The 115,343-nt window shown below is 56.0% G+C and carries 97 protein-coding genes, 3 tRNA genes, 1 riboswitch and 1 other annotated feature (2 of these 102 cut by a window edge); of the genes, 48 read left to right on the top strand and 52 right to left on the bottom strand.

Going from position 1 to position 115,343, the window contains the following annotated elements:
• Window positions 1-1,004 carry the 5' portion of an acetolactate synthase 3 large subunit gene (gene ilvI / locus MWH02_RS12180; RefSeq protein ID WP_137385150.1) on the bottom strand. Its footprint begins 721 nt before the window's first position, so 1,004 of the gene's 1,725 nt are visible here — the first part of the coding sequence; the start codon lies at window positions 1,002-1,004; its stop codon lies off the left edge, out of view.
• Between the two features lie 732 nt (window positions 1,005-1,736).
• Here ilvI and leuL point away from each other — a divergent pair.
• The 5 genes from leuL to leuD all read left to right on the top strand — a co-directional run bounded on the left by leuL (window position 1,737) and on the right by leuD (window position 6,590).
• Complete coding sequence (leuL, locus tag MWH02_RS23100) at window positions 1,737-1,820, top strand: leu operon leader peptide (RefSeq protein ID WP_099686952.1); 84 nt, start codon at window positions 1,737-1,739, stop codon at window positions 1,818-1,820.
• A 93-nt stretch (window positions 1,821-1,913) separates the two neighbouring features.
• On the top strand, window positions 1,914-3,476 hold the full coding sequence (gene leuA / locus MWH02_RS12175) for a 2-isopropylmalate synthase (RefSeq protein WP_101762123.1): 1,563 nt from the start codon (window positions 1,914-1,916) through the stop codon (window positions 3,474-3,476).
• A gap of 2 nt (window positions 3,477-3,478) precedes the next feature.
• Window positions 3,479-4,570 (top strand): 3-isopropylmalate dehydrogenase, encoded by a 1,092-nt coding sequence (leuB, locus tag MWH02_RS12170; RefSeq protein ID WP_101762124.1) that lies wholly within the window; start codon window positions 3,479-3,481, stop codon window positions 4,568-4,570.
• A 4-nt stretch (window positions 4,571-4,574) separates the two neighbouring features.
• A complete protein-coding gene (gene leuC / locus MWH02_RS12165) occupies window positions 4,575-5,981 on the top strand; it encodes a 3-isopropylmalate dehydratase large subunit (RefSeq protein WP_101762125.1) in 1,407 nt (468 codons plus the stop codon).
• Window positions 5,982-5,984: 3 nt separating this feature from the next.
• Window positions 5,985-6,590: a 3-isopropylmalate dehydratase small subunit gene (gene leuD / locus MWH02_RS12160; protein ID WP_271460723.1), complete on the top strand. Its 606-nt coding sequence runs from the start codon at window positions 5,985-5,987 to the stop codon at window positions 6,588-6,590.
• 36 nt (window positions 6,591-6,626) lie between these two features.
• Here the strand turns inward: leuD and MWH02_RS12155 are convergent, their stop codons facing one another.
• Complete coding sequence (locus MWH02_RS12155; protein WP_271460722.1) at window positions 6,627-7,814, bottom strand: MFS transporter; 1,188 nt, start codon at window positions 7,812-7,814, stop codon at window positions 6,627-6,629.
• A gap of 254 nt (window positions 7,815-8,068) precedes the next feature.
• Between MWH02_RS12155 and sgrR the strand changes: the two genes are divergently transcribed.
• From sgrR to thiQ, 4 genes are all read left to right on the top strand, one after another.
• On the top strand, window positions 8,069-9,730 hold the full coding sequence (gene sgrR / locus MWH02_RS12150) for an HTH-type transcriptional regulator SgrR (RefSeq protein WP_271460721.1): 1,662 nt from the start codon (window positions 8,069-8,071) through the stop codon (window positions 9,728-9,730).
• Window positions 9,731-9,765: 35 nt separating this feature from the next.
• A riboswitch (TPP riboswitch) is annotated at window positions 9,766-9,861 on the top strand.
• A gap of 46 nt (window positions 9,862-9,907) precedes the next feature.
• Window positions 9,908-10,894 (top strand): thiamine ABC transporter substrate binding subunit, encoded by a 987-nt coding sequence (thiB, locus tag MWH02_RS12145; RefSeq protein ID WP_271460720.1) that lies wholly within the window; start codon window positions 9,908-9,910, stop codon window positions 10,892-10,894.
• Complete coding sequence (thiP, locus tag MWH02_RS12140; protein ID WP_271460719.1) at window positions 10,894-12,480, top strand: thiamine/thiamine pyrophosphate ABC transporter permease ThiP; 1,587 nt, start codon at window positions 10,894-10,896, stop codon at window positions 12,478-12,480. Before thiB ends, thiP begins: the two co-directional genes overlap by 1 nt.
• A complete protein-coding gene (gene thiQ / locus MWH02_RS12135; RefSeq protein WP_271460718.1) occupies window positions 12,464-13,165 on the top strand; it encodes a thiamine ABC transporter ATP-binding protein ThiQ in 702 nt (233 codons plus the stop codon). Before thiP ends, thiQ begins: the two co-directional genes overlap by 17 nt.
• Here the strand turns inward: thiQ and MWH02_RS12130 are convergent.
• Window positions 13,162-13,926, bottom strand: coding sequence for a DedA family protein (locus MWH02_RS12130; protein ID WP_271460717.1), 765 nt, complete (start codon window positions 13,924-13,926; stop codon window positions 13,162-13,164). The genes thiQ and MWH02_RS12130 overlap by 4 nt on opposite strands.
• A gap of 164 nt (window positions 13,927-14,090) precedes the next feature.
• Between MWH02_RS12130 and polB the strand changes: the two genes are divergently transcribed.
• The 3 genes from polB (at window position 14,091) to rluA (ending at window position 20,189) form a co-directional block, all read left to right on the top strand.
• On the top strand, window positions 14,091-16,451 hold the full coding sequence (gene polB / locus MWH02_RS12125; RefSeq protein ID WP_271460716.1) for a DNA polymerase II: 2,361 nt from the start codon (window positions 14,091-14,093) through the stop codon (window positions 16,449-16,451).
• Between the two features lie 152 nt (window positions 16,452-16,603).
• Window positions 16,604-19,510 (top strand): RNA polymerase-associated protein RapA, encoded by a 2,907-nt coding sequence (gene rapA, locus MWH02_RS12120; protein ID WP_101762134.1) that lies wholly within the window; start codon window positions 16,604-16,606, stop codon window positions 19,508-19,510.
• A gap of 19 nt (window positions 19,511-19,529) precedes the next feature.
• On the top strand, window positions 19,530-20,189 hold the full coding sequence (gene rluA, locus MWH02_RS12115) for a bifunctional tRNA pseudouridine(32) synthase/23S rRNA pseudouridine(746) synthase RluA (RefSeq protein ID WP_137385141.1): 660 nt from the start codon (window positions 19,530-19,532) through the stop codon (window positions 20,187-20,189).
• 220 nt (window positions 20,190-20,409) lie between these two features.
• Here the strand turns inward: rluA and djlA are convergent, their stop codons facing one another.
• Window positions 20,410-21,222 (bottom strand): co-chaperone DjlA, encoded by an 813-nt coding sequence (gene djlA / locus MWH02_RS12110; RefSeq protein ID WP_061718138.1) that lies wholly within the window; start codon window positions 21,220-21,222, stop codon window positions 20,410-20,412.
• A 182-nt stretch (window positions 21,223-21,404) separates the two neighbouring features.
• Here djlA and lptD point away from each other — a divergent pair, with 182 nt between their 5' ends.
• From lptD to apaH, 6 genes are read left to right on the top strand one after another with little or no spacing between them, the layout of a single operon-like run.
• On the top strand, window positions 21,405-23,780 hold the full coding sequence (lptD, locus tag MWH02_RS12105) for an LPS assembly protein LptD (protein WP_271460715.1): 2,376 nt from the start codon (window positions 21,405-21,407) through the stop codon (window positions 23,778-23,780).
• A 54-nt stretch (window positions 23,781-23,834) separates the two neighbouring features.
• Complete coding sequence (gene surA / locus MWH02_RS12100; protein WP_271460714.1) at window positions 23,835-25,130, top strand: peptidylprolyl isomerase SurA; 1,296 nt, start codon at window positions 23,835-23,837, stop codon at window positions 25,128-25,130.
• Complete coding sequence (gene pdxA, locus MWH02_RS12095; RefSeq protein ID WP_271460713.1) at window positions 25,120-26,112, top strand: 4-hydroxythreonine-4-phosphate dehydrogenase PdxA; 993 nt, start codon at window positions 25,120-25,122, stop codon at window positions 26,110-26,112. The genes surA and pdxA overlap by 11 nt, the downstream gene beginning before the upstream one ends.
• Window positions 26,105-26,929, top strand: coding sequence for a 16S rRNA (adenine(1518)-N(6)/adenine(1519)-N(6))-dimethyltransferase RsmA (gene rsmA, locus MWH02_RS12090; protein ID WP_271460712.1), 825 nt, complete (start codon window positions 26,105-26,107; stop codon window positions 26,927-26,929). The genes pdxA and rsmA overlap by 8 nt, the downstream gene beginning before the upstream one ends.
• Before the next feature lie 4 nt (window positions 26,930-26,933).
• Window positions 26,934-27,311 carry a Co2+/Mg2+ efflux facilitator ApaG/CorD gene (gene apaG / locus MWH02_RS12085; RefSeq protein ID WP_271460711.1) on the top strand — a complete coding sequence of 126 codons (378 nt, stop codon included), beginning with the start codon at window positions 26,934-26,936 and terminating at the stop codon, window positions 27,309-27,311.
• 49 nt (window positions 27,312-27,360) lie between these two features.
• Window positions 27,361-28,230 (top strand): bis(5'-nucleosyl)-tetraphosphatase (symmetrical) ApaH, encoded by an 870-nt coding sequence (gene apaH / locus MWH02_RS12080; RefSeq protein ID WP_110867508.1) that lies wholly within the window; start codon window positions 27,361-27,363, stop codon window positions 28,228-28,230.
• A gap of 53 nt (window positions 28,231-28,283) precedes the next feature.
• On the opposite strand, the gene folA is transcribed toward apaH, so the two are convergent.
• From folA to ribF, 10 genes are all read right to left on the bottom strand, one after another.
• On the bottom strand, window positions 28,284-28,766 hold the full coding sequence (gene folA / locus MWH02_RS12075; protein ID WP_101762141.1) for a type 3 dihydrofolate reductase: 483 nt from the start codon (window positions 28,764-28,766) through the stop codon (window positions 28,284-28,286).
• A 285-nt stretch (window positions 28,767-29,051) separates the two neighbouring features.
• Window positions 29,052-30,194 (bottom strand): porin, encoded by a 1,143-nt coding sequence (locus tag MWH02_RS12070; RefSeq protein WP_101762142.1) that lies wholly within the window; start codon window positions 30,192-30,194, stop codon window positions 29,052-29,054.
• A gap of 237 nt (window positions 30,195-30,431) precedes the next feature.
• Entirely contained in the window at window positions 30,432-33,656 is a 3,225-nt protein-coding gene (gene carB, locus MWH02_RS12065) for a carbamoyl-phosphate synthase large subunit (RefSeq protein WP_101762143.1), read from the bottom strand.
• A gap of 13 nt (window positions 33,657-33,669) precedes the next feature.
• Entirely contained in the window at window positions 33,670-34,818 is a 1,149-nt protein-coding gene (gene carA, locus MWH02_RS12060; protein ID WP_101762144.1) for a glutamine-hydrolyzing carbamoyl-phosphate synthase small subunit, read from the bottom strand.
• A gap of 469 nt (window positions 34,819-35,287) precedes the next feature.
• The gene (gene dapB / locus MWH02_RS12055) at window positions 35,288-36,103 is read right to left on the bottom strand and encodes a 4-hydroxy-tetrahydrodipicolinate reductase (protein WP_271460710.1); all 816 of its coding nucleotides are present in this window, start codon (window positions 36,101-36,103) and stop codon (window positions 35,288-35,290) included.
• A gap of 221 nt (window positions 36,104-36,324) precedes the next feature.
• Window positions 36,325-37,278 (bottom strand): 4-hydroxy-3-methylbut-2-enyl diphosphate reductase, encoded by a 954-nt coding sequence (gene ispH / locus MWH02_RS12050; RefSeq protein ID WP_271460709.1) that lies wholly within the window; start codon window positions 37,276-37,278, stop codon window positions 36,325-36,327.
• Window positions 37,259-37,729, bottom strand: coding sequence for an FKBP-type peptidyl-prolyl cis-trans isomerase (gene fkpB, locus MWH02_RS12045; RefSeq protein ID WP_271460708.1), 471 nt, complete (start codon window positions 37,727-37,729; stop codon window positions 37,259-37,261). Before fkpB ends, ispH begins: the two co-directional genes overlap by 20 nt.
• 3 nt (window positions 37,730-37,732) lie before the next feature.
• Window positions 37,733-38,239 (bottom strand): signal peptidase II, encoded by a 507-nt coding sequence (gene lspA, locus MWH02_RS12040; RefSeq protein WP_101762147.1) that lies wholly within the window; start codon window positions 38,237-38,239, stop codon window positions 37,733-37,735.
• Window positions 38,239-41,058, bottom strand: coding sequence for an isoleucine--tRNA ligase (ileS, locus tag MWH02_RS12035; RefSeq protein ID WP_271460707.1), 2,820 nt, complete (start codon window positions 41,056-41,058; stop codon window positions 38,239-38,241). Before ileS ends, lspA begins: the two co-directional genes overlap by 1 nt.
• 27 nt (window positions 41,059-41,085) lie before the next feature.
• Window positions 41,086-42,024, bottom strand: coding sequence for a bifunctional riboflavin kinase/FAD synthetase (ribF, locus tag MWH02_RS12030; RefSeq protein ID WP_101762149.1), 939 nt, complete (start codon window positions 42,022-42,024; stop codon window positions 41,086-41,088).
• Between the two features lie 318 nt (window positions 42,025-42,342).
• Here ribF and rpsT point away from each other — a divergent pair, with 318 nt between their 5' ends.
• On the top strand, window positions 42,343-42,606 hold the full coding sequence (gene rpsT / locus MWH02_RS12025; RefSeq protein WP_036619798.1) for a 30S ribosomal protein S20: 264 nt from the start codon (window positions 42,343-42,345) through the stop codon (window positions 42,604-42,606).
• 53 nt (window positions 42,607-42,659) lie between these two features.
• Here rpsT and nhaR read toward each other — a convergent pair whose 3' ends face one another.
• From nhaR to dnaK, 4 genes are all read right to left on the bottom strand, one after another.
• Window positions 42,660-43,562 (bottom strand): transcriptional activator NhaR, encoded by a 903-nt coding sequence (gene nhaR / locus MWH02_RS12020; RefSeq protein WP_271460706.1) that lies wholly within the window; start codon window positions 43,560-43,562, stop codon window positions 42,660-42,662.
• A gap of 35 nt (window positions 43,563-43,597) precedes the next feature.
• Window positions 43,598-44,776, bottom strand: a complete 1,179-nt coding sequence (nhaA, locus tag MWH02_RS12015) for a Na+/H+ antiporter NhaA (protein ID WP_271460705.1) — start codon at window positions 44,774-44,776, stop codon at window positions 43,598-43,600.
• A gap of 231 nt (window positions 44,777-45,007) precedes the next feature.
• Window positions 45,008-46,141, bottom strand: coding sequence for a molecular chaperone DnaJ (gene dnaJ / locus MWH02_RS12010; RefSeq protein WP_101762152.1), 1,134 nt, complete (start codon window positions 46,139-46,141; stop codon window positions 45,008-45,010).
• Window positions 46,142-46,245: 104 nt separating this feature from the next.
• Window positions 46,246-48,150 (bottom strand): molecular chaperone DnaK, encoded by a 1,905-nt coding sequence (gene dnaK / locus MWH02_RS12005; RefSeq protein WP_101762153.1) that lies wholly within the window; start codon window positions 48,148-48,150, stop codon window positions 46,246-46,248.
• 300 nt (window positions 48,151-48,450) lie between these two features.
• Between dnaK and satP the strand changes: the two genes are divergently transcribed.
• Window positions 48,451-49,011, top strand: a complete 561-nt coding sequence (gene satP, locus MWH02_RS12000; RefSeq protein WP_101762154.1) for an acetate uptake transporter — start codon at window positions 48,451-48,453, stop codon at window positions 49,009-49,011.
• A 38-nt stretch (window positions 49,012-49,049) separates the two neighbouring features.
• Here the strand turns inward: satP and MWH02_RS11995 are convergent, their stop codons facing one another.
• From MWH02_RS11995 to tal, 3 genes are all read right to left on the bottom strand, one after another.
• Window positions 49,050-50,360: an MFS transporter gene (locus MWH02_RS11995; RefSeq protein WP_137385130.1), complete on the bottom strand. Its 1,311-nt coding sequence runs from the start codon at window positions 50,358-50,360 to the stop codon at window positions 49,050-49,052.
• 110 nt (window positions 50,361-50,470) lie between these two features.
• Window positions 50,471-51,058 (bottom strand): molybdopterin adenylyltransferase, encoded by a 588-nt coding sequence (mog, locus tag MWH02_RS11990; protein ID WP_101762156.1) that lies wholly within the window; start codon window positions 51,056-51,058, stop codon window positions 50,471-50,473.
• A 120-nt stretch (window positions 51,059-51,178) separates the two neighbouring features.
• Window positions 51,179-52,132, bottom strand: coding sequence for a transaldolase (gene tal, locus MWH02_RS11985; protein WP_101762157.1), 954 nt, complete (start codon window positions 52,130-52,132; stop codon window positions 51,179-51,181).
• Between the two features lie 212 nt (window positions 52,133-52,344).
• Between tal and yaaA the strand changes: the two genes are divergently transcribed.
• Entirely contained in the window at window positions 52,345-53,121 is a 777-nt protein-coding gene (gene yaaA, locus MWH02_RS11980; RefSeq protein WP_210080889.1) for a peroxide stress protein YaaA, read from the top strand.
• A 178-nt stretch (window positions 53,122-53,299) separates the two neighbouring features.
• Here the strand turns inward: yaaA and thrC are convergent, their stop codons facing one another.
• The 5 genes from thrC to MWH02_RS11960 form a co-directional block, all read right to left on the bottom strand.
• On the bottom strand, window positions 53,300-54,583 hold the full coding sequence (gene thrC / locus MWH02_RS11975; RefSeq protein WP_008108676.1) for a threonine synthase: 1,284 nt from the start codon (window positions 54,581-54,583) through the stop codon (window positions 53,300-53,302).
• 3 nt (window positions 54,584-54,586) lie between these two features.
• The gene (gene thrB, locus MWH02_RS11970) at window positions 54,587-55,516 is read right to left on the bottom strand and encodes a homoserine kinase (RefSeq protein WP_101762369.1); all 930 of its coding nucleotides are present in this window, start codon (window positions 55,514-55,516) and stop codon (window positions 54,587-54,589) included.
• Between the two features lie 2 nt (window positions 55,517-55,518).
• A complete protein-coding gene (gene thrA / locus MWH02_RS11965) occupies window positions 55,519-57,981 on the bottom strand; it encodes a bifunctional aspartate kinase/homoserine dehydrogenase I (RefSeq protein WP_110867500.1) in 2,463 nt (820 codons plus the stop codon).
• 26 nt (window positions 57,982-58,007) lie between these two features.
• Window positions 58,008-58,130, bottom strand: a sequence feature (Thr leader region).
• Window positions 58,066-58,137, bottom strand: coding sequence for a thr operon leader peptide (gene thrL / locus MWH02_RS23095; RefSeq protein ID WP_071531027.1), 72 nt, complete (start codon window positions 58,135-58,137; stop codon window positions 58,066-58,068). (Overlaps the previous feature by 65 nt.)
• Window positions 58,138-58,326: 189 nt before the next feature.
• Window positions 58,327-59,031 (bottom strand): tRNA/rRNA methyltransferase, encoded by a 705-nt coding sequence (locus MWH02_RS11960; RefSeq protein WP_101762160.1) that lies wholly within the window; start codon window positions 59,029-59,031, stop codon window positions 58,327-58,329.
• Between the two features lie 589 nt (window positions 59,032-59,620).
• Here MWH02_RS11960 and arcA point away from each other — a divergent pair.
• Window positions 59,621-60,337: a two-component system response regulator ArcA gene (gene arcA, locus MWH02_RS11955; protein WP_008108686.1), complete on the top strand. Its 717-nt coding sequence runs from the start codon at window positions 59,621-59,623 to the stop codon at window positions 60,335-60,337.
• A 46-nt stretch (window positions 60,338-60,383) separates the two neighbouring features.
• On the opposite strand, the gene creA is transcribed toward arcA, so the two are convergent.
• Window positions 60,384-60,857 carry a protein CreA gene (gene creA, locus MWH02_RS11950; RefSeq protein WP_101762161.1) on the bottom strand — a complete coding sequence of 158 codons (474 nt, stop codon included), beginning with the start codon at window positions 60,855-60,857 and terminating at the stop codon, window positions 60,384-60,386.
• A gap of 194 nt (window positions 60,858-61,051) precedes the next feature.
• Between creA and robA the strand changes: the two genes are divergently transcribed.
• On the top strand, window positions 61,052-61,930 hold the full coding sequence (gene robA, locus MWH02_RS11945) for an MDR efflux pump AcrAB transcriptional activator RobA (RefSeq protein ID WP_101762162.1): 879 nt from the start codon (window positions 61,052-61,054) through the stop codon (window positions 61,928-61,930).
• A 37-nt stretch (window positions 61,931-61,967) separates the two neighbouring features.
• Here the strand turns inward: robA and gpmB are convergent, their stop codons facing one another.
• On the bottom strand, window positions 61,968-62,615 hold the full coding sequence (gene gpmB / locus MWH02_RS11940; RefSeq protein WP_101762163.1) for a 2,3-diphosphoglycerate-dependent phosphoglycerate mutase GpmB: 648 nt from the start codon (window positions 62,613-62,615) through the stop codon (window positions 61,968-61,970).
• Window positions 62,616-62,666: 51 nt separating this feature from the next.
• On the opposite strand from gpmB, the gene yjjX reads away from it, so the two are divergent.
• The gene (gene yjjX, locus MWH02_RS11935) at window positions 62,667-63,188 is read left to right on the top strand and encodes an inosine/xanthosine triphosphatase (protein WP_110867497.1); all 522 of its coding nucleotides are present in this window, start codon (window positions 62,667-62,669) and stop codon (window positions 63,186-63,188) included.
• On the opposite strand, the gene trpR is transcribed toward yjjX, so the two are convergent.
• Both trpR and sltY read right to left on the bottom strand, forming a co-directional pair.
• The gene (gene trpR, locus MWH02_RS11930; protein WP_101762165.1) at window positions 63,185-63,508 is read right to left on the bottom strand and encodes a trp operon repressor; all 324 of its coding nucleotides are present in this window, start codon (window positions 63,506-63,508) and stop codon (window positions 63,185-63,187) included. The two genes, yjjX and trpR, sit on opposite strands and share 4 nt — an antisense overlap.
• A 44-nt stretch (window positions 63,509-63,552) precedes the next feature.
• Window positions 63,553-65,472, bottom strand: a complete 1,920-nt coding sequence (sltY, locus tag MWH02_RS11925; RefSeq protein ID WP_271460704.1) for a murein transglycosylase — start codon at window positions 65,470-65,472, stop codon at window positions 63,553-63,555.
• Window positions 65,473-65,730: 258 nt separating this feature from the next.
• On the opposite strand from sltY, the gene atzF reads away from it, so the two are divergent.
• The 8 genes from atzF to urtE all read left to right on the top strand — a co-directional run bounded on the left by atzF (window position 65,731) and on the right by urtE (window position 77,464).
• Entirely contained in the window at window positions 65,731-67,527 is a 1,797-nt protein-coding gene (gene atzF / locus MWH02_RS11920) for an allophanate hydrolase (RefSeq protein ID WP_271460703.1), read from the top strand.
• 2 nt (window positions 67,528-67,529) lie between these two features.
• Window positions 67,530-71,147, top strand: coding sequence for an urea carboxylase (gene uca / locus MWH02_RS11915; RefSeq protein WP_271460702.1), 3,618 nt, complete (start codon window positions 67,530-67,532; stop codon window positions 71,145-71,147).
• Window positions 71,148-71,156: 9 nt separating this feature from the next.
• Complete coding sequence (locus tag MWH02_RS11910; RefSeq protein ID WP_192412422.1) at window positions 71,157-71,855, top strand: GntR family transcriptional regulator; 699 nt, start codon at window positions 71,157-71,159, stop codon at window positions 71,853-71,855.
• Window positions 71,856-71,883: 28 nt separating this feature from the next.
• On the top strand, window positions 71,884-73,152 hold the full coding sequence (gene urtA, locus MWH02_RS11905) for an urea ABC transporter substrate-binding protein (protein WP_110867492.1): 1,269 nt from the start codon (window positions 71,884-71,886) through the stop codon (window positions 73,150-73,152).
• Between the two features lie 186 nt (window positions 73,153-73,338).
• Window positions 73,339-74,904 carry an urea ABC transporter permease subunit UrtB gene (gene urtB / locus MWH02_RS11900; protein ID WP_271460701.1) on the top strand — a complete coding sequence of 522 codons (1,566 nt, stop codon included), beginning with the start codon at window positions 73,339-73,341 and terminating at the stop codon, window positions 74,902-74,904.
• Entirely contained in the window at window positions 74,904-75,980 is a 1,077-nt protein-coding gene (urtC, locus tag MWH02_RS11895) for an urea ABC transporter permease subunit UrtC (protein ID WP_271460700.1), read from the top strand. Before urtB ends, urtC begins: the two co-directional genes overlap by 1 nt.
• Window positions 75,973-76,764 (top strand): urea ABC transporter ATP-binding protein UrtD, encoded by a 792-nt coding sequence (urtD, locus tag MWH02_RS11890; RefSeq protein ID WP_271460699.1) that lies wholly within the window; start codon window positions 75,973-75,975, stop codon window positions 76,762-76,764. The genes urtC and urtD overlap by 8 nt, the downstream gene beginning before the upstream one ends.
• A gap of 1 nt (window position 76,765) precedes the next feature.
• Entirely contained in the window at window positions 76,766-77,464 is a 699-nt protein-coding gene (urtE, locus tag MWH02_RS11885) for an urea ABC transporter ATP-binding subunit UrtE (RefSeq protein ID WP_271460698.1), read from the top strand.
• Between the two features lie 420 nt (window positions 77,465-77,884).
• Here the strand turns inward: urtE and MWH02_RS11880 are convergent, their stop codons facing one another.
• From MWH02_RS11880 to rbsK, 3 genes are read right to left on the bottom strand one after another with little or no spacing between them, the layout of a single operon-like run.
• Window positions 77,885-78,898: an aldose 1-epimerase family protein gene (locus MWH02_RS11880; RefSeq protein ID WP_271460697.1), complete on the bottom strand. Its 1,014-nt coding sequence runs from the start codon at window positions 78,896-78,898 to the stop codon at window positions 77,885-77,887.
• On the bottom strand, window positions 78,895-80,220 hold the full coding sequence (gene fucP, locus MWH02_RS11875) for an L-fucose:H+ symporter permease (protein WP_101762178.1): 1,326 nt from the start codon (window positions 80,218-80,220) through the stop codon (window positions 78,895-78,897). The genes MWH02_RS11880 and fucP overlap by 4 nt, the downstream gene beginning before the upstream one ends.
• A 9-nt stretch (window positions 80,221-80,229) precedes the next feature.
• Window positions 80,230-81,147 carry a ribokinase gene (gene rbsK / locus MWH02_RS11870; protein ID WP_222185227.1) on the bottom strand — a complete coding sequence of 306 codons (918 nt, stop codon included), beginning with the start codon at window positions 81,145-81,147 and terminating at the stop codon, window positions 80,230-80,232.
• 360 nt (window positions 81,148-81,507) lie between these two features.
• On the opposite strand from rbsK, the gene deoR reads away from it, so the two are divergent.
• Window positions 81,508-82,278, top strand: coding sequence for a DNA-binding transcriptional repressor DeoR (gene deoR / locus MWH02_RS11865; protein ID WP_101762370.1), 771 nt, complete (start codon window positions 81,508-81,510; stop codon window positions 82,276-82,278).
• 232 nt (window positions 82,279-82,510) lie between these two features.
• A complete protein-coding gene (gene ettA, locus MWH02_RS11860) occupies window positions 82,511-84,178 on the top strand; it encodes an energy-dependent translational throttle protein EttA (protein ID WP_008101764.1) in 1,668 nt (555 codons plus the stop codon).
• Between the two features lie 50 nt (window positions 84,179-84,228).
• On the opposite strand, the gene nadR is transcribed toward ettA, so the two are convergent.
• The 3 genes from nadR to serB all read right to left on the bottom strand — a co-directional run bounded on the left by nadR (window position 84,229) and on the right by serB (window position 87,937).
• Window positions 84,229-85,455, bottom strand: coding sequence for a multifunctional transcriptional regulator/nicotinamide-nucleotide adenylyltransferase/ribosylnicotinamide kinase NadR (nadR, locus tag MWH02_RS11855; protein WP_110867484.1), 1,227 nt, complete (start codon window positions 85,453-85,455; stop codon window positions 84,229-84,231).
• A 105-nt stretch (window positions 85,456-85,560) separates the two neighbouring features.
• On the bottom strand, window positions 85,561-86,946 hold the full coding sequence (gene radA / locus MWH02_RS11850) for a DNA repair protein RadA (RefSeq protein WP_007886867.1): 1,386 nt from the start codon (window positions 86,944-86,946) through the stop codon (window positions 85,561-85,563).
• A 13-nt stretch (window positions 86,947-86,959) separates the two neighbouring features.
• Window positions 86,960-87,937 (bottom strand): phosphoserine phosphatase, encoded by a 978-nt coding sequence (serB, locus tag MWH02_RS11845; protein ID WP_217549154.1) that lies wholly within the window; start codon window positions 87,935-87,937, stop codon window positions 86,960-86,962.
• 107 nt (window positions 87,938-88,044) lie between these two features.
• Between serB and MWH02_RS11840 the strand changes: the two genes are divergently transcribed.
• On the top strand, window positions 88,045-88,725 hold the full coding sequence (locus tag MWH02_RS11840; protein ID WP_101762182.1) for a YtjB family periplasmic protein: 681 nt from the start codon (window positions 88,045-88,047) through the stop codon (window positions 88,723-88,725).
• On the opposite strand, the gene yjjJ is transcribed toward MWH02_RS11840, so the two are convergent.
• The 4 genes from yjjJ to MWH02_RS11820 form a co-directional block, all read right to left on the bottom strand.
• Window positions 88,722-90,044 (bottom strand): type II toxin-antitoxin system HipA family toxin YjjJ, encoded by a 1,323-nt coding sequence (gene yjjJ / locus MWH02_RS11835; protein WP_137385113.1) that lies wholly within the window; start codon window positions 90,042-90,044, stop codon window positions 88,722-88,724. The two genes, MWH02_RS11840 and yjjJ, sit on opposite strands and share 4 nt — an antisense overlap.
• Window positions 90,045-90,166: 122 nt before the next feature.
• Window positions 90,167-90,850 carry a pyrimidine 5'-nucleotidase gene (yjjG, locus tag MWH02_RS11830; protein WP_101762184.1) on the bottom strand — a complete coding sequence of 228 codons (684 nt, stop codon included), beginning with the start codon at window positions 90,848-90,850 and terminating at the stop codon, window positions 90,167-90,169.
• Window positions 90,851-90,858: 8 nt separating this feature from the next.
• Entirely contained in the window at window positions 90,859-91,299 is a 441-nt protein-coding gene (gene rimI, locus MWH02_RS11825; RefSeq protein ID WP_101762185.1) for a ribosomal protein S18-alanine N-acetyltransferase, read from the bottom strand.
• On the bottom strand, window positions 91,271-91,681 hold the full coding sequence (locus tag MWH02_RS11820; RefSeq protein WP_101762186.1) for a DNA polymerase III subunit psi: 411 nt from the start codon (window positions 91,679-91,681) through the stop codon (window positions 91,271-91,273). Before MWH02_RS11820 ends, rimI begins: the two co-directional genes overlap by 29 nt.
• Window positions 91,682-91,787: 106 nt before the next feature.
• On the opposite strand from MWH02_RS11820, the gene rsmC reads away from it, so the two are divergent.
• The 4 genes from rsmC (at window position 91,788) to MWH02_RS11800 (ending at window position 93,275) form a co-directional block, all read left to right on the top strand.
• Window positions 91,788-92,819, top strand: coding sequence for a 16S rRNA (guanine(1207)-N(2))-methyltransferase RsmC (gene rsmC / locus MWH02_RS11815; protein WP_101762187.1), 1,032 nt, complete (start codon window positions 91,788-91,790; stop codon window positions 92,817-92,819).
• Between the two features lie 132 nt (window positions 92,820-92,951).
• A tRNA-Leu gene (locus MWH02_RS11810) sits at window positions 92,952-93,038 on the top strand.
• Window positions 93,039-93,072: 34 nt separating this feature from the next.
• Window positions 93,073-93,159: transfer RNA gene (locus MWH02_RS11805), tRNA-Leu, on the top strand.
• 29 nt (window positions 93,160-93,188) lie between these two features.
• A tRNA-Leu gene (locus tag MWH02_RS11800) sits at window positions 93,189-93,275 on the top strand.
• A 93-nt stretch (window positions 93,276-93,368) separates the two neighbouring features.
• On the opposite strand, the gene MWH02_RS11795 is transcribed toward MWH02_RS11800, so the two are convergent.
• Window positions 93,369-93,653, bottom strand: a complete 285-nt coding sequence (locus tag MWH02_RS11795; protein WP_110867479.1) for a DUF1435 domain-containing protein — start codon at window positions 93,651-93,653, stop codon at window positions 93,369-93,371.
• Between the two features lie 227 nt (window positions 93,654-93,880).
• Between MWH02_RS11795 and MWH02_RS11790 the strand changes: the two genes are divergently transcribed.
• From MWH02_RS11790 to MWH02_RS11780, 3 genes are all read left to right on the top strand, one after another.
• Window positions 93,881-94,975: a GGDEF domain-containing protein gene (locus MWH02_RS11790; protein WP_217549160.1), complete on the top strand. Its 1,095-nt coding sequence runs from the start codon at window positions 93,881-93,883 to the stop codon at window positions 94,973-94,975.
• Between the two features lie 166 nt (window positions 94,976-95,141).
• Window positions 95,142-95,936, top strand: coding sequence for a siderophore-iron reductase FhuF (fhuF, locus tag MWH02_RS11785; RefSeq protein WP_101762190.1), 795 nt, complete (start codon window positions 95,142-95,144; stop codon window positions 95,934-95,936).
• Between the two features lie 95 nt (window positions 95,937-96,031).
• Window positions 96,032-96,496, top strand: a complete 465-nt coding sequence (locus tag MWH02_RS11780) for a YbaK/EbsC family protein (RefSeq protein ID WP_101762191.1) — start codon at window positions 96,032-96,034, stop codon at window positions 96,494-96,496.
• On the opposite strand, the gene MWH02_RS11775 is transcribed toward MWH02_RS11780, so the two are convergent.
• The 4 genes from MWH02_RS11775 to MWH02_RS11760 form a co-directional block, all read right to left on the bottom strand.
• Window positions 96,493-97,713 (bottom strand): MFS transporter, encoded by a 1,221-nt coding sequence (locus tag MWH02_RS11775; protein WP_101762192.1) that lies wholly within the window; start codon window positions 97,711-97,713, stop codon window positions 96,493-96,495. The two genes, MWH02_RS11780 and MWH02_RS11775, sit on opposite strands and share 4 nt — an antisense overlap.
• Before the next feature lie 241 nt (window positions 97,714-97,954).
• The gene (locus MWH02_RS11770; RefSeq protein ID WP_110867476.1) at window positions 97,955-98,932 is read right to left on the bottom strand and encodes a nucleoside hydrolase; all 978 of its coding nucleotides are present in this window, start codon (window positions 98,930-98,932) and stop codon (window positions 97,955-97,957) included.
• Window positions 98,933-98,944: 12 nt separating this feature from the next.
• Window positions 98,945-99,967 (bottom strand): LacI family DNA-binding transcriptional regulator, encoded by a 1,023-nt coding sequence (locus tag MWH02_RS11765; protein WP_101762194.1) that lies wholly within the window; start codon window positions 99,965-99,967, stop codon window positions 98,945-98,947.
• Window positions 99,968-100,042: 75 nt separating this feature from the next.
• Window positions 100,043-101,425 carry an MFS transporter gene (locus MWH02_RS11760; RefSeq protein ID WP_192235788.1) on the bottom strand — a complete coding sequence of 461 codons (1,383 nt, stop codon included), beginning with the start codon at window positions 101,423-101,425 and terminating at the stop codon, window positions 100,043-100,045.
• A gap of 584 nt (window positions 101,426-102,009) precedes the next feature.
• Between MWH02_RS11760 and MWH02_RS11755 the strand changes: the two genes are divergently transcribed.
• Window positions 102,010-102,564 (top strand): histidine phosphatase family protein, encoded by a 555-nt coding sequence (locus tag MWH02_RS11755; RefSeq protein ID WP_110867474.1) that lies wholly within the window; start codon window positions 102,010-102,012, stop codon window positions 102,562-102,564.
• Here MWH02_RS11755 and MWH02_RS11750 read toward each other — a convergent pair.
• Window positions 102,561-103,514, bottom strand: a complete 954-nt coding sequence (locus tag MWH02_RS11750; RefSeq protein WP_271460696.1) for a YncE family protein — start codon at window positions 103,512-103,514, stop codon at window positions 102,561-102,563. The two genes, MWH02_RS11755 and MWH02_RS11750, sit on opposite strands and share 4 nt — an antisense overlap.
• Before the next feature lie 414 nt (window positions 103,515-103,928).
• Here MWH02_RS11750 and MWH02_RS11745 point away from each other — a divergent pair, with 414 nt between their 5' ends.
• Window positions 103,929-104,942 carry a glycosyltransferase family 32 protein gene (locus MWH02_RS11745; RefSeq protein ID WP_101762198.1) on the top strand — a complete coding sequence of 338 codons (1,014 nt, stop codon included), beginning with the start codon at window positions 103,929-103,931 and terminating at the stop codon, window positions 104,940-104,942.
• Here the strand turns inward: MWH02_RS11745 and MWH02_RS11740 are convergent.
• On the bottom strand, window positions 104,916-105,839 hold the full coding sequence (locus tag MWH02_RS11740; protein WP_101762199.1) for a LysR family transcriptional regulator: 924 nt from the start codon (window positions 105,837-105,839) through the stop codon (window positions 104,916-104,918). The genes MWH02_RS11745 and MWH02_RS11740 overlap by 27 nt on opposite strands.
• Before the next feature lie 120 nt (window positions 105,840-105,959).
• Here MWH02_RS11740 and MWH02_RS11735 point away from each other — a divergent pair, with 120 nt between their 5' ends.
• A complete protein-coding gene (locus MWH02_RS11735) occupies window positions 105,960-106,349 on the top strand; it encodes a tautomerase family protein (RefSeq protein WP_101762200.1) in 390 nt (129 codons plus the stop codon).
• A 213-nt stretch (window positions 106,350-106,562) separates the two neighbouring features.
• On the top strand, window positions 106,563-108,854 hold the full coding sequence (gene opgB, locus MWH02_RS11730; protein ID WP_101762201.1) for a phosphatidylglycerol--membrane-oligosaccharide glycerophosphotransferase: 2,292 nt from the start codon (window positions 106,563-106,565) through the stop codon (window positions 108,852-108,854).
• On the opposite strand, the gene MWH02_RS11725 is transcribed toward opgB, so the two are convergent.
• Complete coding sequence (locus tag MWH02_RS11725; RefSeq protein WP_271460695.1) at window positions 108,851-109,564, bottom strand: GNAT family N-acetyltransferase; 714 nt, start codon at window positions 109,562-109,564, stop codon at window positions 108,851-108,853. The genes opgB and MWH02_RS11725 overlap by 4 nt on opposite strands.
• 107 nt (window positions 109,565-109,671) lie before the next feature.
• On the opposite strand from MWH02_RS11725, the gene pdxR reads away from it, so the two are divergent.
• Window positions 109,672-111,120 carry a MocR-like pyridoxine biosynthesis transcription factor PdxR gene (gene pdxR, locus MWH02_RS11720; protein ID WP_271460694.1) on the top strand — a complete coding sequence of 483 codons (1,449 nt, stop codon included), beginning with the start codon at window positions 109,672-109,674 and terminating at the stop codon, window positions 111,118-111,120.
• Here the strand turns inward: pdxR and MWH02_RS11715 are convergent.
• The 4 genes from MWH02_RS11715 to MWH02_RS11700 form a co-directional block, all read right to left on the bottom strand.
• Window positions 111,117-111,629: an RcnB family protein gene (locus MWH02_RS11715; RefSeq protein ID WP_137385100.1), complete on the bottom strand. Its 513-nt coding sequence runs from the start codon at window positions 111,627-111,629 to the stop codon at window positions 111,117-111,119. The genes pdxR and MWH02_RS11715 overlap by 4 nt on opposite strands.
• Window positions 111,630-111,785: 156 nt before the next feature.
• Complete coding sequence (locus tag MWH02_RS11710; protein ID WP_271460762.1) at window positions 111,786-112,931, bottom strand: serine hydrolase domain-containing protein; 1,146 nt, start codon at window positions 112,929-112,931, stop codon at window positions 111,786-111,788.
• A gap of 183 nt (window positions 112,932-113,114) precedes the next feature.
• A complete protein-coding gene (locus tag MWH02_RS11705; RefSeq protein ID WP_271460693.1) occupies window positions 113,115-113,897 on the bottom strand; it encodes a MetQ/NlpA family ABC transporter substrate-binding protein in 783 nt (260 codons plus the stop codon).
• Window positions 113,898-113,914: 17 nt separating this feature from the next.
• The gene (locus MWH02_RS11700; protein WP_271460692.1) at window positions 113,915-114,931 is read right to left on the bottom strand and encodes an isopenicillin N synthase family dioxygenase; all 1,017 of its coding nucleotides are present in this window, start codon (window positions 114,929-114,931) and stop codon (window positions 113,915-113,917) included.
• 215 nt (window positions 114,932-115,146) lie between these two features.
• Here MWH02_RS11700 and MWH02_RS11695 point away from each other — a divergent pair, with 215 nt between their 5' ends.
• Window positions 115,147-115,343: the 5' end (the start) of a YecA/YgfB family protein gene (locus tag MWH02_RS11695; protein WP_101762207.1), read on the top strand. It continues 481 nt past the right edge of the window; the window shows 197 of its 678 coding nt (coding positions 1-197); its start codon is at window positions 115,147-115,149; its stop codon lies beyond the right edge, outside the window.

Here is a 115,343-nt window from a genome sequence, read left to right as displayed (position 1 = left end):
AGCAGCTCTAACATCTGTGCCAGCGTCTGCTTCGCATCGCCAACGATTGGAATGTCGGCGCTGACCGTTTTGGAGATCGACGTCGGATCGACATCGATATGCATGATGGTGGCGTTCGGGCAGTACTTCGCCAGATTGTTGGTGGTGCGGTCGTCGAAGCGCACGCCAATACCGAAAATCAGATCGGCATTGTGCATGGTCATGTTGGCTTCGTAAGTGCCGTGCATCCCCAGCATGCCGACACACTGACGATGTGTGCCAGGGAACACGCCCAAGCCCATCAGCGAGGTCGTTACCGGAATATTCAGTTGCTCTGCCAGCTGCAGCAGCTCGGCTTCGCAGCCCGACATAATCGCGCCGCCGCCGGCGTAAATCACCGGCTTGTGTGCTGCCAGTAATGTTTGCAGCGCGCGCTTAATCTGTCCTTTATGGCCCTGAATGGTCGGATTGTATGAGCGCATGCTCACTGTTTCCGGCCAGACGTACGGCAGCTTGTTGGCGGGATTCAGGATATCTTTTGGCAGATCGATCACCACCGGTCCCGGGCGACCGCTTGCTGCCAGCCAGAAGGCCTTTTTCAACACGGTTGGGATCTCTTCGGCGTTTTTCACCAGGAAGCTGTGCTTCACCACCGGGCGGGAGATGCCGACCATGTCGCACTCCTGGAACGCATCGTAACCAATCAGTGACGAAGGCACCTGACCCGAAAGAATTACCATCGGGATCGAATCCATATAGGCGGTTGCAATACCGGTAATCGCGTTGGTGGCGCCCGGACCGGAAGTCACTAGCACCACGCCCACTTCACCGGTAGCACGCGCAAGGCCATCGGCCATGTGCACCGCGCCTTGTTCATGACGGACTAATACGTGGTCAATACCACCGACCGTTTGCAGCGCATCGTAAATATCGAGCACCGCTCCGCCCGGATAACCGAATACCTGCTTAACGCCCTGATCGATCAACGAACGGACGACCATTTCGGCTCCTGACAACATCTCCATTTTCTGCCTCCAGGCTTGAGGGACTGAATCCACTGACGTTCGCGTTTCCCGCACGCCACTGATATCCGGCCCCCGATCGCCAATTAAGATCAAAACCTTATGTTTATGCTCAGAAGGCGGCGTTCTGTCCACCTTCCAGGTACAGGGAATCTACTTGAGTTAATTATATGAGAGTAGGTCGATTACCATAACCGCAGACAACCCGCCCTGCAAACGCCAGGACGCCACGTCGCGCCCGATCCGGCAATAAAGGCACTGATGCGTGATTATTGCCTGCGAGGATTAAACTAATGCTTCGTCATAACCACAGAGGAAAATGCTGGTTTATAGATTATTTGCAGCGTGTTCTAAGAAATATGATTTTCATATTGCCTGACCACTCAGTCCACAATCTTTTGTGATAATTACTTTCTGGCGTGATTATCTATAAAACGGCCTGATCACATCATATTCTTCTTAACAACAAGCCTAATCTTGTTTTATCAGCAATGCGCATTATCAACTTAAGATGTTAATTATCAAATATTTAAAATAAATTCTATTTTCTAAACGATTTTTTAAGTGGATGGATTCACTTATTCTGTTGCTAATTAATGTCATTGCTCTGCGCAGCCGAAAAATCACAGCACATCGCCCTTCTGACTTCACAGAAATACCCTTGTACTTAAGGTTGACTTCACACGTCAATTCCAGTACCAATATGTGCAGCACTCAATTTACGAGGTTTGACTCATGTTTCATTCTTTCCGCCTACTCGGTCTACTACTAAACGCATCCAGTTTGCGCGGTAGACTCGTGGGCGGAATCAATAACTGATTCGAACCTGCAGAAGTTTAAGAAACCCGCGCCAATGCGCGGGTTTTTTTATGCTCGTAGCACCGGCAAAGTTAACGCATAAGGAAGATTACGATGAGCCAGCAAGTTATTATTTTCGATACCACTCTGCGTGATGGCGAACAGGCTTTACAGGCCAGCCTGAGTGTTAAAGAAAAACTGCAAATCGCTCTGGCGTTGGAACGTATGGGCGTGGATGTGATGGAAGTGGGCTTCCCCGTTTCCTCTCCAGGCGATTTTGAATCCGTACAAACCATCGCTCGTACCATTAAAAACAGCCGCGTCTGCGGACTGGCACGCTGCGTTGAGAAGGACATTGACGCCGCATACGAATCACTGCGTGTGGCTGAAGCGTTCCGTATTCACACCTTCATCGCGACTTCGCCGATGCACATCGCCACCAAATTGCGCAGCACACTGCCAGAAGTGATTGAACGCGCAGTGCACATGATCAAACGCGCCCGCAACTATACCGACGACGTTGAGTTTTCCTGTGAAGATGGCGGGCGTACGCCAATCGACGATTTGTGCCGCATGGTTGAAGCCGCGATCAATGCCGGTGCAACCACCATCAACATTCCGGACACCGTCGGCTACACCTTGCCAGGCGAATACGCCAACATCATTGGCCAATTGGTGGCACGCGTTCCAAATATCGATAAAGCCATCTTGTCGGTTCATACCCACGACGATTTGGGTATGGCGACCGGCAACGCCATCGCTGCGGTATTGGCCGGTGCGCGTCAGGTTGAAGGTACGCTGAACGGTTTAGGCGAACGCGCCGGTAACTGTGCGCTGGAAGAAGTGATTATGGCGATCAAAACCCGCCAGCAGATCATGAACGTCCACACCAACATTAATCATCAGGAAATCTACCGCACCAGCCAAACCGTGAGCCAAATCTGCAACATGCCGATTCCAGCCAACAAAGCGGTGGTCGGTTCTAACGCCTTCGCCCACTCTTCCGGTATTCACCAGGACGGCGTGCTGAAGAATCGCGAAAACTACGAAATCCTGACGCCAGAATCTATCGGCCTGCACAAAATCCAGCTGAACCTGACTTCCCGTTCTGGCCGCGCTGCGGTGAAACACCGCATGGAAGAGATGGGTTACAAAGAGTCCGATTACAACCTCGACACGTTGTACGACGCCTTCCTGAAGCTGGCCGACAAGAAAGGTCAGGTGTTCGATTACGACCTGGAAGCGTTGGCCTTTATCAACAAGCAGAACGAAGAGCCAGAATATTTCGAGCTCAACGAATTCAACGTGCAGACCGGCTCCAGCGTAACCGCAACGGCCTCCGTGCAGTTGGGCTGCGGTGAAGAGACCAAAGCCGACGCCGCAACCGGTAACGGTCCGGTTGATGCGGTCTATCAGGCAATCAACCGCATCACCGGCTTTGAAGCTGAGCTGATTAACTACAAGCTGACGGCGAAAGGCCACGGCGAGAACGCGCTGGGTCAGGTCGATATCGTGGTCAACTACAACGGTCGTAAATTCCACGGCGTTGGCCTGGCGACCGATATCGTCGAATCATCGGCGAAAGCGATGGTGAACGCGTTGAACAATATTTGGCGTGCTAAGCAGGTGGAAAAAGAACTGCAGCGTAAATTTAAAGATCAGAAGGAAACGGTGTAACTATGTCTAAGTCTTCTCATATCGCGGTATTGCCAGGCGACGGAATTGGTCCGGAAGTGATGGCGCAGGCCATGAAAGTTCTCGATGCAATTCGTACGCGTTTCGACATGCGTATCACCACCAGCGAATATGATGTTGGCGGTATCGCCATCGATCGTCATGGTGAACCGCTGCCACCGGCTACCGTTGCTGGCGCAGAGCAGGCAGATGCAATTCTGTTTGGCTCCGTAGGTGGCCCGAAATGGGAACATCTGCCACCTGCGCAGCAACCCGAGCGCGGTGCGCTGTTGCCGCTGCGTAAGCACTTCAAGCTGTTCAGCAACCTGCGCCCTGCTGCGCTGTATAAAGGCCTGGAAGCGTTCTGCCCGCTGCGTAGCGATATCGCCGGACGCGGTTTCGACATCCTGTGCGTGCGTGAACTGACCGGCGGCATCTACTTCGGTCAGCCAAAAGGCCGCGAAGGCAGCGGCCCGCACGAGCGCGCTTTCGATACTGAGGTTTATCACCGTTTCGAAATCGAGCGCATCGCGCGTATCGCGTTTGAATCCGCGCGTAAGCGCCGCAACATCGTCACCTCAATCGACAAAGCCAACGTTTTGCAGACTTCCGTCATGTGGCGCGAGATTGTGAACGAAGTGGCAAAAGATTATCCGGATGTGCAGTTGAGCCACATGTACATCGATAACGCCACCATGCAGCTGATTAAAGATCCATCACAGTTTGACGTGCTGCTGTGTTCTAACCTGTTTGGCGACATTCTGTCAGATGAATGCGCGATGATTACCGGTTCAATGGGCTTGCTGCCTTCCGCCAGCCTGAATGAAGAAGGTTTTGGCCTGTTTGAGCCAGCGGGCGGTTCCGCACCGGATATCGCCGGTCAGAACATCGCTAACCCGATTGCGCAGATTCTGTCGCTGTCACTGCTGTTGCGTTACAGCCTGAATGCGGATGAAGCCGCCGCAAGCATTGAACGCGCCGTGAGCCGTGCGCTGGAAGCGGGTTATCGCACCCGTGATTTGGCCGGTGACGGCAAAGCCGTGAGCACAGATGAGATGGGCAGCATCATTGCCGGTTTCATCGCCGAGGAAAAATAATAAAATGAAAAGCTTATATCAGAAGTTATTTGATGCACATGTCGTTAACGAAACCCCGAACGAAACGCCGTTACTCTATATCGATCGCCATCTGATCCATGAAGTGACGTCGCCGCAGGCCTTTGATGGTCTGCGTGCGCACGGGCGCAAAGTGCGTCAGCCGTCGAAAACCTTCGCCACCATGGATCACAACGTTTCGACGCAGACCAAAGACATCAATGCGTCTGGCGAGATGGCGCGTATTCAGATGCAAGAGCTGATGAAAAACTGTGCTGAGTTCGGCATTCAGCTGTATGACCTGAATCACCCATTCCAGGGCATCGTGCACGTCATTGGGCCAGAGCAAGGTATGACGTTGCCGGGCATGACCATCGTCTGCGGTGATTCCCACACCGCCACGCACGGCGCGTTTGGTTCGCTGGCATTCGGTATCGGTACTTCCGAAGTTGAGCACGTGTTTGCCACGCAAACCCTGAAACAGGGCCGCGCGAAGACCATGAAGATTGAAGTGCTGGGCGAAGCGGCGCCAGGCATTACCGCCAAAGACATTGTGTTGGCCATTATCGGTAAAACCGGCAGCGCTGGCGGTACCGGTCACGTTGTCGAATTCTGTGGCCCAGCGATCGAAGCGCTGAGCATGGAAGGCCGCATGACGCTGTGTAACATGGCGATTGAAATGGGCGCCAAAGCGGGCCTGGTCGCGCCGGACGACACCACTTTCAATTATCTGAAAGACAAGCAGTTCTCGCCGAAGGGCGAGCAGTGGGAACAAGCGGTCGCTTACTGGCGCACGCTGAAGTCTGACAGCGATGCCAAATTCGACAGCATCGTCACGCTGCACGCGGAAGATATCGCTCCGCAAGTGACCTGGGGCACCAATCCAGGCCAGGTAATGGCGGTAGATCAAGCGATTCCGAATCCACAATCCTTTGCCGATCCGGTTGAGCGCGCCTCAGCAGAGAAAGCGCTGGCTTACATGGATCTGCAGCCAGGCATCAAACTGACTGACGTGGCGATCGATAAAGTGTTTATCGGTTCCTGCACCAACTCACGTATTGAAGATCTGCGCGCTGCTGCTGCGATTGCCAAAGGCCGTAAAGTGGCGCCGGGCGTGGTGGCGATGGTGGTGCCAGGTTCGGGTCCGGTAAAAGCACAAGCCGAAGCCGAAGGTCTGGACAAAATCTTCCTCGAAGCCGGTTTTGAATGGCGTTTACCGGGTTGCTCCATGTGTCTGGCCATGAACAACGACCGCCTCAATCCAGGCGAACGTTGCGCATCAACCAGCAACCGTAACTTTGAAGGCCGTCAGGGCCGGGGTGGACGTACTCACCTGGTGAGCCCGGCAATGGCTGCTGCGGCTGCCGTAACCGGTCGCTTTGCCGACATTCGTGAATTGACTCAGGGAGCGTAAGCCATGGCGAACAAATTTACTCAACACACCGGCATTGTGGCGCCATTGGATGCGTCCAACGTCGATACTGATGCCATTATTCCAAAGCAGTTCCTGCAGAAAGTGACGCGCACCGGTTTTGGCGCGCATCTGTTCCACGACTGGCGTTTTGAAGATGATGCGGGCACCGTGCCAACCGCCAGCTTTGTCCTGAACAAACCGGAGTTCAAAGGCACCAGCATTTTGCTGGCGCGTGAGAACTTTGGCTGTGGTTCATCGCGTGAGCACGCGCCGTGGGCGCTGACCGACTTCGGCTTCCATGTGGTGATTGCGCCAAGCTTCGCCGACATTTTCTACGGCAACAGCTTTAACAACCAGCTGCTGCCGGTGAAGCTGAGCGATGAAGAAGTGGATGAGATGTTCAAACTGGTTGCCGCGCAGCCGGGCATCACCTTCACCGTGGATCTGGAAGCGCAAACTGTAACCGCAGGCGATAAGACTTATAGCTTCGAAATCGACAGCTTCCGCCGTCACTGCATGATCAACGGCCTCGACAGCATTGGCCTGACGCTGCAACACGAAGCGTCTATCTCCAGCTACGAGACCAATCAGCCCGCGTTCTTACGCTGAGGCAACAAGGGCGACATCCTGTCGCCCTTCTCTTTGCTAGCTATCAACCACATCCCGCACGCGCGACGCCAATCCCAACGCCAGCACCGCCAGCCCCAACGCCAGCCAGTAAACCGACTCATGACCAAAGCGTTCACTCATGGTGCCCTGAATGATGCCAGCGATAATCATGCCGGTGGAAATTGAGGTGGTGAACAGCGTCGTCGCCGCACCTGCGCGGCCCGGCATTAAATCCTGGAACCACAACATGCCAATTCCGGCGATGATGCCAACAAACGCGGCATTAAAAAGTTGCAGCACCATCAACGCTGTCCGCGACTGGAACATCACCAATCCGAGATAAAACACCATTGCCGCCACCAGCGCCAGCAGCATCAGGTTGCGTTTGCCGGTGCGCCGCGCGTAATGGCCAGCCAGCAGCATGATCGGAATCTCCAGCCCGGCGGCGGTGCCCATCAGCAATCCCGCCAGCTTCTCCGGCAGGCCAAGCGTGGTACTGATATACAGCGGCATATCAATGATATACATGGTGTTGCACGCCCACATGGTGACGGAGGCGATAAACAGCAACCGCACCTGACTGTCCTTCCACGGGCTCAGCTGCGTCAGCACCTCTTCAGGCGAGACCACCACGCGCGGCACCGAGGGCAAGGTGCGCCAGACCAGCAGCATGCTTAGCAGGAAAATCCCCGCCGCCACGCAAAACAGCGTCACAAAACCGTAATTAAGCGCCAGCGCAAACGACAGCGGTGGCCCGATCACCCACGCCAGCGACAGCTGCGCACGCATCACCGAGCTGAACATCACCACTTCACGCGCCGACTGATCGGCATATTCCCGCGCGAGGGCGAACACCTGCGGAATCGACACGCTGGCCAGCGCCGACAAAAACACGCCCAGCGTCACCAGCGTTAAATAGTGGCGATTGAAGGCAAACAGCAGCGCATTCAGCGTCGCCATCAGGCAGCAAAACAGAATCAGATTGCGGCGATCGCCCTGATTATCGGAGCGTTTCGCCATTAGCAGGCTGACCACAATCCCCGCGATCGCATTGATGGTAAAGAACAAGCCGACCCAGAACGGACTTACCTGTACTTCGCGCGTCAGAAACAGGCTCAGCGTCGGCGCTTGCAGCGCACCGGCCACGCCGGTCATAAACGACACCGCCATAAACGAGAGGTAGACCGGATTGATGCGACGTTGACGCGTTAACAGCGATTTCATGCAGAAATCCCTTTGCGAATAAAAAAGGTAGAGAAATGAGGGTAGAAGATTCTACAGCAAAACGAAAAAAGCCAGCAGATAAAGCGCTGCTGGCGGTGAAAATGCACCCTACTCAGAAAGGGGTTCCACGTCGGCGGAACCGCTGGCAGAGCGCCATTCATTACTGAATGCCTCCCGCTCTTCCATTGCCGGGCAGTATGCCTCTAATATGAGGCAGGAAAAACTGAGCGATTCTGACAAGGAGTTCCCCTTTTATGTCCTCTTCACGTCTGCAGCAGCAATTTATCCGCCTATGGCAAAGCTGTCAGGGGCAGGATCAGGAAACCACGCTCAGCGAGCTGGCCGATCTGCTGCACTGCTCGCGTCGCCATATGCGTAACCTGCTCAACGCCATGCAAAGCCAAGGCTGGCTGATTTGGCAGGCAGAAGCGGGACGCGGCAAGCGCTCAATGCTGAGTTTTTGCTACACCGGCCTGGCGCTCCAGCAGCAGCGCGCCGAGGATCTGCTGGAACAAGATCGTATCGAACAGTTAGTGCAGCTGGTGGGCGATAAAAACCAGGTGCGCCAGATGATTGCGGCACATTTAGGCCGCAGCTTCCGCCAGGGTAAACACATCCTGCGCGTGCTCTATTATCGCCCGCTGCCCAATCTGCTACCCGGTTCGCCGCTGCGCCGTTCGGAAACCCATCTGGCGCGACAAATTTTCAACGGCCTGATGCGCATAAATGAGGAAAAGGGGGAAATCGAACCCGATATCGCCCATCACTGGCAGCAAACCTCGCCGCTGCAGTGGCGTTTCTTCCTGCGCCCGGCGATTCGTTTTCATCATGGCCGTGAACTGGAAATGGCGGATGTGATTGCTTCGCTGGAGCGCGTGCGCAGCCAGCCGCTGTTTTCTCACATCAGTAAACTGGATTCGCCCGCGCCCTGGACGCTGGATATCCATCTGAGCCAGCCGGACGATTGGTTGCCGTGGCTGCTGGCCAGCGTCAGCGCGATGATCCTGCCGCGCGAATGGCCCACGTTACGCCAGTTTGCCCGCCAGCCGCTTGGCACCGGTCCGTACAGCGTGGTGCGCAATCAGCAAACGCAGCTGAAGATCGCCGCCTTTGATGATTACTTTGGCTATCGCGCGCTGATTGACGATGTGTCGATTTGGGTGCTGCCGGAGATCAGCGACGAGCTGGTGTATGCCGGAGTCAAGTTGCAGGGCGAAACCGCCGATGAAAAATCGGAAGAGAGTCGTCTGGAAGAAGGCTGCTACTTCCTGCTGTACGATCAGCGCTCCGAGTGGGGTCGCGATGCCCATTTCCGCCGCTGGGCAAGCTATCTGTTTAATCCCATCGCCTTACTGAATCATGCAGGCGTAGGCTATCAGCGTTACTGGTTCCCGGCTTATGGCTTGCTGCCGCGCTGGCACCATCGCCGCGATCTCACCTCCGCCGATAAACCGGCAGGCTTAACTCAGCTGACGCTGAGCTGGTACAGCCATCACGTTGAGCATGAAGGTATCGCTAACGCGCTGCGACCGCTGCTGGCGCAGCAAGGTGTTGAGCTAATTACTCGTGTCGTGAGCTACGAAGCGTGGTTCGAGGGCGAAGGTGAAAGTGATATCTGGCTCGGCAGCGTCAACTTTACCCTGCCGCTGGAGTACGCGCTGTTCGCGCAACTGTTCGAGTTGCCGTTGATGCATCACTGCATTCCGATTGACTGGCAAGCCGATGCCGCGCGCTGGCGGCAGAAAGCGTTACCGCTGGCGGAATGGAGCAAACAGCTGATCGACCGCGACTATCTGCATCCGCTGTTCCATCACTGGCTGCTGCTGGAAGGGCAACGCAGTATGCGCGGCGTGCGGCTGAATACGCTCGGCTGGTTTGACTTCAAATCAGCCTGGTTTGCACCACCGGAGCTGTGATCCTTTCGCGCTGTCATATAAATGTCTAGAATGAGCCGTTCTCAACGGGGTGCCTTGATATCAGGGCTGAGAGAAACCCGTCGAACCTGATCCGGCTAATACCGGCGTAGGGATTTGAGATGCCTCACGCCTCAGATCCTTTGCGACTCAACATCTCTTCTCCTCAAGGAGCGCAAAGTGTTAAACAAAGTTCTGCCTATGTTGCTGCTGGTTACGGCACCGGCTTTCGCTGCCAAACCGGTTCTCACCGTTTACACTTACGATTCGTTCTCTGCCGATTGGGGCCCCGGTCCGGCGGTAAAAAAAGCCTTTGAAGCGCAGTGCGACTGCGAATTGAAGTATGTGGCGCTGGAAGATGGCGTATCGCTGCTCAATCGCGTGCGCATGGAAGGCAAAAACAGCAAAGCCGATGTGGTGCTGGGGCTGGATAACAATCTGGTGCAGGCGGCGGAGAAAACCGGCTTGTTTGCCAACAGCAGCGTGGATACCCGCAGCTTAAAACTGCCGGATGGCTGGAACAATCAAACCTTTATCCCGTTCGATTATGGCTACTTCGCTTTCGTCTACGATAAAAACAAACTGAAGAACCCGCCGAAAAGCCTGAAAGAGCTGGTCGAAAGCCCGGAAAAATGGCGAGTGATTTATGAAGATCCGCGCACCAGCACGCCGGGTCTTGGCCTGCTGCTGTGGATGCAAAAAGTGTATGGCGATAACGCAGCTGATGCGTGGCAGAAGCTGGCGCAAAAAACCGTTACCGTCACTAAAGGCTGGAGCGAAGCTTACGGCCTGTTCCTGAAAGGTGAAGGCGATCTGGTGTTGAGCTACACCACGTCTCCGGCTTATCACATCATCGAAGAGAAGAAAGAGAACTACGCCGCGGCCGAATTCAGCGAAGGCCACTATTTACAGGTGGAAGTCGCCGCGCAACTCGCCAGCAGCAAACAGCCTAAGCTGGCGCAGCAGTTCATGCAGTTTATGGTTTCTCCGGCCTTCCAGCAGACCATTCCTACCGGCAACTGGATGTATCCGGTGATCAAAAGCGATCTGCCAGCCGGTTATCAAACGTTGCAGGTGCCCGCGAAGGCGTTGCAATTCACGCCAGCCGAAGTCGCCGACCATCGCGCCGCGTGGATCAGCGCATGGCAACGCGCCGTTAGCCGTTAATGCCCGGCTGGTTGATTCCCGGTAGCGCCATCGCGCTGTTGCTGTGCGCGGTGGCGCTGCTGGCGTTTGGTGCATTGGTGGTGGTCGCTCCGGCCACCGACTGGCGCGCGCTACTCGACGACAGCTATTTGCATCATGTGCTGCTGTTCTCGTTTGAGCAGGCGCTGCTGTCGGCGCTGCTGTCGGTGCTGCCCGCGATCCTGCTGGCGCGCGCGCTCTATCGCCGCCGTTTTCCGGGACGCAATCTGTTGCTACGTCTGTGCGCCATGACGCTGGTGCTGCCGGTGCTGGTGGCGGTGTTTGGCTTGCTCAGCGTCTACGGTCGCAGCGGCTGGCTGGCACAACTGTGCGCGACCATCGGCTTTGACTACCACTTTTCGCCGTATGGCCTGCAGGGCATTCTATTGGCGCACGTCTTCTTTAACCTGCCGCTGGCGACGCGCCTGCTGTTACAGGCGCTGGAGAGCATTCCCGGCGAGCAGCGCCAGGTCGCCGCCCAGCTTGGCCTGCGCGGCTGGAATCTGTTTCGCTTGCTGGAGTGGCCGTGGCTGCGCCGTCAGATTCTGCCGACGGCGGCACTGATCTTTATGCTCTGTTTCGCCAGCTTCGCCACGGTGCTGGCGCTGGGCGGCGGACCACAAGCGACCACGCTGGAACTGGCGATCTATCAGGCGCTGAATTTCGATTACGATCCGGGCCGCGCGGCGCTGCTGGCGCTGTTACAGCTCGCTTGCTGTTTGCTGCTGGTAATGCTGAGCCTGCGCTTTAGCAAAGCCATTCCCACTGGCAGCCAGAGCATTCGCGGCTGGCGCGATCCGCAGGATTCATGGCAGGCGCGCATCAGCGATACGTTACTGATTGGCCTGGCGCTGCTGCTGCTGTTACCGCCGCTGGCGGCAGTAATCGTCGATGGTTTGCGCGGCGGCGTTGCCGGTGCGCTGCAACAAGCGGCGCTGTGGCAAGCCACCTTTACCTCGCTGCGTATTGCCGTGGGCGCCGGCGTGCTCTGCGTGGTGCTGACCATGATGCTGCTGTGGAGCAGCCGCGAACTGCGGCAGCGCCAGAACAGAGTCGCCGCGCAGGCGATGGAGATGAGCGGCATGCTGATTCTGGCTATGCCGGGCATTGTGCTGGCGAGCGGTTTCTTTCTGCTGTTCAACGCCACCGTGGGGTTACCGCAGCGCGCCGATGGTTTGGTGATCTTTACTAACGCCCTGATCGCCATTCCTTATGCGATGAAAGTGCTGGAGAATCCGATGCGCGATATCAGCGCCCGTTACAGCCAGCTCTGCGCTTCACTCGGCATCTCCGGTTTCAACCGCTTGCGGCTGATTGAGCTGCGCGCGCTGAAACGCCCGATTGCTCAGGCGCTGGCGTTTGCCTGCGTGCTGTCGATTGGCGATTTTGGCGTGGTCGCGCTGTTTGGCAGCGCCGATTTCCGCACGCTGCCTTTCTATCTGTTCCAACAGATTGGCGCCTATCGCGGTGCGGACGGTGCCGTCACCGCACTCCTGCTGCTGCTGCTCTGCTTGCTACTCTTCACTCTGATGGAAAAATTACCGGGTCGCCATGCTGACACTGAATAACCTTACTTACCTTTATCAGCATCTGCCGATGCGCTTCAGTTTTGCGGCGCAGGCGGGTGAACGTCTGGCGATCCTCGGTCCGAGCGGCGCGGGGAAAAGTACCTTGCTGAGTCTGATTGGCGGCTTTTTGCCGATCAATCAAGGCGCGCTGGTGATGAACGGCGTTGAGCATACCCACAGCGTGCCGTCGGCGCGGCCGGTTTCCATGCTGTTCCAGGAGAACAATCTTTTTCCGCATCTCACGGTGCAGCAAAACATGGCGTTGGGTTTACATCCGGGCCTGAAACTGACGCGCGAACAGCAGCAGCAAGTGGTGGATATCGCCGAGCAAACCGGCCTGCAGGCGATGCTAACGCGTTTGCCTGGTCAGCTTTCCGGCGGCCAGCGTCAGCGCGTGGCACTGGCGCGTTGCCTGCTGCGCAATCAGCCGATTTTGCTGCTGGATGAACCCTTCTCAGCGCTGGATCCGGCGCTGCGCAACGAGATGCTGCAACTGGTACGTTCGGTATGCGAAAGCCGCAACATCACCTTGTTGATGGTGTCGCACAGCCTGGAAGATGCTCAGCAGATTGCGCCGCGCAGTTTGGTGATCGTCGACGGGCGCATCTATTGGGATGGCAGTACAGAGAGTTTGGTGCGCGGTGAAAGTGAGGCGGCCGCCATCCTTGGCGTGACAGCGCGTTAAGCGAAGAAGACTTTCCACAGCAGATGGCGGAAGATCGGCATCATCGGATGGAACTGGATCGCGATAAACGCACCCAGGCCAATCGCCGCCATCAGCGGTGCCAGACAGCGCAGACGCGCAGTCGGCAGATATTTCGATGCCCAATCGACGGTTTTCCCGCTGCGCGACCAGCGCCACAGCAACCAGCCACCGATCCACAGCAACAGCGCCACCAGCAACAGCAGCCATTTAAAGCTGCCGCCCTGCGCGGCCTGCGGTACATCAATCGCCACGCCCGCCAGAATGCCCGGCATCAAATACGCGGGCGGCCAGAGGATGCAGCCAATCAGGTTAGGCGGCAGGAATTTGCGCACCGGCAACTCCAGCATGCCCGCTGCCAGCGGAATCAGCGGACGCGTCGGTCCTACAAATCGCCCCACCAGAATAGTGAACATGCTGTGTTGATGCAGCGCATGCTCGGTTTTATCCAGCAAACCCTTGTACTTTTTCAGATATTTCCAGCGATGCAGCGGCCCCTGAAACTTCCAGCCGATGCCGTAGGAAACCCAATCGCCGATTAAACAACCAACGAATCCGGCCGCCCACGCAGGGTAAAGACCAATTTGTCCGCTTCCGACCAGCGCCCCAAGGCTGGCCATTAATACCGTGCCCGGCAACAGCAATCCCACGAAGGCCAGCGACTCAAGGAAGGTCACCAGCGCCACAGCGATCAGCGCGTACTCCAGCGATTGCGAAAACAGGTGTTGAATCCAGGCTTCCATAAATATCCTCTGCGGAATATAGAGGCTGGATTGTCCAGAGCACGGGAGCCAGCGTCAAGGCAAGAATTGTAGAACGATGTTGACAAAGTGGTGACAATTTCGCCTGCAGGACACTGTATAAACATCCATGTTATACTCAATGCAATTCATTCTCTGGAGTTCACGTGACCGATCCGCGCGCAGGTTTTCTGCTTACCCGACATTGGCGAGATACGCCGACTGGCAGCGAAGTGGTGCTGTGGCTGGCCACCGACAGCGGCCCGCAGCGGCTGGTGCTGCCTGCCCAGGAATCCGTGGCGTTTGTGCCCGAGGAGTTTCGCACGCCAACCGAAGCGCTGATCCGCGACGAACGCCATACGCGCCTGCAAACGCTGGAGCTGAAGGATTTTCGCCGCCGCCCGGTGTTTGGCCTCTATTGCCGCAGCAATCGTCAGCTGCAAAATCTGGAAAAGCGCCTGCGTGAAAACGGCATTCCGGTCTATGAAGCGGATATTCGTCCACCCGAACGCTATTTGATGGAGCGCTTTATCACCGCGCCGGTGTGGTTTAGCGGTGAAAGACGCGGTGACAGCGTGATCAACGCGCGCCTGAAGCCGCATCCTGATTACCGTCCGCAGCTGAAATGGGTATCGCTGGATATCGAAACCACGCAGCACGGTGAGCTCTACTGCATCGGGCTGGAAGGCTGCGGTCAGCGCCAGGTTTACATGCTCGGTCCGCCCAACGGTGATGCCAGCACGCTCGATTTTCAGCTGATCTATGTTGATAGCCGCCCGCAGCTGCTTGAGCAGCTCAACGCGTGGTTTGAGCGGCATGAACCGGATGTGATTATTGGCTGGAATGTAGTGCAGTTCGATCTACGCGTACTGCAGAAACACGCCGATCGCTACGGCATTCCGCTGCGTTTAGGCCGTCAGAAGCAGGCGCTGGAGTGGCGCGAGCACGGCTTCAAACCTGGCGTGTTCTTCGCGCAGGCAACGGGCCGCTTAATTATTGATGGTATCGACGCGCTCAAATCCGCGTTTTGGGATTTCCCGTCATTCAGCCTCGAAGCGGTCTCGCGCCAGCTGCTCGGTGAAGGCAAGGCCATCAATAATCCGTGGGATCGCATGGAAGAGATCAACTGGCGCTTTGCCAACGATAAGCCAGCGCTGGCGAAATATAATCTCAAGGATTGCGAGCTGGTGACGCGCATTTTCCAGCACACCGCCATCATGCCGTTCCTGCTGGAACGCGCCACGGTAAATGGTTTAGCGGTGGATCGTCACGGCGGTTCGGTGGCGGCCTTTGGTCATCTCTATATCCCGCGCATGCACCGCGCCGGTTTCGTGGCGCCGAATCTCGGCGAAGTGGCGCCGGAAGCCAGCCCCGGCGGTTACGTGATGGATTCGCGGCCCGGCCTGTACGATTCGGTGCTGGTGCTGGATTACAAAAGCCTCTATCCCTCAATTATTCGCACCTTCCTTATCGATCCGGTGGGTTTGGTGGAAGGCCTGGCGCACCCGGATGACGCCGATTCCGTGCCCGGCTTCCGCAATGCGCGCTTTTCCCGTGAGACCCACTGTTTACCGGCGATTGTCGAGCAGATTTGGCAGGGGCGTGAAGCCGCCAAGCGCGACAACAACAAACCGCTGTCGCAGGCGCTGAAAATCATCATGAATGCTTTTTATGGCGTGCTCGGCACCAGCGCCTGCCGCTTCTTCGATCCGCGCCTCGCGTCATCCATCACCCTGCGCGGCCACGCCATCATGCAGCAAACGCGCGAGCTGATTGAAGCGGAAGGCTTTGATGTGATTTACGGCGATACCGATTCCACCTTCGTCTGGCTGAAAGGCGCGCACAGTGAAGCGGAGGCGACGGCGATTGGTCGTCATCTCGCTGAACAGGTTAACGGCTGGTGGCGGCAGCATCTGCAATCAACTTATGGGCTGGAGAGCGCGCTGGAGCTGGAGTATGAAACGCACTTCAGCCGTTTCCTGATGCCCACCATTCGCGGCGCCGAACAGGGCAGCAAAAAGCGCTATGCCGGCATGATTCTCAGAGAGGGCGGCGAGCGGCTGGTGTTTAAAGGCCTCGAATCAGTGCGCACCGACTGGACGCCGCTGGCGCAGCAGTTCCAGCAAAATCTGTATGGCCGTATTTTCCGTGGCGAGCCGTGGCAGGATTACATTCGCGAAACGGTGGCGCAGCTGCTGGCCGGTGAACTCGACGATCAGCTGGTGTATAAAAAACGCCTGCGGCGCGCGCTGAAAGATTACGAGCGCAATGTGCCGCCTCATGTGCGCGCTGCGCGTCTCGCCGATGAGCAAAATCGCAAGCTGCAGCGCCCACTGCAGTATCAAAATGGTGGCTCGATCCGCTATGTGATGGCCACGGCCGGACCGGAACCGCTCGAGGCGCGTAATACGCCCCTCGACTACGATCATTACGTCACCAAACAGCTGCAGCCGGTGGCTGACGGCATTTTGCCGTTCGTCGGTGACGACTTTGCTACACTCATTACTGGGCAGCTGGGGCTTTTTTGACAGGTGACGAATGCCTTGCCATCCAGTACCATAGCGCCCTTCCTGATTCTCACCGCACTCACAATCTGACCAAACACCCGTTTGGCGGTTGGGTATTGCCTGAGTACAGGTGAACTTCTTTATGGCATGTCAGAGAGTCGAGCAAAAAATATATGGTTTTTACACTGGGTCAGCGCTGGATTAGTGATACGGAAAGTGAACTGGGATTGGGCACGGTGGTCGCGCTCGATACGCGCATGATCACCATGCTTTTTCCGGCAACCGGCGAAAACCGCCTGTATGCCCGAAACGATTCTCCGGTCACTCGTGTGATTTTCAATCCGGGTGACACCATCACCAGCCACGAAGGCTGGCAGATGACCGTCGATGAAGTCCGCAACGAAAACGATTTAATGACTTACATCGGCACACGTCTCGACACCGAAGAAGCGGGCGTCGTCATGCGCGAAGTGATGCTGGACAGCAAACTGGTGTTCAGCAAGCCGCAGGATCGCCTGTTCGCCGGTCAGCTCGACCGCATGGACCGTTTTGCGCTGCGTTTCCGCGCACGCAAATACCACAGCGAGCAATACCGCCTGCCGATCAGCGGCCTGCGCGGGATGCGCACCAATTTGATTCCGCATCAGCTGCACATCGCCCACGATGTCGGCCGTCGCCACGCCCCGCGCGTGCTGCTGGCGGATGAAGTGGGCTTGGGTAAAACCATTGAAGCCGGGATGATCATCCAGCAACAGCTGCTGGCCGGTCGTGCCGAGCGCGTGCTGATTGTGGTGCCGGAAACGCTGCAACATCAGTGGCTGGTGGAAATGCTGCGTCGCTTCAACCTGCGCTTTGCGCTGTTTGATGACGATCGCTACACCGAAGCGCAGCACGACAGCGACAACGCCTTTGAAACCGAGCAGCTGATTATCTGTTCACTCGATTTTGTGCGCCGTAACAAGCAACGTCTTGAACTGCTGGCCGATGCCGAGTGGGATCTGCTGGTGGTCGATGAAGCGCACCATCTGGCATGGAGCGAAGACGCACCGAGCCGCGAATATCAGGTTATCGAGCAGCTGGCAGAGAAAACCGCTGGCGTACTGCTGCTGACTGCCACGCCAGAACAGCTGGGCTTAGAGAGCCACTTTGCACGTCTGCGCCTGCTTGATCCAAATCGTTTCCACGATTTCGGCCAGTTTGTCGAAGAGCAGCAGCATTATCGTCCGGTGGCCGATGCAGTGAGCTCGCTGCTGGCCGACCACGCCATCAGCAAAGATGAGATGAACCTGATTAACGATCTGATCGGTGAACAGGATATCGAGCCGCTGCTGCAAGTGGCGAACAGCGATCGCGATGGCAAAGAAGACGCGCGTAAAGAGCTGGTCTCGATGCTAATGGATCGCCACGGCACCAGCCGCGTGCTGTTCCGTAACACCCGTAACGGCGTGAAAGGCTTCCCGAAACGCGAGCTGCACCAGATTCGTCTGCCGCTGCCGGCGCAGTATCAAACCGCGATTAAAGTCTCCGGCATCATGGGCACGCGCAAAAGCGCAGAAGAGCGCGCGCGTGACATGCTGTATCCCGAGCAGATTTATCAGGAATTTGAAGGCGATAGCGGCACATGGTGGAACTTCGATCCGCGCGTTGAGTGGCTGATGGGTTACCTCACCAGCAACCGCAAAGAGAAAGTGCTGGTGATCTGCGCCAAAGCCGCCACCGCGCTGCAACTGGAGCAGGTGCTGCGTGAGCGCGAAGGCATCCGTGCCGCCGTGTTCCACGAAGGCCTATCGATTATCGAACGCGACCGCGCAGCAGCCTTCTTCGCCTCCGAAGAGGATGGCGCGCAGGTGTTGCTGTGTTCCGAAATCGGTTCTGAAGGCCGTAACTTCCAGTTCGCCAGCCGTTTGGTGATGTTCGATTTGCCGTTCAACCCGGATCTGCTGGAGCAGCGTATCGGTCGTCTCGATCGTATCGGCCAGATGCATGACATCCAGATTCTGGTGCCGTGGCTGGAAAAAACCGCGCAGGCGGTGCTGCTGCGCTGGTATCACGAAGGGTTGGATGCGTTTGAACACACCTGCCCAACTGGCCGCGCCATTTATGACAACGAGTACAATCAGCTGATTGAATATCTTGCCGCGCCGGAAAATCCGCAGGGACTCGATGAGTTCATCAGCGCAAGCCGCAAGCAGCACGATGCGCTGAAATCACAGCTAGAACAGGGACGCGATCGCTTACTGGAACTGAACTCCAACGGCGGTGAAGCCGCTCAGGAGCTGGCAAATGCCATCGGCGAGCAGGACAACGATACCGATCTGGTTAACTTTGCGCTGAACCTGTTCGATATCGTCGGCATCAATCAGGAAGACCGCAGCGATAGCCTGATCGTGCTGACGCCGTCCGATCACATGCTGGTGCCTGATTTCCCTGGCCTGCCGGAAGAGGGTTGCACCGTGACCTTTAACCGCAACCAGGCGCTGTCGCGCGAAGATACCCAGTTTATTACCTGGGAACATCCGCTGATCCTCAACGGTCTCGACCTGATCCTTTCGGGCGATACCGGTAGCTGTGCGCTGTCACTGCTGAAGAACAAGGCGCTGCCGGTCGGGACGCTGCTGGTCGAGATGATCTATGTGGTTGAAGCGCAAGCGCCGAAAAGCCTGCAGCTCACCCGCTTCCTGCCGCCAACGCCGGTGCGTTTGCTGATGGATCGTGCCGGGAACAATCTGGCAGGCAAAGTGGAGTTCGAAAGCTTTAACCGTCAGTTGAATGCGGTGAATCGCCATACCGGCAGCAAGCTGGTGAATGCGGTGCAGCAAGACGTGCACGAGATTCTGACCCAGGCCGAAAAAGCGATCGTTCCGGAAGCGCAGGCGATTATCGCGGCAGCGAAAGTGGAAGCCGAAGAGAAACTCGGTGCTGAGCTGTCACGTCTCGAAGCGCTGCGCGCGGTTAACCCCAACATCCGTGATGACGAGGTTGAAGCGCTGGAAAGCAATCGCGAACAGGTATTGGAAAGCCTGGGCGATGCAGGCTGGCGTCTCGATGCGCTGCGCCTGATCGTGGTCACGCACCAATAATGTTCAGGACCGCGACATCATGCTGATGGAAGCTTACAACCCGCCGCTTGAACCCTGGCTGCATATTCTGTATCAGGACGAGCACATTATGGTGGTGAATAAACCGAGCGGGTTGCTGTCGGTGCCGGGCCGTCTCGAAGAGCACAAGGATAGCGTGATGACGCGTATCCAGCGTGATTTCCCGCAGGCGGAATCGGTGCACCGTCTCGATATGGCTACCAGCGGCGTGATCGTGGTGGCCCTGAATAAAGCGGCAGAGCGTGAGCTCAAGCGCCAGTTCCGTGAGCGCGAGCCTTCTAAATACTATGTGGCGCGCGTGTGGGGCCATCCGGCGGCAGAAGAGGGTTTGATCGATCTGCCGCTGATTTGCGACTGGCCGAATCGGCCGAAGCAGATGGTGTGTTTCGAAAACGGCAAAGCGGCGCAGACCGAGTATCAGGTGCTGGAGTATGAAGCCACGAACAGTGCGCGCGTCAAGCTTAAGCCAATTACCGGACGCTCACACCAGCTGCGTGTGCATCTGCTGGCGCTGGGGCATCCGATTCTTGGCGACCGCTTTTATGCACATGATGAGGCGCTGGCGATGGCGCCGCGTTTGCAGTTGCATGCGGAGTCGCTGACGATCACCCATCCGGCGTTTGGCAATAGCATGACGTTCAGGCAGCCGGCGGGATTTTAGTGTTGGAGATGCTGCCCCTCCTCGGTCCGTGCTTGCAGTCCCCCTCCTCGTTCCGTGCTTGCTGCCCCCCACCTCGGTCCGTGCTTGCAGTCCCCCTCCTCGGTCCTCCCCCATGGATGGGGGAGGAAGATGTTGCTACATGTTAGTGATGAAGCTGCATGGGGCAGCATCTCCTTCCCCCGCTTGCGGGGGAAGGGCGGGATGGGGGACAGCAATAAAATTATTTAAACCCTTTCTCCTTACGAATCAGATCGTAAGCCGCCTGAATCTCCTGCGCTTTCTGCTTCGCCATCTCCATCATTTCCGGCGGTAAACCTTTCGCCACCAGCTTGTCAGGATGATGTTCGCTCATCAGCTTACGGTACGCGCGCTTGATGGTGGTGCCATCATCGCTGCTTTTCACGCCCAGCACGCTGCAGGCATCTTCCAGCGTAGGACCGCGTTGCGCCTGCTGATAGGCGCCGCCGCGGGAAGAACCGCCGCCACCAAACTGCTGACCGCCTTCCATCATGCGCAGGAACTGATCGAACTGTGCGCGTGAAATACCCAGCTCTTCGGCAATCACATACAGCACCTGGCGTTCGTTGGGATGCAGTGAACCATCGGCGAAGGCGGCCTGGATTTGGATTTCCAGAAACATCCGAATCAGATCAAACCGGCCAAAGCAGGCGCTGCGCAGCTCGCGCAGTTTACTGCGCAGCGGATAGTCGCTCTGTTTACCTTCACGGAACGCACGCTGCGCGGCAGTGCGCGCATCGCCATGCAGCTGCATGCGATCCATGAATAAGGAAGCAATCTGGATATCCGCTTCGGTGACGCGCCCTTTTGATTTGGTCAAATGGCCCATCACCTGGAATGTGGTACTGAAAAACAGCGTCTGACGCGCCTGGTTATTGGCGAAATAGCCCTGTCCTTTTACGCTGCGCACTTTGTCAAACATGTGACCAATGATCAGACCCAGTACAATGCCCCAAAAGCCTGCCCCGGAAAATATCCCAAGCGCCAGACCAATTACTTTTCCCCAGTAGCGCATAAACTCCTCAATTCGCCATGCTTGCGGCTGAAAATTGCATTATCATACCTGTCATTTATCTCAGCGCCTAACGGCAACGCGGACAGACAAGGATTAACACTGGCGCAACGCCGGGCAGTAAGTTAGTCTCTGACCGGATTGTCGGCATGATGCCAGTTTTCATGGAATTATCGAAACCGCGTATGAAAAAACGTATACCTACCTTGCTGGCTACCATGATTGGTGCAGCGCTTTATAGCCAGTCATCACTCGCCGACGATCTGATGTCGCAGTGCATGCTGGGCGTGCCGAGTTACAACCGCCCGCTGGTCAATGGCGACACCAACTCGCTGCCGGTCACCATCCATTCTGATTCCGCCAAAGGCAACTATCCGGATGATGCGGTGTTCACCGGTAACGTCGACGTGCAGCAAGGCAATAGCCGCCTGCGTTCCGACGAGGTGCAGCTGCATCAACGTCAGCAGGAAGGCCAAACCACGCCGGTTCGTACCGTGGATGCGCTGGGTAATGTGCACTATGACGACAATCAGGTCATCCTCAAAGGTCCGAAAGCCTGGTCAAATCTGAACACCAAAGACACCAACGTGTGGAACGGTGATTATCAGATGGTTGGCCGTCAGGGCCGCGGCGATGCCGATCAGATGAAACTGCGCGGTAACAATCGCTACACCATTCTGGAAAACGGCAGCTTTACCTCTTGTTTGCCGGGTTCCAACAGCTGGAGCGTGGTCGGTTCCGAAGTGATTCAGGACCGCGAAGAAGAAGTCGCGGAAATCTGGAACGCCCGCTTTAAGCTCGGCAATGTGCCGGTATTCTACAGCCCTTATTTACAGCTACCGATTGGCGATCGCCGCCGCTCCGGTTTCCTGATCCCGAATGCGAAATACGGCAGTAATAACGGCTTCGAATTCATGCTGCCGTATTACTGGAACATCGCGCCGCAGGCCGATGCCACCATCACGCCGCACTATATGGAAAAACGCGGTCTGCAGCTGCAGAACGAATTCCGCTATTTGACGGTGTTTGGCGCAGGCTTGATGGAGCTGGATTATCTGCAGTCAGATAAGCAGTACGACAGCGATAAATCGTCTCGCCCTTCAGTCCAAAACGATACAAATGACGATCGCTGGTTGTTCTATTGGCAACACGCCGGCGTTTACGATCAGCATTGGCGCTTTAATGCTAATTACACCAAAGTTAGCGATCCGTATTATTTCAACGATTTGGAGTCCAAGTACTACAGCTCCACCGACGGTTATGCTACGCAAAAGTTTAGCTTTGGTTACGCCGACACTAATTGGGACGCGACACTTTCATCTAAAGATTTCCAGGTATTCGGTCAGACGAGCAACAGCAGAGTCTATCGCGCGCAGCCACAGCTCGATTTGAATTTCTATCAGAACGATATTGGGCCGTTCGATGGCCGAATTTATGCTCAAGCGGTTAAGTTCACAAGTGTGAGCAGTAACATGCCCGAAGCAACGCGTTTGCATGTGGAACCTACACTGAATCTGCCATTGTCTAACGGCTGGGCAAGCCTTGACACCGAAGCAAAGTTCCTTGCTACTCACTATCAACAAGAAAATCTTGATAGCTATAACAGCAACCCTGGCGCTTATAACTCAAGCGGCCGCCTTGATGGTTCCGTCAACCGCACGCTGCCTCAGTTCAAAGTGGATGGTCGCCTGGTGTTTGATCGCGATATGGACTGGGAACCAGGCTATACACAAACGCTGGAACCGCGTGTTCAGTACCTTTATGTCCCCTATCGTAACCAGAGCAATATCTATCCGTACGACTCGACGTTGCTGCAAACCGACTACACCGGCCTGTTCCGCGATCGTACCTACAGCGGCCTGGATCGCATCGCTTCAGCAAATGAAGTGGCGACCGGCGTAACCACGCGTATTTATGATAACGATCTGGTTGAACGTTTTAACGTTTCTGTGGGTCAAATCTACTCGTTTACCCCGTCTCGTACCGGCGTAAACCAGACGAACAAAGAAGATGACACCGGCAGCCTGGTTTGGGCCGGCGACACGTACTGGAAAATCAGCGATCGCTGGGGGGCGCGTGGCGGTCTGCAATATGACACCCGCCTCGATAACGTCGCGCAGGGCAATGCGGTAGTTGAGTATCGTCAGGATGCCGATCGTATGGTGCAGCTTAGCTATCGCTACAGCAGCCCGGAATATGTGGCGCAGGCGCTGAATAACTCCAACCTGGTGACTGACCCAATCTACAAAAACGGGATTTCACAGGTGGGCGGCACTGCCAGCTGGCCGATTGCGGATGCCTGGTCACTGGTGGGCGGTTATTACTACGATACCCGCAACAGTCGTCCGGCTGAACAGCTGGTCGGCCTGCAGTACAGCTCGTGCTGCTATGCCATTCGTCTGGGTTACGAACGCAAGATCAACGGTTGGGAAAACAACGACAGTAAGTATGACAACCAAATCTCATTCAACATTGAGCTGCGTGGTCTGAGTTCTAACTATGGCTTAGGCACCAATGAAATGCTGCGTCAGGGCATCATCCCTTACCAGCGCGCTTTCTGATGTTGTGATGTTTGACAGGCTCTCCCGCAGTGCGGAAACAACAATGGATAAAGTATGAAGAACTGGAGAATGCTGATTCTTGGTGTAGCGATTACCGCTAACACTGCGTTCGCAGCCCCACAAGTGGTTGATAAAGTTGCCGCAGTCGTGAACAACGGCGTGGTACTGGAAAGTGACGTTGATAACATGATGCGCACCGTGAAATCACAGGCGCAGCAGGCAAACCAGCAACTCCCTGATGACAAAACCTTGCGTCATCAGATCCTTGAACGCCAGGTCATGGATGCCATCATTCTGCAAATGGGTGAAAGAGCGGGCGTACAGATCACCGATCAGCAGCTGGATCAGGCAATTCAGAACATTGCCGCCCAAAACCGCATGAGCCTCGATCAGCTGCGTAGCCGTCTGGCCTATGACGGTATGAACTACAACGATTACCGTGCGCAGATCCGCAAAGAGATGCTGATTTCAGAAGTGCGTAACAACGAAGTGCGTCGCCGCGTCACTATACTGCCGCAGGAAGTGGATACGCTGGCTACGCAGGTGGGTGCGCAGAACACGCAAGGTACTGAGCTGAATATCAGCCAGATTCTGCTGCCGCTGTCAGAAAACCCGACGCAGCAGCAGGTTGACGACCAGGAAACGCTGGCGCGCCAACTGGTTGCTCAGCTGAAAGGCGGCGCTGACTTCGGCAAGCTTGCCGTGACTTACTCAGCCGATCCGCAGGCGCTGAAAGGCGGCAACATGGGCTGGGGCAAAATTGAAGAGCTGCCAACGCTGTTCTCGCAGGCGCTGAGCACCGCGAAGAAAGGCGATATCGTCGGTCCAATCCGTTCAGGTGTTGGTTTCCACATCCTGAAGGTGAACGACCTGCGTGGCGAAAGCAAAAGCATCTCTGTGACTGAGGTGCATGCGCGTCACATTCTGCTGAAGCCGTCACCGATCCTGACCGACGCTCAGGCGCAGGCCAAAATCGAACAGATCGCAGCGGATATTAAAAGCGGTAAAACCACCTTCGCCGCAGCGGCCAAACAGTTCTCCGACGATCCGGGTTCGGCTAACCAGGACGGCGATCTCGGCTGGGCATCTCCAGAGATTTACGATCCGGCATTCCGCGATGCATTGCTGAAGTTGCAGAAAGGCCAGGTCAGCCAGCCGGTTCACTCCTCATTTGGCTGGCACTTGATTCAGTTGCTGGATACGCGTCAGGTTGATAAGACCGATGCCGCGCAGAAAGAGCGCGCCTATCGCATGCTGTTCAACCGTAAATTCGCGGAAGAAGCGCAAACCTGGATGCAGGAACAGCGCGCCAGTGCTTACGTGAAAATTCTGGATAACAATGGTCAGTAATTATCGTGTGGTGATCACGCCCGGCGAACCCGCCGGGATTGGTCCCGACCTCACCCTGCAACTGGCGCAGCAAAACTGGCCGGTTGAATTGGTGGTCTGCTGCGACGGCGAGCTTTTGCGCCGTCGCGCTGCTTTATTGGGTTTGCCGCTGACGCTGCGTGACTATCAACCTGGCGTTGCGGCACAACCGCAGCGGGCCGGCACGCTTACGCTGCTGCAGGTCGATACCGCTCAGCCAGTGACCGCCGGAGAACTCTGCGTCGCAAACAGTCACTACGTGCTGGAAACCCTGATGCGCGCCTGTGACGGTTGTCTGAACGGCGAATTTGCCGCGCTGATTACCGGTCCGGTACACAAAGGCGTGATCAACGATGCGGGCATTCCGTTTACCGGTCATACCGAATTTTTTGCCGATCGCGCCGGTGGCGATTTAGTGGTGATGATGCTGGCAACAGAAGAGTTGCGTGTGGCATTGGCTACCACACATCTGCCGCTGAAAGATGTTTCTGCCGCAATTACCCGCGACACGCTGCATGAAGTGATCACCATTCTGCATCGGGATCTGCAGCAGAAGTTTGGTTTACCGCATCCTCATATTTTCGTCTGCGGCCTTAATCCGCATGCCGGCGAGAGCGGCCATATGGGCCGCGAAGAGATTGATACTATCATTCCGGCCCTCAACGAACTGCGCCAGCAAGGCATCCAACTTACCGGACCTCTGCCAGCCGATACGCTGTTCCAGCCGAAATACCTGCAACATGCCGATGCGGTTCTGGCGATGTATCACGACCAGGGCTTGCCGGTGCTAAAATTTCAGGGGTTTGGCCGCGCGGTGAATATCACACTTGGCCTGCCCTTTATCCGGACTTCTGTCGATCACGGCACCGCGCTTGAATTAGCCGGTCTCGGTCAGGCAGAACCGGGCAGCTTTATCACGGCGCTTAATCTCGCCATCACTATGATCAAGAGCAGTAATGAATAATCGCGTCCATCAGGGGCATTACGCCCGTAAACGTTTCGGGCAGAACTTCCTGAACGATCAGTACATTATCGATAGCATTGTCTCCGCCATTCACCCGCAAAAAGGTGAAGCTATCGTGGAAATCGGCCCCGGCTTGGGTGCATTAACCGAGCCGGTAGGCGAACGTCTGGATGAGCTGACCGTGGTCGAGCTGGACCGCGACCTTGCTGCGCGTCTGCAAACGCACCCGTTCCTCGGTCCTAAGCTGACCATTTTCCAGCAGGATGCGATGACCTTTGATTTCTCTGCGCTGGCGCAAGAGAAAGGTCAGCCGCTGCGCGTGTTCGGCAATCTGCCGTACAACATCTCGACGCCGCTGATGTTCCACCTTTTCAGCTATACTGGTTCGATTAAAGATATGCACTTCATGCTGCAGAAAGAAGTGGTGAATCGTATAGTCGCCGGTCCGGGCAGCAAAGCTTACGGTCGTTTGAGCGTGATGGCGCAGTACTATTGCCAGGTTATTCCTGTGCTCGAAGTGCCACCAGAATCCTTCACGCCGGCACCGAAAGTGGAATCGGCCGTGGTGCGTTTAGTGCCGTACATGCAGCCACAGTATCCGGTCAGCGATCTTCGACTGCTGAGCCGTATCACCACGGAAGCCTTTGGTAAACGCCGAAAAACGCTGCGCAACAGCCTTGCTCATATGTTTGCGGCTGGTGCGCTGGATCAATTAGAAATCGATGCCTCGCTGCGTGCAGAGAACGTCTCTGTGGCGCAATATTGCCAACTGGCAAACTGGTTGAGCAAGCATCAGGCAGAAACTCCGGAGAGTTGAGTGCATGAGTGATTTGGCCCGCGTCTGTATCCATGTGCATAGCCAGTATGTGGAGTCGCAATCCTTGCCCGACGAGGATCGCTACGTGTTTGCCTACACCATCACCATTCGCAATTTGGGGCGCAGCAACGTCCAGCTGCGTAGCCGCTATTGGCTGATCACCAACGGCAACGGTCGCGAGACTGAAGTGCAAGGTGAAGGCGTTGTCGGCGAACAGCCGCACATTGCGGCCGGCGGCGAGTATCAGTACACCAGCGGCGCGATTATGGAGACGCCGATGGGCACCATGCAAGGCCACTATGTGATGATCGACGATGCGGGCGAAGAGTTCCACGTCGAGATTCCGGTGTTCCGACTCGCGGTGCAAACCCACATTCACTAATCCTCCTCCGCCCGGCCCGTCCGGGCGGCGCGTTTTAATCGGACTGACAATGAGTACATACCTGATTGGCGATGTTCATGGCTGTTATGACGAGCTTCGTGCGCTGTTGGCGCAGGTTGACTTCGATCCGCAGCAGGACACCTTATGGCTTACCGGCGATTTGGTGGCGCGCGGCCCCGGTTCGCTCGATGTGCTGCGCTATGTAAAATCGCTGGGAAATTGCGTGCGCCTGGTGCTGGGTAATCACGACCTGCATTTACTGGCGGTGTATGCCGGTATCAGCCGTAACAAGCCGAAAGATCGCCTGACGCCGCTGCTGGAAGCCGATGATGCCGATGAGTTGATTAACTGGTTACGTCGTCAGCCACTGTTGCAGGTAGATGAAGAGAAGAAGCTGTTGATGGCGCATGCGGGCATTACGCCGCAATGGGATTTAGAGACGGCGCAGCTGTGCGCGCGTGAAGTGGAAGCGGTGCTCTCCAGCGACAGCTATCCGCTGTTTCTGGATGCGATGTATGGCGACATGCCAAACAACTGGACGCCGGAACTCAGCGGTCTGGCGCGACTGCGCTTTAGCACTAATGCGCTGACGCGCATGCGCTTCTGCTTCCCGAACGGCCAGCTGGATATGATCTGCAAAGAGTCGCCTGAATCAGCGCCGCCGCCGCTCAAGCCGTGGTTTAAGGTGCCGGGCAAAATCGACAGCGACTATACGCAGATCTTTGGTCACTGGGCATCGCTGGAAGGTAAAGGCACACCGGAACATGTGATTGGTCTGGATACCGGCTGCTGCTGGGGTGGAACATTGACGCTGCTGCATTGGGAAACCAAACAGTATTACGTACAGGCATCCAATCGCGAACAGGCAATGGCCGAAAGCGCGGTGAGTGCGCATCCACCGTTAAGTGATACGCCGTAAATAAAAAACCCCGCATAAGCGGGGTTTTTTATGGGTCGCCATCACTGGCAACGTTACTTGCGGCGATCCAGGATCTCGAAGCAGTAGCTGTGCGAGTTCTGCTCATCGGCGTCATGGAATTCGCTGAAGGTTGACTGCCACTCGTCCGGTTCGTAATCCGGGAACTGCGTATCCCCTTCCACTTCCGCATCGATATGGGTCAGGTAGAGGCGATCCGCGCGAGCCAGCATCTGCTCGTAAACGCGTCCACCACCAATCACCATCATCTCTTCGACATCACCCGCCGCTTTTACCGCCTCTTCCAGCGATGTCACCCAGGTAACGCCTTCGTGGTTGCCCGGCTGGCTGCTGACCACAATGTTCAGGCGTCCAGGAAGCGGGCGGCCAATCGATTCAAAGGTCAGACGACCCATAATCACCGGCTTATTCAAGGTATTACGTTTGAACCATGCCAAATCTGCTGGCAGGTTCCATGGCATGGCGTTTTCCATACCAATAATGCGATCCGCTGCCAGTGCCGCGATCAGACTAATCATGTTAAAAGACCTACTGGAAAAAATTGGCGCCATCATACGTAAAGGCGAAACTTTCGTCGATAGGCCGCCCCCGCTATTTGCGTAAAGCTCCGATGCCACCGCACTTTTGTTATTGGACAGAGTTTTACACCGACTTTCCCGGCAATTGCGGGGCGAGGAGCCAGAAATTGCTGACGAGGCGGCACAACTCCGTGCGAAACGTCGCGTTATTGGTATCGCAGTGTAAAGAAAAGCGCACTCTGTGCAAAAAAAGAAAACGGCTCCCGCAGGAGCCGTTGAAACGCTTTAGAAATCGTAGCGTAGACGCACCAGATTCACGTTGCCCAGTGACTTGTCGGTGCTGGAGGTGATGACATATTCGTAGTCGACACGGAAGCCGTAATCCAGCTGCGCACTCACACCAACGCCGTTATCAATACGCTTGTAGTCACGTCCGTTGACGAACTCCAGACGGTCGCCCATGAAGTAAGGCTGAATAGATTTCACCGCATACTGGCCAATTGGGAATTTGTAGCCGGCAAAGTATTCGATGCCCCACGCGTCATCCGCGAAGTAATTGTTAACGGTATTACGTTTGGTTGGGGAGAAGTTCTCATACCAACCCGCTCCGGCTGACAGCGTCCAGTTATCCGGCGTCCAGCTCAGAGCGGTACCGTAGATATTCTGGTCATAGCGTTTGCTGTCGCCATTGCCTGGATTGCGGATATCGGCGCGGGTGTAGTTCCACGCAGTGCCCCATGCCAGGTCTTTGGTGATGTGATAGTTCACACCCAGCGAGCCGCCGCCTTTACGCTTATAGCGCAGGCCGTTACCTGGCAGGAACTCATTATCTTCAAACAGGTACGACGCATACACATCCGCATCGCCGAAGGTATTTTTGTACTTCAGCATTTTGCGCGAACGGTAAGAACCATCGTAATCACCATTGATGCCGTTGCCCGGCGCCTGCGCCAGCATGTCGTAATCCCAGATATCGGTCTTCGCTCCTACGACATCGTAGTAAACGCTGTTCTGCTGACCAAAGTAGAGCTCACCCAAGGTGGCGCTTTTGAAGCCAGTATAAAGTTGGCGGCGCGAGGTGTTATTCGCACCATCTGCATGATGATTGTCCCAACCCCACCAGGCCGGGAAGTTAACGCCCAGCTCGTAGTAACCGACCCAGCTTACGTCGTCGAACAGGTAATAATTGGCGCTGAAGCGGAAGCGTGAGCCGCCGTCGTAGCCATTACGTTTGTACGATTTGTCGTTTACGCCATTCTGATGTTGGAACTGCGGACGAATACTGCCGCCCACTTTGAAGTCGAGACGGCTTAGCGCATCGCCCGCCTGTGGATCCTGCTTGAGTAAAGTAATTTCCGCCTGGCTGGCGAGTGGCGCCGCTGCGAGTAACGCAGCAATAGCGCTGAGAGTGAAAGCACGCATTTGCATTTTTTATATCCCAGTTAAGGTGAGCGCTCTATTGGTGAGCGAGCGAAATAGTACGGTGCGCTAACTGGGATCTTATTTATAATTTTGTGCGGATATTCCGAGGTGTAACGCTTTCCGCATCAACTGATAAAACATATGTCAAATCAATAGGATTTTTACAGATAAGGAAATGCGGGCACTGGTAAAAGGATAAAAAAACGGCCCCCGCAGGAGCCGTTAATGGGTAGCCAATTGGAATCAGCCTTTAATTTGCGCGTGCATTTCCTGCACCGAAATTACCTGCTCCGTTGGATCCGCGTTCAGCGCCATCGCTGTGGCAAAACCGCCGTTCAGCGTGGTGTCGTAATGCACTTTGTACTGCAGCGCGCTACGACGAATCAGCTTGGAGTCTTCAATCGCCTGACGTCCCGCCGTGGTGTTGACGATGTAGGTATATTCGCCATTCTTCAGGCGATCCTGAATGTGCGGACGACCTTCATGCACCTTGTTTACCAGACGTGGATTGATGCCCGCTTCGCCCAGCACCACTGCGGTACCGTGTGTCGCATCCAGCTCGAAACCAAACTTCTGCAGTTTTGCCGCCAGGTCGACGATACGTTTCTTATCGCCTTCACGCACTGACAGCAACGCGCGACCGGTTTTCTTCATGTTGCTCTGGGCACCCAGCATCGCTTTGGCGAAGGCTTCAGCGAAGGTGCGACCGACGCCCATCACTTCACCGGTAGAGCGCATCTCTGGGCCGAGAATCGGGTCAACGCCTGGGAACTTGTTGAACGGCAGCACCACTTCTTTCACCGAGTAATACGGTGGAATCACTTCTTTAGTGACGCCCTGCTCAGCCAGCGTTTTACCTGCCATCACGCGCGCGGCAACCTTCGCCAGCGCCACGCCAGTGGCTTTCGACACGAACGGCACGGTACGCGCGGCACGTGGATTCACCTCAATCAGGTAAACTTCATTGTCCTTCACCGCGAACTGCACGTTCATCAGGCCACGTACGTTCAGCTCGAAGGCCAGTTTTTCCACCTGCTGACGCATCACGTTCTGGATTTCAGTGCTCAGCGTGTAGGCCGGCAGTGAACACGCGGAGTCACCGGAGTGCACGCCCGCCTGCTCGATGTGCTCCATGATGCCGCCAATCAGCACGCGCTCGCCGTCGCAAATCGCATCGACATCCACTTCAACCGCATCATCGAGGAAGCGATCCAACAGCACTGGCGCATCGTTAGAGACCGATACAGCGGTCTGGAAGTAACGCTTCAGGTCGATTTCGTCGTAAACGATCTCCATCGCGCGGCCGCCCAGCACATAAGAAGGACGCACCACCAGCGGATAACCGATCCCAGCTGCTTTCTCAACGGCCTGTTCCAGCGTGGCAACGGTGGCGTTAGCCGGCTGCTTCAGGCTCAGGCGATCAACCGCCTGCTGGAAACGCTCACGGTCTTCTGCACGGTCAATCGAGTCCGGGCTGGTACCAATCACCGGAACGCCAGCCGCTTCCAGCGCGCGCGCCAGTTTCAGCGGCGTCTGGCCGCCGTATTGTACGATGACGCCTTTCGGCTTCTCAATACGCACGATTTCCAGCACATCTTCCAGCGTGACCGGCTCGAAGTAGAGGCGATCCGAGGTGTCATAATCGGTTGAGACGGTTTCCGGGTTACAGTTGACCATGATGGTCTCGTAACCGTCTTCACGCAGCGCCAGCGCCGCATGCACGCAGCAGTAATCAAACTCGATGCCCTGGCCGATACGGTTTGGACCGCCGCCCAGAATCATGATTTTTTCACGATCCTGGTTTGGATTGGCTTCGCACTCTTCCTCGTATGTTGAGTACATATAGGCGGTGTCGGTGGCGAATTCAGCCGCGCAGGTATCAACGCGTTTATAAACCGGATGCAGGTTAAATTGCTGACGCAGCTTACGGATTTCGCCTTCAGATACGCCCGCCAGCGCGGCCAGACGGACATCAGCAAAGCCTTTACGCTTCAGTGCACGCAGGAATTCCGCGTTCAGTGAGTTCACACCTTCGCGTTCAACCTGCTCTTCCAGACGCACCAGCTCTTCAATCTGCACCAGGAACCAGCGATCAATGTTGGTGAGGTTGAACACACCATCCACTGACATGCCGGCGCGGAACGCATCGGCGATGTACCAGATACGGTCAGAACCGGCATCTTTCAGTTCGCGGCGAATGCGCGTTAACGCTTCTGGATCGTCGAGGCTAACTTTCGGGTCGAAACCGTTGGCACCGACTTCCAGACCGCGCAGCGCTTTCTGCATCGATTCCTGGAACGTGCGGCCAATCGCCATCACTTCACCGACCGATTTCATCTGCGTGGTCAGACGATCGTTGGCACCGGCGAACTTCTCGAAGTTGAAGCGAGGAATCTTGGTAACGACGTAGTCGATAGAGGGTTCGAACGACGCAGGCGTTAAGCCGCCGGTGATGTCGTTCATCAGCTCATCAAGGGTAAAGCCCACCGCCAGTTTCGCCGCCACTTTGGCAATCGGGAAGCCGGTCGCTTTTGAAGCCAGCGCTGACGAACGCGATACGCGCGGGTTCATTTCGATGACGATCATACGGCCATCTTTCGGGTTCACCGAGAACTGGACGTTCGAACCACCGGTTTCGACACCGATTTCACGCAGTACCGCCAGCGAGGCGTTACGCATGATTTGATACTCTTTGTCGGTCAGAGTTTGCGCGGGCGCCACGGTGATAGAGTCACCGGTGTGGATGCCCATTGCATCGAAGTTTTCGATCGAGCAGACGATGATGCAGTTGTCGTTTTTATCACGTACCACTTCCATCTCGTACTCTTTCCAGCCAATCAGCGACTCATCAATCAGCAGCTCATTGGTTGGCGACAAGTCTAAACCGCGTTCGCAAATCTCTTCGAACTCTTCGCGGTTATAGGCGATACCGCCGCCAGTGCCGCCCATTGTAAAGGAAGGGCGGATGATGCACGGGAAGCCAACGTCTTCGGCCACCGCCAGCGCTTCTTCCATGGTATGCGCGATACCGGAACGAGCGGTGCCCAGACCAATGCTCTTCATCGCCACGTCGAAGCGACGACGATCTTCGGCTTTATCAATGGCATCGGCAGTTGCACCAATCATGGTGACGCCGAACTCAGCCAGCACGCCCTGACGCTCCAGCTCCAGCGCACAGTTCAGCGCTGTCTGGCCGCCCATGGTTGGCAGCACCGCATCCGGACGCTCTTTTTCGATAATCTTGCGTACCACTTCCCAGTGAATCGGCTCGATGTAAGTCGCATCGGCCATTTCCGGGTCGGTCATAATAGTTGCCGGGTTCGAGTTCACCAGAATGACGCGGTAGCCCTCTTCACGCAGCGCTTTACACGCCTGCGCACCGGAGTAGTCAAATTCACATGCCTGGCCGATAACGATCGGGCCAGCACCAAGAATCAGGATGGATTTTATGTCTGTACGTTTTGGCATCGTGGGCTCCTGATTACTTCGCGTTAGAACGGTATGCTTTGATCAATTCGATAAAGTGATCGAACAGTGGCGCCGCATCGTGCGGGCCTGGGCTCGCTTCCGGGTGTCCCTGGAAGCTGAAGGCCGGTTTGTCAGTGCGATGAATGCCCTGCACGGTTTGGTCGAACAGCGACACATGCGTCACGCGCAGATTGGCCGGTAATTGGCTGTCATCAACCGCAAAACCGTGGTTCTGTGCGGTGATCATCACGGTGTTGTTATCAAGATCTTTTACCGGATGGTTGCCGCCGTGGTGGCCGAGTTTCATCTTGATGGTTTTGGCACCGCTCGCCAGCGCTAACAGCTGATGGCCAAGGCAGATACCGAATACCGGAACATCGGTTTTCAGGAACGCCTGAATGGCGTTAATGGCGTAGTCGCATGGCTCCGGGTCGCCAGGACCGTTCGACAGAAAAATACCGTCTGGATTAAGTGCCAGAACCTCTTCCGCTGGAGTTTGCGCCGGCACGACCGTCAGGCGGCAGCCGCGATCCACCAGCATACGCAGGATGTTGCGCTTAGCGCCGTAATCGTACGCCACCACATGGAACGGCAGCTCTTCCGCCGTTTTCTGCTCCGGCAGGTCACCTTCCAGTGTCCAGCTGCCCTGCTGCCACGCGTAGGTTTCCGCGGTGGTCACCTCTTTCGCCAGATCCATGCCTTTCAAGCCTGGGAACGCCTGCGCTTTCTGCAGCGCCAGTGCGGCATCCGGATTATCACCCGCAATAATGCAGCCGCTCTGTGCACCCTTCTCGCGCAGCAAACGGGTCAGTTTGCGCGTGTCGATATCGGCGATGCCAACGATGTTATTGCGCTGCAGGTAAGCTGCCAGACTTTCTTCGCTGCGGAAGTTGCTGGTAATCAGCGGCAGATCGCGAATAACGAGGCCTTGAGCATGGATTTGGCTGGATTCTTCATCGGCGGCGTTAACGCCAACATTGCCGATATGGGGATAAGTGAGGGTAACGATTTGGCGGGAATAGGAAGGATCAGTGAGGATTTCTTGATAACCGGTCATTGAAGTGTTGAAAACAACTTCCCCCACTGCCGACCCCGTAGCCCCGATGGCCCGACCGTGGAATTGGGTTCCGTCTTCCAGAACCAAGAGCGCTGACTTAATCAAAACATCCTCCAGGGAATAAACAGTCACAATATTTGCATATTAATTCAAAAGCAGTACCAGAATCAATGCAAAACCCGCCTGAGTACTCGAATTTTGGCAAATTGCGCGCATTCTAATGATCGCCCCGCACCTTGTCTACAACATGTGGTTATTTTTTTGTATATTTCGGGCAACTGAATGTTAAAAACGGTGAAAGGCGATAAAAGAGTGGGATAACTCGGAAAAATAATCGGTTGCCTGACGGCGATGATGGCAAACTGGTGCTGGCACGCATAAATTTTTGACCAAACGGTCAAAATTAGCCATCGCAAGCCTGATAATCACTCATCAACTTCGACAAATAAGCACTTCGAACCAATAATATAGCAAAATGGTCATTTACAGATAAAATAAAGGGCAATGATCACATTGCCCTCGTCAATCAAGGTCTTACCGATTGAAATAACCACATCACGATGGTTCACAACACTCACAACATCGATAAATCCAGCACATCACGCATGTCGTAAAGGCCAGATTTCTTGTTCTTTAACCAGCTTGCCGCTTTAACTGCACCATTTGCAAAGGTCATACGGCTGGAAGCCTTGTGGGTAATCTCTACGCGCTCACCAATATCTGCAAACATCGCGGTGTGTTCGCCGACGATATCACCAGCGCGCACGGTAGCAAATCCGATGGTTTGCGCTTTACGCTCACCGGTATGACCTTCACGGGCATACACCGCGTGCTCATCCAGATTCCACTTCATGGCATCGGCAATCGCTTCGCCCATCGCCAGCGCAGTACCTGATGGTGCATCAACTTTGTGACGATGGTGCGCTTCAACGATTTCAATGTCCGCGTAGTCGCCCATCACCTTCGCTGCCTGCTGCAGCAGATTCAGCACCAGGTTGACGCCCACGCTGAAGTTAGCGGCGAACACGATGCCAATCTCTTCAGCAGCCGCGCGAATCGCCGCTTTACCGGCTTCATCAAAACCGGTGGTACCGATCACCATCGCTTTGCTGTGCTGTCGGCAAAATGCCAGATACTCCAGCGTGCCTTCCGGACGGGTGAAATCTATCAGGACATCGAAGTCGTTAACCACCTTTTGCAGGTCGTCAGAGACGATCACGCCCGTTTTGCCGATGCCCGCCAGTTCGCCAGCATCTACGCCCAGCAATGACGAACCGCTACGCGCCAGTGCTGCGCCTACCGCAACACCTTCCGCCTGCTGTACGGCCTGAATCAAATTGCGTCCCATGCGACCCGGCGCACCAACGATAGCAATGCGGATTTCACTCATAATTATTCATTCCTGATACAAATCTATGCATGTAAAGCGTAAACAGGTTAACGGTCAGATAACAGTCACGCCACAATAATAAAGGGATATAAGAATTTTATGCCAGCCGCGAAACATTATCAGTAAAAGCAATCCCGCATGCTGGAAGCAGGATTTTCTACAGCGACAGGCAAAGAAAAGGCCGAACAATGTCGGCCTGATTTTACTGCGGTGTAAACCGCTTACTGCACGTTTCGCACGTCGACGCGCAGCTCTTTTGGTACTTCAAACACGATGTTCTCTTCACGGCCAATCAGCTCAATCGCCGCTTCACCGCCGAGCTCACGCAGACGTTGAATCACCTGTTGCACCAGAATATCAGGAGCAGAAGCGCCCGCGGTGACGCCGATGACCTGCTTGTCTTTGACCCACTCTTCATGGATGTCATCAGCCGAATCAATCAGCTTCGCCAGCTTACCAGCACGCTGCGCCAGTTCGGCCAGACGGTTCGAGTTAGAGGAGTTTTTCGATCCCACTACCAGCACCACTTCAGCATCACGCGCTAAGACGCGTACCGCTTCCTGACGGTTGGTGGTGGCGTAGCAGATGTCATCTTTACGTGGACCGATAATCGCCGGGAAGCGCTGACGCAGTGCATCAATCACGTCCGAAGTATCATCGACTGAAAGTGTGGTTTGCGTCATAAAGCACAGGTTGCTCTCATCTTTGACGTTCAGCTTGAACACATCTTCCGGCGATTCCACCAGATACATGCCGCCGTTAGGATTGCTGTACTGGCCCATGGTACCTTCCACTTCCGGATGCCCCGCGTGACCAATAAGAATCGCTTCAACACCTTTACGGCTAGCGCGCGCCACTTCCATATGCACTTTGGTCACCAGCGGACAGGTCGCATCAAACAGCATGGTGAGGTTACGCGCTTTGGCTTCGGCGCGAACCGCTTGCGATACGCCGTGCGCGGAGAAGATCAGAATGGCGTTATCCGGCACTTCAGCGATCTCTTCAATGAAGATCGCCCCACGTTCGCGCAAGCTGCTCACCACGTAGCGGTTATGCACCACTTCGTGACGCACGTAGATGGGCGCGCCGTACATCTCCAGCGCGCGCTCAACGATGCTGATGGCGCGATCGACGCCTGCGCAGAAACCGCGTGGGTTAGCTAACAGGATTTGCATCGTTGGCCTCCAGCGCCGGATCAATCTCCAGCACTTCAATGTCAAACTGAATGCGCTGGCCCGCCAGCGGATGGTTGAAGTCTACGGTGATCGAGTCACCGGACACTTCACGGATCACGCCAGGCATTTCGCTGCCGCCGCGGCCGCTGAACAGCATGATGGCACCCACTTCCGGCTCGCCCGCTTCGTTAAAGTCACGACGTGAGAAGTACTGAACCAGATCCGGGCTGGTGCCGCCAAACGCATCTTCCGGCTCCAGCGTAAATGCGTGCTTGTCGCCCACTTTACGTCCGAGTAGCTGCTGTTCCAGCGCGCCCGACAGGCTGCCATCACCCAGACGGAACAGCGCAGGTTTGCCGTTGGCGCGCGTGGATTCGGCCGTCGAGCCATCCTCCAGCTTCAGCGTAAAATGCACCAGCAACGCGCTATCGCGCTGAACTAAGTCTGTCATCAGTTACCCTTTCTGTTTAGCCGGTTTGCCGTTCGGGCTGAGAAAACCTTCCAGCACCACCAGCGCCGCGCCGATGCAGATGGCACAGTCGGCGATGTTAAAAGTCGCGAAGTGCCAGTCACCGACATAGAAGTCGATAAAATCGACCACAAAGCCGTGATACGAACGGTCAAACAGGTTACCCAACGCCCCGCCGATAATCAGGGCGTAGGCAATATTGGTTAATTTGTTGCTGGCAGCGTTGCGATACATCATCACCAACAGCGCCACCACGATAGCAATGGCGATGCCGGCGAAGAACCAGCGCTGCCAACCGCCTTTGTCGGCCAGGAAGCTGAACGCCGCGCCATAATTATGCGCGTAGAACAGGTTCAGGAACGGCATCAGCGGCTGCGTTTCATGCAGCATCATGTTGTTGATGACCCACATCTTGCTGCCAAAATCGATGGCAATCACCACCAGCACCAGCCAAAGCCAGCGCAAACCGGTTGAAGAGAGCGCTTTACTCATCAGGCAAATTTCCGCTGTTCGCCATTGCCGGCGACGTTGGTGTAGCAACGACCACACACCGCAGCATGCTCCGGATTCTGGCCAACGTCAGTAGTGTAATGCCAGCAGCGCGGACATTTCTCGCCTTCTGCTTTGTGCAGCGCGATTTTCAGACCTTTGAACAGCTCGCTCTGCTGCGCTTCATCGCTGGCAGTGGCGTAATCCGCCACGGTCGCGCCTGAAGTTAACAGCACGAAACGCAGCTCATCACCCAGCGCCTGCAGCTTGGCTGCCAGCTCGGCATCCGCATACAGCGTAACCGTCGCTTCCAGTGCGCCGCCGATGCGTTTGTCGCTACGCGCTTGCTCAATCACCTTGTTCACTTCACCGCGGACTTTCAGCACATCATCCCAATAGGCATCGTTCAGCGTTTCGTTATCTGCCAGACCAAACAGATCCTGATACCACTCTTCGGTGAACACGTATTTCGCGCGCTCGCCCGGCAGGTAGCCCCAGATTTCGTCTGCGGTGAAGGACATGATTGGCGCCATCCAGCGCACCAGCGCTTCAACGATGTGCCACAGCGCGGTTTGGCAGCTGCGACGCGCCAGGCTGTCGCCTTTTGCGGTGTACTGACGATCTTTGATCACATCGAGATAGAACGAGCCCATTTCGATTGAGCAGAAGTGCATCAGACGCTGCACCACTTCGTGGAAATCGTAGTTTTCGTAGGAGTGCACGATATCCTGCTGCGCTGCCAGCGCACGGCCAACCGCCCAGCGATCCACCACCACCATCTCTTCCGGCTTGACGCAATCGGTCGCCGGGTTAAAGCCAGCAAGGTTTGCCAGCAGGAAACGCGCGGTGTTACGGATACGACGATAGCTGTCTGCGGCACGCTTCAGGATTTCGTCGGAGACCGCCATCTCACCGGAATAATCGGTAGAAGCGACCCACAGACGCAGAATATCCGCACCCAGCTTATCCATCACATCCTGCGGCGCCACGGTGTTGCCGATCGATTTCGACATCTTGCGGCCCTGACCATCCACGGTGAAACCGTGCGTCAGTACCTGACGATAAGGCGCTTTGCCTTTCATCGCCGTGGAGATCATCAGAGAAGACATGAACCAGCCGCGATGCTGATCCGAACCTTCCAGGTACATATCTGGCGTATGGCCGCCGAATTCAGGACGCGCATCCACCACCGCGTAGCTGGTTGATCCGGAGTCGAACCAGACATCTAAGGTGTCTGGCACTTTGACGTAATGGTCCGCGTCGTCGCCCATCAGGTCGCGCGGATCGAGATCCCACCACGCCTGAATGCCGTCCTGCTCAACCCGTTTCGCGACTTTCTCCATCAGCTCCAGCGTATCCGGATGCAGCTGCTCGCTCTCTTTATGCACGAACAGCGCCATTGGCACACCCCACGTACGCTGACGTGAGATACACCAGTCCGGACGGTTCGCTACCATCGCTTCGATACGCGCCTGGCCCCAATCTGGGATCCACTGCACGCCTTTGATCTCTTTCAGCGACTGCGCACGCAGGCCTTTCTGATCCATGCTGATGAACCATTGTGGCGTGGCACGGAAGATGATTGGCGTTTTATGACGCCAGCAGTGCGGGTAGCTGTGCAGCAGCTTCTCCACGTGCAGCAGCGCGCCCTTCTCTTTCAGCAGCTCAACGATCATGTCGTTGGCTTTAAAGACGTTTACACCATCCAGCGTCGGGTAGGTGCCTGGCAGATACGCGCCATCCGGCCCCACCGGGTTGGCGGTTTCCAGACCGTATTTCTGACCGATAACATAGTCATCCGGGCCATGGCCTGGCGCGGTATGTACCGCACCGGTACCGGCCTCCAGCGTCACGTGATCACCCAATACCACTTTCGATTGGATCTGCTCGAGGAACGGATGCTGGAACAGCTGCAGCTCCAGCGCCGCGCCGTTGCATTCGCCCAGCACGGTCCAGTCGCTGATACCCGCGCGCTTCATCACGCTCTCAACCATCTCTTTGGCGAGAATCAGGCTGCGACCGTCGATCTGCAGTAGCTGGTATTCAAATTCTGGATGCAGCGAGATACCGCGGTTAGCTGGCATGGTCCACGGCGTGGTGGTCCAGATCACCAGTGAAACCGGGCCTTCTGAAGCAGCGACGCCAAACTTCGCGCGCACCGCATCGGCATCCACGGCATTGAACATCACATCGATGGATGGCGAAGTTTTGTCGTAATACTCCACTTCCGCTTCAGCCAGCGCCGAACGGCAATCCATGCACCAGTGCACCGGCTTAGCGCCTTTGTGCAGATGGCCGTTGCCGATGATTTTACCCAGCGCACGGATGATGTTGGCTTCGGTCTGGAAATTCATCGTCAGATAAGGACGATCCCAGTCACCGAGCACGCCGAGGCGGATGAAGTCATTTTTCTGGCCTTCAACCTGCTCTGCCGCATATTGGCGGCAAGCGGCACGAAATTCAGCCGCGCTCACTTTTTCGCCCGGCTTACCAATCATCTGCTCAACTTTGTGCTCAATCGGCAAGCCGTGGCAGTCCCAACCTGGAACGTACGGCGAGTCGTAGCCCGCCATGCCTTTCGACTTAACGATAATGTCTTTCAGAATCTTGTTAACTGAGTGACCAATATGAATGCTGCCGTTCGCATAAGGAGGGCCATCGTGCAAAATAAAGGTTTTTTTCCCTTTTTTGGCTTCGCGGATGATGCCGTACAGGTTGTCATCATACCAACGTTGCAGCATTCCCGGTTCACGCTTGGCCAGATCGCCACGCATCGGGAACCCCGTTTCCGGCAAATTCAGGGTAGATTTATAGTCACTCATCAGATTCTCGATTCCGTATTTCGGTCATTAAACCGGTGTTTTTAGCCCAAAGAATTGGCGGGCTGTCACCACATCTTTCGCAATTTGTTCTTTCAGCGCGTCCAGCGAAGCGAAACGCTGTTCATCGCGAATCTTCTGTTTCAGCACCACTTCAATGTGACGCCCATAGAGATTCATATGTGTGTCGAGCAGATGAACTTCAAGCTGCTGACGTAAACCTTTTACCGTTGGGCGCGTACCAATATTGGCCACGCCGGGCAGCGGCTGATCGCCAAGGCCCAACACTGCCACCGCAAACACGCCTTTAACCGGCGTAACGGTGCGACGCAAAGGGAGATTAGCCGTTGGGAAACCGATAGTGCGCCCGAGTGCATCGCCGTGCACTACGCGGCCTGAGATGCTGAACGGATGGCCCAGCAGCGCTTCGGCTTGCGCAAAATCATCCTGCGCCAGCGCCTGACGAACGGCGGTACTGCTGATGCGCTTGCCGCTGTCACAATAAGTCTGGGTGCTGATAACCTCAAAGCCATACTCCGCACCGGCTTTCTGTAATAGCAGGAAATCCCCCTGGCGACCAGCGCCGAAGCGGAAATCATCGCCGACGGCCAGGAACTTGACGTTGAGCTTGTCTACCAGCAATTCGGAAATAAAACTCTGCGCCGAATGCGCAGCGAAGCGACGATCAAAACGTACGCAGAGTACGGCATCAACACCCGCTTGTTCGAGGTACTTCAGCTTTTCACGCAAACGCGTAAGGCGCGCCGGGGCTTTGTCGCCGGCAAACAGCTCAAGCGGTTGTGGCTCAAATACCATCACCACCACCGGCAGATTGCGTTTTCGTCCTTCGGCAATCAGCTGCGCCATCAAAGCCTGGTGGCCGCGATGTACGCCGTCGAAATTGCCAATGGTCAGGACGCAGCCGCGATGCTGCTCTTTCAGATTATAAATACCGCGGATAAACTTCATGGCTGACTCAAACCGGTGGAAATCGGCGGATTATACCCTTGAATGGCGTTTAGGTTAACCCGTATACGTGCCTTTCCTGCTTCTGGCGCGGCTTATTCCACGCGTGGGCAATTGCTTAGCAAGGATCTTAAGATTTTTGCTGCGAAATACTGTATTCAACGCCGCGTTGCTGGTAGAATCCTGCGCCATCAATTACGTAATCGAGTGTTGTTTTTAAAACGACGCTTATTTGCACAAATCCATTGACATAAGAAGGCGCAAAAGGCATAGTCCTCGGCCTTTGATTTGTCCATATAGATCACATTTGGGAGTTGGACCTTGGCTAATATCAAATCAGCTAAGAAACGCGCCGTAACATCTGAGAAACGTCGCAAGCATAACGCAAGCAACCGTTCAATGATGCGTACTTTCATCAAGAAAGTATACGCGGCTATCGCAACAGGCGACAAAGCTGCTGCGCAGAACGCATTCAACGAAATGCAACCACTCGTGGACCGTCAGGCTGCTAAAGGCCTGATCCACAAAAACAAAGCTGCACGTCATAAAGCAAACCTGACTGCTCAGATCAACAAACTGGCTTAATCGCCCGTCTGTTAATCGCTTTGTAAAAAAGAACCGGCGCTTAGCCGGTTTTTTTATGCCTGCAATTCAGGAGTAAACAGCGCACTAAAGTCGCGATGACAGATCCGCTGTACCGCCGGATGCTGAATCATCCGTTCGGCAAAGATCACGTGATACTCCTCCATCACCGCATCCAACCGCCCAATCTCTTTGATGGCGTCATCCCGGTAAATCTCGTCGCCATACAGCGTCGGAGCCACAAATATCGCGTTGTTAAGCGCACCAAAAGCTTTCATTAATGCCGCATCATCAAACTCGCCCAGAATCTCCACTTGCAATCCCTGGCTGTGAATCCAGTTCAGCAGTTTGCGACCCAGCATCGAGCGACGCCCCGGAATCAGCAAACGCCGCTCTTCCAGGCTGGCAGGAAACGGCAGCGTCGGTAACGGTGTGTTGCACCAGAAGCTGATTGGACACTCGCCCAGCTTGACCGAAAACAGCCCTTCCTGCTGAGTCGAATCAATTGGGCAATCGGAAAGAATCATATCCAGCTTGTGCTGGCTTAACTGTTCCAGCAGCATCTCGTGCGTTGATTCAAAGCAGCGCAGATGGATTCCCTCTTCTGCCACCACCGCAGCCTGCAGCACCTTGCTCACCAGTTGCTTAGACAAGGCATCCGCTACGCCAACATCAAACAGCAGATGCGACTCTTTGCGGTAGTTAACGATATCGAGCATCTCCTGGCTCAGCATGAACATGCGGTCGGCATAGCGGAACACCAGCTGACCAAGCTCCGTCGGCACTAAACCGCGCCCCTGACGACGAAACAGCACGCCGCCGAGTTGCTCTTCCAGCGATTTAATCTGGTCAGTAACCGTCTGTGGCGCCAGGCACAGCACATCCGCCGCGCGCACTACCGAACCGGCTTTACACACCTGCCAGAAATAGTAGAGATGATTAAAGTTGAGCTGATTCATCGGCAAAAAAGGAGGCTTTCGCCCCCTTCCTCTTTTTAACGCAGTTTGATGCGCAGCAGCGTGTAACCAATCACCGCTGAGAGCAGCGAGCCACTGAGAATCCCCAGCTTGGAGAAGGTCACCAGTTGCTCATGGGCGGCATCAAACGCCAGCGAACTGATAAAGATTGACATGGTGAAGCCGATACCGCACAGCACACCAATCGCCATGATATCGCGTATCGTGGTGCCCGCCGGCAACACCGCCAGCCGCCACTTCACCGCCAGCCAGCAGAACAGCGTGATACCCAACGGTTTACCAATCAGCAAGCCGAGAATGATGCCCAGCGGCTCTGGCGACAGCGTATCCATAAAGGTAATGCCGCTCAGCGAAATGCCGGCGTTGGCAAAAGCGAACAGCGGCAGAATCAGCCAGTTTACCCACGGCATTAAACCATGCGCCAAATGCTCGGCTGGAGAATGGCCGTTCTTCTCTTCCAGCGGCACGAAGAAGCCAACAATCACGCCCGCTAACGTTGCGTGCACACCCGATTTGAGCACCGCCGTCCACAGCACAATGCCGACCAACATATAGATGGCAATGTTACGCACGCCACAACGATTGAGAATCGCCAGCAGCACAATCGCACCCGCCGCCACGCTCAGCGACAGCACGGAGAGATCGCTGGTATAGAACAGCGCGATAATCACGATAGCGCCGAGATCATCAATAATCGCCAGCGCCATCAGGAACACTTTCAGCGCGGTTGGCACGCGGCTGCCCAACAGTGCCAGCACGCCCAAAGCAAAGGCGATATCAGTAGCAGTAGGAATAGCCCAGCCGTTACGTGCAATAGGATCGCCATGATTAAGCATCAGGAAGATCAGTCCCGGCATAACCATGCCGCCAATTGCCGCAATCACCGGGAAAATGGCGCGATCGCGGCTGGCGAGTTCACCGGTGATCAGTTCACGTTTCACTTCCAAACCAATTAACAGGAAAAACAGCGCCATCATGGCATCGTTGATCCACAGCAGCAGGTTTTTGCTGATGTCTAATGCACCGAAGCGAATCTGCACCGATTCGGCGAGAAACGATTGATAAGCTTGAGCGGTTTCCGCGCTGTTAGCCAAAATCATTGCCGCGACGGCCGCCAGAATCAGCACCATGCCGTTGCTGGCATCGCTGGCAATAAAGCTTTTCAGTAAGCTTCGAAGAGAACGGGGTTTGTTCACAACTCCTCCTGAGTAGAGACATTTAGGCTGTGAAGTGTAGCGACTCAAACACCTCGTTAAAAGCAGCTTATGTCTCGTTAACGACTCGATAATACCGATGCATTACGAAAGGGTTTCTGCTTTTATCTCACGCCAGGCAGATTGAGCTTATATCAGCAGCGACGCGTTGGCGGGAAAACATAAAAAAAGCGGAGAGTTTCCTCTCCGCTTTATTAAGCATGCCAGACGGGATTAACGTGTTAAATCGTCAAAAAACTTCTTCACGCCGTCGAGGAAGCTTTTGGAGCGCGGGCTGTTTTTCTCACCGCTCGGGCCGCCAAAACTCTCTTCCAGTTCACGCAGTAACGCTTTCTGTTTGTCATTGAGGCTAACTGGCGTTTCCACCACCACACGACACAGCAAATCGCCTACCGCACCACCACGCACCGATTTCACGCCTTTACCGCGCATGCGGAACAGCTTGCCAGTTTGCGTTTCAGAAGGCACTTTCAGGTTCACACGTCCATCAAGCGTCGGCACTTCAATCTCGCCACCCAATGCTGCCATCGCAAAGTTAATCGGCACTTCGCAATATAGGTTGTTATCTTCACGCTCGAAGATCGGGTGCTTTTTCACCGAAACCTGAACGTACAGATCGCCCGCTGGTGCGCCCTGTTCGCCCGCTTCACCTTCGCCGGTCAGACGAATGCGATCGCCGGTATCCACGCCTGCTGGAATTTTCACCGACAGGGTTTTACTGCGCTCAACGCGACCGTGACCATGACAAGCATTGCACGGATCTTTGATCACTGAACCGCGACCGTGACAGGTCGGACACGCCTGCTGCACAGTGAAGAAGCCCTGACGCATCTGCACCTGGCCTGCGCCATGACAGGTATGACAGGTCTGCGGTTTGGTCCCCGCTTTCGCGCCGCTGCCGTGGCAGACATCGCACTCTTCCAGTGTTGGAATGCGGATCTCTTTGGTCACGCCGCGTACCGCTTCTTCCAGCGTTAGCTCCATGTTGTAGCGTAAATCGGCGCCACGTGCGGCACGCTGACGGCGGCCACCACCAAAAATATCGCCAAATACGTCGCCAAAGATATCGCTGAAGTCGGCACCGCCGCCGCCGAAGCCACCACCGCCGCCCATGCCGCCTTGTTCAAAGGCTGCGTGACCATATTGGTCGTAGGCCGCACGCTTCTGTGCGTCGGTCAGAATTTCGTAGGCTTCCTTAATTTCTTTAAACTTCGCTTCGGCTTCTTTATTGTCCGGATTACGATCCGGATGGTATTTCATCGCCAGGCGCTTATAAGCCTTTTTGATTTCACGCTCATCTGCGGATTTAGAGACGCCTAAGATCTCGTATAAATCACTCTTAGCCATATTTGTTCTGCCCTTAACATGATCGCACGGGCGTGGAGAGATCTCCTACGCCCGTGCTGGTTTCAACGGCTGTCAGGCCAGCCGTCGCGCCCGGTCAGGGGCAATTATTTTTTGTCTTTAACTTCTTCGAACTCAGCGTCGACAACGTCGTCTTCTTTCTGTGCAGAAGCATCGCCTGCATCAGCTGCCTGACCCTGCTGCTGTGCCAGCTCCATCAGTTTGCTGGACACTTCCATCAATGCCTGCATTTTGGCTTCGATTTCTGCTTTGTCTTCGCCTTTCAGCGCGGTGTTCAGCTCGGTCAACGCAGCTTCGATTGGCGCTTTGTCGTCAGCAGACAGTTTGTCGCCCGCTTCGTCCAGCTGCTTACGGGTGCTGTGCGAAATCTGATCGCCCTGGTTACGGGTCTGAACCAGCTCTTCGAACTTGCGGTCAGACTCGGCGTTCGCTTCCGCGTCACGCACCATTTTTTCGATCTCTTCTTCATTCAGACCAGAAGAAGCCTTGATGGTGATCTTCTGCTCTTTACCGCTGTTTTTGTCTTTCGCAGACACGTGCAGGATACCATCTGCATCGATATCGAAGGTGACTTCGATCTGCGGCATACCGCGCGGTGCAGCCTGGATACCGTCGAGGTTGAACTGGCCCAGGGATTTGTTATCGCCTGAACGCTTGCGCTCACCCTGCAGCACGTGAATGGTCACGGCAGACTGATTGTCTTCAGCGGTAGAGAACACCTGGCTGTGCTTGGTTGGGATGGTGGTGTTCTTGCTAATCAGCGAAGTCATCACGCCGCCCATGGTTTCGATACCCAGCGACAGCGGAGTCACGTCCAGCAGCAGAACGTCTTTCACTTCACCCGCCAACACGCCGCCCTGAACCGCAGCACCCACGGCGACCGCTTCATCCGGGTTCACATCTTTACGTGGCTCTTTACCAAAGAACTCAGTCACTTTGGCCTGAACCATTGGCATACGCGTTTGACCGCCCACCAGGATCACGTCGTTGATGTCTGAAACAGACAAACCTGCATCCTGCAGAGCCACTTTCAACGGCTCGATAGAGCGAGAAACCAGGTCTTCAACCAGTGATTCCAGTTTCGCACGTGTTACTTTGATGTTCAGGTGCTTAGGACCGGTCGCATCCGCCGTGATGTACGGCAGGTTAACGTCGGTCTGCTGTGCTGAAGACAGCTCGATCTTGGCTTTCTCTGCCGCTTCTTTCAGACGCTGCATGGCCAGCGGATCGTTGTGCAGATCGATGCCCTGATCTTTCTTAAATTCAGCCACCAGATAGTTAATCAGACGGCTATCGAAGTCTTCACCACCAAGGTGGGTATCACCGTTGGTTGCCAGAACTTCAAAGGTTTTCTCGCCATCAACGTCATCGATCTCAATGATTGAGATATCGAAAGTACCACCGCCCAGGTCGTATACCGCGATGGTGCGGTTGCCCTGACCTTTATCCAGGCCGTAAGCCAGTGCAGCTGCGGTTGGTTCGTTGATGATACGTTTTACTTCCAGACCCGCGATACGGCCGGCGTCTTTGGTCGCCTGACGCTGCGCATCGTTGAAGTAAGCTGGAACGGTAATAACCGCTTCAGTGACGGCTTCACCGAGGAAATCTTCCGCGGTTTTCTTCATCTTTTTCAGCACTTCAGCAGAAATCTGCGGCGGTGCCATTTTCTGGCCTTTTACGTCCAGCCATGCGTCGCCGTTATCTGCGCCGATGATTTTGTACGGCATAATTTTAATATCACGCTGTACTTCTTCGTCCTGGAAGCGACGGCCAATCAGGCGCTTGATCGCAAACAGGGTGTTCTGCGGGTTGGTCACAGACTGACGTTTAGCCGGTTGACCCACCAGAGTTTCGCCATCCTGTGCATACGCAATGATCGACGGCGTGGTGCGATCGCCTTCGGCGTTTTCCAGTACGCGTGCTTTACCACCATCCATAACTGCAACACATGAGTTGGTTGTACCCAAGTCAATACCAATAATCTTGCCCATCTAAACGTCTCCTACTTAAATTCTTTGCCAATTTGGGTTGTGAAACAGAGATGCGGTCAAACTGACCACTTTCAACTGCTGAAGCAGGCTTTTTTTGCTGCCTCACAACGCTCGATGACAAGTAAATGGGGCCGGTTCGATGCGCATCAAGGGTTAAAACTAAAAAAAATTTCATTCTCTCGTCGATTCAGATCAAAGTTGGCCAAAAAGAGGCCGCTTATTATGCAGCGCCTCGCGCCCCCAGCGGTTTGCGCGGGTGTAAAACACGAACAACATCTTCAACGCTGCTTCTGAGGAATTATGAGCAATACCACGCTGGCGAATCCCGCCCCGTTGGGCCTGATGGGATTCGGTATGACCACCATCCTGCTCAACTTACACAACACCGGCCTGTTTGCGATGGATGTGATCATCCTGGCGATGGGGATTTTCTACGGCGGCATCGCGCAAATTTTTGCCGGGCTGCTGGAATATAAGAAAGGCAACACCTTCGGGCTGACCGCCTTTACCTCTTACGGCAGCTTCTGGTTAACGTTGGTGGCAATTCTGCTGCTGCCGAAACTGGGGCTGGCAGAGGCGGCCGACGGCCACTTCCTTGGCGCGTATCTCGCGCTGTGGGGCGTGTTCACTGCATTCCTGTTTTTCGGCACGCTGAAGTCACCGAAAATGCTGCAGTTCATCTTCGCCAGCCTGACGCTGCTGTTTGCGCTGCTGGCTATCGGCCACCTGACCGACAACGCGGGGTTGCTGCGCGTTGCCGGCTGGATTGGCATTATTTGCGGTTCGAGTGCGTTCTATCTGGCGATGGGCGAAGTGCTGAACGAGAAGTTTGGTCGTACGGTATTGCCGATTGGCGAGTGACAAATGAATAGCGGAGCTGTTTGGCTCCGCTTTTTGCATTATGACGAGTGCAGCGACATATCTAACTGCGCATACTGCTGACGGCTATCGCGCCACAGCCAGATTCCCACCATAAAGCCAATTATCGCCAGCGCCAGCACATACCAGGCAGGCGCCATTGGCGTCAGGCTCATCATCAGCGTTACGCTAATCGGCGTCAGACCACCGAAAATCGCGTAAGCAACATTGTACGAGAATGAGATGCCGGTAAAGCGCACCGCCGCCGGGAATGCGCGCACCATCACAAACGGCACTACACCGACGACCCCCACGCTCAGGCCCGCTAAACCGTACCAAACAAACAGCATTTCCGGCGTGCTACTTAACTGATGGAAGAAGTTCCAGCTGCCGATCGCCAGCAGTATTGAACCGACCATCAGCGAACGCGCCGCGCCGAAGCGATCCACCAGCCATCCGGCAATAACACAACCCAGCAGCAGCATAATGGTGGCGAAGCTGTTGGCCTGCAGACTGAGCGCGGCGGGAATGCCATGCTGTTTTTGCATCAGCGTCGGCGCCATCAAAATCACCACCACAATGCAGGCCGACAGAAGCCAGGTGAGCAGCATCGAAATTACGATGCCGCGCTTATGGCTGGCGAAAATGGTTTGCAGCGGCATTTTTTCTGCCAGCGCTTTACGCTGCTGCATCTGCTGGAACACCGGGGTTTCATGCAGCCAGCGACGCAGATACATCGCCAGCAAGCCAAACACACCGCCGAGGAAGAAAGGAATGCGCCAGCCATGATCGCGCATCGCAGCCGGTGACAGCGTGGTGTTCAGCACCGTTGCCACCAGCGAACCGAGCAGAATCCCTGCGGTTAAGCCTGCGGTCAGCGTGCCGCAGGCAAAACCAATGCGTTTTTCAGGCACATGTTCGGCGACAAACACCCACGCGCCAGGCACTTCACCGCCGATAGCCGCGCCTTGCAGCACGCGCATTAGCAGCATCAATAACGGCGCAGCGATGCCAATGCTGGCATAAGTGGGCAATGCGCCCATCGCCAACGTCGGCAGCGCCATCAGCAGAATACTGAGGCTGAACATCTTCTTACGCCCCACTTTGTCACCAAAGTGCGCCATGATAATGCCGCCTAACGGACGCGCCAGATAACCCGCAGCAAAGATGGCGAAAGTCTGCACCTGACGCAACCATTCAGGAATGTCAGGCGGGAAGAACAGTTCGCCAATCACGGCGGCAAAGAAGACGAAGATAATGAAGTCGTAGAATTCCAGCGCCCCACCAAGGGCGGCCAGCGACAGGGTTTTGTAATCCTGCCCGTTGAGTCGGCGCGTTGCGTGCGTATCCATAATCCAGCGGTATCCAGAGGCAAAACAACTTATGTAAAGATTGAATTACTGTACCGTCAATATTTTGCCACACCAGTGCCGCTGGATTTTATGCCTGAAAATGCCGATTTTTAGTCATTTGTCTCACGACGGGCGCTTTTGGGGCGAAAAGCTGCTACCACATCGGCATGAGTTTCCACATACGGCCCTTCCAGTAGCTGTAAACAATAAGGTACAGCGGCAAAAATCCCCGGCACCTTTACCGTTCCATCTTCCGCTTTCAGCCCTTCCAGCGTTTCTTTAATGGATTTTGGCTGGCCCGGCAGATTGAGGATCAGCGACTGCTTGCGGATCACGCCAACCTGGCGAGACAAAATAGCGGTCGGCACAAATTGCAGGCTAATTTGGCGCATCTGCTCGCCGAAGCCCGGCATTTCACGGTCGGCAACCGCCAATGTGGCATCTGGCGTCACATCACGCCGCGCCGGTCCGGTGCCGCCGGTGGTGAGGACCAAATTGCAGAACAGCTCATCGACCAGCTCGCAAATCGCCTGCTCAATCATTGGCTGCTCATCCGGCACCAGACGCGTTTCAATTTCAAACGGCGTAGCCAGCGCGGCGGTGAGCCAGCTCTCTAACGCCGGAATGCCCTGATCCTGATAGATGCCGTTAGCAGCACGATCGGAAACGGAAATTAATCCAATTCGTAAAGTATCCATAGAGTTATCGCTGTGGTTAGCTGCATGGCAGCAAATGACGTGAGTAGTTAGAAGGATAATACAAGAAGCGGGGGAAAAAACGTAAAACCGTGGCAGCGGTTGCCGCCACGGCCAATCACCTTACAGCAGCTCGGCGATCATCTTCTCAAGTTTGCCCTGATCGATGGCAAAGTTGCGGATACCTTCAGCCAGTTTGGTAACGGCCATTGGATCCTGGTTGTGCTGCCAGAAGAACTCAGCTTCGGTCATCTTCGCTGGACGCGCTTTCACTTCGCCGGTGTAGCTCAGCTTACGCTCAACGGTGCCTTCGCTCTCAGCCAGCTCTTTCAGCAGGCCCGGAGAGATGGTCAGACGGTCGCAGCCAGCCAGCTCAATGATTTCGCCAACGTTACGGAAGCTTGCGCCCATTACCACGGTTTCATAACCGTGCTGCTTGTAGTAGCTGTAGATTTCAGCCACAGACACCACGCCTGGATCTTCGTGGGCTGCATACTCTTTCTTATCGGTGTTCTGCTTGTACCAGTCGAGGATACGGCCAACGAATGGAGAGATCAGGAACACGCCCGCTTCGGCACAGGCACGCGCCTGCGCGAAGGAGAACAGCAGCGTCAGGTTACAGTTGATACCTTCTTTTTCCAGCTGCTCAGCAGCACGAATGCCCTGCCAGGTTGACGCCAGTTTGATCAGGATGCGGTCATTGCTGACGCCCGCATCGTTGTACAGTTTGATCAGGCTACGCGCTTTAGCGATGCTCGCTTCAGTGTCGTAAGAGAGGCGCGCATCGACTTCAGTCGAGATGCGACCAGGGATCAGTTTGAGAATTTCCAGACCAATGTTGACGGCCAGCTTGTCAGAAACCAGCGCCAGCTGATCTTCCTTGTTGCTGCTCTGCTGACGTGCCCAGGTAATGGCTTCGTCAATCAGTTTGCGGTATTCAGGGATTTGAGCGGCGTTGAGAATCAAAGAAGGGTTCGTGGTCGCGTCCTGCGGCTGGTAAAGTTTCATCGCCGCGATATCACCGGTGTCGGCGACCACAGTAGTCAGCTGACGCAAGGAAGTAAGTTTGTCCGTCATGGTTCTCTTTCTCTTAGGTTGACTGTCAGGGTGTAAAAGGCTGTTGCGATAATATCACGCACAAGTGACGGCGCAACACCACGAAGTGCCCTTTACGATAGCGCTAACAAATGGGAGCGATTTGCCGATCCATGCCGCTTTTTTGCTACACTCCTTGCGACATTTTCCCTTCAATTCCCTGATAAACCTGCGGGTCAAAGAGGACGTACACGATGCTGATGGTTATCTCGCCAGCGAAGACACTGGACTATGAAAGCCCGCTGGCGACACAACGTTTTACCCAACCGGCGCTGTTAGAAAAATCACACCAATTAATTGACGTTGCGCGCGATCTTTCACCGGCACAAATCAGCTCACTGATGGGCATTAGCGACAAGCTGGCGCACCTGAATGCCGATCGTTTTAACCAATGGCAGCCGCCCTTCTCGCTGGAGAATGCGCGTCAGGCGATCCTGGCGTTTAAAGGCGATGTGTATACCGGTTTGCAGGCCGAAACTTTTAGCGACGACGATTTTGACTTTGCCCAGCAGCATCTGCGCATGTTGTCGGGTCTTTACGGCCTGCTGCGCCCACTTGATTTGATGCAGCCTTATCGCCTGGAGATGGGCATTAAGCTGGCGAATCCGGCCGGTAAAGATCTTTACGGCTTCTGGGGCGATTTGCTGACAGAGAAGTTGAACGAGGCGATTGCTGAGCAAGGCGATGACGTGCTGATCAATCTGGCATCCGATGAGTATTTCAAAGCCATCAAGCCGAAGAAACTTAACGCCGAGTTGATCAAGCCGGTGTTCCTCGATGAGAAGAATGGCAAATTTAAAGTCATCAGCTTCTACGCCAAGAAAGCGCGCGGTTTGATGAGCCGCTATGTGATTCAGAACCGCCTGACCAAGCCTGCGCAGCTGAAGAAATTCGATGTGGATGGGTATTTCTTTGACGCGGCAGAAAGTAAAGATAACGAGCTGGTGTTTAAGCGCCGCGAGCAGAAATAGTTCAGCAAGCGCTGCAATGGATTGTGCTCGCTGCCCCCCTCCTCGGTCCTCCCCCATAAATGGGGGAGGAAGATGCTGCAATATGTGAGTTTGGAGGCTGCATGTGGCAGCGTCTCCTTCCCCCGCTAGCGGGGGAAGGCCGGGATGGGGGACAGCGAGCACTGACCCCAGTCAGCACTTACTTCAGTAAGAACGCCCGCAGCTCCGCGAAATCGCCTTTCAGGTTGTGCGACAGCAGCGGCAAATCGGCGCGCTCGGCCAGCTCTTTTGGCAGCGGCAGATCCTGACCCAGAATCTCATCCACGCTCTCTTTGAACTTCGCCGGATGCGCAGTCCCGAGGAACAGGCCATATTCGCCCTCCTGCAGGTTGTCGCGCAGCAAACGGTAAGCAATCGCCGCATGCGGTTCAGAGATATAGCCAATCTCTGCCAGCTCGCGCATGGTGGATTTGGTGGTTTCATCGGTTACCGCGCCGTACGCCAGATCGGTCAAACGCCAGGTTTTGCGGCGGAACAGCTCTTCCACGCGCGGCCAGTTGTTCGGCTGGCTGACATCCATGGCGTTCGACAGCGTTGCTACCGTGGCGTTTGGCTGCCATGCTCCGTTGCCGAGGAAACGCGGCACGGTATCGTTAGCATTGGTCGCAGCGATAAAGCGCTTGATCGGCAGACCCAATGATTTCGCCAGCAGGCCAGCCGTTAAGTCACCGAAGTTACCGCTCGGCACCGACACCACCAGCTGATTGCGCTTCTCTTGTGGCAGCTGCGCTACCGCTTCGAAGTAGTAGCAAATCTGCGCCAGCAGACGGCTGATGTTGATGGAGTTCGCCGAGTTCAGGCCAATCGCCTTTTTCAGCTCTTCATCATCAAACGCCTGTTTCACCAACGCCTGACACGCATCGAAATCGCCTTCAACCGCGATGGTTTCGATGTTGCCGCCCAGCGTACAGAACAGTTTCTCCTGCAGCGGGCTGATTTTACCCTGCGGATAGAGAATCACCACGCGCACGTTTTCCATGCCGTAGAAGGCATGCGCCACGGCGGCGCCGGTATCGCCGGACGTGGCGGTCAGAATGGTGATCTGCTCATCCGCACCGCTCACATAGGAAAGCATCTGCGCCATAAAGCGGCCGCCGAAGTCTTTAAACGCCAGCGTTGGACCGTGGAACAGCTCGAGGCAGGCTACATCATCGCTGACCTTTGCCACCGGCGCCGGGAAAGCAAAGGCGTTTTTCACGCGCTCGGCCAGCTGATGCGCCGCAATTTCATCGCCAATGTAGGCAGAGAGAATTTTGCTGCTGCGGCTGACGAAATCCATCTCCAGCATGGCATCGATATCGGTCAATTCGAATTCCGGCAGTTCGAGCGGGAAAAACAGCCCTTGCTGCGAGCCGAGGCCCTGTTTAACGGCCTGAGCAAAACTAACCTGCTCGTTGTGATCCTTAAGGTTGTAGAGTTTCATGCGTTATCCCAATTTACGTGCGCCAGCCGTATCAAGACGGCAGATGTGGACGAAACCTTCTTCATTCTGCAGATAGTGCTGGCTCAGCCAGTCCGCCATCCGCTGTGCCGTTGCCATCTCGTTGCAAACGGCGAAAAGTGTCGGGCCGGAACCCGAAATGCCGCACGCCAGCGCGCCAATATCCTGCGCTGCTTTACGCGCATCGGCGAAGCCTGGCAGCAGTTTGGTGCGATACGGCTCGGCGATGACATCCTGCATAAGTTTAGCCGCCAGCCCAGGTTGACGCGTATGACAGGCGTGAATAAAGCCCGCCAGCAGGCGGCCATGCTTAATGGCATCCTCTTTGCGGTACTGTGCCGGCAGAATGGCACGCGCTTCGGCGGTGGAGACTTTTATCCCCGGATACGCCATCACCCACAGCCATTCGTCAAAGCACGGCACGTCCTGACTGATGATGCCGTTCTCTTCAATCATCAGCTGCACGCCGCCAAGGAAGCAGGGCGCAACGTTATCAAAATGTACGCTGCCGGAAATACGCCCTTCCAGCTCGCCCATCAGCGCCAGCAGTTCGGTGTCTTTGAGCGGTTTGCCGCAGAATTCGTTCATCGCCATTAAACCGGCAACCACCGAACAGGCACTTGAGCCGAGTCCGGAACCAATCGGCATATTCTTTTCCAGCGTCATCGCCACCGGAACTTGTTTACCAATCGCCTGGCAAAAACGCTCCCAGCACTGATAAACGATGTTCTCCTGCGGATTGGTCGGCAGTTTGCTGACAAAACGCCCGGAGTTCACCAGGCTAAAGCTGTCGGCGGCTTCCACGGAAACGCAGTCACCCAGCAAGGTGCCATCCACCGGTGAAACCGCCGCGCCAAGCACATCAAAGCCGACGCTGACGTTACCTATCGAGGCCGGTGCATAAATTTTTACCATCATCAAACTCCCAACTTCCACGACAGCGTACGCAGCAGGTCAGCAAACACGCCCGCTGCTGTGACATCATTCCCTGCACCATATCCACGCAGAACCAGCGGGATTGGCTGATAGTAGCGGCTGTAGAATGCCAGCGCATTCTCACCGTTCTTCACTTTGTACAGCGGATCGTTGCCGTCCACCGCGTCAATCTTCACTTTGCAGACGCCACCCTCTTCAATCGCGCCGACGAAGCGTAATACTTTACCTTCGTCACGCGCTTTGGCAACGCGCGCGGCAAAGGCGTTATCCAGCTCCGGCAGACGTTGCATAAACTGCTCAACGTCGGCGATCTCCGTCAGGCTGGCGGGCAGCAGCGGTTCGATATCGATATCGCTAAGCTCCAGCTGATGCCCCGCTTCACGCGCCAGAATCAGCAGCTTACGCGCCACATCGGTGCCAGAAAGATCGTCACGTGGATCCGGCTCGGTAAAGCCCATCTCACGCGCCATTTTGGTCGCTTCCGACAGCGAAACGCCCTCATCAAGCTTGCCGAAGATAAAAGAGAGCGAGCCAGAGAGAATACCGGAGAACTTGATCAGTTCATCCCCGGCATTCATCAGGTTTTGCAGGTTTTCGATCACCGGCAAACCGGCACCAACGTTGGTGTCGTACAGGAACTTACGGCGCGATTTTGCTGCCGCTGCACGCATCTGCTGGTAATAATTCCACGACGACGTGTTGGCCTTTTTGTTCGGCGTGACGACATGGAAACCTTCAGCGAGGAAATCGGCATATTGATCGGCAACCGCCTGGCTGGAGGTACAATCGACGATCACCGGGTTTAGCAGATGATACTCTTTCACCAAACGCATCAGGCGACCAAGATTGAATGGCTCTTTGGCTTCGTTCAGTTCTGCCTTCCAGTTGCTGAGATCGATACCGTGTACGTTGGTCAACAGCGCCCGCGAGTTAGCGATGCCGCACACGCGCAGATCGATATGCTTCTGTTTCAGCCATGTCTGCTGACGATGCAGCTGATCCAGCAACGCTGCGCCCACACCGCCAACGCCGACCACGAACACTTCAATGACCTGATCGGTAGCGAACAGCATCTGATGCACCACACGCACGCCGGTGGTGACTTCATCGTTGCTCACTACCACCGAGATGGAACGCTCAGACGAGCCCTGCGCAATCGCCACGATATTGATGTTGGCTCGCGCCAGCGCCGAGAAGAATTTAGCCGAGATGCCGCGCAGCGTACGCATGCCATCACCGACCACCGAGATCACCGCCAGCTGTTCCAGCACGTCCAGCGGATCGAGTAAGCCATCTTTCAACTCCAGATAGAACTCCTCCTCCAGCACGCGACGCGCACGCGCCTGCTCGCTTTGCGGTACGCAGAAGCTGATGCTGTATTCCGAAGAGGATTGGGTGATCAGTACCACGGAGATGCCGGTGCGTGACATTGCGGCGAAAACGCGCGCCGCCATGCCGACCATGCCTTTCATGCCCGGACCTGACACGTTGAACATCGCCATGTTATTCAGGTTAGTAATGCCTTTCACCGGATTCTCATCCAGCTCGCCTTCGCCACCAATTAAGGTGCCCGGCGCTTGCGGGTTAGCGGTGTTTTTGATCAGGCAAGGAATCTGGAACTGGGCGATGGGCGCGATGGTACGCGGGTGCAAGACTTTGGCGCCGAAGTAGGAGAGCTCCATTGCTTCCTGATACGACATCGATTTCAGTAAGCGCGCATCAGGCACCTGACGCGGGTCGCAGGTATACACACCGTCAACATCGGTCCAGATTTCACAGCAATCAGCGCGCAAACACGCAGCCAACACGGCAGCGGAGTAGTCAGAACCGTTGCGGCCCAGCACCACCAGTTCGCCCTTCTCATTACCGGCGGTGAAACCGGCCATCAGGATAAAGTGATCGGCAGGGATCTGGCTGGCGGCGATGCGACGCGTGGATTCGGCGATATCAACGGTGGATTCAAGGTAATGACCAATCGCCAGCAACTTCTCCACCGGATCGATAACGGTAACTTTGTGGCCGCGCGCCTGCAGCAGCGCTTCCATAATAGCAATCGACAGCTTTTCGCCACGGCAGATGATGGCGGCATTCACAGCGTCCGGGCATTGGCCCAGCAGGCTGATGCCGTGCAGCACTTGTTTCAGCTGTGCAAATTCCAGTTCAACGCGGGTTTTCAGTCCGTCATAATCAAAGCCCGGCTGCGCATCACGCAAGCCTTGCAACAGATCGGCAAAAATACGTTCGGCATCGCTGATATTCGGCAACGTGTCCAGGCCGCTGATGGTTTTCTCAATCATCGCCACCAGATGATTGGTAATTTTTGCTGGTGCAGAGAGTACGGTCGCAACCTGTCCCTGTTGTGCATTGCTTTCCAGAATATCCGCCACACGGAGAAAACGTTCCGCATTGGCTACTGAGGTTCCGCCGAATTTCAGCACTCGCATATTTGAAGCTCTCCTGAATTTTTGCCGAAAAAAAAGCCCGCACTGTTTAGGTGCGGGCTTTTTTCTTTGTTTTTCCTGTATGCGTCAGCCCGCACCGTTACCTGTGGTAATGGTGGTGGTAATAATAATTGTGGTGTTCAGGCTGAGTTTACGCATTTAGATTTTTTTCTGTCTGTCTTTGTCTTGTCCGTCTGCCTTCCAGAAGTAAAGCAAAGCGCACGTTAAGTCAACGAATTTGTCTTAGCCGCGCCGTCCCTGGCGTTGCGCAGTGCTGCGCTTGCTGAGGCAAAAATTATCGCGATCGTTCAGGAGATGCGGCGGATTGCCGCATCAGTCACTAGCATCTCAGGATTTATCCGAGCAATTATCTATAAGTTTTTTTTCTACGTCGTGTAACAAACGATGCAGCATGGCGCTGTCACGCTGTTCCAGCAGGCCGATGCGCTGATCGATCCAGTCCGCCATTTTAACGTCATCACTCACATCCAGCTTGACCAGTAACTGATGAAAGCGCTGGCGCAATGCCTGCAACTGCTGCTCATTCGCCACTTCTGCGGTCTCAGCCGCAATCTGATTGAGCGCCGACAGCTGATAGCAATACACCATCACCGCCTGACCGAGATTCAGCGACGGATAATCATTGGCCATCGGAATGCCGGTTAACAGATCGACCTGCTCCAGCTCTTCATTGGTTAAGCCGCTGTCTTCACGGCCAAACACCAGCGCGATGCGGCTCAGCCATTGGCGCTTCTCCTGCAGGATGTTTTCAACCTGGCTGGGCGTAGCGTAATAGCGGAATTTCGCGCGGCTACGTGCGGTGGTCGCTACGGAAAAATCGACATCCTTGAGCGCTTCGCTCAGCGTGGCGTAGGTTTTGACGTTATCGAGGATCTCACCGGCGCCGTGCGCCACTCGACGTGCTGCGGGATCTTGCCAGGCATCGCTGGCGACAATGCGCAGCTCGCTAAATCCCATGGTTTTCATAGCGCGAGCAGCCGCACCGATATTTTCCGGACGAGCGGGAGAGACAAGGATTAAGGGGAAATGCATGATTTTTCCATCGAACTGTTAACAACTCGCATTATGTTGGCATGCAGGAGAGAAAATACCAACTGCGGCTAGAGGAGAAAATAAGATGTTAACGATGTTAAAAGAGGGATAAATCCAGCTGCAGTGGAAATTAGCGGGCATAAGCAAAATTATCGGACCTATTGAATATAAAACCCTTTTCTTTCATATCATTGAAATATAATTTCCTGCGTGTTTTAGTTTTGGTTTTATAAGGACGAAATGTAGCAAAAATGCTGCATTTTGTGAGCTAAACTAGCAATCCTGGAGAAGTTTTTCATAAAAGTGTTAACGTGCTACACTTGCATTTGATATAAGTCAACGAAGCGTTGTTTTTATGCTTATCGGTTGTTGTTGGTGCTGTTAGGTTGCTGTTAATACGGTTAGGATGAGCGCCTGTCCGAGATCCTCGGGGCGTGCAAATATCCATCCTGACTGGCTGAGCTAACACTGAAGTTGACGTAGATGGATGGTGTATTCCGAAGATTATTTCGTATACCGGTTGCAGCACATTAGCGTAACCGACGTACGCCCTGTTTTCGATTTGTTGGCAAATTTTAGGTAGCGAAACATGCAGACCCCGCACATTCTTATCGTTGAAGACGAACTGGTCACGCGTAACACCCTCAAAAGTATCTTTGAGGCAGAAGGTTACGTGGTCTATGAAGCCACCGACGGCGCCGAGATGCATCAGGTTTTGACGGAAAATGACGTCAATCTGGTGATTATGGATATCAACCTGCCAGGTAAAAACGGTTTGCTGTTGGCGCGAGAATTGCGTGAGCAAGCAAACGTCGCGCTGATGTTCCTTACCGGCCGTGATAATGAAGTGGATAAAATCCTCGGTCTGGAAATCGGTGCCGATGATTACATCACCAAACCGTTCAACCCGCGTGAGTTGACGATTCGTGCACGCAATTTGCTGTCGCGCACCATGAATCTGGCGATGCCAAGTGAAGAACGCCGTACCGTTGAAAGCTATCGCTTCAACGGTTGGGAGCTGGATATCAACAGCCGCTCACTGATCAGTCCGAACGGCGACCAGTACAAGCTGCCGCGCAGTGAATTCCGCGCCATGCTGCACTTCTGTGAAAACCCTGGCAAAATCCAGACGCGTGGTGACTTGCTGAAGAAGATGACCGGCCGCGAGCTGAAGCCGCATGACCGTACCGTGGATGTCACCATCCGCCGCATCCGTAAGCATTTCGAATCCACGCCAGACACGCCAGAAATCATCGCCACCATTCACGGCGAAGGTTACCGCTTCTGCGGCGAACTGCAGGATTAAGCGTTGAAAGAAAAAACGCCCGTGAGGGCGTTTTTTTATGCCTGCATTAATGCCACGGCATAATCGGCACGGCGCTCAGCGCATTCTTCGGCGATCCATCCACCACCTTGTCGGAATAGCTTAGGTACACCAGCGCATGACGTTTCTGGTCAAAGAAGCGCACCACCTGCAGCTTCTTAAACACCAGTGATGTACGTTTTTTGAACACCACTTCACCTTGCGCCTTGCCTTGTGCGATTTTCTCGCTAAGCTCTACCGGTCCCACCTGTTGACAGGAGATGGCCGCGTCGGACGTGTCTTCCGCCAAACCTAATCCCCCTTTGATACCGCCGGTTTTTGCCCGGCTGATATAACAGGTTACATTTTTTACGTCGGGGTCATCGAAGGCTTCTACCACGATCTTATGATCGGGGCCAAATATCTTGAATACCGTGTCAACTGAGCCGATCTCTTCGGCCTGAACGCCAGCACTGAATACATATGTTGCCAACGTGATTATAAGAATACGAGCTATTGTCATTGAGTTACCATTGCCAATCGAATAGATGAGAATGTAATGTACTGTCAATCGAACAGAGAACCAAATCTAAAAGGGTTTTAACCCGCTTTGACTTAGCACACTCGATTAGCAAACCGCCCCCACGCTTTTGTGCATTTCGTGCTATTATTCGACGACTTCATAGTTGCGCCACCAGAGAGTTATGAGGATGTTTTATGGACCAAGCCGGTATCATTCGCGATTTGCTTGTCTGGCTGGAGAGCCATCTGGATCAACCGCTTTCATTAGATAACGTTGCGCAGAAAGCAGGCTACTCCAAGTGGCATCTACAGCGGATGTTCAAGGAAGTAACCAGCCACGCGATTGGTGCGTACATTCGCGCGCGTAGGCTGTCGAAAGCCGCGGTGGCGCTTCGCCTGACCAGCCGCCCCATCCTCGACATCGCGTTACAATATCGCTTCGATTCGCAGCAGACCTTTACCCGTGCGTTTAAAAAGCAATTCAACCAAACGCCTGCCTGGTATCGTCGCTCATCGGAGTGGAACTCGTTTGGCATTCGCCCGCCAATTCGTCTCGACGATAACAGCATGCCGGAAGCGCAGTTTGTCACGCTGCCAGAAACGGTGCTGGTCGGCCAGACGCAGAGTTACTCCTGTACGCTGGAGCAGATTTCCAGCTACCGCGATGAGATGCGCCTGCATTTCTGGAAGCAGTTCCTGCTGGAAACCGACACGGTGCCGCCGGTGCTGTATGGCTTGCATCAGGTGCGCGCCAGCCATGAAAAAGATGATGAGCAGGAGATTCTCTACACCACTGCGGTGCCTGCCGATCAGCTGGCAAAAAGCATGCAGTCGAATCAGAGCGTGATTGTGGAAGCCGGTGATTACGTGCAGTTCACCTACAACGGTGCGCGCAGCGCGCTGGGTGAATTTATCCTGCTTCTGTACGGCACTTGTATGCCAACGCTGGGATTAGTGCGTCGTCAGGGACAGGACATCGAGCGTTTCTACACGCACGGGGGTAAAAAACGTAGCGAGCCGCCAACGGAAATCCGCTGCGAATACCTGATTCCGATTCGCCAACAGAATAACTAATAAAAAATGCCGTCATCGCGACGGCATTTTTTTTGGCTTAGCGTTGAAGCTCGTCTAACGCTGGCGCATCCAGATGCGACACATCGCCCGCCGTCTCAACCACCCAACCGGCCGCCAGCCACGCGCTCTGCTGATGATCCACGCGCGAGATCGAGCAATTCCGCAAACGCAAACGACGTTCCGCATGCGCAGGCAAACCGAGAATGGTACTGACCAACACGCCCAGCGCCATCCCGTGGCTGACAATCAGCGGACGGCTGCCGGCAGGCAACTCCAGCAGTGCATTCAGCGCTTCGTGCATCCGCGTCGCCATCTCCGCCATCGATTCGCCACCCGGAATACGTCCAGCAGTGGTGCCATCCACCAGCGTTTTCCGCCAGTGTTCCTCTTCTTCGGTTAAGCCATCAAGTGGACGTTGTTCCAGGCAGCCCATATTGAGCTCGCGCAGACGCGCATCAAGCGTCACGGTGCAGCCACACGCATCGGCGATAATCTCTGCCGTACGCCGCGTCCGTCCCAAATCGCTGGCAATCACATGGGTAATGCCCAGCGATTTCACTCGCTCGCCCACTTGCTGAGCCTGCTGCTCACCTTTTTCCGTTAACGGGCTGTCAGACTGCCCCTGAATGCGCCGAGCCGCATTCCATACCGTTTCACCGTGACGAACAAGATAGACCTGTAGCATGCTTAATTTCCGTTATACTGCGACAAATTTGCCTCGAGGGTTCAAACAATTATGTACCATGTTGTCGCAGCCACCATCAACCCGGCAAAAATTCGCGCGATTGCTCAGGCGTTCAACGACGTTTTCGGCGAAGGATCCTGCCACATCGAAGGGGTTGAGGTCGAGAGCGGCGTCGCAGCCCAGCCACTTAGTGATGTTGAAACGCGAACTGGCGCACGTCAGCGGGTAGAGAACGCGCGTCAAACGCGTCCACGGGCCGATTATTGGGTGGCGATCGAAGCGGGCATTGAAGGCGATTGCGCCTTTGCGTGGATGGTGGTTGAAAACGCGCAGCAGCGCGGAGAATCACGTTCGGCCAGCTTTACGCTGCCGCCGATTGTCGTGTCAGGCTTAGCCGCCGGGCATGAACTGGGTGATGAGATGGCACGCTTAACCGGCGTGGAGAATATCAAACACAAAGGTGGCGCGATTGGTGCCCTCACCCACGGCCTGCTTAGCCGCTCCAGCGTCTACCATCAGGCGTTGATTCTGGCGCTGTGTCCGTTCACCCATCCGCTCTACAGCCAGCGTTAACCGCGGCCGAGACGCGCTTCCAGCCAGCGTTTTAGCTCTGGCGGCGCCTCTTTCAGACTATTAGACCCGCGCGTAATGGTGGCGATGCCGACGCCCAACTCATTCTTCAGTTCACGCTGGCTCATATCGCCGTTCATCAGCTCTTCAATAATGCGCAAACGCGTCCCGTAGGATTCACGTTCATCCGGCGTCATCATCAGTTGTAATAACGGCAGCGCCACGCCATCGGCAAAGGCATTTTGCATCAGTTCGATAAATCGCAGCCAGTTATCTTCAACAGGCTGAGCCGATTCCGGCTGGGAAGAAAGGGGTTGGCTCATGAAGGGCTTCCGTACTCATTAACGAGTACGGAAGCATAGCACAGTCAATACTGGCGATTCCACTCACTGTCGGCGAGAATCTTGTCCGGCTTGCCCATGAAGTAGCGGTAATAGGCATCGTAGGCCAGCACGTTTTTCACGTAGCCACGCGTTTCTGAGAACGGGATGGTTTCGATAAACGCCACCGCATCCAGATTACCGCCGCTGGTTTTCTGCCAGCTGCGCACGCGTCCCGGACCGGCGTTATAGGCGGCCGAAGAGAAGATGCGGTTCTGACCAAACTGCTGATAGACATACTCCAGATACTGCGTACCGATCTGAATATTGGTCTGCGGATCCAGCAGCTGGCTGCTGTTCACATAGCCGGGAATGTTATACATCTTCACGGTATGCGTCGCCGTAGCGGGCATCACCTGCATCAATCCGCTGGCGCCCACCGGTGAACGCGCTTTCGGATTCCACGCGCTCTCCTGACGCGAAATCGCCATCGCATAACTCTGCGGAATGCCTTTGTCGCTGGTGTATTGCTGGTAAAGGTTTTGCCACGCCAGCGGGAAGCGCTCTTTCAGGCTATCCCACATTTTCGCGGTGATGGTGGCCTGCACGCTGAGATCCCACCAATCCTGCTCGTTAGCGTAACGCGCCAGCATCTGCTGCTGCGAACGGGTTTTGCTGGAGATCAGATTGGCCCACTCGCTGCGTGCCAGGTTATCCAGCCCCCAATACATCAGCTCACGCACGCGCGCCATTTCCGCACCTTGCGTCACGCTGCTGTCGGCTGCCGGAGCCTTGTCGACCTGCAACGGATACTCCACGCCCAAACGCTGCGCCGCGACCATCGGATAGAAGCCGCGCGCCTGCATCAGCTTCCGCAGAATATCGTTGGCTTCCTCTTTACGGCCCTGCGAAATCAGCAGATCCGCCTGCCAGTATTGCCACTCATCTTTCTCTTTGGCTTCCACCGGCAAACGCGCGATCCAGGTATTGAGACCACGACGATCGTTCTGGCTCAGCGCCAGGCGTACGCGGCGCTCCACCAGCGCGGTAGATTCGCTGTTCATCACCACCGCATCACGCCAGCGCGCCTGCTCGCTGGTGAGATCCGCGCCCATCATGCGCCACACCACGGTCTCTTTCAGGTCCTGCTCATCGGCCTGGCTCATCTTCTGCGCCTGCACCAGCTGCGGGATCATCATGCGCGCGTTATCCATATCCTCACGCGCCACGCGGGCGAAGGCATAGCTGGTCGCCATGCGGGTGAAATCGGTGGGTCCCATGCTGCTGGCAAAGGTGGTGACGGTTTGCGGATTCTGCTGCAGCGCAATCAGCGCGCTGGCGGTGGTTTGAAAATCCGCCGGCAGCATTTTCGCCAGGTAATTCACCAGGCTGTCGTTACCGGCTTTCATCGCCAGACGAATACGCTCAAGAATGGTGATCGGCGAGAGTTGCCCGCTGGCTTGCCATACCGAAAACAGCTTGTCGCAGTCGTTCGGTAACGCGGTGCCGCGCAGCCAAATCTCTTTCGCACCGGCAAACGCCGCCTGCTGCTGGCCAGTCGCCCACTTAGCGTAATACCAGTTACAGCGCGCCTGCACCGGTTTCGGTTCATCCGGGCTGAAGCTGAGTACGCCCTGCCAATCCTGACGGTTCGCCAGCACATTCACAAAGCGCGTTGAGAGCGAGCGCGCCGGCGGCAGCGTAGGATACTGTTGAATAAAGTTCTTCACCGCCAGCGGTGTCTCTTGATCGAGATCCTGCGCCAGCAGGCGATATTGCAGATACGGGTAGAGCGGATAATCCTGCAGCGTCGGCATCAGCTGCGTCACCTGGTCCATCTGTTTGTTATCCCAGGCTTGCTTGATTTGCGCATAGCGCTGTCGCTGCTGATCCAGCGAATCGGCCCATACGCTGCTGGCCGTGCTGGCCAGACAGATCCCTAGCATCCAGTAACGCCACTTCTCCATTACGCTCTCCTCTCAGTGCTGCGATCCAGCTCATGCCAGACTTCTTTCATGCTAACCAGGCCAACCGTCTCTTGCCATGTTCTTCACAAAATTTACGCTCGCGCACCGCCGTTGCGCAGCGTTTGCGCCGCCGTTGTGCAATTTATCATCAGAAAAACGTATTACACATCAATTAACTACGCGGTTTCATCGGCTTACAAAAATGGCACGCGCTTTGCTCTGTTGAATTCCATCTTGTATACCAGTTGGAATTCACTCATGGCATCGACCTTTGGCTTTACGCTCCAGGATTGGCAACGCAGTTACCAACAGGATCCACAACAGATTACCGCCTTGCTGGCGGCTCATCTCGACGCCATCGACGCGCAGGATAACGCGTGGCTCTATCTCGCCACGCCCGCGCAGCTGCAGGCACAGATTGAACCGCTGCTGGCGAGCTATCAGCGCAACCCGGCGGCGCTGCCGCTGTTTGGCGTGCCGTTTGCGGTAAAAGATAATATCGATGTCGCCGGCTGGCCGACCAGCGCCGCCTGCCCGGCCTTCACCTACACCGCCGAAGCCGATGCCTTTGTTGTCGCGCAGCTCAAAGCAGCAGGCGCGGTGGTGATTGGCAAAACCAACCTCGACCAATACGCCACCGGCTTAGTCGGCACGCGTTCGCCGTTTGGTGCCGTGAGCAACACCTTCAATCCTGATTACGTCAGCGGCGGTTCCAGCTCCGGTTCTGCGTCGGTGCTGGCGCGCGGTCTGGTGGGCTTCTCACTCGGCACCGACACCGCCGGTTCGGGCCGCGTGCCCGCCGGTTTCAACAACATCGTTGGCCTCAAGCCGACCAAAGGTTGGTTCTCTGCCAGCGGCGTGGTGCCGGCTTGCCGCCTCAATGACACCATTTCCGTGTTTGCGTTAACCGTCGAAGATGCCTTCGCGGTGGCTACCGCAGCGGGCGGCTATGACGCGGGCGATGCCTATTCGCGCAGCAATCCGCACACCGCGCCAGCTAGCTTCAAAGCGCAGCCCGATTTCGCCATTCCCGCCACGCCCGAGTTCTTCGGCGACAAACAGGCAGAAGCGGCCTGGCTGGCGGCGCTGGAGCAATTGCAGGCTGGCGGCGCCACGCTGCATCCGATCGATTTTTCCCTGTTCCATCAACTCGCCGAGCAGCTCTATTACGGTCCGTGGGTTGCCGAACGCACCGTGGCGGTGGGCGAGATGATCAACCGCCCGGAAGAGATGGATCCGGTGGTGTACGGCATCGTCAGCAGCGGCCTGAAATACACCGCAGTCGAAGCCTATCAGGCGGAATACCTACGCGCCGAACTGACGCGCCAGATTCAGCAAACGCTGGCGCAGTTCGATGCGCTGTTGGTGCCCACCTCGCCAACCATCCATACGCTGGACGAAATGCAGCAGGAGCCGGTGCACTACAACTCGCAGTTCGGCACCTACACCAATTTCACCAACCTGGCCGATCTCAGCGCGCTGGCGCTGCCTGCGCCGTTCCGCGCCGATGGATTGCCCGCCGGCATCACGCTGATTGCACCTGCGTGGCACGATCGCGCACTGGCTGGTTTTGGCCTGCGCTGGCAGCAGCAGATGGCGCTGCCGCTCGGTGCTACTGGCAAGGCGCAGCCTACTCAGCAAGGCGCATTGCCGGTTTCCGCCGATCACGTCCGCGTGGCGGTGGTGGGCGCGCATCTCACCGGCATGCCGCTCAACTTCCAGCTCACCACGCGCCAGGCGGTGCTGGTCGAAGAGACGCAAACCGCCAGCCATTACCGTCTGTTCGCCCTGCTTGATGGCCCGATTAAGAAGCCGGGCCTGCTGCGTGGCGAGAGCGGTGCGGCGATCACCGTGGAACTGTGGGATATCCCGCTGGCGCGCTTTGGCGAGTTCGTGGCGGAAATCCCGGCCCCGCTCGGCATTGGCTCGCTGACGCTGGCCGACGGACGCATCGTCAAAGGCTTTATCTGTGAACCGGCGGTGCTGTCGCAGGCGCTGGAAATTACCGAATTTGGCGGCTGGCGCAACTGGCTGGCCTCTCTGGGGAGTAAATAAGCATGTTCAGCACCGTTCTGATTGCTAACCGTGGCGAAATCGCCTGCCGCGCCATTCGCACCTTAAAACGCCTCGGCGTGAAAAGCGTCGCCGTCTATTCCGATGCTGACCGCAACGCGCGCCACGTCAAAGAAGCAGACGTCGCCATCGCCCTCGGCGGCGACAAAGCCAGCGACAGCTATTTACGCATCGATAAAATCCTCGCCGCCGCACAGGAAACCGGCGCGCAAGCCATCTGGCCGGGCTACGGTTTCCTGTCAGAAAGCCTGCCGTTTGCCGATGCCTGTGAAAAAGCCGGCATCGCCTTTGTCGGCCCCACCGCGCAGCAGATTGGCGAGTTTGGCCTGAAACACCGCGCGCGTGAGCTCGCCGCCAGCGCAGGCGTGCCGATGACGCCGGGCACGCCGCTGCTGAGTTCGCTGGAAGAAGCTTTAAGCGCCGCCGACACCATCGGCTATCCGGTGATGCTGAAAAGCACCGCGGGCGGCGGCGGCATTGGCCTGACGCGCTGCGCCGACGCCGATGCGCTACGCAATGCGTGGGAGAGCGTGCGCCGCCTTGGCGAGCAGTTCTTCAGCGATGCGGGCGTGTTTTTAGAACGCTGCATCGATCGCGCGCGCCACGTTGAAGTGCAGATTTTTGGCGACGGCAGCGGCAAAGTGATCGCGCTCGGCGAACGCGACTGTTCGCTGCAGCGCCGCAACCAGAAAGTGGTCGAAGAGACGCCTGCACCGAATCTACCGCAGGCAACGCGTGAAGCGCTGCTCTCTTCTGCGGTGCGCCTCGGCGAGCTGGTGAATTATCGCAGCGCCGGTACGGTGGAATACATCTACGACGCCGAACAAGATGCCTTCTACTTCCTCGAAGTGAACACCCGCCTGCAGGTTGAACATCCGGTCACCGAATGTGTTACCGGCCTCGATCTGGTTGAGTGCATGCTGAAAGTCGCCGCTGGCGATGCCATCGACTGGGCGCGCCTGCAACAAGCGCCCGCTGGCGCATCGATTGAAGTGCGTATCTACGCCGAAGATCCGCTGAAAAACTTCCAGCCCAGCCCCGGCGTGCTGACCCACGTCAGTTTCCCGGATGACGTGCGCGTTGATGGCTGGATCGCTACCGGCACCGAAGTCTCGGCGTTTTACGATCCGATGGTCGCCAAACTGATCGTGCATGCCGAGACGCGCGCAGCGGCGCTGGCGAAGATGCAGCAGGCGCTCGACGCCACGCAGCTGCACGGCATCGCCAGCAATCTCGATTATCTGCGCCAGATCGTCGCCACCGACGCCTTCCGCAGCGGCAACGTGTGGACGCGCTTCCTCGATAGCTTCACACCAGCCGCCAGCGTGATTGAAGTGCTGCAACCCGGCACCTTCAGCAGCATTCAGGATTTCCCTGGCCGCCTCGGTTATTGGGATATCGGCGTGCCACCGTCCGGCCCAATGGACGATTTCGCCTTCCGCCTCGCCAACCGCATTGTTGGCAACCACGACAGCGCCGCCGGACTGGAATTCACGCTGCAAGGCCCCACGCTGCGCTTCCACAGCGATGCCGTTATCGCCCTGACCGGCGCTGATTGCCCAGCCGACGTCGATGGCGAAAACATCGCCTACTGGCAGCCCGTCAGCGTCAAAGCGGGACAAACCCTGACGCTGGGCCGCGCGCAGAGCGGCTGCCGCACCTACTTAGCGGTACGCAACGGGTTCGATGTGCCGGAATATCTCGGCAGCCGATCCACCTTCTCACTCGGCCAGTTTGGCGGCCACGCCGGACGCACTCTGCGCGTCGCCGACATGCTGCCAATTTCTCAGCCGCAGCTCGCTGCCTGCACCACGCCCGCGCCGGTCAGCGCACCGCAGGCGCTCGATCATGCGCTGGTGCCGCACTACGGCACTGAATGGCGCATCGGCGTGCTGTATGGACCGCACGGCGCACCGGATTTCTTCACTCAGGCGGCGATTGATGAGTTCTTTGCCAGCGACTGGCAGGTGCACTACAACTCCAACCGCCTCGGCGTGCGTTTGGTTGGCCCGAAACCGACATGGACGCGCGCCAACGGCGGCGAAGCCGGCCTGCATCCGTCCAACGTGCATGACTGCGAATACGCCATCGGCGCGGTGAACTTCACCGGCGACTTCCCGGTGATCCTGACGCACGACGGCCCTAGCCTCGGCGGCTTCGTCTGCCCGGTGACCATCGCCAAAGCCGAACTGTGGAAAGTCGGCCAGGTGAAACCGGGCGATAAAATTCGCTTCCACCCAATCAGCGCCGACGAAGCGGTGGCGCTGGAAAAAGCCCAGGCGCACAGCGTGGCCACGCTGCGCAGCAGCCACGCGCCGGCCTTTGCGGTGCCCTCTTTAGCAGCCAGCGCTATCGGTTCCGCCACCTTGCTGGCGGCGCTCCCCGCCACGGCAACCACGCCAGCGGCGGTTTATCGCCAGGCGGGCGACAAATATGTGCTGATTGAGTACGGCGATAACGTGCTGGATCTGGCGCTGCGTCTGCGCGTGCATCTGCTGATGAATGCGCTACGTGAACGCGCGGTGCCGGGCGTGGAAGAGCTGTCGCCGGGCGTGCGCTCTCTGCAGGTGCGCTACGACAGCCTGATTCTCAGCCAGAAACAGCTGATGCAGCTGCTGCTGGAACTGGAAGCCGGGCTCGGCGATGTCAGCCAGCTGAAAGTGCCGTCGCGCATTGTCTGGATGCCGATGGCCTTCGAAGACAGCGCCACACTCGGCGCGGTCGAACGTTATCAGGAAACTGTGCGTGCCAGCGCGCCGTGGCTGCCAAATAACGTCGATTTTATCCAGCGTATTAATGGCCTGGCGAGCCGCGAAGCGGTGCGCGACACCCTTTTTGATGCCAGCTACCTGATTCTCGGCCTCGGCGATGTCTATCTCGGCGCGCCGTGCGCGGTACCGATCGATCCACGCCATCGTCTGCTGAGCTCCAAATACAGCCCGGCGCGCACCTTTACCGCTGAAGGCACGGTTGGCATTGGCGGCATGTACATGTGCATCTACGGCATGGATTCACCCGGCGGCTATCAGTTGGTGGGCCGCACACTACCAATCTGGAACAAGTTCCTGAAAAACGAGCAGTTTGCGGCCGACGAGCCGTGGCTGCTGCACTTCTTCGATCAGGTGCGCTTTTATCCGGTAACGGAAAACGAACTGACGCAGCTGCGCGATGACTTCCGCGAAGGCCGCGCCACGGTGCGCATCGAAGAAACGGTCTTCGACTTCGCCGCCCATCATCAATTCCTGGCGGAAAATGCCGCATCGATCAGCGATTTCCGCCAGCGTCAGTCCGCCGCCTTCGAACAGGAAGTGACGCTGTGGGCGCAGGAAGAGCAGAACGCGCCGCTCACCAGCGAGGAGACGCTGGTGGTGGCCGAAGCCGACGACGATGCGCTGGCGGTGTGCGCCGATATGAACGGCAACATCTGGAAAGTGCTGGTTCAGCCAGGCGACGCGGTGGAAGCCGGTCAAACGCTGATCATCGTGGAAGCGATGAAAATGGAACTGGCGATTGTCGCGCCGCAGGCCGGCACCGTGAAACGCATTGCCTGCCAGGCAGGACGTCCGGTGAGTCCGGGCGATGCCCTGCTGTGGCTGGAATAAGGAGTCGGCATGAACACGAGCCCTCGTAGCAAAGGTCGTCCGGAAGCGCTGGCCGAAAAGGTTTATCAGGCGCTGAAACAGGACATTTTTGAGTTCCGACTGATGCCGGGCGATCGCTTCAGCGAAAACGAAATCGCCGATCGGCTGGAAGTGAGCCGCACGCCGGTGCGTCAGGCGCTGTTCTGGCTGGAGCGCGAGGGCTACGTCGAAGTGTGGTTCCGCAGCGGCTGGCAGGTGAAGCCGTTTGACTTTGAATATTTCGAAGAGCTGTACGACTTTCGCACCGTGCTGGAGTGCGAAGCGGTACGCCGCTTGTGCGCACTGCCCGCACCGCAGTGCATCGACATGCTCACCGCGCTGAAAAGCTTCTGGATGGATGCACCGCCGCTGGCCGATGGCAAAGCGGTTTCGGCGCAGGATGAAGCCTTTCACATGGCGCTGGTGGCCGCCGCTGGCAATCAGGAGATGGCGCGCATCCACGCCGAACTGACCGAAAAAATCCGCATCATTCGCCGTCTCGATTTTACCCGAGACGACCGAATGGAGGCGACATACCGCGAGCACGCTCAGATTTTACGGGCGATTTTCCAGCAACAAACCGAGGAGGCGCAGCGCATTTTAACCGACCACATCGCCGTCAGTAAGGCAGAGGTCAGAAAGATCACATTGCATATGTTACAGCAGGCTCGACTTCAACCCATTGAATAACAATACAAACATCGTGAGGGGTTTACTGATGAAAAGACGTTCGTTGCTCAAGGCTTTCGCGCTCTCTGCCTCTGTGGCCAGCATGGGCTTTGCCTTTGCGGCGCAGGCTGCTGACACCATCAAGGTGGGCATTATGTCCTCCCTCTCCGGCACCATGGCGATCTCCGAAACGCCGCTGAAGGATGTGGCGCTGATGACTATCGATGAGATCAACGCCAAAGGCGGCGTGCTGGGCAAAAAGCTGGAACCGGTGGTGGTCGATCCGGCCTCCAACTGGCCGCTTTTCGCTGAGAAAGCGCGCCAGCTGCTGACCCAAGACAAAGTGGCGGCGGTGTTTGGCTGCTGGACTTCGGTATCGCGTAAATCGGTGCTACCGGTGTTTGAGGAGCTGAACGGCCTGCTGTTCTATCCGGTGCAGTACGAAGGCGAAGAGATGTCGCCGAACGTGTTCTACACCGGCGCCGCGCCGAACCAACAGGCGATTCCGGCGGTGGAATACCTGATGAGTGAAGATGGCGGCAGCGCGAAACGCTTCTTCCTGCTGGGCACCGACTACGTCTATCCGCGCACCACCAACAAGATACTGCGCGCCTTCCTGCACACCAAAGGGGTACAGGATAAAGACATCGAAGAGGTCTATACGCCGTTTGGTTACAGCGATTATCAGACCATCGTCTCCAACATTAAGAAGTTCTCTGCCGGTGGCAAAACCGCGGTGATCTCCACCATCAACGGCGACTCCAACGTGCCGTTCTACAAAGAGCTGGCCAATCAGGGCATCAAAGCCACGGATATCCCGGTGATCGCCTTCTCGGTCGGCGAGGAAGAGTTGCGCGGCATTGATACCAAACCGCTGGTCGGTCAGCTAGCGGCGTGGAACTACTTCGAGTCGGTGGATAACCCAACTAACCAGAAGTTCGTCGCGGATTACCGCGCCTACGCTAAGGCGCACAACCTGCCGAACGCCAACACCGTGGTGACCAACGACCCGATGGAAGCGACCTACGTTGGCCTGCACATGTGGGCGCAGGCGGTAGAGAAAGCGGGCACCACCGATGTGGATAAAGTGCGCGCGGCGATGGCGGGACAGACCTTTAAAGCCCCGGACGGTTTCACCCTGACCATGGATAAAACCAACCATCACCTGCATAAGCCAGTGATGATTGGTGAAGTGGAAGAGAACGGTCAGTTCAACGTGGTGTGGCAGACCGAGCAACCGGTACGCGCCCAGCCGTGGAGCCCGTACATTGCGGGTAATGATAAGAAGCCGGACCATCCGGTGAAATCAACGCAGTAGGGGTTGTGCTGGCTGTCCCCCTCCTCGGTCCTCCCCCATGAATGGGGGATGAAGACGTTGCCCAATGCCAGCAATGAACATGCATGTGGCAGCGTCTCCTTCCCCCATTCATGGGGGAAGGCCGGGATGGGGGACAGCAACACCAATCCCCGCCCAGCACAACTTCTCACCATCAGGGCCAGAACCATGACAATCCGCCGTTATCTCTGCTGTCTGCTGTTACTGCTGCCCTGGCTCGCCCAGGCGGGCGATGGCGCAGACTTCGCGGCCGCCAGCCGCGCGCAACAAGCCACGCTGCTCCAGCAGTGGGCCGCCGCACCGCAGGCCAGTCGCTTGCCGCTGCTGCAGGCGCTGCGCAATGAAACCGTGGTCATCGACCAAAAACAGCAGCCGTTCAGCAAACAAGGCGAAGCGTTGCAGCCGCTCGACAGCGCGCAACAGCCCGACGGCGACACCAAAAAGCTGTTCATGAACAACCGCCTGCGCGTATTGATCGCCAGCGCCCTCGCCGCCCATCAGCTGGTGAGCGATGATGCCGCGATCCGTTTACGTGCCGCACAACAACTGCAAAATGATGGCGTCGCCGACATGCTGCCGCTGATTGAGCAGCGTCTGACGCTGGAAAAAGACGCGAAAGTGCACGACGTACTGCTGATGGCAGCGGCCAACCTGCAACTCGCCAGCCCGGATGCGGCGCTGCGCCTTAAGGCTGTCAAACTGCTCGGCGAATCCAGCGATCCCAACATGCAGGCCAGCCTCACGCGCTTAACCCAGGCCAGCAATGAACCCAATGCCAGCGTGCGTGATGCCGCCGCCGCCAGCCTGAAGCAGATTAAACAGCGCCTGATGTGGGGCGATCTGCTCGGTCAGGCGTTTACCGGCCTGTCGCTCGGTTCGATTCTGCTGCTGGCCGCGCTCGGTCTGGCGATCACCTATGGCCTGCTGGGCGTAATCAACATGGCGCACGGCGAAATGCTGATGCTGGGTGCCTACGCCACCTGGTTTGTGCAAAGCCTGTTCCAGCAGTTCGCACCGCAGTGGCTGGCCTGGTATCCGCTGCTGGCGCTGCCGGTGGCCTTTCTGGTCACCGCCTGCATGGGCATGCTGCTGGAGCGCACCATCATCCGCCATCTGTACGGACGTCCGCTGGAAACGCTGCTCGCCACCTGGGGTATCAGCCTGATGCTGATTCAACTGGTGCGCATGCTGTTTGGCGCGCAGAACCTGGAAGTGGCTAACCCAGGCTGGCTCTCCGGCGGGCTGCAGCTGTTACCGAATCTGGTGCTGCCGTACAACCGTATCGCGGTGATCCTGTTTGTGTTTGCCGTGCTGGCCCTCACCTGGCTACTGCTGAATAAAACCCGTCTCGGCCTGAGCGTGCGCGCCGTGACGCAAAACCGCGCAATGGCCGACTGCTGCGGCGTGCCGACCGGACGTATCGATATGCTGGCGTTTGGCCTCGGTTCTGGCATCGCCGGACTCGGCGGCGTGGCGCTGTCGCAGCTCGGCAACGTCGGGCCGGAGCTCGGTCAGGGCTACATCATCGACTCCTTCCTCGTGGTGGTGCTGGGTGGCGTCGGCCAACTGGCGGGCACCGTGGTCGCGGCCTTTGGTCTTGGCATTCTTAACAAAGTGCTGGAACCGCAGATTGGCGCGGTGCTGGGAAAAATCCTCATCCTCGTGCTGATCGTGCTGTTTATCCAGAAACGTCCGCAGGGCCTGTTTGCCTTCAAAGGGAGGGTGATTGACTGATGAGCCAGCCAATGACGTTAACTATTGCGCGCAAAGCGCCACGCCTGACGCTCAGCCTCGGCGTGGTGATCGCTGTGCTGCTGCTGGCGCTGCCGTTCTGCGCCCTGCTGCCCGCCACTCATCCGCTGGCGATCTCCACCTACACGCTAACGCTGGTCGGCAAGATTCTCTGTTACGCCGTGGTCGCGGTGGCGCTCGATTTGGTGTGGGGTTACGCCGGGCTGCTGTCGCTCGGTCACGGCCTGTTCTTCGCGCTTGGCGGCTATGCGATGGGCATGTATTTGATGCGCCAGGCATCCGGCTACGGCCTGCCTGCGTTCATGTCTTTTCTTTCATGGAGTGAGCTGCCGTGGTTTTGGGCGGGCACGCAACATTTTGCCTGGGCGCTGTGCCTGATCATGCTGGTGCCGGGTTTACTGGCGCTGGTGTTTGGCTTCTTCGCCTTCCGCTCGAAAATCAAAGGCGTTTACTTCTCAATCATGACGCAGGCGCTGACCTACGCTGGCATGCTGCTGTTTTTCCGCAACGAAACCGGCTTCGGCGGTAATAACGGCTTTACCGGCTTCACCACATTGCTCGGCTTTAACGTCACCGCTACCGGCACGCGTATTGGACTGTTTGTCGCCACGGTGCTGCTGCTGCTGGTCAGCCTCGGCATTGGCTTCGCGCTGGCACGCAGCAAGTTTGGCCGCGTGTTGACCGCGGTGCGCGATGCGGAGAACCGCCTGATGTTCATCGGATACGATCCCAAAGGCTTCAAGCTGTTTGTCTGGACGCTGTCGGCGGTGCTGTGCGGGCTGGCGGGCGCGCTCTACGTGCCGCAGGTTGGCATTATCAACCCCAGCGAAATGTCGCCAACCAACTCGATTGAAGCGGCGATATGGGTGGCGCTGGGCGGACGCGGCACGCTGATTGGTCCGCTGCTTGGTGCCGCCATCGTTAACGGAGCCAAAAGCTGGTTCACCGTCGCCTTCCCGGAATATTGGCTGTTTTTCCTTGGCCTGATGTTTATCCTGGTCACGCTGTTCCTGCCGCGTGGCGTGATTGGCCTGCTGCGCCGGAGGCGCGATGACTGAACAATTGTTTACCCAACCTCATCCCTCGGATCGCTATCGTGAACAAAGCGATCCGGTATTGCAGCTGGAGAAGGTCAACGTCTCGTTCGACGGCTTTCGTGCGCTCACCGATCTCTCACTGAAGATCGGCGTGGGCGAACTGCGCTGCGTGATCGGCCCCAACGGCGCGGGAAAAACCACGCTGATGGATGTGATCACCGGTAAAACCCGGCCGGATAATGGCCAGGTGATCTACGACCAGGATACCGATCTCAGCAAAATGTCGCCGGTGGAGATCGCGCGCGCCGGTATTGGGCGCAAGTTCCAGAAACCCACGGTATTCGAAGCGCTAACAGTATTTGAGAATCTGGAAATCGCGCTGAAAAACGACAAATCGGTGTGGGCCAGCCTGCGTGCGCGGCTGAACGGCGAGCAGAAGGATCGCATTGATGAGGTGCTAAAACTGCTGCGGCTGGGTGCCGAACGCCAGCGCAAAGCCGGTTTGCTGTCGCACGGCCAGAAGCAGTTTCTGGAAATCGGCATGCTGCTGGTACAGGACCCGCATCTGCTGCTGCTGGATGAACCGGCAGCCGGCATGACCGATGCCGAAACCGAATACACCGCCGAGCTGTTTCGCAGCCTCGCCGGTAAGCATTCGCTGATGGTGGTCGAGCACGACATGGGCTTTGTTGAAACCATTGCCGATCACGTCACCGTGCTGCATCAGGGCCAGGTTTTGGCCGAGGGATCGTTACGCGAAGTGCAGGCGGACGATCGGGTTATCGACGTTTATCTGGGGCGTTAACATGCTGCAAGTCGCGGAACTGAATCAATATTACGGCGGCAGCCACATTCTGCGCGGCCTGTCGTTTGAAGCGAAGCCGGGTGAAATTACCTGCCTGCTGGGACGTAACGGCGTGGGTAAAACCACGTTGCTGAAATGTTTGATGGGGCTGATTCCGGCTAAATCCGGCGAAATTCGCTGGCAGGATAATGTGATCAACAGCCGCAAGCCGCATCAGCGCGTGCAGGCCGGTATCGCTTATGTGCCGCAGGGGCGCGAAATCTTCCCGCGTCTGACGGTGGAAGAGAATCTGCTGATGGGGCTGGCGCGTTTTTCTGGCGCACAGGCCAAAGCGGTGCCGGAGGAGATCTATCAACTGTTTCCGGTGCTGCGTGAGATGAAAGCGCGCCGCGGCGGCGACCTGTCGGGCGGACAACAGCAGCAATTAGCGATTGGCCGCGCCCTCGCCTGTTCACCAAAGCTATTGATCCTCGATGAGCCAACCGAAGGGATCCAGCCGTCGGTGATCAAGGAGATCGGGGCGGTGATCCGCCAGTTGGCGCAGCGCGGTGATATGGCGATCCTGCTGGTCGAGCAGTTTTATGATTTCGCCGCCGAACTGGCCGACAGCTATCTGGTGATGTCGCGCGGCGAGATCGTGCAGCGCGGCGTCGGATCCGCCATGGAAGCCGACGGCGTACGCGGATTAGTGGCGATTTAGTTGCACCGTTTCTTTGTACGGTGCGCATTTATGCATAGCTGGAAATCAGGTTGCCACGAATGGCGCCCCTAAGGGATTTATAGCGATTTTGAGACTGGAAATGCACTGCAGACGCAGCGTGGGTGTTGAGGCGACATCCCAACCCGCTGAACGAGTGAGGGATTCCAGGGCGAGCCGCATGGATGCGGCGAGAGGTGGCGCTGAGCAGGAGCGAATCGACACCGGTCCGTCAGGAATCGTGAAGGAGTGAAGGGACCGCGTAGCGGCGGGTTGGGCTGGCGCAAGGCCCGGGAGTGCAGAGGGCGCGGCCAGGCGCCCTCTGCTCGGTCGCCGCACAAAAATGCTGTAACTGCCTAAGCTCAAGGCGAACGAAAGTCGCACTGCGCTTGAGTTATTGGCATTACGCCATGAATGGCGCCCCTACAAAATCCCGGTCTCAACGCTGAAATGGCGCTGTTCGCCGGGGGCCAGCTCAATCAGCGTGCCGGCGCGCTGTGCGGCTTTGAAACCCTCCGGGCGGCAGGTTGACGGCAGCACATAGGCGGCGACCTGCTGATCGCGGTTATGCAGCATCCAGCGCGTGGCGTGCGGGAACTGTTGGCTGGAGAAGCGTGTCATCAGAGCAAACCCTTGCGGTGAGTGCAGCTCGAACTGCATCTCATCGCCGTACTGCTGGAGATCGTCGGCGAAAAACACGATCTCCGGATCGCACATCTGCGGCTGATCCAGCTGCTGAAACGCCTGCGGATCGCGCGCCAGTTGATCGGTATATGCGCGCCAATGCGGGGTAGGTTTGACGTGCGCCGGGATCGAACTGCGCAGCTGAAACGCATCGGTCGGAATTGACTGCTGGAAACGCCCTTGATCCAGCCAGGCGCTGTTCAGATGACACATATACTGCAGCGGCATCGGAGCGCCTGCCAGGTTAGTGACGTTCATCTCAATGTGCAGGCGCGCAGCATTGGCCTCAAGGCGCACCGCCGGTGCGGCAAGATAGTGATGGCCAAAGCCCTTCACATACTCGGTTTCGCCCTCCAGCGACAGGCGATCGTCCTCCAGTACCATCCACGCGCTGTCCATGCGCGCGCAGGCCATTTCGCCATGCAGCGGATGATCGTCATCCTCTGCCGGACAGCCGTTGGCCAGCAGCCCGGAGTGGAAAGCGAAACAGCCGTAGGTATCAATGATCGAACTGCCGGGCAGCGGCTGCTTAAAGCTGTGGCCCATGGTCAGCGAATGGCCGTCAAAGTTAGCGTCCCACACCATCTGACCGTAAAACGGCAGTACGATCACCGTGCCGCGTGGATTGCTGATGCGTACCGCTTCCACGCCTGCGGGATAGCGAAACAGCTCGACGTGGAACGTTTCGTTGCGCAGCAGCGTGGCTGGCGTTTCATGAAACTGCTCACGACGTAACGGTAAACGGGTTTTCATGGCATCTCCTCAACTAAACGACCTGCTGCTTCTGCCTGTTTTTTATGACGCAGCTCGCCCCAGAAGAAGTAACCCACCCAGGCGAAGCACAGCAGCGAAACGCCGAACGCCAGCTGCATCGATCCCAGATGATCGGAGACGAAGCCCTGAATCGCAGGAATAAAGGCAGCACCGACAATCGACATCACGATAAACGCGCCCGCCACTTCGGTGTATTTGTTATCGACGGTAGCCAGCGTTCCAGCGTAGATCGTCGCCCAGCACGGACCAAACAGCGCACTGACCAGGATGGCGGCATAGACAGCGGTAAAGTTCGGCACAAACATCACATACGCCAGCGCCAGAACACCCAGCAGCGAGTAGGCAATCAACACTTTTTCCGCACGGAAGCGCGTCATCAGGACGTTGGCGATAAATTTACCGATAAAGAAGCCGATGAAGCTGTAAATCATAAAGTTAGAGGCATGGCGTTCATTGACCGCGCCGAGCGTCAGCGCCAGACGAATGGTGAACGACCACACCGCCACCTGCATGCCGACATACAAGAACTGCGCCAGAATCCCGCGTTTGAAGTGACGATTCGCCGCCAGGTAGCGGAAAGTCTCGCCGAGCGACGGCAACGATTTTTCACTGCTTTCCGGTTTGCAGCGCGGATAGCGGGTGAAAAGGAACAGCAGCATCACTACCACCAGCACCATGACCAGATATTTGTAGGGTTCCAGCGTATGCTCCAGCATGGTGAGACGGAACGCATGCGCCTGTTCCGCATTCATGCCGGCCAGCTGACTTTCCAGACTGTCGCCCTCCTGAAACACCAGATATTTGCCCAGCACGATGCCCATCAGTGCGCCCACCGGATAGAAGGTCTGGCTGATATTCAGGCGCAGCGTGGCGTGATCGCGATGACCAATCATCGAGCTGTAGGTGTTGGCGGCGGTTTCGAGGAAGCTCAAACCGATGGCGATGGCGAAAATCGCCGCCAGGAACATGGTGTAGGTTGCCATGTGCGACGCGGGATAGAACAGCACGCAGCCCACGATATAAAGCGCCAGTCCCAATAAAATCGCCAGTTTATAGGTGGCTTTGCGGATCACCAGCGAGGCCGGAATAGCGATCAGGAAGTAGCCGCCATAGAACGCGCTCTGCACCAGCGCGCTGGCGAAATCGCTTAACGCGAACACGCTTTTGAACTGGGTGATCAGGATGTCGTTCAGACTCGCCGCACAGCCCCACAACGGGAACAGGCACGAGAGCAAAATGAACTGGAACAGCGGCGTTTTATTCAGATAGCCATCAGATTGCTGAACAATGTTCGGTTGCATAACTCGACCTCAGTGAACGTTGAGAAAACGCTGGAAGGTTTCCGCGTCGGGATAGGAGCGCTGCGTGCCGCGACCGGTCACGCTGCAGGCGGCATAAGCCGAGGCTTGCGCCATCGCGGCCGGGATATCGCCGCTTTTCACCAGCTCGTGGGCGAAGCAGCCGATAAAGGCATCGCCCGCGCCGCTGGTGTCCACCGCTTTTACCGCGGTGGGGGCAACCTGATGCACGCTGTCGCCAGACATCCACAGCGAACCGCGCCCGCCCAGCGTGATGATCAGGTTTTTTAGCCCGCGTTTGAGCAGCGATTGCCCCGCCAGCTTCACCTCTTCATCCGTGGTGACCGGCATGCCGGTGAGGATCTCCAGCTCGGTTTCATTCGGCATGAAAAAGTCGCATTTGCAGGCGTAGTCGATATTGAGATCCGCCACCGCCGGTGCCGGATTGAGGATCACTTTGATGTCATGCTGACGGGCAAAATCAATGGCGTAATAAACGGTCTCCAGCGGGATCTCCAGCTGCAGGATGATCAACTGGCAGCTTTTCAACGCGTCAGCGGCGGCATCGATATCGGCTGGCTTCAACTGTTGGTTGGCACCTTTAATAATCAGAATGCGGTTCTGCGACTGATCGTCGACGAAGATAGGTGCCACGCCGCTGGAGGTGCCTGGCGCGGTGGTGACGAAGCGGGTATCAACGCCTTGCTGCTGCAGATTGGCCACGGTATTCGGCGCGAACAGATCGTCGCCGACTTTACTCACCATCATCACGCTGCCGCCCATCTTCGCCGCTGCCACAGCCTGATTGGCACCTTTACCCCCGCAGCCGATGGCAAAATCGGGTGCTTCCAGCGTTTCGCCCGCTTTAGGCAGCTGATTGGTATAGGTAATGAGGTCCACCATATTTGACCCAATAACCGCAATATCCATTGTTTTCTCCCGGTGAATTTTTAGCTTTATAATGTTATTAAAATAACAATATCAGGTTAATAAAGTTAATTATGTGATAAATTTCACACCTCGACATCCTGATAAAAAGCCGATAAACAGCCCTTCATTCGTAGAAATTAATGTTATTATTCTAACAATGGAACAACATTGAGAATCAGAGCGAAGCGGCTTGAGAGCAACACGTTGGCGGCATTGCATGAGGTTTGCGGGCCGATCTCATTACAGGTAAGATTGAAAACTGGCCTGCTGGATACGTCGCAAATCATTAAAATATGTGAGATTTATCGTGATTTTTGACCAGGCCACTTCGACTTCAGGATTAATTACGCAGAGATGATCATGGAAACCCGGCGCGACGAACGTATTCACAAGTTGGCTCAGGCGCTGAAACGCACCGATAAACTGCACCTGAAAGACGCGGCGCAGCTGCTGGGCGTGTCGGAAATGACCATTCGCCGCGATCTCACCGAACCGGCTTCAACCGTGGTGCTGCTGGGCGGCTATATCGTCAGCGATCCGAAAAGCCACGCCGGACACTATTTCATCTCCGATCAGCACGGTCAGAACGCCGCACGCAAACAGCGCCTGGCGCAGGCTGCTGCGGATCTGATCAGTGAAAATGACACGGTATTTTTTGATTGCGGCACCACGCTGCCTTACATCGTAGATGCGATTCCTGACACCTTGCCGTTCACGGCCATCTGCTGCGCGATGAACACTTTCCTGGCGTTGAAAGAGAAACCGGCCTGCAACGTGATCCTGAGCGGCGGTGAGTTCCACGCCGATAACGCGCTGTTCACGCCGATTGGCGCGCACTCGATCCTCGACGATCTCTGCCCGACGCTGGCCTTTATTTCGGCGGCAGGTATCGATCAGGAACAGGGCGCCACCTGCTACAACATTAACGAGCTGGCGATGAAGCACCACGCGATGCTGCGCGCACGTCAGCGCGTGCTGGTGGCGGACAGCAGTAAATTTGGCAAAGTGCTGCCCGCGCGTATCGGTGAATTGCGCCGTTTTGATTTGCTGGTCAGCGATAGCGCACCCGAACCGGCGCTGAAGAGCTGGCTGGCACAACAGAATATTCCGCTGCGATTGCCTAAAGCTTAGAATTCCTCTGTTTCTATTACCGGGAAACAAAACCAGACCCTAAATACTTCGTGTTGCAGGAAGGCGGCAAGTGGGTTCATCCCCAGGAGCATACATTAGTATGTGACTGGGGTGGACACACGCAGCCAACGCACCTGCAGCGCGAAGTATGACGGGTATGAATAAAGGGTGAAAACAGCTAAACTTCTGTACCTAAAGTTCATAACTCACAGACCAAAAGGCTCAATACAACGTGGCTCAATTCGTCTATAGCATGCATCGCGTCGGCAAGGTCGTTCCGCCGAAGCGTCACATCCTGAAGAATATTTCTCTTAGCTTCTTCCCTGGAGCAAAAATCGGTGTACTCGGCCTGAACGGCTCGGGTAAATCGACGCTGCTGCGCATCATGGCCGGTATCGATACCGATATCGAAGGGGAAGCACGCCCACAGCCGGGCATCAATGTGGGTTATCTGCCGCAGGAACCGCAGTTGAACCCGGAGCACACCGTGCGTGAATCCGTTGAAGAAGCGGTTTCAGAAGTGGTTGGCGCGCTGAAGCGCCTCGACGAAGTGTATGCGCTGTATGCCGATCCCGATGCGGATTTCGACAAGCTGGCCGCGGAACAGGGCCGTCTGGAAGAAGTGATCCAGGCGCACGATGGTCACAACCTCGATACCCAGCTGAACCGTGCCGCCGACGCGATGCGTCTGCCAGACTGGGACGCCAAAATCGCTACCCTTTCCGGTGGTGAGCGCCGCCGCGTTGCGCTGTGCCGTCTGCTGCTGGAAAAGCCAGACATGCTGCTGCTCGATGAACCGACCAACCACCTGGATGCCGAATCCGTGGCGTGGCTCGAGCGCTTCCTGCACGACTTCGAAGGCACCGTTGTGGCGATCACGCATGACCGTTACTTCCTGGATAACGTGGCTGGCTGGATTCTGGAACTGGACCGCGGTGAAGGTATTCCGTGGGAAGGTAATTACTCTTCCTGGCTGGAGCAAAAAGATCAGCGTCTGGCGCAGGAAGCTTCTTCTGAAGCGGCGCGTCGCAAATCTATCGAGAAAGAGCTGGAGTGGGTGCGTCAAGGCGCGAAAGGCCGTCAGTCGAAGGGCAAAGCCCGTCTGGCACGCTTTGAAGAGCTGAACAACACCGATTACCAGAAGCGTAACGAAACCAACGAACTCTTCATTCCACCTGGCGCTCGCCTCGGCGACAAAGTGCTGGAAGTGACCAACCTGAAGAAATCGTATGGCGATCGCGTGCTGATCGACGATCTGACCTTCTCTGTACCGAAAGGCGCGATTGTTGGCATCATCGGCCCGAACGGCGCGGGTAAATCTACGCTGTTCCGCATGATGTCAGGTCAGGAGCAACCGGATTCCGGCACCATCGAGCTGGGCGAAACCGTCAAGCTGGCGTCGGTTGATCAGTTCCGTGACGCGATGGACAATTCCAAAACCGTGTTTGAAGAAGTGTCTGGCGGTCAGGACATTATGCGCGTTGGCAACACCGAGATGCCAAGCCGTGCTTACGTCGGTCGCTTCAACTTCAAAGGCACCGATCAGGGCAAACGCGTGGGCGAGCTGTCAGGGGGTGAGCGCGGTCGTCTGCACCTCGCCAAGCTGCTGCAAGTCGGCGGCAACCTGCTGCTGCTTGATGAACCAACCAACGACCTCGACATCGAAACTCTGCGCGCGCTGGAAAACGCCCTGCTGGAATTCCCAGGCTGTGCCATGGTGATCTCGCATGACCGTTGGTTCCTCGACCGTATCGCCACCCACATCATCGATTATCAGGATGAAGGCAAGGTGGAGTTCTTCGAAGGTAACTTTACCGAGTACGAAGAGTACAAGAAACGCACCCTCGGCGCCGATGCGCTCGAGCCGAAGCGTATCAAGTACAAGCGTATGACGAAGTAAGCCTGTTGCTGTGAAAAAGGCGCCATTAGGCGCCTTTTTTTATGGCTGAATCAGCTGCCCAGCATCTGCTTTACTAACTCGACGCAACGTAGGAAGCGCGTGTCGTAGTCATCTTCTTTAACGTGCACAAACTCAATATTGTTTTCACGCAGCATGGTGATCAGCATGGTCTGGAACTCGCGACGATCCATTGAGCTGCCGAGGCTGCGCAATCCATCCGCCACCCAGGGCACGTTGTTTTCCAGCAAAATCACCAGGTCGAAACGGTATTCATCAATTAACGCCTGCACAAACGGGTGCTCGCGACCTTCGTACTTGAGGCAAAACGCCTGCGTAGTGATGAAATCGGTATCGATAAAGGCGACTTTACTGGCGTACTTCACCGCGAAGTCGATGTACTGGGCCTGACCGAGCGCGATTTTGTCGTAGTCGGAATATTGCAGCGCCATCTCGTCGCCACCGAGGTGCGAGAAGACATAATCGCGGCCATATTCCCATGCGCTGGTGGTGTTGAAGATGTTCGCCAGCTTGTTCACCAGCGTTGATTTGCCGCTCGACTCGCCGCCCAGCACCGCCACGGTGCGCACGAAGAATGGCTTCACTTCGGTCGGAATATATTCCCAGTAGCGGAATGGATCCTGACGAATCTGCCCGCCGCTGATGTTCATAAAGGATCGATTGGGATCGATAACCACCGCTGGAATGCCGAGGTGCTGCTCATACATCGCGGCATCGGGTTCTTCACTGGTGTAGATACAATTCGGCTCAATGCCCTGCTCAGCCAGAAAGGTTTTGACGCCGCCGCTCCACACATCCCAGCCGTGCGGATAAGGTTCAATGCCCTCTTCGTCAAACGAATGGATGCGGATGTTTTTCTGGTATTTGAAGGTTTGCAGCAACCAGCGTAGTCGATCGCTGATGGTCGGCTGCTGCGACATGGCGCTGTTTTCAAACAGTTCACGATCGCGTGGCTCGTCGTGGCCCATGATGATATGCAGCTCATCCACCTGACTGCAGGCGCGCTGGATTAAATAGATGTGGCCGGTATGCAGCGGATAAAATTTCCCGAACACCACGCCAACGGTTTTATCGCGGCGCGGAAATTCCAGGCCAAGAAAACGGTGCAGCGCTTCCAGCTTCTGCGCACTCGGGCTTTTAATTTTGGCGTTGAGCAGCTGGCTTAAGTAGCCTTTGGTCATTCCGCTGGCGTCGGCAACCTGCTGCAGCGTGTGGCCTTGCTGGCGAATGGCTGTTTTCAGGTAGTCAAACGATGACATTTAGTGCCTCCTGCGTGGAATAAAGGGCGGTGCGGCCTTTAAGACGGTGCGCATAAATGCGCACCCTACAAACGTAGGGTCGGCATTCATGCCGACCGGTAAAACTTACAACTCATCCAGAATCGCTAACGCATCCGCCAGCTTCTTCGCGCTGTACACCTTCATCCCTTCGACCGGTTTCTTCGGTGCATTACCGGCCGGGACGATGGCGCGCTTAAAGCCGTGTTTCGCCGCTTCGGAAATGCGCTCCTGGCCGCTCGGCACCGGGCGAATTTCGCCGGCAAGGCCCACTTCACCAAAGATCACCAGATCCTGCGGCAGCGGACGATCGCGGAAGCTCGATACCATCGCCATCAGCAGCGCCAAATCGACGCTGGTTTCGGTGACTTTTACGCCGCCGACCACGTTAACGAACACATCCTGATCCGCCATCTGCAAGCCGCCGTGGCGATGCAGTACCGCTAACAGGATTGCCAGGCGATTCTGCTCCAGACCCACCGCGACGCGGCGTGGGTTGCCCATCATCGAATGGTCCACCAGCGCCTGAATCTCGACCAGCAGCGGACGCGTACCTTCCCACAGCACCATCACCGAACTGCCCGAGGTGATCTCATCACCGCGTGACAGGAAGATGGCCGACGGATTGCTGACTTCGCGCATGCCTTGTTCGGTCATGGCGAACACGCCCAGCTCATTCACCGCGCCAAAGCGGTTTTTATGGCTGCGTAAGGTGCGGAAACGGGAATCAGCGTCGCCATCCAGCATCACCGAACAGTCGATACAGTGTTCCAGCACTTTCGGGCCGGCCAGCGAACCGTCTTTGGTGACGTGACCGACCATGATGATCGCCACGCCGCGCGTTTTGGCGAAGCGCGTCAGGTAGGCGGCCGTTTCACGCACCTGCGCTACGCTGCCCGGCGAGGATTGGATCTCCGCCATGTGCATTACCTGAATCGAGTCGATCACCATCAGTTTCGGCTGCTCCTGCTCGGCGATCAGGCAGATCTGCTCGATGCTGGTTTCCGACAACATATTGAGGTTTTCGGTCGGTAATCCCAGACGATGGGCGCGCATCGCCACCTGTTGCAGTGACTCTTCGCCGGTGACATACAGAGTTTTCATCCCTTCTGCCAGCTTGCACATCACCTGCAGCAGCAGCGTCGATTTACCGGCCCCCGGATTACCACCAATCAAGATGGCGCTGCCCGGCACCACGCCGCCGCCCAATACGCGATCGAACTCTTTGAAACTGGTTGAGAAACGCGGCAGGGCTTCGAGGCTGATCTCCGACAGCTTCTGCACGCGGCTAACGCCCGCGTTGCCGCCGGCATAACCGCTCAGGCGCTCATTACGCGCCGCCGCAGGCGAGGCGGCAATGCGCACCTCGGTGATGGTGTTCCACGCATGGCAGGCGCTGCATTGCCCCTGCCAGCGCGGATAATCAGCGCCGCATTCGTTACAAACGAAGGCGCGTTTTGCCGCTTTGGCCAAATCAAATCCTCAGTTAACGCTCTTCGTGAATCAGGCTGCCGGTCAGGATGCAGAACACACCCATCAGGTCAGCATGACGGATGATGATTTCCGTCTGCTCATTCACTTTAGGTTTAGCATGATAGGCGATACCCAGCGCCGCGGTTTTAATCATCGGCAGATCGTTGGCACCATCGCCAATCGCCACGGTTTGTTCCGGCGCAATTTCAAAGCGCTGTGCCAGATCGTTCAGGGTATCGGCTTTAAATTGGGCGTCGACAATTTGTCCCAGCACCTGGCCGGTTAGCTTGCCGTCGCGAATTTCCAGCTCGTTGGCCACCGCTGCGGCTAAATGCAGCGTATGGCGCAAATAGTCGGCGTAGAAGGTAAAGCCGCCCGAGGCGATCGCCACCTGCCAGCCCAGCGCCTGCAGCTTCTGCACCAGCGTGGTTAAGCCTGGCATCAGCGGCAGCGCATCGCGCACTTGCATCAGGATATTGGCATCGGCGCCCGCCAGGGTGCCGACGCGCTCGCGCAGGCTGGCTTTGAAATCCAGCTCGCCGCGCATCGCGCGCTCGGTGACTTCCGCCACCTGCTCGCCGCAGCCCGCCAGTTTGGCGATCTCATCGATGCACTCAATCTGGATCGCGGTGGAATCCATGTCCATCACCAGCAAACCTGGCGTTTTCAGATGCGGGATTTTGCCGAGCGGTGCCACATCAAAACCGGCTTCATGCGCCAGTTTGCTGGCGCGCGGCGTCAGCGAGCCTGCCAGACGTATCACCTGATACTCATCGACATTCCAGGCGCTGACGATCACCATCGCCGCCCCCAGCTTATGCTGATAATCGGTGAGTTTTTGTTTATCGAGCCCGCGCCCATACAGCAACCAGCCAGTCCGACCAGCACGGTAATCCAGCGGCATCACTTCATCACCGCTGAGGGAAAGGGGTAAACCCGGCCAAAGTGAAACATCGGCGGGCAGATCGCACCAGGTAAGACGATTTGGCATTACAGCTCCTGTAGGGACAACAAAACCACGCAAGAGGCTACCTTGTCTGCGCGGGTTCTGGCAACATAATTGCCAGCCTTTCTGCTGTTACATCACACGGGTTTCTGATGGTTAAAACCGCACTGAAATTTCGCCTGCATCGCACGGTGATTGTTCTTATCTCGCTGGCTCTGTTAGTGGTTCTGATGCAAGGCGCATCCTGGTTTAGCCTCGGCCATCAAATGGCTCGCTCTGAACAAGTGGAAGAACTGGCGCGCACGTTGACCAAACAGGTGGCGTTTAGCCTTAAACCGTTGATGGATAACAGCGACGATAACCGCACGCAGATTGCCGCCATCCTCAATCAGATGACCGACAACAGCCGCATTCTTGATGCTTCCGTCTACGCCGATGATGGCAGCCTGGTGGCGCACAGCGGCGAAAGCATTAATGTGCGTGATCGGCTGTCGCTGGATGGCAAACGCGCTGGTAGCTACTTCAACCATCAAATTGTGCAGCCGCTGGAAGGCAAAGATGGCCCGCAAGGTTTCCTGCGCGTCACGCTGGATACTCACGTGCTGGTGACGGAATCACGTCAGGTGGATAACACCACCAACATCCTGCGCCTGATGATGTTACTGGCGCTGGCCATCGGCATTATCCTGACGCGCACCCTGCTGCGCGACCGTCGCACCCGCTGGCAGCAATCGCCGTTCCTGCTAACGGCGAGCCGCACGGTGAAAGAGGATAAAGAGAAAGAGCAAGAAGAGGCGGCGGCAGCAACCACAGAGACTGAAAAAGAGCGTTAAGCCATTTTATGCATTGTTACTTCCATCGCTTCCAGTTGCTGTAATGCCTGCCCGGCAATGCTGCGGAAGTTCGCGCTAAACGCAGCATCCTCTGCAATCGCCTGCCAGTAGATTTTCGCCATAGCGCTGGCAGCGCGCCACACGGCGCCTGGCAGCGCGAAATCCAGCGTCAGTTTGACTTCATCGCGCATGTGCCCCTGAGAATTGGGCGCCAGCGCCATCGGCAGCATGTCGTAAGCCGGTGTCAGGCTGAAACGTTCTTCATCAGTAAAGAAAGACAGATTGCCCGCGTGCATGTCGCTATTGGCAATCAGTCGTCCAAACGCCCACTGCAAAGTCCCGCGTTCAACCGCTACCGCATCAACACGTTGCTGACGCTGCAACTCACGCAGCGCATCCGGCCAGTGTTGTTGATGGCCGATAAACTCTGCGCTTACCGCTTCTAATGAACTCATGCAGCGTCGACCACGTTGATGAATGCGATCAAAACGCTGCACTTCGAGGAACAATTGTCCTTCACTATCAATCAGCTGGCTATGTGCGGCAGGCAATCCCGCCGCCAGTAAATGTTGCAACGCCAGATGCTCCGCGCGTAACAAATCACGCCAGCGCTCAGCATTATCACTTTGACGGGCGACGGTAAATTTCACCAGACAATGACGATCGCCATTCGCCGTTGCGGCATAGCACAGGAATTTCGGTTGTTCGCCGCCAGCCGATGAGCCCGGTTCATCGCCGCTCAGCGCCTGTTGTGCCATCAGCGGATAACGCGCGATTTTTTGCGCCTCGCTGATGGCTTGCGGTGCGGGCTGTTGCAGCCAACGCTGGTATGTCATGTCGCCAACAATAAAAGCGCCCGGCATATCGATGCCGCCGCTTGCCAGCGCCATCAGGCACTGCTCATCACTCCAGAGACGAATATCATCCGTCAGCCCGAGCTGTGGCGCGTATTCACGGCCCCATTGTCGGCCCAGAAAACCTTGCGGACGCATCTCCTGCAGGAACCACGGTAAGCCGTCATAAAAGCGGCCTTGATCGTGCTGGTCCAGATGCAGACAACTGCCCTGCGGCCAGGTTGGCAAAAGGATGCCAGCGGGCGATGCCTGACCTTCAGCAGAAATACGATACAGCGGGAAGCGGCTTTCACCCCGGATGGGCCGCAGCAACGCATAACGCGTCGCGCGCGCTTTGCCCCATTTGATAATCTGCGGCTGCTGACGCAGTTGGCGTGAAAGCGTGGCCTGGCTGATATGCAATCGAGCCAGCAGATCCGCCGCGCTAAGCGGTCCTTCCAGCAGCAAACTTTGTAGCTCAGCCATTGCCGCCACCTTACCTGATGAATAGATTGATGAATAGATTCATGCATAGATAATAACATAAAAAAAAGCCCGCACAGCGGGCTTCTCAGCATCATCACGATGGTAACGATGAATAGATACTTTTAACCTTCCGTCAGAATCGTTTCCAGCTCGGCCAGCGTTTTCACCTGCCAGGTTGGCGTGATGTGATCGGGTAACGGACGCGTACCGTGATCGATCCAGCAGGTCTTCAGGCCGGCATTCATGCCGCCGAGAATATCTGATTCTGGCGTATCGCCGACCATCAGAACGCGGCTGCGATCCGGGTTGCCCAGCAAGGCCAGCGTGTGATCAAAAATCGCCACGTCAGGTTTCGGTACGCCAACTTCTTCAGAAATCACCAGCGCATCAAACACATCGAGGAATCCGGTACGCTCAAGTCGCGCCTGCTGTAACGCAGTGAAACCGTTGGTGATGATAGCGATTTTTACTTTGCCTTTCAGCGTTGATAACAGGTGGGCTGCGCCTTCCAGCGGCAGGCAGATATCGGCCATTGCGCTGAGGAAATCACTGTTGAGTACTTCGGGTGCGACGCTCAGCTTTTCGCCCCACAAGGTGAAGCGGCGCGTTTGCAGCTGCAGTGCGGAAATGGTGCCGTTCTGGTAATCGACCCACAGCGGCTTGTTGATCGCCTGATAATCGGTGTAATCCTGCGCAGAAAATTGCACGTCATAGCGGGCAAACATGCGCTGCAAACCAGCGTAAGCATCGAAATGGAAAAGCGTTTCGTCTGCATCAAACAGGATGCAGTCCCAATCGTTTAGCATGGTGCTCCTTAAAGCGTTAGCGCCATAATGATGGCATCTTCTCGTCCGCTGGCAGTGGGATAATAGTTGGGGCGTACGCTCACCTGATGGAAATCCAGCTGCTCATACAACGCAATCGCCGGCATATTTGAGGCGCGCACTTCCAGCCACAGCGTCATCACGTCGCGCTGCTCGAGCTCAGCAATCAGATGCTGCAACAGCTGGCGCGCCAGGCCGCGGCGCTGGAAGTCGGGATCCACCGCAATATTGAACAGCGACGCTTCATCCAGCACCACTTGGGTGATGGCGAATCCGGCCAGCTTACCTTCAACTTCAATGCGGATATTAACGAAACGTTCGCCTTGATTGCTGCTAAACGTCTGCTCGCTCCACGGAAAAGCATGTGCGCGGCGCTCAATCGCCAGCAGCTGCGGCTGGTCTTCAGGGGTGACTAAAGAGATGGCTGTCATGGTTACACATCTGTTGCCACAGGGCGCGTTTTGCTGCGCCGCTGCTGATCAGTTCATTGAAAACGGCGGTGTTGAAGGTAATGCCGTTAAAGGGATGTTCGCTCTCAACGCCCAGCAGCCAACCGGCGCAATCGACCTGCTCCGGCAGCATTTGCAGCTGGTCTGGCGTTAACGCCATGACCTGCGCGGGTTGAATGTTCAGCGCGCGCAGCACGTCGCGAATCAGCGGTTCTTGTAGCGTGGGTGCCTGTTCGGCCACCAAAACCAAACGCGTGTCGGGCAAAAGCGTGACGGCAATTTCCCCTTGCAGCACGCGCGGACGCCGCAGCTGATACTGCGTAATCCCCATTTGCTGTAGAAGCCAGTCGCGCCTTGTGCTCATGCTATTACCCGTTATGCTGCCAGAATGCGACGCTATGCTAGCAAACCCATCGAACATGCGCCAACAAAGCACTATAATCGCGGCTCTGATTTAACAGGAGCGTTCCATGTCTGCTTTTACCCCGGCCAGCGAAGTGATTCTGCGCCACAGTGATGAATTTACCGCCCGCAACGTTTTGTTTGCTGGCGACCTGCAGGATGACCTGCCCGCCCAGCTAGAAACCGCGTCGAGCCGCGTGCATACCCAGCAATATCATCACTGGCAGAACCTAAGCCATCGCCTTGGTGAACGTGCGGTTTACAGCATGGTTGCAACCGCTGCCGATGTTGAAGGCTGCGATACGCTGGTTTATTACTGGTCGAAGAACAAACCCGAAGCGCAGTACCAGCTGCAAAACCTGCTCTCTTTGCTGCCGGTAGGCTGCGATATCTTCGTGGTGGGTGAAAACCGCAGCGGCGTGCGCAGCGCCGAAGGCATGCTGGAAGCGTGGGCGACGCTGGAGAAAGTTGATAGCGCGCGTCGTTGTGGCCTGTATCACGGTCGTCTCGATAAGCAGCCAACCTTTGATGCCAGCAGCTACGGCCATACTTATCAGCTCGAGGATCTCACCATCCATACCTTGCCGGGCGTGTTCAGCCGTGATGGTCTGGATATCGGCAGCGATCTGCTGCTCTCCACGCTGACGCCGCATTTCCGTGGCAAAGTGCTGGATATCGGTTGTGGTAGCGGCGTGCTGGCAACTGTGATGGCGAAAGTGTCGCCGCGCGTGCGTCTGTGGCTGTGTGATGTGCATGCTGCTGCGATTGAAGCGAGTAAAGCTACGCTGGCCGCCAATGAACTGGAAGGTGAAGTGTTTGCCAGTAACGTGTTCTCTGACGTTACCGGCCGTTTCGACATGATCATCTCTAACCCGCCGTTCCACGATGGCCTGCAAACCAGCCTTGAAGCGGCTAACACGCTGATTCGCGGTGCGCTTAAGCATCTGAACAGCGGCGGCGAACTGCGTATCGTGGCTAACGCCTTCCTGCCATATCCACAAATTCTGGATGAAACCTTTGGCAATCACGAAGTGCTGGCGCAAACCGGACGCTTCAAAGTCTATCGCGCCGTATATGGTCGCGGTGCCAAAACGCGTTAACAGCAGCGCGGCGGCAGAAACGTTGCTTTTTACAGCGATCGTTTTGCCGTCGCGAAATATGTGTTGACGCAATGAGTAAAATCTCTAAAATGCGCCTCCGTGGTTAGCAATACTTTAGGGTGTTGTTAGTTTGCGATGGTGGCGGAATTGGTAGACGCGCTAGCTTCAGGTGTTAGTGTCCTTACGGACGTGAGGGTTCAAGTCCCTCCCTTCGCACCAAACTAAAATCACACAGTTTATATCTGCGCACTGAGCGATGGTGGCGGAATTGGTAGACGCGCTAGCTTCAGGTGTTAGTGTTCTTACGGACGTGAGGGTTCAAGTCCCTCCCTTCGCACCAATGCGACGATATAAACAGACAACTAAGATGCGATGGTGGCGGAATTGGTAGACGCGCTAGCTTCAGGTGTTAGTGTTCTTACGGACGTGAGGGTTCAAGTCCCTCCCTTCGCACCAACAGTTGTCACTCCTTTCGAGCAGTAAATCCCCCGAAAGATTTTTCAACGAACTTCACGCTCTCAGCGTGATGTTGTCGTTTCTGCGATTTGATCAGATAACGTGGAAATTGACCGACACCGCCGCTAAGCCGCCCGCCAATGCCAGACAAGATGGCAGCAACAGATAGTGACGCAGGCGATGGTGAAACAGCATCACCACGGTAAGCAGCAGTGCCACAATCATCACCACTCGCCATTGACTGAAACTCGGTTCCCATAACGCAAAAATCGGCATCGCCGCGCAGGGTAATAACACGCCCCAACCGCTATCCAGACGTTTACCCATTACCCAGCTCACGCCCCATAGTCCGCAGGCGGCTATTATCGCCATGATCATCGCGCAACCCTCAAATGATAAATATTCGCATTATCATATGACAATATTTCTCATCTTGCAGCGAATTTTTGTCGCAAGCCATGCCGGATGACAGAATTACTGGAAAATGCTAAATTGCCGCCGATAACAATATCGCTAACACAACAATAACGTGCTCTCTATCCGGGTAGGTAAACTATTACTTGCGGGTAGCGCTTTGATATATCAGGGCTGTCACGAGAATAATAATGAAATTACAATCTTATGATGAGTTGAAACAGAGTAAATATCGGCTGTCGCTGATGCTTTTTCTGTTTCTTAATGTCGCCGTTTCGCTTTTTTGCCTGCTGCCGATTTTAGGCAGCGATAGCCCAATACGCTCGCTGCCGGTGGACGTTGTAGCGGGCTTCAGCTCCACGCTGCTGGTTATTTGCTTAATGGCGTCAAAACAAAAATTACCGCTATTAAATCCTGTGGCTTTTATTTTGGGTGCGCTGTGGGCGTGGCATATTAACCACAGATATCATCTGGTTTACTATTTTGATGGCAGCTTTTTAATTATCAGCCTGTTAAGCGTGTTCTTTATCAGTGCCATTGCGCTGAGTGATTATTTGATTGCATTCTGTTTACACATCACACCGCCGGTATTAACCGTGCTGTTATTGGATGATGGTCAGCATTTAATGATGATCTTATTCACCATTACGCTGCCATTAATCGGCTTTTCACTGCACCATTTAATGCGGCGTCGCTTTGATACCTTCACCCGTCGGCTGGTTAGCCAGCTGTATGAGGAAAAAGAGAGCTTCAGCGATTTGAGCATGCTCGATCCGCTTACCGGCTTGTACAACCGCCGTGGATTGAAGAATCGCCTTGATACCATTCTGGAAAACCACGCCGGCAGCCACTTTGTGCTGCTGCTGGATATCGACCACTTCAAAGCCTACAACGACAATTACGGCCATGCGATGGGCGATCAGGCGCTGGCGCGCGTGTCCGTGGCGATCCGCGACGCGGTGCGTTCGCGCGATGTGGTCACACGCTACGGTGGCGAAGAGTTTCTGGTGCTGATGACCAATGTAAACGCCTCAATCGCAATGAAACTGGCTGAACGCATTCGTCAGTACGTGGTGGATTTGGAAATTCCGCACCGCTTCAATGATAAAGTCTCGACGCACGTCACCATCAGCGCTGGCATCGCGCCCATCTTTGCTGACGATTTTGACCTGGCAGTCGCCAATGCTGACCGCGCGCTGTATGTGGCGAAAAATCAGGGACGTAACACTATTCTGGCGTGGGAGGATTTGCCGAAATTGACGCAGGCGAGTAATGAACTGATATAAAGCCTTGTCATTACCCAACGCACACCTCGTCGCGGCGCAATTTTTTGCGCGATAAAACGCGCCGCGACGAAATGTGCGTTAACAGTTGCATGTGCAGAAATGTTGTTCAAAATGCTGGGAACGATTATCATTTGTCTCTCGATTCCCGTTATCACTCAGGACCGGCATGGCCATCATCACGCGTCAGGATCATCGCTTCAGCGAGCATCCACTGATCTTTATGCAGAGCGATCGCAGTTTAGCGAGCGCGCTGGAAGATCTGATGCGCGATCAACGCAGCTACATGCTGGATAACCTCAAGCTTGGCCAGCCGGCACCCGCCGGGACGTTAACTCTGGCTGAATGGTCCAATCCGCTTCACTATCGCCGCCTGACGCAGCGCTACAGCGATTATCTCTATCGCGATCATCCTGATGTGCAGCAGGAAGCTAAGCCGCTGCAATCGCTGTGGGCGCAGTGGTATTTTGGCCTGCTGCTGCCACCGCTGATGATGGCGTTATTGCAGGAACCGCGTGCGCTGAACTGCTCGCCGCATCTGATTCACGTTGAGTTCCACGAAAACGGCCATCCGTGCGCTTTCTGGCTGGATGTGCAGGAAGATGAGGATGCGCGCTACCTCAATGCCCAGCAGCGTATCGATCGCCTGATTCAGCAATGCCTGATTCCGGCGGTTAACGGCATGACGCAGCACGGTGATATCAATGCGAAGCTTATCTGGAACAACATGGGCTTTTCGTTTTACTGGTTCCTTGGTGAATTGAAAAACCAGTTGCCAGAAGAGAAGATTTTGCAGCTGGAACAGGCGCTATTTTTCAGCAAATCCCTGCTCGATGGCAGCGATAATCCGCTGTATCGCACCATGATCCCGCGTAATGGCGAAATGGAACGACGCAGCTGCTGCCAGCGCTATCGTATCCCCGATGTAGAACGTTGCGGTAACTGCACGTTAAAAGCGGTGTAGCACCCGCGCATTCTGTTACAGATTCTCCTTTTCTCCCGTTTACACTTTTCCAGGCTTATGGCATTTTTTCGGCTCTGTTTTTACCGGAGATAACAATGAGCTTGGAGTCGGTACGGCACTTTTTTGCCGAACATGCACCGGATATCGACATCATCGAGATGCCGCAAAGCACCGCCACCGTTGAGCTGGCCGCACGCGTTCATGGCGTTCAGCCTGGGCAAATCGCCAAAACCCTGTCGCTGAAAGTGAAAGATGCCATCGTGCTGATCGTTACGCGCGGCGATGCGCGTCTCGACAACCGCAAGCTGAAAGCTGCGCTCGGCGCCAAGGCGCGCATGTTAAGCGTGGATGAGGTGGTGAACTGGACCGGACATCCGGTCGGCGGCGTTTGCCCGTTCGGACTGGAAAATCCGCTTACCGTCTATTGCGATGTGTCGCTGCGCAGCTTTGACGAAGTGCTGCCCGCAGCCGGATCGATTCATAGCGCGGTGCGCATTTCGCCGCAGCGCATGGCGGAACTCACCGCGGCGAACTGGGTTGACGTCTGCGAGGCGCTTTAAGACGACTCGCGCGCGGCGGCACCGGAGATTTCGATGCCGCGCGTCTCGCGACCAAAGGCCACTAATACGCAAATCAGCACCGCCACCGTTCCGGCGACAATCGCCATGCCCAAACCATAATTGCCGCCGTGCGCCTCGGCGATACGCGACTGCAGCGTCGCATTCACGGAGGCGATCAAATTCCCCAGCTGATAGACAAAGCCCGGCAGCACCGCGCGCGCATTGGCGGGCACCAGTTCGGTGAGATAGGTCGGCACCACGCCCCACGCGCCCTGCACCATAAACTGCATCAGGAACGCGCCGATACCGATCATCCATGAACCACTGGAGAAGGCCCACAGCGGCAACACCGGCAGCGCGAGGAATGACGCCAGAATAATCGCGCGCTTGCGGCCAATGCGCTCGGACAATGCACCAAAGGTAATGCCGCCCAGCATCGCCGCGATGTTGTAGCTGATGGCAATGATGCTGACGGTGTGCGGATCAAACTGATGCTGCACTTTCAGGAAGGTGGGATAGAGATCCTGCGTACCGTGGCTGAAGAAGTTAAAGCAGGCCATCAGCAGCACCATATAGATACAGATTTTCCAGTGCTGGCGGATAATCGGCAGCAGCGCATTGCTCTCTTTCCGCTCGCGCGCCGCCAGCCACACCGGCGATTCCGGCACTTTGAAGTAGATAAACGGCAGCAGCAGAATCGGCAACGCGCCAATCAGGAACATGCCGCGCCAGCCGACCGTTTCGAAGAACAAACCAAAAATCACCGACGCCAGCAGATAGCCGCACGGATAACCCGCCTGGAAGATGCCGGACATCAAGCCGCGCGAGCGATCCGGAATGGTTTCCAGCGCCAGCGACGACGCCACGCCCCAAATCCCCCCCATCGCCACGCCGTAAATCACGCGGAAACCGAGGAACGCCGTGAAGGTGGGCGACCACGCCGACAGAAGCTCAAACGCCGAGAACATCACGATATTGAGCATCAAAATCGGTCGGCGGCCATACTTCTCCGCCAGCCGACCAAACAATAGCGCGCCGATCGGACGCACGGCGAGCGTGAGCATGATGGCAAGAGAAACATCGGAGACGCTGGTATGGAAATATTGGGCAAGATCGCTGAGGACAAACACTAAGATGAAGAAGTCGAACGCATCCAGCGTCCAGCTCGCGAAACTGGCAAAAGCCACGTTGCGCTGGGTCGCAGTCCAGTTGAACATGTTGGTATCCTGTCTGATGAGCTTCCGGTTCGTTGGCCGGATTTATAGTAGAAGTTACCGCGCGAATAATTTCACGGGTTACTAATTTGTTAACTATTTGTATATAGCATGTCAGAAAGGCGGGCTGTGGCAGGAATTGTCAGCGAGTGATGCGCGGTGTAAAAAAACGTGTCATTGATGGAGGCAATATCCTGTAGCGGCGCGTTTTATCGCGCCGTTACGGCAGGTGCAGTCAACGGTTTTATAACTGATTAAATGCCTTTTCGATCATCTCAAGCAGCAGCGCATTATTAACGGTTTGAATCACATGCACCAAGGCGCCGGTCTGCGGTGGCACGCCAATATCCAGCCGCAGCGGCGTGCGATAACGCCAGCTTTTGCCGCGCGTGGCGCCAGGCCGCAGCTCAATATCCACATGATAATCCACGCCGTCGGCGACACGCTGATTCAGCAGCCACGCCACCACCAGCGCGTCGTGTATCCAGCAACCTGGCAGATGACGGGTGCGGATCGAATAATCGATCCACGGCCGCAACGTCTCGCGCACAAACTGCGGCAACGGATGATCGTTAGCGGTCAGCCGCGTGAGATCCTGCTGCGTCATCAGGGTTTGCGTGGTGGCGTCCATCGGTACCAGCGTGATGGCAGCACCGCTGTGCAGCACCTGATGCGCGGCTTCCGGATCGAGGCCAAAATTGGTGTCTTTGATGTAATCATCCAGCGCGAACACGCCGCCCATAATCACAATCTCTGCCACCGATTCAGCCATCTCTGGATAACGCTGCAGTGCCAGCGCCACGTTGGTCAACGGGCCAATGGCTACCAGCGTAAACTCGCCGGGATTGTCACAAATCAGTTGGCCCATTACGCCAGCCGCATCATGTCCATCCGCCGGAATACGCTGCGGTTGACGAACGCCGCGCCACAGTTCACCGAGCTTTTCATCAGCAACGTGGTCAAGACGCGCACGCCACGGCGCAGGATCTTCACGCAGCGCCTGCAGCGCGCCCTGCACCACCGGAATGTTGCGTCCCAGCCGCTGCAGCAGATCTTTCGCAACCTGCGCACCCACCGCGCTCGGCGTGTTGCCGGTCACAGTGGTAATCAGTTCCAGCGACAGTGACTTTGAGGCCAATGCTAACGCCAGCGCGAGGCCGTCGTCGGTGTTGGCGCCCGCTATACCGTTTCCCGGATCACAATCAATAATCAATCTTTTCATAGTGTTATAATTTTATTCTTGTTGAGTAAGCTGGCAGCCACAGGACTCACCGATTTCTAAATGGTGAGGAAATTCCGCCAGCTTCGCGTCGCCATCCCAATTTTTGAGCATAGCAATCGCACTGCGCGCCATATCGCGCAGCGGCTGACGTACGGTGGTGAGCGTCGGCACATGAAACGCCGACTGATCGGTACCGTTAAAACACACCAGCGCGACATCCTGCGGCACGCGCAGTCCATGCTCCGACAGCGCCCGAATGCAGCCAATCGCCTGGCCTTCATTACTGGTAAACAGCGCGCGCGGCACACGACCGCTGGCCACCATGCGCTGCGCGGCGTCGTAACCGCCCTGCCGCGTGTAGCTGGCAGGGAAAATCATTGCCTCATCTGCCAGCAACCCTTTCTGCGCCAGCGCATCGCGCCAGCCGTGAATACGGTCCTGCGCGTTAAGCATGTCCAGTGGACCGCTGATCATGCCCACCTGCTGATAACCGTGGCTGAGCAGATGCGCGGTCACCTGGCACGCCGCTTCGCGCTCATTGACGCGCAGCATGCCAACGCCTGGACGCGGCTCAATGCGATCCAGCATCACCAGCGGCGTACCGCTGGCCTGAATCACATCGATGTAGGGATGGCGATCGACGCTGTTGTAAAACAGGCCATCAACCTGACGATTTAACAGGCCCTGAATAATCTCCAGCTCGCGTTTGCGATCGTCGCCGGCATCCCCCAACAGCATGACGTGGCCGTGATTCATCGACTCCTGCAACAGCATGTGCGCCATCGAGGCAACAAAGGGATTGCCGATGTTTGGCACCACTAAACCAAAGGTTTTAGTGCTGCCCGAAGCCAGCGCGCGCGCCACCGCGTTGGGGCGATAGCCGGTCTGTTTGATCGCCTCCAGCACGCGCTGACGCGTGGCTTCTGCCACCGGACGCGGGCCGTTATTGATCACGTAACTGACCACCGCCACCGAGGTGCCGGCGATTTTTGCCACGTCCGTGCGCGTTACGTTTCCGGTTGGAGATTTCGCCATTCCTTTGCCCCTGCGTAAATGCCATTGGCCGGAATATCCGGCCAATGGGGGTTGTGATTTACGCGATCCTGCTGGTCAGATGGCATCTTCCGGCAGATTGAGATCGCGTCCGCGCGTTTCCGGCGCCACGAAAGTGGTGAGAAAACCGATGCTGGCCATCGCCGTGAAGTAAACCGCGATCGGCCACCAGTGTCCGGTAAACGACAGCAGCGCCGCCGCCACTAATGGTGCGGTGCCTCCTGAAAGGATAGACCCCAGCTCTTTCGCTACCGCCATCTTGGTATAACGACGCTTCACGCCAAACATCTCGACGCCCCACGCTGCCTGCACGCCGAAAATACCCAGCGATGCCAGCGCCATGCCGACCACAATCACCGCGATGACAATCGTCGGGTCGCGGCTGTCCATCAGGCTAAAGGCGGGCCAGGCGTAGAACATCAGCAATAAGCAGAAGCAACGATAGGTTATACGGCGACCGAAGCGATCCGACAGCCAACCGGCAAACGGAATAATCACGAAGCCAAGTAACGAGGCGATGAATACCGCGGTGGTGGGCACCGACTTATCGATCATTAGCACTTTGGCGACGTAACCGACGATAAAGCCCTGCGCCAGATAAGAAGGGCCGTTTTCGCCGATGCGTAAACCCACCATGGTCCAGAAGGCGCGGGTGCGACGCCAGAAACTGCGCGTATCCACTTCTGCTTTCACCTGCGCCAGCGTGGCGTTTCGTTCGGCCTGCAATTCCGCCTGCTGGCGTTCAAACACTGGCGTTTCTCGCAGATGACGACGGATCCACAACGCCACCACCGCAATCAGTACGCTGCTGAGGAACGGAATACGCCAGCCCCACGCCAGCAAGCTCTCTTTGTCCATCTGGATCACCGCCAGCCAAACCAGCGAGGCGATCAGCGTGCCGCTGTTTGAGCCCAGCGCAATCACCGACGAGACCAAACCGCGACGCTCAACCGGTGCGTATTCGCCCAGCATCACTGTGCCGCCGGACAACTCTGCGCCCGCCCCCAAACCCTGGGTAAAGCGCAGCAGCACCAGACACGCCGGTGCCCAAACGCCAATGCTGGCATAGGAGGGAATTAAACCGATTAATGTTGTGGAGGCGCCCATCAGAATGATGGTCGAGATCATCACCGTTTTGCGGCCTTTACGATCGCCGATCCAGCCGAACAGCAAGGCACCAATCGGGCGGGCAATAAAGCCAACCGACCAGGTGGCAAAACTCGAGAGCAAGGCGATAGTCGGCGTGGCTTCGGGGAAGAAGACATCACCAAAGATAATGCCGGCAGCGAGGCCATACAGCGCAAAATCCGCATATTCCATCGCGGTGCCGAGCCAGCACGAGAAGGTGGCGCGCCAGAAATCTTTGCGGCCGGATGATGTTTCAAGCCGCGCGTCGGCAGCTGAGGAGGATGTCAGTGAGCTTTGTTGCGAAACCGTCATAACCCAATCCCTGAATGAGGTAAAAACAGCAAACGCCCTTCCGTGGGTCAGTTCCCTTACAACAAGCGGAACTCCCCGGTGGCGACGTTCAGTAGGCAAACCTGGATGAAAAATCAGTAATGAATTCCCTGGTGTTGGAATCCGCTTCTTCGCCTGTTCCCGCCGATGTAATTTTCATCGATCGCATTAGTAAGGCAAATGTAACTGGGTCATCTCAAGGCCAACTTCGTCTCTGGCACCGTGAGTTATCACTATGGGCATAGTCTATCTACGCGCGTAGATAAATCAAGCAAAAATAGTGATATTTATTAGATAAACTTCACTATAACTCATGAGCACAAGATAAAAGAGGCGTTAATTCATGACATTACATCTAATGCGCGTATGCAAGAAATGTCTGATTACAACGTAATTAACGATTATTGCTTACCATTTAACGGCGCAGACTGCATCTTCATCGCGCTGTTTTTCGCACAGTTCAGTTAAGGTTTAATGACACACCCGCAATATTCTTAAATGCCGTTACCGGTGCGCGACTGACTCAGCGTCTGCATTACACTGGAGAAAGATCACTCAGGAGCGCTATGACCATTATTCTTATGCGACACGGTAAACCCAATCATCCGGTCACTGGGCGCTTCACGGCTCGGGCGCTGGCCGACTGGTGTGAAGGTTACGATCAGGCTGATATTTGCGACTCCCCGCCGCCGCGCAGTCAGACCATTGCGCGCCTGGCGAGTGTGATCGCCACCAGCCCGCTGCCGCGCGCCCGTTCGTCATTAACGCGTCTCGGTTTACAGCCGCACGCGGTGGATGAGGTTTTTAGCGAAGTGGCGATACCGACGTTGCCGTTTGAGCGTTTACATCTGCCGCTCAACGTCTGGCTGGCGCTATTGCGCTTGTTGTGGCTGTGCGGCTATGCCGGCCATGTCGAATCGGTGCAGCATGCGCGTGAACGTGCCCGTCTGGCGGCGGATAAACTGGTGGTGCTGTCGCAGCAAGGCACGGTGTTATTGGTTGGGCACGGCATCATGAATAAGCTGATTGCACGCGAGTTACGCAAGCGCGGCTGGCAAGCCGAAAAACATGCCAGCAGCCGCCACTGGAGCAGTGCGATTTATCATCGCCCGTTTATTTAAGATTTGAGCTGAAAGTAACTCAGCACTTCGCAACCGGTACCGGCCTGCGGCGTGGCAATCACTTTCATCTGCTGCAGATCAATCAGGCTGAGCGAACCGTCGCCCTCATTAGCAATCAGCAAGCTGTGATTATCCTCACTGAAGCAGCCATCCATCGGCTTGTTGCCAACATGAATATCGCCGAGCGGATTGAGCAGCTCGTCAAACAGCGTCACCACCGGCTCCTGATCGCCAATCGCCACCAGCCGCTCGCCGTTGGCACTGAAGCGCACCACCTGACACGGTTGCTGGTGGCCCGGCAACGTCAGGCGCTGGCGGATGCGATGGCTTTGCCGATCCACCACATACAGCAGCGGCGCATCGGCGGCGCTCGCCACCAGATAAGGATGTTTCGGCGAGGCGGCGATGCCGGAAATCGGGCCGGGCATCAGAATATTGTCAATAATCCGCCCTTCCGCCTCACACAGATCCACTACGGTAATGCTGGCGTCCTCTTCATTCTCGGTGAACAACTTGCGACCGCTGGGCGACAAAGTGAGTCGGTGCGCATTGTGCGAAGGCAGCTGAATGGTTTTCTCCACGCGATCGCTAACGGGATCAATCACCGCCACCACCGCGCTGTTTTCACAGCAGAGATAAACTTTACCGTCTCGTCCCAGCTGGCCGCTGTGCGGTGCTTTTAACGGCGACAGATCGATAAAACCACTGATCTGCCGCAGGCGCGGATCGATGATCGCCACTTTGTGGCCGGGATGCGGATTGTCGCCGTGAATGCCGTCGCCGTAGATCGGCACGTAAGCTTTCTCCAGCTGCGGCAGCATCAGAAGCTCGTGTGGACGCGGCGGAAAGGCATTTAACTCTTGTTCAACGGCAAAGGTTTCGGGATTGAGAAACAGCACGCGATTGCCCTGCTTATCGACCGCCAGTAATCCACGGTTGTGTCGCTGCATAGTGTCTCCTTTTGTTCGTCACCTCCTTTAAGCGTAGCCAACCCGCAATCAGGAGGGGATTTTCGCGGCAGGCCAGCGAAAAATGCAGCGAGGTTAACACGTGATCTCACACGCAATTTTTAATCCGCCCCGCGACTTACGCCACGCTATTGTTATTTTATTAGGAATAGTCTTAATGAGATAGAATAGAATAATCAACAATCCACGCGGTTATTTATCGTTAATTTAAAGCTTAACGGATCCTTGATTTTCCGGTTTATCTGAAAGGATCAAAAAGTGATAGCCGCGCCGCACAGAATGTTTTATTAAGCATAGGAGAGTACTTTTTTACACACAGCCTAAAGGACAATCAAGAGCGCTCAGCGCCGCGATCAGGGACGCCTTGCCAGCATAATCACAATAATCAGGTGCATCATGAATAAAAAACGCCTTCAGCCAGCGTTAACCCTCTGGCATAACTGGAAAAGACTCGCTTTTACCAGCCAGACTTTCCTGCAGAAAAAACAGCATAATGCGCTCTGTGCGCCGGAATACGATCCCAGCCAGGAGGACAATATCGTGTTACTTTCTGGCGAAAAAGATCTGCCAGAGATTCCAAAGAAAGTCTGGATGTATTGGGATAATGAATATTTACCGAAATCAATGGCGTTAAATATTAAAAAGATTCGTCAGGATAATCCCGATCATGAAATTCATTTATTAAATCGTTTAACGATAAAAGAAGTTTTACCGGATTTTATCTTTACCTCGACCCAATTAACCGCCCAACAACGCAGCGAAGTGATTCGTCTGGAATTACTGTTGCGTTATGGCGGCATTGCCATTGATTGCAGCACTTTATTATTTGAAGATCTCTCCTGGGTACATCGCGCGCATCAGGAACGTCGCATGGATGTGATTGGTTATTATCACGAAAACGCCACCGTCAACTATCTCGCGCCGGTGATTGAGAGCTGGTTCCTGGCGGCAACCGCCAATAATCCCTTTATCCGCGAGTGGCAAAAACATTACGCGCCGATCAAACATCTCGGCGAACAGAATTACTTCAGTGAATTGACCAAGCGCGATGATTATTCCCTGCTGACGCAGAAAATTGCGCAGCCGCAGCAGCAATTAGGTTCTCTGGCGCAGCAGATCGCCATGCGTGAACATCGCCGGGTGAATCTCTATCTGCGTAAATGCGAGGCGAACGCTTATTACTATCAGCGTTTAAGCGGCTGGAAAAGCGAGGCGTTTGCCCACGCGGTGCTGTTTCACCAGCGTCCACTCACGCCGCCACCGGTGATTAAACTCAGCGGCAATGAGCAGTTGCATCTCGACTTCAACCTGCGGCTCGGTAATTACAACCGCGGCAGTTTGTTGGGTCAGATGATGCAAACGCCTGCGCCGATCGCGCTGGCATCACCCATCAACAAAGCGCGCGCGTAACCAGTGAATTAAGGTGGTCACCGCCCGTGGTACCTGTGCGGCATACGGGCGCACCACCCACAACCGGTCGGCGAACGCATCCACCGCTTGCCACTGCGGCAGCACCTGCTGCAGCGTGCCGCTGGCGAGTGCCGCGCTGGCACTGAAATCCGGCAGCATCGCAATGCCCAAACCCTGCAATGCGGCATCGCGGATCGACTCGCTGTTGTTGGTGGCAAAGTTGCCCTGAATCTTCACCTGCACGGTTTCGCTGCCGCCGTCCGCTAATCGAAAGCGCCACTGCGGCGACTCAAGTCCGCGTGGATAATAAAGACAATTATGCTGCTGCAACGCCTGCGGTGAATCCGGCAGGCCGTTTTGCGCCAGATATGCCGGCGACGCCACCAGCAGCGCGCGGGTTTCACACAGCGGCAGCGCAACATGGGTTTCAGGCAGGCTATCACTGTGGCGAATCGCCAGATCAAAGCCTTCACTGCCGAGCGACACCAGACGATCGGTGACATCCAGCTGCAAGCGCACCTGCGGATAGTCGCGCAGGAAATCGCCAATGATCGGCACCAGTTGCTGACGCGCAAACGCCACCGGCGCTGTGACGCGCACCATGCCACGCACTGGACCGGCTTCATCGCGCACGCTGAAAAAGCTCTGCGCGATACGCGCGAAGGGATCGCGCAGCTCATCCACCAGCTTTTCACCGGCGGAAGTCAGTCGCACGCTGCGCGTGGTGCGCTGTACCAACGCCACGCCCGCCATCTTTTCCAGCTCTTTAATCTTCTGACTCATCGCCGCTTTGCTGACGTCTAATCGTTCCGCCGCGCGCGTAAAACTGCCGAGCTCAGCCAGCACGGTTAACCAGTGCAAATGGACCCAAAGGCTATCGGTTTTAATTTCTTTCATATCGATTGTTCAAAATAATAAATAATCAATTCAACCAGCGCGCTTTTTCTTTCCGGCAGCAAGCGGCAGCATAGCGCCACATCCTACTCTTTTCATGTGAGCAAAAACGAGGTTTTATTTATGCCGTTACTGACATTCGACGTTATTCAGGGCCGTTCAGAATCAGAAATCCGCACATTGCTGGATGCCGCACACCGTGCGGTCTTAACCGCCTTCAAAGTCCCGGCGCGTGATCGTTATCAGATTGTTCACGAAAACAAAGGTTATCAGATGGTCTTTCAGGATACCGGCTTAGGCTTTGCGCGAACCGACAATCTGGTCATGGTGCGCGTATATACCAGCCCGAGAAGTGAAGAACAGAAGTGCCTGTTTATGGCAGAGTTAGCACGCGAGCTGCTGGAAAATTGTGGCGTACAGGGCACGGATTTGATGATTAGTTTTATCACCAACAGTAAAGGCGACTGGAGCTTTGCCGACGGCGAAGCGCAATACCTCACTGGAAAACTCTGATTCCCTTCTCTGCCCTCACTGGCAGCAGCCCGTCCGTTGCTGCCAGGCTAAACCACAGTCAGCCTGAACCCGCCTTAAACGAATCGGAATGCATCGCACAAATCTGGTTGGATGTGTTGCAGCCATGTGACACCCAATATAGATTGTCGCAAAATCCCCGCAGAGGGTCGTTGGCGCAAGGATTGCGTATTCATTCAAAATGAGGATCTGACGTTGTCCGAATTGGTTTCGGTTGTACTCTTTTTGGCTGCGATTGCAGTCTACTCCTTCAAAGCCGGGCGAAATAAATTTTGGTTTAGTCTGATCCTGCTGCTGCTCACGCTGTTTATCGTGCTTAACGTCACGCTGGTCGCCAGCAACTATTTTACCGGCGATGGCATTAATGACGCGGTGCTGTATACCCTGACCAACAGCCTGACCGGCGCGGGCGTGAGCAAATATGTCGTGCCAGCCATCGGACTGATCATCGCGCTGTTCTCGCTATTTTGCCTGCTTTCATGGTTACTGCGCCGCCGTAAGCGGCCGCATCACCTCGGCTGGAGTTTGCTGGCGATTGCCTGTGCTGCGGGTTCGGTACAAACCACGCCTGCGTTCCGCCAGGTGAAAGAGCTGATCGCCTCACATTCGCGCCTCGCCGATTCGGACTTCGAAACCTATTACAAAACGCCTAATAAGGTGATCGCCGAGCCAAAGCTCAACCTGGTCTACATTTATGGCGAAAGTCTTGAACGCACCTACTTCGATCAGCAGGCATTTCCCGGTCTGGCCCCGGAACTCAGCCGCGAAAAAGATAACAGCATCGATTTCAGCCAAACCGAACAATTGCCTGGCACTGATTACACCATCGCGGGCATGGTGGCTTCACAGTGCGGCATCCCGCTGTTTGCGCCTTTTGATGGCAACGCCTCGGCCTCGCTCTCCAGCTTCTATCCGCAGAATATTTGTCTGGGCGACATCCTGAAAAACTCTGGCTATGAGAACTGGTTTATTCAGGGCGCCGATTTACGCTTCGCCGGTAAAGACACTTTTCTGCTGTCGCATGGCTTTGATGCGGCCAACATGTATGGCTCGCAGGAGCTGAAAAGTCGCGTCGCCGATCCCGGCTATCGTAATAACTGGGGCTACTACGATGACACGGTGATGGACGAGGTGTTTGAGAAATACGAAGAGCTGTCGCGCGCGCAAAAACGCTTCGCATTGTTCACCCTTACCGTCGACACCCATCACCCGGATGGTTTTATCTCGCGCAGCTGCCAGCGTAAAAGCTACAGCTATGATGGCAAACCAAACCAATCCTTTAGCGCGGTCGCCTGCTCGCAGGAGCATGTGGCGCGTCTGATTGAACGCATCAAAGCGTCGCCGTGGTTTAAAAACACCATCATCGTGGTGACCTCCGATCATCTGGCGATGAATAACACCGCGCATCAATATCTGATCAAGCAGCCGCGCCGTGACCTGTTTATGGTGATTCGTGGCGATCAGCCTCAGGCGGAAGTGCTCGACGCCAAACGCAGTACGCTGGATAACGGCGCCACGGTGCTGGATATTCTCGGCGGGGATAACGCGATTGGACTTGGTCGCAGCGGCCTCTCTTCCACCTCGCTGTCAACCGAGTTTGAAGACATGGCGAAGCGCGTCACGGCGTGGAAAGCGGATATTATTCAACTGTGGAATTTCCCCAGTAAGATGGACAGCTTTACCGTCGATCAACAAAAAAACACCTTCACCTTCTCCGGCGCAACCTTCAAATTGCCGATTCTGTTCCGCGTCTCCGATAAGCATGTTGAACCGCTGCCCGAAGGCGAATACGCGGAGCCACTGCGTTATCAGCTGGCTAAATTTGCTGCCGACGACAAATTCGTTTGGGTCGATCGCTGCTTTAAAATGGCGCGCCTGTGGCAGCCAGATTTAGCTCTGTCGAACGATTTGTGTGTTTCGATGGGACAGATGGGCGCCAAACCGAGCGTTACCCGCATTGATAAACCGCAGTGGAAAGCGAAAGTCAGCTTCCCCAAAGCCGAAGTGAGTGCGGCAACCTTCCAGCTCAACGAGCAGCAGATTCGGATTGAAGACAATGCGATTCGCTACAACGCAGACCGCTTCCTGTTATCAGTGCCTGGCGCGCCAACCAGCGTGAAGAGTTTTAAAGGGATATCTCGCCCGGAAGAGTGGGGACGCTGGTCAAATGCCAATCTGGCGCCGGAAGTGAATATTGAGTACACCGATCCGCTGCCAGAACGCTTTGATGTGGTGATCACCGCGCGGGCGTTCGGTCCGAATGCGCACCGTCCGATTCCGGTGCGCGTTGGCGATGAAGAGCAGCAACTGAATTTAGGTGAAGATTTCTCCACCACCACGCTGCATTTCACCAATCCAACCGGCAGCCGCAATTTGATCATTGCGCCGCCGGAGCCGCAGGAGTCAAATGTCGGCAATATTATCGGCCAGGATCCCCGCAAACTGGGGATCGGCATGGTGGATATAAAAATAATTCCGCAAAACTAACGTAGGTTGCGCAGCGCCTCCAGCTTTTCGCGTTGCGTCCCCTCCGCCGTAAAGTTCTCTGCCGCCAGCCAGCGTTCGAAGCCCTGTTTCACCTGCGGCCAATCGCTATCAATAATCGAGAACCAGCAGGTATCCCGGCTGCGGCCTTTATAGACAATCGCCTGACGGAAAGTCCCTTCGAACTGAAACCCTAAACGCTGTGCCGCGTTTCGTGATGGCTGGTTGCAGCTGTCGCACTTCCACTCATAGCGCCGGTAGCCCAGTTGCTCAAAGGCGTAGCGCATCAGCAGATAGTGCGCTTCAGTGGCCATGCGCGTTTGTTTGAGCAACGGCGAGAAGGCGACGTGGCCGATCTCCACCGATCCGTTTGTCGCATCGATGCGCATTAACGCCAGGCTACCGACCGCGCGGTTGCTAACGGGATCGATCACCGCGAAATGCATCGGATCACGTCCGTTTTCCAGCTGACGCGCATAGGCAATATAGGCCGCTTCATCGGCAAAAGGTTCGGCGAACATATAGGTCCAGTCACGGCCATCTTCAGCCAGCGCATAGGCAGCATAGAGTTCGCGGCCATGACGCTCGGCACTCAGCGGTTCAAGGCGGCAATAGTCACCGGTGAAGGTTTCATAGCTCGGCCAGGCGCGGGGTTGCCAATCTGGCAGCGGAAATCCTACCGGTTGTCCGTAATCATTCGTGTGTTGCGACATAGCTTAATTCCTTTATCAGTCAGGGCCAGAAACGCAGAGTGCCACTTTGCTGGTGTGTTAAAAAGCGCCACAATGGTTGAAATTGATGGATCCACGGAACCGCGTAAATGAGTGATATTGCACTGCATCGATTATTGTTGGCCCCGCTAGAGACCAACGGCGAGCTGACGCTGCAACAGCAGCTGTTCCAGCGTATCAAGCAGGCGATTCTGAGCGGCAAACTCGCTGCCGGTACGCGTTTGCCCGCAACACGCCAGCTGGCGCTGGATCTCGCGGTTTCACGCAATACGGTGATCGCCGTCTGGGCGCAACTGCAGGCTGAAGGATTTTTGCTGAGCGATCGCCAGGGCAGTCGCATCAGCAATATGGCGCAGCTACCGCAGGAAACTCAGCCGCCCGCCAGCAGCGAAATTGCCTTGTCACCGCGCATCGCTCAGTTGCGATCCAGCCATCGCACATTGAGTCAGGAGATGGCGCTACGGCCCGGCGTTCCTTCGTTAGCACATTTCCCGCTGGCTCAGTGGCGACGGGCGCTGAACCGCGTGATGCTGCATCAGCCGCAGCAACTGCTGGGCTATGGCGATCCGCTCGGCGAACGCACGCTACGCGCCGCGCTGGCGCAGCATCTGGCATTAGCGCGCGGCGTGCGCTGTACGCCCGAACAAATCGTGATTACCGAAGGCGCGCAGCAGGCATTAACGCTGTGCGTGGCGCTGCTCAGCAGCCCTGGCGACATCGGTTGGGTGGAGGAGCCGGGATATCGCGGGGCGAAAGCGGCGATGTGGCTGGGAGATATGCGTATTGAACCGATAGCGGTCGATGCACAAGGTCTGGCGCCGCAGCCGCAGGACTGGCAGCAGCGTCCGCCGCGCCTGATTTACACCACGCCAACGCACCAATATCCCACCGGCGCAATCATGAGCGCACCGCGTCGTCTGGCGCTGCTGGCGGCCGCGCGGCAACAGCAAACGTGGATTATCGAAGATGATTACGACAGCGATTTTCGTTACAGCGGCGAGCCAATCGCCGCCATGCAAGGCATGACGCAGCCAACGCCGGTGATCTACGTCGGCTCGTTCAGCAAAACGCTGTTTCCGGCGCTACGCCTCGGGTTTATGGTGTTGCCGCCGCAGCTGGTCGCGCCGCTGCGCCCTGCGCTGCATGAACTGCTGCGCGGCGGTAATCGTCCTGAGCAGCAGGCGCTGGCGCTGTTTTTACGCAGCGGTGATTTTAGCCGTCATTTGAGCAAAATGCGCCGTCTGTACCGCCAACGGCAGGCGACGTTGCGACAGGCATTACAGCAAACGTTTGGCGCACAGGTTCCGTTGCTGGGCGGCGAATGCGGCATGCATCTGGTGTTATCACTGGCTGCGGATCAAAACGATATGGCGTTGGTGGATCGGCTGATCCAGAGTGGCTACGCGCCGGGCGTGCTGTCGGGATTTTATCTCGGCGAGCAGAAGCAACAAGGGCTGGTGCTGGGTTACGGTAACACCAGCACCAGCCAGATTACGGCGGGCGTCGCGCAGTTAGCGCGTCTGCTGCGCAGGAATTAACCGCGGAAGAAGATTTCGCCTGATTTGCCCATCACGATCTTACCGGTGTCATCGGTGATCAGGATGTAGTTGGCATTGATGTACGCCCAGTGCGTGCCTGGCTGCGGCGCTGGCAGATGGCGTGGCTTCCACTCAACAATGGTGTACTGTTTTTTACGGTACTCATCTGGCACCACATCGCCCACTTTGTACTCTTTGTAGTCGATGATGATGGTGTTCAGATCGTAGTTGTTTGGCGCCGTCGCATTGCCGCTTTGCGGTGGACGAATCGGCGCGACATCGCCGCTGGATTCAGCCGGTTCATTGCTGACAGGCGCATCGGCGGCCGGCGCCTGAGCGGGTGCATCAGCGGCGGGTGCCTGGGTTTGCGCGTCGGGTGCGGTTTGCTGCACCTGTGGCGGCATGGGTACGGCGTCTGTTTGCTCGCCTTCCGCCAGCGCGGCCGGAGCAAGGCTTAAAGCGCCCAGAAAAATTCCTGCAGAAAGAAGATTGACGTGTGTCCTGCGCATGGGTGATTTCCACTCTGGTTAATTATTAACTGTCCATTTAACTGACACGTTAAGCACGCAGAAGGTTCCCCCGGCGCGCTTAGCGCGTCAAATTTCGCTGCTCAGCATACCTCAGCTCAGGCGCTTTTTGGCGCAGTAAAATTGCAAGCAACCATGTTAGTTTTTGTCGTGCGCTTTATTTGCCAGATCCATCAATAACGCGATGCCCAGATAGTTACTCCAGTTAAACGCGTTCTGCAGCACCACAATCGCATTGCCGTTCTGTTTATCAAAGCCAATAAAGCTGGAGTAACCGCCGATATAGCCAACCTGATAGGTAATCTGCTGATCGCCGTAGGTATCCGTAACCCAGGCGATATTTTGTGACTGATTGCCGTGCTGTTCGTAGCCGTGATTGACCTGCGCAAACGCCGCATTGAGCGAAGCGCCCGCGCCGTCATGCAGGTGCGCATCCAGATAGCGAATCAAATCGCGCGCGTTGCTGTAGAGGCTGGCGGCCGCCACCATATTGTTTTTAAACGCCCAGTCCGGCGTGATTTGCCCGCGAGGAATCAGCTTAGGCTGATCGCCGGCATGACCGAGCGCACGCCACGGATAGCCGCGCAGGCTCTGCGGCTTGAAGCTGCTGCTGGTCATGCCCAGCGGCTGGAACAGATTACGCTGCGCCAGCGTTTCGATGTCCTGATGGAAGCGATATTTAAGGATGTAGCCCAGCAGCGCATAGCCGAGATTGGAATAGCGCGCGCCAGGATGCGCGGGCGCGTCAAAGTCGACCAGATAATCCAGCACGGCATCGCTGTCGAGGTTGCCATAAAAGTTCTCGCCGCTACGCAGATAGCCCATAAATTTCATGAACATCGGCAAATCCATATCCTGACGCGGCAAGCCCGAGGTGTGCGTCACCAGCTGCAACAGCGTGATGCGTTTGGCATCGGCGCTCAGCGGCACGTTGGGCGGCAAAAGCGTCGCTAAGGTGTCGTTCCAGTGCAGTTCACCGCGATCCACCAGCTCAATAATCACCTCCGCGGTGATGCCTTTACTCAGCGAGCCGAGCGCAAATAAAGTGTCTGGCGTAATGGGATAACGGTGCAGCGCATCGGTGACACCAAAACTGTAGAATTCAGGCTGGCTGCGTTGATGGATAATGGCGATGCTGATGCCAGAAACCTGCTTTTGCTGCATGTAATGGCGCACGATGTCATCGACGTTTTCATTAAATGTCGCGTGTGAAAGATAGACTTTATCGCTGACGGGCGCGGAGGTTTGCGACAAGGTGCCGCAGGCGCTGAGCAATACGCTCATGCCCAGCACAATGATGCATATTGTTAAACGATGGCACAGCACCCGTTTATTCCTGGCGAAGGTAATCATGGCAATGGATTGAGCGAATTTTTATGTTTTATAAAGGGTGCGACGGGTGTTGGTGGCGAAATATAGCACAGAAGAAAGTCAGCGCCACCTGCCAAAAACAGGTGGCGGCGGGGATTATTGATTAACGGGAATAACCGATCCTTTATAGTGCTGGTTAATAAATTTAGCAGTTTGCTTTGACTCCAGATCTTTCGCTAGTTCCAGAATACGCGGATCGTGCGCTAGTTTCGGCGTGGTGACCAGCACGTTGGCATACGGATTATCTTTCGCCTGTTCCAGCGCCAGCGCATCCTTCGACGGCACTAAACCGGCCTGCAACGCGTAGTTGCCATTGATGATCGCCAACTGCGCATCATCCAGCGCGCGCGGCAGCTGCGGCGCTTCCACTTCGATAATCTTCAGATGGTGCGGGTTGTCAGTAATGTCTGCGGAAGTCACCAGCGTATTGGCGCTGCTGCTTTTCAGTTTGATCAAACCATTGGCCTGCAACAGATAAAGTGCGCGGCTCAGATTGGTGACATTATTCGGTACCGCCACCTGCGCGCCATCAGGCAGATCTTTCAGTGATTTCACTTTGTGCGAGTAGATGCCAAGTGGCTCAATATGCACGGTGGCGACCACAGAAAATTTCTCGCCCAGCGCTTTTTCCTGATCGCGCAGATAAGGCACATGCTGGAAGTAGTTGGCATCCACGTCACCGCGCGCCAGCAGTTCGTTGGCGTTGAGGTTGCCGTTGAGTTCAATCACTTTGAGATCGAGTTTCTTGTCGCTCTGTTTGATGTGGTTGAGGATTTCGCTGTGCGGTACGGCATCGGCCGCCACGCGCAGCGCGGCCGCCGAAGCGTAAGTGCTGAACACCGAAACCATCGCCAACGCTGCTATCACCTTTTTATTCATCTGCTTCCCTTAGTTTCTTATGATTTAACGCTATTGAGAGTGTCAGCGTAATAACGCTGCGCCACGTCGCGATGCGATCGCAAACGTCCTTTGAGATAGTTCCAGCCCACTTCACGCAGCAGCGGATTGCTGGGATCGCTGGTCGGTCCGTGCGCTTCTGCCGCTAGCTGCGGCGGTAATTGATACAGCGGCACTTCGGCGTCGAGCTGCGCGCCGAGGAAGAAAGCGATGGAGATGCGCTGCTGTTTTGCCGGCGGCGACACTACACGATGCACGGTGGCGCGCAGATAACCGTTGGTGGCGATCTCCAGCAGTTCGCCGATGTTCACCACAAAAGCACCCGGTTTCGGCAGCGCATCAATCCACTGATCTGGCGCGACTTCAACCTGCAATCCGGGTTGATCGTCCTGCAACAGAAAGGTCAGAAAGCCGGAATCCTTATGCGCGCCGACACCTTGCTGGCTGGCAGCGGCATCCTGACCCGGATAGCGAATCAGCTTCACATGTTCGTTGGGGTGCGTGCCGTACAGCGCATCGAAAGCGTCCGGCGGCAGCGACAGGGATTTGGCGAAGGCGCGCAGTAAACGCAGCGCCACGTCAGTCATCGCCTGCTGCCACGCGTGGATCACCGGACGCAGCTGCGGTAGCGCCTGCGGCCACAAATTGGGTCCTTGCAGCTGCTTCCACGCCGGATCGTCTGCTTGCAACGTCAGGGCGGCCCGTTCTGCACCGATATCAAACTGCTCACGCTGATCGCGCTGCTCACGGGTGTATTCCACGCCCGCGCGGTTGTAGCCACGAAAATGCGGTGAATGGATCATCGAAACGCGCTGCTTCTCTTCATCTGGCAAGGCAAAGAACGCGCGCGTGATGCTTTGCACGTTCTGCAGCAGCTGCGGATTGATGCCATGATTCACCAGATAGAAGAAGCCGACGTCTCGCGCGGTTTCGCGCAGCTCGGCGAGGTATTGCGCCTGTTCCGCATCCGGCAGTTCCAGCAGGGCTAAATCCAGTACCGGCAATGTGCTGGCCATACTTTTGCATCCTTCGTGCAGAAAAATTCTGCCTTTACGCTGCCATCTGCTGACAAATGCAGCCAATACTGTTGCGCGATAAGTTATGGCGAATCATTTTTAGGAGAGGTTCAGCAATCGATATGCAAAAAGCGATAAATCGCGCCCGCTTCCCGCTATAATCGCCGCCAATTAACTTTGGGCATGGCCCATCAATGAACAGCAGGAGACGCCGTATGAACCAGGGTCCGTTAACCGAAAAAGAGCTCAACTGGCTTGAAGATATGCTGGAGAAATACGGCAACGAACACTCGGTGGTGGATACCGCTGAGCTGGACGGCATGCTGACGGCGTTGCTCTCAGGCCCGAACGACATCGAACCGAGCGAATGGCTGGTGGCGATGTGGGGCGGCAAAAAGCACATTCCAAAGTG

It is taken from the genome of Pantoea leporis (assembly GCF_028048155.1).
GTDB lineage: Bacteria > Pseudomonadota > Gammaproteobacteria > Enterobacterales > Enterobacteriaceae > Pantoea > Pantoea leporis.
Note: the sequence above shows the minus strand (reverse complement) of the source record. Positions and strands in the feature narration are given on the sequence as shown.

Excerpts from the sequence above, each read along its gene's own strand:
- MWH02_RS11710 (WP_271460762.1), bottom strand. The coding sequence starts at position 112,931 with ATGAGCGTATTGCTCAGCGCCTGCGGCACCTTGTCGCAAACCTCCGCG.
- pdxR (WP_271460694.1), top strand. The coding sequence starts at position 109,672 with ATGAGTGATATTGCACTGCATCGATTATTGTTGGCCCCGCTAGAGACC.
- lspA (WP_101762147.1), bottom strand. The coding sequence starts at position 38,239 with ATGAGTAAAGCGCTCTCTTCAACCGGTTTGCGCTGGCTTTGGCTGGTG.
- thiQ (WP_271460718.1), top strand. The coding sequence starts at position 12,464 with ATGCTGACACTGAATAACCTTACTTACCTTTATCAGCATCTGCCGATG.
- apaG (WP_271460711.1), top strand. The coding sequence starts at position 26,934 with ATGAGTGATTTGGCCCGCGTCTGTATCCATGTGCATAGCCAGTATGTG.
- MWH02_RS11700 (WP_271460692.1), bottom strand. The coding sequence starts at position 114,931 with ATGGCCAGCACATTGCCGGTACTGGATTTAGCCCTGCTGGAACTGCCG.
- rbsK (WP_222185227.1), bottom strand. The coding sequence starts at position 81,147 with ATGGATATTGCGGTTATTGGGTCAAATATGGTGGACCTCATTACCTAT.
- urtD (WP_271460699.1), top strand. The coding sequence starts at position 75,973 with ATGACTGAACAATTGTTTACCCAACCTCATCCCTCGGATCGCTATCGT.
- dapB (WP_271460710.1), bottom strand. The coding sequence starts at position 36,103 with ATGAGTGAAATCCGCATTGCTATCGTTGGTGCGCCGGGTCGCATGGGA.
- MWH02_RS11770 (WP_110867476.1), bottom strand. The coding sequence starts at position 98,932 with ATGAAAAGATTGATTATTGATTGTGATCCGGGAAACGGTATAGCGGGC.
- MWH02_RS11910 (WP_192412422.1), top strand. The coding sequence starts at position 71,157 with ATGAACACGAGCCCTCGTAGCAAAGGTCGTCCGGAAGCGCTGGCCGAA.
- rapA (WP_101762134.1), top strand. The coding sequence starts at position 16,604 with ATGGTTTTTACACTGGGTCAGCGCTGGATTAGTGATACGGAAAGTGAA.
- MWH02_RS11760 (WP_192235788.1), bottom strand. The coding sequence starts at position 101,425 with ATGACGGTTTCGCAACAAAGCTCACTGACATCCTCCTCAGCTGCCGAC.
- sgrR (WP_271460721.1), top strand. The coding sequence starts at position 8,069 with ATGTCCTCTTCACGTCTGCAGCAGCAATTTATCCGCCTATGGCAAAGC.
- sltY (WP_271460704.1), bottom strand. The coding sequence starts at position 65,472 with ATGGAGAAGTGGCGTTACTGGATGCTAGGGATCTGTCTGGCCAGCACG.
- leuB (WP_101762124.1), top strand. The coding sequence starts at position 3,479 with ATGTCTAAGTCTTCTCATATCGCGGTATTGCCAGGCGACGGAATTGGT.
- MWH02_RS11745 (WP_101762198.1), top strand. The coding sequence starts at position 103,929 with ATGAATAAAAAACGCCTTCAGCCAGCGTTAACCCTCTGGCATAACTGG.
- leuC (WP_101762125.1), top strand. The coding sequence starts at position 4,575 with ATGAAAAGCTTATATCAGAAGTTATTTGATGCACATGTCGTTAACGAA.
- MWH02_RS11995 (WP_137385130.1), bottom strand. The coding sequence starts at position 50,360 with ATGGATACGCACGCAACGCGCCGACTCAACGGGCAGGATTACAAAACC.
- atzF (WP_271460703.1), top strand. The coding sequence starts at position 65,731 with ATGGCATCGACCTTTGGCTTTACGCTCCAGGATTGGCAACGCAGTTAC.
- ribF (WP_101762149.1), bottom strand. The coding sequence starts at position 42,024 with ATGAAGTTTATCCGCGGTATTTATAATCTGAAAGAGCAGCATCGCGGC.
- lptD (WP_271460715.1), top strand. The coding sequence starts at position 21,405 with ATGAAAAAACGTATACCTACCTTGCTGGCTACCATGATTGGTGCAGCG.
- leuD (WP_271460723.1), top strand. The coding sequence starts at position 5,985 with ATGGCGAACAAATTTACTCAACACACCGGCATTGTGGCGCCATTGGAT.
- tal (WP_101762157.1), bottom strand. The coding sequence starts at position 52,132 with ATGACGGACAAACTTACTTCCTTGCGTCAGCTGACTACTGTGGTCGCC.
- uca (WP_271460702.1), top strand. The coding sequence starts at position 67,530 with ATGTTCAGCACCGTTCTGATTGCTAACCGTGGCGAAATCGCCTGCCGC.
- trpR (WP_101762165.1), bottom strand. The coding sequence starts at position 63,508 with ATGAGCCAACCCCTTTCTTCCCAGCCGGAATCGGCTCAGCCTGTTGAA.
- urtB (WP_271460701.1), top strand. The coding sequence starts at position 73,339 with ATGACAATCCGCCGTTATCTCTGCTGTCTGCTGTTACTGCTGCCCTGG.
- yaaA (WP_210080889.1), top strand. The coding sequence starts at position 52,345 with ATGCTGATGGTTATCTCGCCAGCGAAGACACTGGACTATGAAAGCCCG.
- thrB (WP_101762369.1), bottom strand. The coding sequence starts at position 55,516 with ATGGTAAAAATTTATGCACCGGCCTCGATAGGTAACGTCAGCGTCGGC.
- apaH (WP_110867508.1), top strand. The coding sequence starts at position 27,361 with ATGAGTACATACCTGATTGGCGATGTTCATGGCTGTTATGACGAGCTT.
- MWH02_RS11735 (WP_101762200.1), top strand. The coding sequence starts at position 105,960 with ATGCCGTTACTGACATTCGACGTTATTCAGGGCCGTTCAGAATCAGAA.
- fucP (WP_101762178.1), bottom strand. The coding sequence starts at position 80,220 with ATGCAACCGAACATTGTTCAGCAATCTGATGGCTATCTGAATAAAACG.
- yjjG (WP_101762184.1), bottom strand. The coding sequence starts at position 90,850 with ATGCTAAACGATTGGGACTGCATCCTGTTTGATGCAGACGAAACGCTT.
- MWH02_RS11960 (WP_101762160.1), bottom strand. The coding sequence starts at position 59,031 with ATGCATTTCCCCTTAATCCTTGTCTCTCCCGCTCGTCCGGAAAATATC.
- nadR (WP_110867484.1), bottom strand. The coding sequence starts at position 85,455 with ATGTCATCGTTTGACTACCTGAAAACAGCCATTCGCCAGCAAGGCCAC.
- nhaR (WP_271460706.1), bottom strand. The coding sequence starts at position 43,562 with ATGAATCAGCTCAACTTTAATCATCTCTACTATTTCTGGCAGGTGTGT.
- thrC (WP_008108676.1), bottom strand. The coding sequence starts at position 54,583 with ATGAAACTCTACAACCTTAAGGATCACAACGAGCAGGTTAGTTTTGCT.
- MWH02_RS11755 (WP_110867474.1), top strand. The coding sequence starts at position 102,010 with ATGACCATTATTCTTATGCGACACGGTAAACCCAATCATCCGGTCACT.
- thrA (WP_110867500.1), bottom strand. The coding sequence starts at position 57,981 with ATGCGAGTGCTGAAATTCGGCGGAACCTCAGTAGCCAATGCGGAACGT.
- dnaJ (WP_101762152.1), bottom strand. The coding sequence starts at position 46,141 with ATGGCTAAGAGTGATTTATACGAGATCTTAGGCGTCTCTAAATCCGCA.
- MWH02_RS11705 (WP_271460693.1), bottom strand. The coding sequence starts at position 113,897 with ATGAATAAAAAGGTGATAGCAGCGTTGGCGATGGTTTCGGTGTTCAGC.
- MWH02_RS11840 (WP_101762182.1), top strand. The coding sequence starts at position 88,045 with ATGGTTAAAACCGCACTGAAATTTCGCCTGCATCGCACGGTGATTGTT.
- surA (WP_271460714.1), top strand. The coding sequence starts at position 23,835 with ATGAAGAACTGGAGAATGCTGATTCTTGGTGTAGCGATTACCGCTAAC.
- djlA (WP_061718138.1), bottom strand. The coding sequence starts at position 21,222 with ATGCGCTACTGGGGAAAAGTAATTGGTCTGGCGCTTGGGATATTTTCC.
- ispH (WP_271460709.1), bottom strand. The coding sequence starts at position 37,278 with ATGCAAATCCTGTTAGCTAACCCACGCGGTTTCTGCGCAGGCGTCGAT.
- satP (WP_101762154.1), top strand. The coding sequence starts at position 48,451 with ATGAGCAATACCACGCTGGCGAATCCCGCCCCGTTGGGCCTGATGGGA.
- MWH02_RS12130 (WP_271460717.1), bottom strand. The coding sequence starts at position 13,926 with ATGGAAGCCTGGATTCAACACCTGTTTTCGCAATCGCTGGAGTACGCG.
- urtE (WP_271460698.1), top strand. The coding sequence starts at position 76,766 with ATGCTGCAAGTCGCGGAACTGAATCAATATTACGGCGGCAGCCACATT.
- MWH02_RS11880 (WP_271460697.1), bottom strand. The coding sequence starts at position 78,898 with ATGAAAACCCGTTTACCGTTACGTCGTGAGCAGTTTCATGAAACGCCA.
- ileS (WP_271460707.1), bottom strand. The coding sequence starts at position 41,058 with ATGAGTGACTATAAATCTACCCTGAATTTGCCGGAAACGGGGTTCCCG.
- creA (WP_101762161.1), bottom strand. The coding sequence starts at position 60,857 with ATGACAATAGCTCGTATTCTTATAATCACGTTGGCAACATATGTATTC.
- urtC (WP_271460700.1), top strand. The coding sequence starts at position 74,904 with ATGAGCCAGCCAATGACGTTAACTATTGCGCGCAAAGCGCCACGCCTG.
- rimI (WP_101762185.1), bottom strand. The coding sequence starts at position 91,299 with ATGACAGCCATCTCTTTAGTCACCCCTGAAGACCAGCCGCAGCTGCTG.
- arcA (WP_008108686.1), top strand. The coding sequence starts at position 59,621 with ATGCAGACCCCGCACATTCTTATCGTTGAAGACGAACTGGTCACGCGT.
- MWH02_RS12070 (WP_101762142.1), bottom strand. The coding sequence starts at position 30,194 with ATGCAAATGCGTGCTTTCACTCTCAGCGCTATTGCTGCGTTACTCGCA.
- MWH02_RS11715 (WP_137385100.1), bottom strand. The coding sequence starts at position 111,629 with ATGCGCAGGACACACGTCAATCTTCTTTCTGCAGGAATTTTTCTGGGC.
- thiP (WP_271460719.1), top strand. The coding sequence starts at position 10,894 with ATGCCCGGCTGGTTGATTCCCGGTAGCGCCATCGCGCTGTTGCTGTGC.
- rsmC (WP_101762187.1), top strand. The coding sequence starts at position 91,788 with ATGTCTGCTTTTACCCCGGCCAGCGAAGTGATTCTGCGCCACAGTGAT.
- MWH02_RS11750 (WP_271460696.1), bottom strand. The coding sequence starts at position 103,514 with ATGCAGCGACACAACCGTGGATTACTGGCGGTCGATAAGCAGGGCAAT.
- leuA (WP_101762123.1), top strand. The coding sequence starts at position 1,914 with ATGAGCCAGCAAGTTATTATTTTCGATACCACTCTGCGTGATGGCGAA.
- leuL (WP_099686952.1), top strand. The coding sequence starts at position 1,737 with ATGTTTCATTCTTTCCGCCTACTCGGTCTACTACTAAACGCATCCAGT.
- MWH02_RS11775 (WP_101762192.1), bottom strand. The coding sequence starts at position 97,713 with ATGTTCAACTGGACTGCGACCCAGCGCAACGTGGCTTTTGCCAGTTTC.
- robA (WP_101762162.1), top strand. The coding sequence starts at position 61,052 with ATGGACCAAGCCGGTATCATTCGCGATTTGCTTGTCTGGCTGGAGAGC.
- MWH02_RS11740 (WP_101762199.1), bottom strand. The coding sequence starts at position 105,839 with ATGAAAGAAATTAAAACCGATAGCCTTTGGGTCCATTTGCACTGGTTA.
- rsmA (WP_271460712.1), top strand. The coding sequence starts at position 26,105 with ATGAATAATCGCGTCCATCAGGGGCATTACGCCCGTAAACGTTTCGGG.
- pdxA (WP_271460713.1), top strand. The coding sequence starts at position 25,120 with ATGGTCAGTAATTATCGTGTGGTGATCACGCCCGGCGAACCCGCCGGG.
- mog (WP_101762156.1), bottom strand. The coding sequence starts at position 51,058 with ATGGATACTTTACGAATTGGATTAATTTCCGTTTCCGATCGTGCTGCT.
- yjjX (WP_110867497.1), top strand. The coding sequence starts at position 62,667 with ATGTACCATGTTGTCGCAGCCACCATCAACCCGGCAAAAATTCGCGCG.
- MWH02_RS11820 (WP_101762186.1), bottom strand. The coding sequence starts at position 91,681 with ATGAGCACAAGGCGCGACTGGCTTCTACAGCAAATGGGGATTACGCAG.
- MWH02_RS12155 (WP_271460722.1), bottom strand. The coding sequence starts at position 7,814 with ATGAAATCGCTGTTAACGCGTCAACGTCGCATCAATCCGGTCTACCTC.
- rluA (WP_137385141.1), top strand. The coding sequence starts at position 19,530 with ATGCTGATGGAAGCTTACAACCCGCCGCTTGAACCCTGGCTGCATATT.
- gpmB (WP_101762163.1), bottom strand. The coding sequence starts at position 62,615 with ATGCTACAGGTCTATCTTGTTCGTCACGGTGAAACGGTATGGAATGCG.
- urtA (WP_110867492.1), top strand. The coding sequence starts at position 71,884 with ATGAAAAGACGTTCGTTGCTCAAGGCTTTCGCGCTCTCTGCCTCTGTG.
- dnaK (WP_101762153.1), bottom strand. The coding sequence starts at position 48,150 with ATGGGCAAGATTATTGGTATTGACTTGGGTACAACCAACTCATGTGTT.
- MWH02_RS11725 (WP_271460695.1), bottom strand. The coding sequence starts at position 109,564 with ATGTCGCAACACACGAATGATTACGGACAACCGGTAGGATTTCCGCTG.
- serB (WP_217549154.1), bottom strand. The coding sequence starts at position 87,937 with ATGCCAAATCGTCTTACCTGGTGCGATCTGCCCGCCGATGTTTCACTT.
- MWH02_RS11780 (WP_101762191.1), top strand. The coding sequence starts at position 96,032 with ATGAGCTTGGAGTCGGTACGGCACTTTTTTGCCGAACATGCACCGGAT.
- carB (WP_101762143.1), bottom strand. The coding sequence starts at position 33,656 with ATGCCAAAACGTACAGACATAAAATCCATCCTGATTCTTGGTGCTGGC.
- yjjJ (WP_137385113.1), bottom strand. The coding sequence starts at position 90,044 with ATGGCTGAGCTACAAAGTTTGCTGCTGGAAGGACCGCTTAGCGCGGCG.
- folA (WP_101762141.1), bottom strand. The coding sequence starts at position 28,766 with ATGATTAGTCTGATCGCGGCACTGGCAGCGGATCGCATTATTGGTATG.
- fhuF (WP_101762190.1), top strand. The coding sequence starts at position 95,142 with ATGGCCATCATCACGCGTCAGGATCATCGCTTCAGCGAGCATCCACTG.
- MWH02_RS11795 (WP_110867479.1), bottom strand. The coding sequence starts at position 93,653 with ATGATCATGGCGATAATAGCCGCCTGCGGACTATGGGGCGTGAGCTGG.
- fkpB (WP_271460708.1), bottom strand. The coding sequence starts at position 37,729 with ATGACAGACTTAGTTCAGCGCGATAGCGCGTTGCTGGTGCATTTTACG.
- MWH02_RS11790 (WP_217549160.1), top strand. The coding sequence starts at position 93,881 with ATGAAATTACAATCTTATGATGAGTTGAAACAGAGTAAATATCGGCTG.
- deoR (WP_101762370.1), top strand. The coding sequence starts at position 81,508 with ATGGAAACCCGGCGCGACGAACGTATTCACAAGTTGGCTCAGGCGCTG.
- MWH02_RS11765 (WP_101762194.1), bottom strand. The coding sequence starts at position 99,967 with ATGGCGAAATCTCCAACCGGAAACGTAACGCGCACGGACGTGGCAAAA.